Origin of the sequence: Bradyrhizobium sp. SPXBL-04, assembly GCF_051853035.1 — a bacterium.
In the GTDB taxonomy this organism is placed as follows: Bacteria; Pseudomonadota; Alphaproteobacteria; order Rhizobiales; family Xanthobacteraceae; genus Bradyrhizobium; species Bradyrhizobium zhanjiangense.
In genome coordinates this window covers 2220009-2335351 of the sequence record NZ_CP182472.1, presented here as the reverse complement: position 1 = coordinate 2335351, position 115343 = coordinate 2220009, and the positions used below count along the sequence as shown (strand labels likewise).

At 59.1% G+C, this 115343-nt stretch carries 97 protein-coding genes and 9 pseudogenes (2 of these 106 cut by a window edge); 53 read left to right on the top strand and 53 right to left on the bottom strand.

Annotation, left to right across the window (positions count from 1 at the left end):
- The 4 genes in view from nodC to ACNJX8_RS10760 are tightly spaced (at most 54 nt apart) and all read right to left on the bottom strand, a layout consistent with a single transcriptional unit that may run on beyond the window.
- A protein-coding gene (gene nodC, locus ACNJX8_RS10775; RefSeq protein ID WP_439360575.1) for a chitooligosaccharide synthase NodC crosses the window boundary here: on the bottom strand, window positions 1–704 show its 5' portion. Its footprint begins 673 nt before the window's first position; only the first 704 of its 1377 coding nucleotides appear in the window; its start codon is at window positions 702–704; the stop codon falls past the left edge of the window.
- 17 nt (window positions 705–721) lie between these two features.
- Complete coding sequence (gene nodB, locus ACNJX8_RS10770; RefSeq protein ID WP_439410329.1) at window positions 722–1381, bottom strand: chitooligosaccharide deacetylase NodB; 660 nt, start codon at window positions 1379–1381, stop codon at window positions 722–724.
- Window positions 1378–2010, bottom strand: coding sequence for a NodA family N-acyltransferase (locus ACNJX8_RS10765; RefSeq protein WP_439360574.1), 633 nt, complete (start codon window positions 2008–2010; stop codon window positions 1378–1380). The genes nodB and ACNJX8_RS10765 overlap by 4 nt, the downstream gene beginning before the upstream one ends.
- A 54-nt stretch (window positions 2011–2064) precedes the next feature.
- A complete protein-coding gene (locus ACNJX8_RS10760) occupies window positions 2065–2433 on the bottom strand; it encodes a hypothetical protein (protein WP_439360573.1) in 369 nt (122 codons plus the stop codon).
- Between the two features lie 410 nt (window positions 2434–2843).
- On the opposite strand from ACNJX8_RS10760, the gene nodD1 reads away from it, so the two are divergent.
- From nodD1 to ACNJX8_RS10680, 16 genes and pseudogenes are all read left to right on the top strand, one after another.
- Window positions 2844–3788, top strand: coding sequence for a transcriptional regulator NodD1 (gene nodD1 / locus ACNJX8_RS10755; RefSeq protein WP_439360572.1), 945 nt, complete (start codon window positions 2844–2846; stop codon window positions 3786–3788).
- A 649-nt stretch (window positions 3789–4437) separates the two neighbouring features.
- Window positions 4438–5430, top strand: coding sequence for a transcriptional regulator NodD2 (gene nodD2, locus ACNJX8_RS10750; RefSeq protein WP_439360571.1), 993 nt, complete (start codon window positions 4438–4440; stop codon window positions 5428–5430).
- A 561-nt stretch (window positions 5431–5991) separates the two neighbouring features.
- Window positions 5992–6201, top strand: a complete 210-nt coding sequence (locus ACNJX8_RS10745; RefSeq protein ID WP_164939545.1) for a hypothetical protein — start codon at window positions 5992–5994, stop codon at window positions 6199–6201.
- A gap of 121 nt (window positions 6202–6322) precedes the next feature.
- On the top strand, window positions 6323–7036 hold the full coding sequence (locus ACNJX8_RS10740) for a MerR family transcriptional regulator (protein ID WP_206734349.1): 714 nt from the start codon (window positions 6323–6325) through the stop codon (window positions 7034–7036).
- A 339-nt stretch (window positions 7037–7375) separates the two neighbouring features.
- Window positions 7376–8488 carry a branched-chain amino acid ABC transporter substrate-binding protein gene (locus ACNJX8_RS10735; RefSeq protein ID WP_439360570.1) on the top strand — a complete coding sequence of 371 codons (1113 nt, stop codon included), beginning with the start codon at window positions 7376–7378 and terminating at the stop codon, window positions 8486–8488.
- Between the two features lie 555 nt (window positions 8489–9043).
- Entirely contained in the window at window positions 9044–10075 is a 1032-nt protein-coding gene (locus tag ACNJX8_RS10730) for an LLM class flavin-dependent oxidoreductase (RefSeq protein WP_439360569.1), read from the top strand.
- 65 nt (window positions 10076–10140) lie between these two features.
- Window positions 10141–10404 (top strand): hypothetical protein, encoded by a 264-nt coding sequence (locus ACNJX8_RS10725; protein WP_439360568.1) that lies wholly within the window; start codon window positions 10141–10143, stop codon window positions 10402–10404.
- A gap of 482 nt (window positions 10405–10886) precedes the next feature.
- Window positions 10887–11135 carry a hypothetical protein gene (locus tag ACNJX8_RS10720; protein ID WP_439360567.1) on the top strand — a complete coding sequence of 83 codons (249 nt, stop codon included), beginning with the start codon at window positions 10887–10889 and terminating at the stop codon, window positions 11133–11135.
- Window positions 11136–12412: 1277 nt separating this feature from the next.
- On the top strand, window positions 12413–12790 hold the full coding sequence (locus ACNJX8_RS10715; RefSeq protein ID WP_128946002.1) for a NolY: 378 nt from the start codon (window positions 12413–12415) through the stop codon (window positions 12788–12790).
- 733 nt (window positions 12791–13523) lie between these two features.
- Window positions 13524–14666 carry a TlpA disulfide reductase family protein gene (locus tag ACNJX8_RS10710; RefSeq protein ID WP_439360566.1) on the top strand — a complete coding sequence of 381 codons (1143 nt, stop codon included), beginning with the start codon at window positions 13524–13526 and terminating at the stop codon, window positions 14664–14666.
- Between the two features lie 588 nt (window positions 14667–15254).
- Complete coding sequence (locus ACNJX8_RS10705; protein ID WP_439360565.1) at window positions 15255–17087, top strand: ABC transporter ATP-binding protein; 1833 nt, start codon at window positions 15255–15257, stop codon at window positions 17085–17087.
- Window positions 17088–17174: 87 nt separating this feature from the next.
- Complete coding sequence (locus ACNJX8_RS10700) at window positions 17175–17423, top strand: hypothetical protein (RefSeq protein WP_439360564.1); 249 nt, start codon at window positions 17175–17177, stop codon at window positions 17421–17423.
- Entirely contained in the window at window positions 17393–17650 is a 258-nt protein-coding gene (locus ACNJX8_RS10695; RefSeq protein ID WP_439360563.1) for a hypothetical protein, read from the top strand. Before ACNJX8_RS10700 ends, ACNJX8_RS10695 begins: the two co-directional genes overlap by 31 nt.
- 53 nt (window positions 17651–17703) lie before the next feature.
- A pseudogene (locus ACNJX8_RS10690) lies at window positions 17704–18439 on the top strand (IS630 family transposase); the annotation flags it as partial.
- A gap of 851 nt (window positions 18440–19290) precedes the next feature.
- Window positions 19291–19536, top strand: coding sequence for a hypothetical protein (locus ACNJX8_RS10685; protein WP_128945999.1), 246 nt, complete (start codon window positions 19291–19293; stop codon window positions 19534–19536).
- Window positions 19537–20397: 861 nt separating this feature from the next.
- On the top strand, window positions 20398–21123 hold the full coding sequence (locus ACNJX8_RS10680) for an outer membrane protein (RefSeq protein WP_439360562.1): 726 nt from the start codon (window positions 20398–20400) through the stop codon (window positions 21121–21123).
- Window positions 21124–21476: 353 nt separating this feature from the next.
- On the opposite strand, the gene ACNJX8_RS10675 is transcribed toward ACNJX8_RS10680, so the two are convergent.
- Complete coding sequence (locus ACNJX8_RS10675; protein ID WP_439361879.1) at window positions 21477–22202, bottom strand: helix-turn-helix transcriptional regulator; 726 nt, start codon at window positions 22200–22202, stop codon at window positions 21477–21479.
- 1324 nt (window positions 22203–23526) lie between these two features.
- Here ACNJX8_RS10675 and ACNJX8_RS10670 point away from each other — a divergent pair.
- The 3 genes from ACNJX8_RS10670 (at window position 23527) to istB (ending at window position 27363) form a co-directional block, all read left to right on the top strand.
- Entirely contained in the window at window positions 23527–24243 is a 717-nt protein-coding gene (locus ACNJX8_RS10670) for a sulfite exporter TauE/SafE family protein (protein ID WP_439360561.1), read from the top strand.
- An 832-nt stretch (window positions 24244–25075) separates the two neighbouring features.
- Window positions 25076–26608, top strand: coding sequence for an IS21 family transposase (istA, locus tag ACNJX8_RS10665; RefSeq protein ID WP_439361878.1), 1533 nt, complete (start codon window positions 25076–25078; stop codon window positions 26606–26608).
- Between the two features lie 11 nt (window positions 26609–26619).
- Window positions 26620–27363 (top strand): IS21-like element helper ATPase IstB, encoded by a 744-nt coding sequence (istB, locus tag ACNJX8_RS10660; protein WP_439360560.1) that lies wholly within the window; start codon window positions 26620–26622, stop codon window positions 27361–27363.
- A 1453-nt stretch (window positions 27364–28816) separates the two neighbouring features.
- Here the strand turns inward: istB and ACNJX8_RS10655 are convergent.
- Window positions 28817–29233: a hypothetical protein gene (locus ACNJX8_RS10655; RefSeq protein ID WP_439360559.1), complete on the bottom strand. Its 417-nt coding sequence runs from the start codon at window positions 29231–29233 to the stop codon at window positions 28817–28819.
- A gap of 210 nt (window positions 29234–29443) precedes the next feature.
- Between ACNJX8_RS10655 and hemN the strand changes: the two genes are divergently transcribed.
- Window positions 29444–30778 (top strand): oxygen-independent coproporphyrinogen III oxidase, encoded by a 1335-nt coding sequence (gene hemN, locus ACNJX8_RS10650; RefSeq protein ID WP_439360558.1) that lies wholly within the window; start codon window positions 29444–29446, stop codon window positions 30776–30778.
- A gap of 407 nt (window positions 30779–31185) precedes the next feature.
- Here hemN and ACNJX8_RS10645 read toward each other — a convergent pair whose 3' ends face one another.
- Entirely contained in the window at window positions 31186–31704 is a 519-nt protein-coding gene (locus ACNJX8_RS10645) for a hypothetical protein (RefSeq protein ID WP_439360557.1), read from the bottom strand.
- Window positions 31705–31857: 153 nt separating this feature from the next.
- On the opposite strand from ACNJX8_RS10645, the gene ACNJX8_RS10640 reads away from it, so the two are divergent.
- Window positions 31858–32022: a hypothetical protein gene (locus ACNJX8_RS10640; protein WP_439360556.1), complete on the top strand. Its 165-nt coding sequence runs from the start codon at window positions 31858–31860 to the stop codon at window positions 32020–32022.
- A gap of 364 nt (window positions 32023–32386) precedes the next feature.
- On the opposite strand, the gene ACNJX8_RS10635 is transcribed toward ACNJX8_RS10640, so the two are convergent.
- On the bottom strand, window positions 32387–32734 hold the full coding sequence (locus tag ACNJX8_RS10635; RefSeq protein WP_439360555.1) for a hypothetical protein: 348 nt from the start codon (window positions 32732–32734) through the stop codon (window positions 32387–32389).
- A 468-nt stretch (window positions 32735–33202) separates the two neighbouring features.
- Between ACNJX8_RS10635 and ACNJX8_RS10630 the strand changes: the two genes are divergently transcribed.
- Window positions 33203–34492, top strand: coding sequence for a carbohydrate porin (locus ACNJX8_RS10630; protein ID WP_439360554.1), 1290 nt, complete (start codon window positions 33203–33205; stop codon window positions 34490–34492).
- A gap of 1194 nt (window positions 34493–35686) precedes the next feature.
- Here the strand turns inward: ACNJX8_RS10630 and ACNJX8_RS10625 are convergent.
- The 5 genes from ACNJX8_RS10625 to nopM all read right to left on the bottom strand — a co-directional run bounded on the left by ACNJX8_RS10625 (window position 35687) and on the right by nopM (window position 45006).
- On the bottom strand, window positions 35687–36034 hold the full coding sequence (locus ACNJX8_RS10625) for a TIGR02301 family protein (RefSeq protein WP_439360553.1): 348 nt from the start codon (window positions 36032–36034) through the stop codon (window positions 35687–35689).
- A gap of 184 nt (window positions 36035–36218) precedes the next feature.
- Window positions 36219–37733, bottom strand: coding sequence for an ISNCY family transposase (locus tag ACNJX8_RS10620; RefSeq protein ID WP_439360552.1), 1515 nt, complete (start codon window positions 37731–37733; stop codon window positions 36219–36221).
- Between the two features lie 93 nt (window positions 37734–37826).
- Window positions 37827–38408 (bottom strand): hypothetical protein, encoded by a 582-nt coding sequence (locus ACNJX8_RS10615; protein WP_439360551.1) that lies wholly within the window; start codon window positions 38406–38408, stop codon window positions 37827–37829.
- A gap of 2179 nt (window positions 38409–40587) precedes the next feature.
- On the bottom strand, window positions 40588–42969 hold the full coding sequence (locus tag ACNJX8_RS10610; RefSeq protein WP_439360550.1) for a hypothetical protein: 2382 nt from the start codon (window positions 42967–42969) through the stop codon (window positions 40588–40590).
- Between the two features lie 291 nt (window positions 42970–43260).
- Entirely contained in the window at window positions 43261–45006 is a 1746-nt protein-coding gene (gene nopM / locus ACNJX8_RS10605) for a T3SS effector NEL-type E3 ubiquitin ligase NopM (protein ID WP_439360549.1), read from the bottom strand.
- 702 nt (window positions 45007–45708) lie between these two features.
- On the opposite strand from nopM, the gene ACNJX8_RS10600 reads away from it, so the two are divergent.
- From ACNJX8_RS10600 to ACNJX8_RS10590, 3 genes are all read left to right on the top strand, one after another.
- On the top strand, window positions 45709–46392 hold the full coding sequence (locus ACNJX8_RS10600; protein ID WP_439410328.1) for a hypothetical protein: 684 nt from the start codon (window positions 45709–45711) through the stop codon (window positions 46390–46392).
- Complete coding sequence (locus ACNJX8_RS10595) at window positions 46274–46879, top strand: Fic family protein (protein ID WP_439361877.1); 606 nt, start codon at window positions 46274–46276, stop codon at window positions 46877–46879. Before ACNJX8_RS10600 ends, ACNJX8_RS10595 begins: the two co-directional genes overlap by 119 nt.
- A gap of 1173 nt (window positions 46880–48052) precedes the next feature.
- A complete protein-coding gene (locus ACNJX8_RS10590) occupies window positions 48053–48229 on the top strand; it encodes a tyrosine-type recombinase/integrase (RefSeq protein WP_439360547.1) in 177 nt (58 codons plus the stop codon).
- Window positions 48230–48647: 418 nt separating this feature from the next.
- Here ACNJX8_RS10590 and ACNJX8_RS10585 read toward each other — a convergent pair whose 3' ends face one another.
- The 3 genes from ACNJX8_RS10585 to ACNJX8_RS10575 all read right to left on the bottom strand — a co-directional run bounded on the left by ACNJX8_RS10585 (window position 48648) and on the right by ACNJX8_RS10575 (window position 52511).
- On the bottom strand, window positions 48648–49706 hold the full coding sequence (locus tag ACNJX8_RS10585) for a pectinesterase family protein (protein WP_439360546.1): 1059 nt from the start codon (window positions 49704–49706) through the stop codon (window positions 48648–48650).
- Window positions 49707–49966: 260 nt separating this feature from the next.
- Complete coding sequence (locus ACNJX8_RS10580) at window positions 49967–51265, bottom strand: glycoside hydrolase family 28 protein (RefSeq protein WP_439360545.1); 1299 nt, start codon at window positions 51263–51265, stop codon at window positions 49967–49969.
- A 943-nt stretch (window positions 51266–52208) separates the two neighbouring features.
- On the bottom strand, window positions 52209–52511 hold the full coding sequence (locus ACNJX8_RS10575; protein ID WP_439360544.1) for a hypothetical protein: 303 nt from the start codon (window positions 52509–52511) through the stop codon (window positions 52209–52211).
- A gap of 212 nt (window positions 52512–52723) precedes the next feature.
- Between ACNJX8_RS10575 and ACNJX8_RS10570 the strand changes: the two genes are divergently transcribed.
- From ACNJX8_RS10570 to ACNJX8_RS10560, 3 genes are all read left to right on the top strand, one after another.
- Window positions 52724–53122 carry a hypothetical protein gene (locus ACNJX8_RS10570; RefSeq protein WP_439360543.1) on the top strand — a complete coding sequence of 133 codons (399 nt, stop codon included), beginning with the start codon at window positions 52724–52726 and terminating at the stop codon, window positions 53120–53122.
- Window positions 53123–53137: 15 nt separating this feature from the next.
- Window positions 53138–53269: a hypothetical protein gene (locus ACNJX8_RS10565; protein ID WP_279683510.1), complete on the top strand. Its 132-nt coding sequence runs from the start codon at window positions 53138–53140 to the stop codon at window positions 53267–53269.
- A 378-nt stretch (window positions 53270–53647) separates the two neighbouring features.
- Entirely contained in the window at window positions 53648–54202 is a 555-nt protein-coding gene (locus ACNJX8_RS10560; protein ID WP_439360542.1) for a Crp/Fnr family transcriptional regulator, read from the top strand.
- Window positions 54203–54225: 23 nt separating this feature from the next.
- On the opposite strand, the gene ACNJX8_RS10555 is transcribed toward ACNJX8_RS10560, so the two are convergent.
- Complete coding sequence (locus ACNJX8_RS10555) at window positions 54226–54678, bottom strand: hypothetical protein (RefSeq protein ID WP_439360541.1); 453 nt, start codon at window positions 54676–54678, stop codon at window positions 54226–54228.
- 397 nt (window positions 54679–55075) lie between these two features.
- On the opposite strand from ACNJX8_RS10555, the gene ACNJX8_RS10550 reads away from it, so the two are divergent.
- From ACNJX8_RS10550 to ACNJX8_RS10540, 3 genes are all read left to right on the top strand, one after another.
- Window positions 55076–56188 (top strand): Fic family protein, encoded by a 1113-nt coding sequence (locus tag ACNJX8_RS10550; RefSeq protein ID WP_439360540.1) that lies wholly within the window; start codon window positions 55076–55078, stop codon window positions 56186–56188.
- 9 nt (window positions 56189–56197) lie between these two features.
- Window positions 56198–56344: a hypothetical protein gene (locus ACNJX8_RS10545; protein WP_439360539.1), complete on the top strand. Its 147-nt coding sequence runs from the start codon at window positions 56198–56200 to the stop codon at window positions 56342–56344.
- A 429-nt stretch (window positions 56345–56773) separates the two neighbouring features.
- Window positions 56774–56926, top strand: coding sequence for a hypothetical protein (locus ACNJX8_RS10540; protein ID WP_439360538.1), 153 nt, complete (start codon window positions 56774–56776; stop codon window positions 56924–56926).
- Between the two features lie 16 nt (window positions 56927–56942).
- Here the strand turns inward: ACNJX8_RS10540 and ACNJX8_RS10535 are convergent, their stop codons facing one another.
- The 3 genes and pseudogenes from ACNJX8_RS10535 to ACNJX8_RS10525 all read right to left on the bottom strand — a co-directional run.
- Window positions 56943–57239 (bottom strand): addiction module antidote protein, encoded by a 297-nt coding sequence (locus ACNJX8_RS10535; RefSeq protein ID WP_271585700.1) that lies wholly within the window; start codon window positions 57237–57239, stop codon window positions 56943–56945.
- Between the two features lie 3 nt (window positions 57240–57242).
- Complete coding sequence (locus tag ACNJX8_RS10530) at window positions 57243–57539, bottom strand: type II toxin-antitoxin system RelE/ParE family toxin (RefSeq protein ID WP_439360537.1); 297 nt, start codon at window positions 57537–57539, stop codon at window positions 57243–57245.
- A 155-nt stretch (window positions 57540–57694) separates the two neighbouring features.
- Window positions 57695–57930, bottom strand: a pseudogene (locus ACNJX8_RS10525) (IS1595 family transposase); the annotation flags it as partial.
- Between the two features lie 14 nt (window positions 57931–57944).
- Between ACNJX8_RS10525 and ACNJX8_RS10520 the strand changes: the two are divergent.
- The 5 genes from ACNJX8_RS10520 (at window position 57945) to ACNJX8_RS10500 (ending at window position 61703) form a co-directional block, all read left to right on the top strand.
- Window positions 57945–58148: a zincin-like metallopeptidase domain-containing protein gene (locus tag ACNJX8_RS10520; protein WP_439361876.1), complete on the top strand. Its 204-nt coding sequence runs from the start codon at window positions 57945–57947 to the stop codon at window positions 58146–58148.
- A gap of 86 nt (window positions 58149–58234) precedes the next feature.
- Complete coding sequence (locus tag ACNJX8_RS10515; RefSeq protein ID WP_439360536.1) at window positions 58235–58795, top strand: hypothetical protein; 561 nt, start codon at window positions 58235–58237, stop codon at window positions 58793–58795.
- A gap of 219 nt (window positions 58796–59014) precedes the next feature.
- Window positions 59015–59320 carry a ribbon-helix-helix protein, CopG family gene (locus tag ACNJX8_RS10510; protein WP_439360535.1) on the top strand — a complete coding sequence of 102 codons (306 nt, stop codon included), beginning with the start codon at window positions 59015–59017 and terminating at the stop codon, window positions 59318–59320.
- A 61-nt stretch (window positions 59321–59381) separates the two neighbouring features.
- Complete coding sequence (locus ACNJX8_RS10505; RefSeq protein WP_439360534.1) at window positions 59382–59882, top strand: hypothetical protein; 501 nt, start codon at window positions 59382–59384, stop codon at window positions 59880–59882.
- 369 nt (window positions 59883–60251) lie between these two features.
- Window positions 60252–61703, top strand: coding sequence for an exonuclease domain-containing protein (locus ACNJX8_RS10500; RefSeq protein ID WP_439360533.1), 1452 nt, complete (start codon window positions 60252–60254; stop codon window positions 61701–61703).
- On the opposite strand, the gene ACNJX8_RS10495 is transcribed toward ACNJX8_RS10500, so the two are convergent.
- Window positions 61700–62719, bottom strand: a complete 1020-nt coding sequence (locus tag ACNJX8_RS10495) for a hypothetical protein (protein WP_439360532.1) — start codon at window positions 62717–62719, stop codon at window positions 61700–61702. The genes ACNJX8_RS10500 and ACNJX8_RS10495 overlap by 4 nt on opposite strands.
- 165 nt (window positions 62720–62884) lie before the next feature.
- Between ACNJX8_RS10495 and ACNJX8_RS10490 the strand changes: the two genes are divergently transcribed.
- Window positions 62885–63472, top strand: a complete 588-nt coding sequence (locus tag ACNJX8_RS10490; protein WP_439410327.1) for a DUF2569 domain-containing protein — start codon at window positions 62885–62887, stop codon at window positions 63470–63472.
- The gene (locus tag ACNJX8_RS10485) at window positions 63472–64062 is read left to right on the top strand and encodes a hypothetical protein (protein ID WP_439410326.1); all 591 of its coding nucleotides are present in this window, start codon (window positions 63472–63474) and stop codon (window positions 64060–64062) included. The genes ACNJX8_RS10490 and ACNJX8_RS10485 overlap by 1 nt, the downstream gene beginning before the upstream one ends.
- A gap of 37 nt (window positions 64063–64099) precedes the next feature.
- Here ACNJX8_RS10485 and ACNJX8_RS10480 read toward each other — a convergent pair whose 3' ends face one another.
- Both ACNJX8_RS10480 and ACNJX8_RS10475 read right to left on the bottom strand, forming a co-directional pair.
- A complete protein-coding gene (locus ACNJX8_RS10480) occupies window positions 64100–65161 on the bottom strand; it encodes a hypothetical protein (protein WP_439360530.1) in 1062 nt (353 codons plus the stop codon).
- Window positions 65162–65164: 3 nt separating this feature from the next.
- Entirely contained in the window at window positions 65165–65560 is a 396-nt protein-coding gene (locus tag ACNJX8_RS10475) for a hypothetical protein (protein ID WP_439360529.1), read from the bottom strand.
- A gap of 343 nt (window positions 65561–65903) precedes the next feature.
- Here ACNJX8_RS10475 and ACNJX8_RS10470 point away from each other — a divergent pair, with 343 nt between their 5' ends.
- Window positions 65904–66470, top strand: a complete 567-nt coding sequence (locus ACNJX8_RS10470; protein WP_439360528.1) for a hypothetical protein — start codon at window positions 65904–65906, stop codon at window positions 66468–66470.
- The gene (locus tag ACNJX8_RS10465) at window positions 66467–66625 is read left to right on the top strand and encodes a hypothetical protein (protein WP_439360527.1); all 159 of its coding nucleotides are present in this window, start codon (window positions 66467–66469) and stop codon (window positions 66623–66625) included. Before ACNJX8_RS10470 ends, ACNJX8_RS10465 begins: the two co-directional genes overlap by 4 nt.
- Window positions 66626–66855: 230 nt before the next feature.
- On the opposite strand, the pseudogene ACNJX8_RS10460 reads toward ACNJX8_RS10465, so the two are convergent.
- Window positions 66856–67373 (bottom strand): annotated as a pseudogene (locus tag ACNJX8_RS10460) (class I tRNA ligase family protein); the annotation flags it as partial.
- Window positions 67374–67425: 52 nt separating this feature from the next.
- Here ACNJX8_RS10460 and ACNJX8_RS10455 point away from each other — a divergent pair.
- Complete coding sequence (locus tag ACNJX8_RS10455) at window positions 67426–67773, top strand: transposase (protein ID WP_439360526.1); 348 nt, start codon at window positions 67426–67428, stop codon at window positions 67771–67773.
- Between the two features lie 430 nt (window positions 67774–68203).
- On the opposite strand, the gene ACNJX8_RS10450 is transcribed toward ACNJX8_RS10455, so the two are convergent.
- The 6 genes and pseudogenes from ACNJX8_RS10450 to ACNJX8_RS10425 all read right to left on the bottom strand — a co-directional run bounded on the left by ACNJX8_RS10450 (window position 68204) and on the right by ACNJX8_RS10425 (window position 78051).
- Window positions 68204–69390, bottom strand: a protein-coding gene (locus tag ACNJX8_RS10450; protein ID WP_439360525.1) for an IS3 family transposase whose coding sequence is annotated in 2 segments (ribosomal slippage) — window positions 68204–69138 and window positions 69138–69390 — 1188 coding nt in all. Because the reading frame shifts where the segments join, the coding sequence is not laid out codon by codon here.
- A gap of 26 nt (window positions 69391–69416) precedes the next feature.
- Window positions 69417–70429: pseudogene (locus ACNJX8_RS10445) on the bottom strand (IS3 family transposase); the annotation flags it as partial.
- A gap of 861 nt (window positions 70430–71290) precedes the next feature.
- A complete protein-coding gene (locus tag ACNJX8_RS10440) occupies window positions 71291–72460 on the bottom strand; it encodes a Wadjet anti-phage system protein JetD domain-containing protein (protein ID WP_439360524.1) in 1170 nt (389 codons plus the stop codon).
- Between the two features lie 2 nt (window positions 72461–72462).
- Window positions 72463–75894 (bottom strand): SbcC/MukB-like Walker B domain-containing protein, encoded by a 3432-nt coding sequence (locus ACNJX8_RS10435; RefSeq protein ID WP_439361875.1) that lies wholly within the window; start codon window positions 75892–75894, stop codon window positions 72463–72465.
- On the bottom strand, window positions 75894–76532 hold the full coding sequence (locus ACNJX8_RS10430; protein ID WP_439360523.1) for a DUF4194 domain-containing protein: 639 nt from the start codon (window positions 76530–76532) through the stop codon (window positions 75894–75896). Before ACNJX8_RS10430 ends, ACNJX8_RS10435 begins: the two co-directional genes overlap by 1 nt.
- Window positions 76522–78051, bottom strand: a complete 1530-nt coding sequence (locus ACNJX8_RS10425; protein WP_439360522.1) for a Wadjet anti-phage system protein JetA family protein — start codon at window positions 78049–78051, stop codon at window positions 76522–76524. Before ACNJX8_RS10425 ends, ACNJX8_RS10430 begins: the two co-directional genes overlap by 11 nt.
- Before the next feature lie 338 nt (window positions 78052–78389).
- On the opposite strand from ACNJX8_RS10425, the gene ACNJX8_RS10420 reads away from it, so the two are divergent.
- The 4 genes from ACNJX8_RS10420 (at window position 78390) to ACNJX8_RS10405 (ending at window position 81798) form a co-directional block, all read left to right on the top strand.
- Window positions 78390–79556, top strand: coding sequence for a nucleotidyltransferase family protein (locus ACNJX8_RS10420; protein WP_439360521.1), 1167 nt, complete (start codon window positions 78390–78392; stop codon window positions 79554–79556).
- A complete protein-coding gene (locus ACNJX8_RS10415) occupies window positions 79556–79798 on the top strand; it encodes a hypothetical protein (RefSeq protein WP_439360520.1) in 243 nt (80 codons plus the stop codon). The genes ACNJX8_RS10420 and ACNJX8_RS10415 overlap by 1 nt, the downstream gene beginning before the upstream one ends.
- A 429-nt stretch (window positions 79799–80227) precedes the next feature.
- Complete coding sequence (locus tag ACNJX8_RS10410) at window positions 80228–80479, top strand: helix-turn-helix domain-containing protein (RefSeq protein WP_439360519.1); 252 nt, start codon at window positions 80228–80230, stop codon at window positions 80477–80479.
- On the top strand, window positions 80479–81798 hold the full coding sequence (locus ACNJX8_RS10405) for a type II toxin-antitoxin system HipA family toxin (protein ID WP_439360518.1): 1320 nt from the start codon (window positions 80479–80481) through the stop codon (window positions 81796–81798). The genes ACNJX8_RS10410 and ACNJX8_RS10405 overlap by 1 nt, the downstream gene beginning before the upstream one ends.
- Before the next feature lie 92 nt (window positions 81799–81890).
- Here the strand turns inward: ACNJX8_RS10405 and ACNJX8_RS10400 are convergent, their stop codons facing one another.
- Complete coding sequence (locus ACNJX8_RS10400) at window positions 81891–82067, bottom strand: hypothetical protein (RefSeq protein WP_439360517.1); 177 nt, start codon at window positions 82065–82067, stop codon at window positions 81891–81893.
- A 198-nt stretch (window positions 82068–82265) separates the two neighbouring features.
- Between ACNJX8_RS10400 and ACNJX8_RS10395 the strand changes: the two genes are divergently transcribed.
- Window positions 82266–82439: a hypothetical protein gene (locus tag ACNJX8_RS10395; protein ID WP_439360516.1), complete on the top strand. Its 174-nt coding sequence runs from the start codon at window positions 82266–82268 to the stop codon at window positions 82437–82439.
- 758 nt (window positions 82440–83197) lie between these two features.
- On the opposite strand, the gene ACNJX8_RS10390 is transcribed toward ACNJX8_RS10395, so the two are convergent.
- The 5 genes and pseudogenes from ACNJX8_RS10390 to ACNJX8_RS10370 form a co-directional block, all read right to left on the bottom strand.
- Window positions 83198–84487, bottom strand: coding sequence for a type II toxin-antitoxin system HipA family toxin (locus tag ACNJX8_RS10390; RefSeq protein ID WP_439360515.1), 1290 nt, complete (start codon window positions 84485–84487; stop codon window positions 83198–83200).
- Window positions 84462–84836, bottom strand: coding sequence for a helix-turn-helix domain-containing protein (locus tag ACNJX8_RS10385; protein WP_439360514.1), 375 nt, complete (start codon window positions 84834–84836; stop codon window positions 84462–84464). Before ACNJX8_RS10385 ends, ACNJX8_RS10390 begins: the two co-directional genes overlap by 26 nt.
- A 510-nt stretch (window positions 84837–85346) precedes the next feature.
- The gene (locus tag ACNJX8_RS10380) at window positions 85347–86081 is read right to left on the bottom strand and encodes an aspartate/glutamate racemase family protein (protein ID WP_439360513.1); all 735 of its coding nucleotides are present in this window, start codon (window positions 86079–86081) and stop codon (window positions 85347–85349) included.
- A gap of 459 nt (window positions 86082–86540) precedes the next feature.
- A complete protein-coding gene (locus tag ACNJX8_RS10375) occupies window positions 86541–87725 on the bottom strand; it encodes a TlpA disulfide reductase family protein (RefSeq protein ID WP_439360512.1) in 1185 nt (394 codons plus the stop codon).
- A gap of 371 nt (window positions 87726–88096) precedes the next feature.
- Window positions 88097–88361 (bottom strand): annotated as a pseudogene (locus ACNJX8_RS10370) (AsnC family transcriptional regulator); the annotation flags it as partial.
- Window positions 88362–89874: 1513 nt separating this feature from the next.
- On the opposite strand from ACNJX8_RS10370, the gene ACNJX8_RS10365 reads away from it, so the two are divergent.
- The 3 genes and pseudogenes from ACNJX8_RS10365 to ACNJX8_RS10355 all read left to right on the top strand — a co-directional run bounded on the left by ACNJX8_RS10365 (window position 89875) and on the right by ACNJX8_RS10355 (window position 90561).
- Window positions 89875–90051: a hypothetical protein gene (locus ACNJX8_RS10365; RefSeq protein WP_439360511.1), complete on the top strand. Its 177-nt coding sequence runs from the start codon at window positions 89875–89877 to the stop codon at window positions 90049–90051.
- Window positions 90052–90296: 245 nt separating this feature from the next.
- Window positions 90297–90416: pseudogene (locus tag ACNJX8_RS10360) on the top strand (DUF3768 domain-containing protein); the annotation flags it as partial.
- A gap of 31 nt (window positions 90417–90447) precedes the next feature.
- Window positions 90448–90561 carry an Lrp/AsnC ligand binding domain-containing protein gene (locus ACNJX8_RS10355; RefSeq protein WP_439361874.1) on the top strand — a complete coding sequence of 38 codons (114 nt, stop codon included), beginning with the start codon at window positions 90448–90450 and terminating at the stop codon, window positions 90559–90561.
- A 64-nt stretch (window positions 90562–90625) separates the two neighbouring features.
- Here the strand turns inward: ACNJX8_RS10355 and ACNJX8_RS10350 are convergent, their stop codons facing one another.
- The 11 genes and pseudogenes from ACNJX8_RS10350 to ACNJX8_RS10300 form a co-directional block, all read right to left on the bottom strand.
- On the bottom strand, window positions 90626–92749 hold the full coding sequence (locus tag ACNJX8_RS10350) for a prolyl oligopeptidase family serine peptidase (protein ID WP_439360510.1): 2124 nt from the start codon (window positions 92747–92749) through the stop codon (window positions 90626–90628).
- Between the two features lie 343 nt (window positions 92750–93092).
- A complete protein-coding gene (locus ACNJX8_RS10345) occupies window positions 93093–93542 on the bottom strand; it encodes a hypothetical protein (protein WP_439360509.1) in 450 nt (149 codons plus the stop codon).
- Between the two features lie 288 nt (window positions 93543–93830).
- The gene (locus tag ACNJX8_RS10340; protein ID WP_439360508.1) at window positions 93831–94247 is read right to left on the bottom strand and encodes a shikimate kinase; all 417 of its coding nucleotides are present in this window, start codon (window positions 94245–94247) and stop codon (window positions 93831–93833) included.
- A gap of 76 nt (window positions 94248–94323) precedes the next feature.
- Window positions 94324–94371 (bottom strand): annotated as a pseudogene (locus ACNJX8_RS10335) (hypothetical protein); the annotation flags it as partial.
- A gap of 832 nt (window positions 94372–95203) precedes the next feature.
- Window positions 95204–95410 (bottom strand): cold-shock protein, encoded by a 207-nt coding sequence (locus ACNJX8_RS10330; protein WP_439360507.1) that lies wholly within the window; start codon window positions 95408–95410, stop codon window positions 95204–95206.
- A gap of 93 nt (window positions 95411–95503) precedes the next feature.
- The gene (locus ACNJX8_RS10325) at window positions 95504–95845 is read right to left on the bottom strand and encodes a hypothetical protein (protein WP_439360506.1); all 342 of its coding nucleotides are present in this window, start codon (window positions 95843–95845) and stop codon (window positions 95504–95506) included.
- Window positions 95842–96947 (bottom strand): annotated as a pseudogene (locus tag ACNJX8_RS10320) (IS5 family transposase). Before ACNJX8_RS10320 ends, ACNJX8_RS10325 begins: the two are co-directional and overlap by 4 nt.
- 224 nt (window positions 96948–97171) lie before the next feature.
- Window positions 97172–99295, bottom strand: coding sequence for a prolyl oligopeptidase family serine peptidase (locus ACNJX8_RS10315; RefSeq protein WP_439360505.1), 2124 nt, complete (start codon window positions 99293–99295; stop codon window positions 97172–97174).
- A gap of 580 nt (window positions 99296–99875) precedes the next feature.
- Complete coding sequence (locus ACNJX8_RS10310) at window positions 99876–100409, bottom strand: DUF2285 domain-containing protein (protein WP_439360504.1); 534 nt, start codon at window positions 100407–100409, stop codon at window positions 99876–99878.
- A 58-nt stretch (window positions 100410–100467) separates the two neighbouring features.
- Window positions 100468–100659 (bottom strand): transcriptional regulator domain-containing protein, encoded by a 192-nt coding sequence (locus ACNJX8_RS10305; protein ID WP_439360503.1) that lies wholly within the window; start codon window positions 100657–100659, stop codon window positions 100468–100470.
- 380 nt (window positions 100660–101039) lie between these two features.
- Window positions 101040–101795 carry a type VI secretion system ImpA family N-terminal domain-containing protein gene (locus ACNJX8_RS10300; protein WP_439360502.1) on the bottom strand — a complete coding sequence of 252 codons (756 nt, stop codon included), beginning with the start codon at window positions 101793–101795 and terminating at the stop codon, window positions 101040–101042.
- Between the two features lie 768 nt (window positions 101796–102563).
- Here ACNJX8_RS10300 and aepX point away from each other — a divergent pair.
- From aepX to ACNJX8_RS10280, 4 genes are all read left to right on the top strand, one after another.
- Complete coding sequence (gene aepX, locus ACNJX8_RS10295) at window positions 102564–103430, top strand: phosphoenolpyruvate mutase (protein ID WP_439361873.1); 867 nt, start codon at window positions 102564–102566, stop codon at window positions 103428–103430.
- Window positions 103431–103668: 238 nt separating this feature from the next.
- Window positions 103669–104487, top strand: a complete 819-nt coding sequence (locus ACNJX8_RS10290; protein ID WP_439360501.1) for a phosphocholine cytidylyltransferase family protein — start codon at window positions 103669–103671, stop codon at window positions 104485–104487.
- A gap of 7 nt (window positions 104488–104494) precedes the next feature.
- A complete protein-coding gene (locus tag ACNJX8_RS10285; RefSeq protein WP_439360500.1) occupies window positions 104495–105103 on the top strand; it encodes a CDP-alcohol phosphatidyltransferase family protein in 609 nt (202 codons plus the stop codon).
- Between the two features lie 147 nt (window positions 105104–105250).
- The gene (locus ACNJX8_RS10280) at window positions 105251–106363 is read left to right on the top strand and encodes a pyridoxal phosphate-dependent aminotransferase (RefSeq protein ID WP_439360499.1); all 1113 of its coding nucleotides are present in this window, start codon (window positions 105251–105253) and stop codon (window positions 106361–106363) included.
- Window positions 106364–106729: 366 nt separating this feature from the next.
- On the opposite strand, the gene ACNJX8_RS10275 is transcribed toward ACNJX8_RS10280, so the two are convergent.
- The 6 genes and pseudogenes from ACNJX8_RS10275 to ACNJX8_RS10250 form a co-directional block, all read right to left on the bottom strand.
- Window positions 106730–108214: an alkaline phosphatase family protein gene (locus ACNJX8_RS10275; protein ID WP_439360498.1), complete on the bottom strand. Its 1485-nt coding sequence runs from the start codon at window positions 108212–108214 to the stop codon at window positions 106730–106732.
- Between the two features lie 573 nt (window positions 108215–108787).
- Window positions 108788–110209: pseudogene (locus ACNJX8_RS10270) on the bottom strand (MATE family efflux transporter).
- 900 nt (window positions 110210–111109) lie between these two features.
- Window positions 111110–112645, bottom strand: a complete 1536-nt coding sequence (locus tag ACNJX8_RS10265) for a porin (protein WP_439360497.1) — start codon at window positions 112643–112645, stop codon at window positions 111110–111112.
- A gap of 728 nt (window positions 112646–113373) precedes the next feature.
- Window positions 113374–114147 (bottom strand): ABC transporter permease, encoded by a 774-nt coding sequence (locus tag ACNJX8_RS10260; RefSeq protein WP_439360496.1) that lies wholly within the window; start codon window positions 114145–114147, stop codon window positions 113374–113376.
- A 99-nt stretch (window positions 114148–114246) separates the two neighbouring features.
- Window positions 114247–115182, bottom strand: a complete 936-nt coding sequence (locus ACNJX8_RS10255) for an ABC transporter permease (protein WP_439360495.1) — start codon at window positions 115180–115182, stop codon at window positions 114247–114249.
- On the bottom strand, window positions 115182–115343 hold the final stretch of the coding sequence (locus ACNJX8_RS10250) for an ABC transporter ATP-binding protein (RefSeq protein WP_439360494.1). 834 nt of this gene lie beyond the right edge of the window; 162 of the gene's 996 nt are visible here — the last part of the coding sequence; its start codon lies beyond the right edge, outside the window; the stop codon is at window positions 115182–115184. Before ACNJX8_RS10250 ends, ACNJX8_RS10255 begins: the two co-directional genes overlap by 1 nt.

The following is a 115343-nucleotide window of genomic DNA, read 5'->3' as shown; positions in this document are numbered from 1 at the left end:
TTCCCGCGAAAGAATTGCGTTTCATATTGATCAAGCAGCAAAGCGAGCGCTGAGCGACGATACATAGCACATGGGCCGCAGCAGCACATGACCGCACCGAAACGAGCCTGAGCCGCGCGCTCTTCGTTGCACGCCAACCAGTATTCCATATCGATCAGCCTGGTCAGCCACGTTTCGCTGCGATTGCTCGCTATCAGCTGCCCCATGGCCGCACCGATTTCCGGGTCATGCATCTTCAATACAAGCTTCGTGACGACGTCAGCAGCAAGTATCGTATCCGAGTCGACGTTGAGCACCAGGTCCCCGGATGAGCCGCGTATTGCAGCGATCTGCGCCTTGCGCTTTCCAACGTTGTTTGCCAGCAAGATGATGCTGAATCTCGGATCATTCGCATAGATTTTGTGTACAGGGGCGACAACGTCGCGATTTGCAGATCCGTCGTCGACCACATAGACCTGTAGCTTTCCGGCGTAGTCTTGGCTCGCAAGCGACTCCAGACATTCGGCGAGCGTGTTTGGATCCTCGTTAAAGCACGGCACGATGACGTCTACACTCGGAAGGACGACCTCCGATTGTCCCGGGCTGTCCTGCAGCGATGAGCTATTCGCCGGCTGGGCATAAAGCGCTTGCGCGCTCTTGTAGATAGTCGAGAGCAGCGCATAAGACGAAACGGCGACAGCACTGGTTGTAGCGAGCAGGTCCATAAGGTGTCAGTTCTTGTTCAGTGAAGTTGAGGGAGCGCACGGATTACAAACCCGCGCTGTTGTAATGCCGGAATCAGATATGACAGCGCCATCACGGTCTGATCACGCAGTGTGGCGTCAGTGCACAGTCTCTCTTCATCGGGAGGATATCCGTCGTGCAGCAGCACAATTGCACCCGGTCGAACGCTCGCCAGCACTGAATTCACAATTCTATCGACCCCGGGGCGGGACCAATCTCTCGGATCGACCGACCAGTGCACAGCGGTGAGACCAGCGCTCGCTGATATAGCGAGCACCTCTTCTGTCCATATGCCGTAAGGTGCTCGCATGTGCCTGGGCGAAGCCTGCGGGCACGCCGAACGGATCGCCTCGCTCGCCGTCAGCACTTCATCGTGTACCTCCGCAGGTGCGCATCTGGATAGATCCGGATGCGTCATCGTGTGGTTCGCAACCTCGTGCCCTTCCGCGATCATTCGTCGAATAAGTTCAGGTTGTTCGGCCGCGTACGTGCCGATCACGAAGAACGTTGCCGGAGTCCCATGTTGCACGAGCACATCGAGCACCTCTGGCGTACAAAATGGATTTGGCCCATCGTCAAAGGTCAAATAGACAGGCCGACTTCCGCTCACGTCAGCGTAGTCGCAACGCACAGCAGATCGAGGGATAAGCTCGTTCACAGCTCAGGCCCGTTCCGATCGATGATCGTCCCGGCCGGCCACTCGCTCATCGAGCGTCCAACCGGGAAACCCACCACGATCACGTCTTCGATACGGGTCGGCGACAAATTGGGATAGACATCCGGATGCGTGGAGCGGACGCGAATGCCAGACATGAGGGTGGCGAGCCCCTGCCTTTCGACCAGTCGAGTCATATGTTTCTGAAGCGCAGGCCGAACCGTACCAAAGCCGAATGGAACGCCGAGCTCATGCAGTATCGGATACGTCACGCGCATTGCGTGGCTGATTCCCAGCCCTTCAAGATCCGGACGCACCGCATATAACCCCAGTTCGGCCACGAGGAGATCGACCCCACCAATCTTGATGAAGCGGCGTAGTAGCCCGAGGTGAGCAGCTACCCCGCGCGCGTCGTAACCAATCACGCGGAGCTCAGGTCTTGCACCGGCCCAACTTCGGTTGCCCTCAAATGGCTGCGCATTGAACGCACCGGTCGGCCCGTAACTCTTGCGGAAGAACTCGGCGAGCTCGGCATGATCGGCGAGCTGCAGTTCGTTTTCCCAGCGACGGGTCCACTGCACTCGAGCGCGCGCAGAAGGAGCTTCCGCAGTCGGGGATACGGCAATGTTCATGGCGGGCTTCCTCGCGCCAGTGGAATTAAAAGCGGAGATGGTCACGTGAACTCGCTACTCGGCGAACCGCTGATCAATACTGAACTGCGCTGCCATGCCCCGTCGGAGCTCGGCACCCCTCGCTTGCATCGCGCCGTGCGCCTTCGCGCGCGACGAAGCGATCGCACAGTTCGCGCTCGTCATCAGACCAATGCCCCGCGCGAGATATGCCGGAAGATGCCGACGAGGCGATTGGACTACCGAGAACCTGTCTGCACCATGGAGCTTTTCCGTCTCGTCCAGCATCGCTGTCGACGTTTTGACGTCTGAGCGCAGGCTATCGATGCGAGGAGCCTCATCGATGGCGTATCGGAGTGGCATCAGATCAAACTGGTTCTTATGCATCTTCGACACGCCCTGAATGCGGTGGACAGTGCGAGCCATTTGGAGGGTCGCCGGAACTACTTGGCATCCGCAATCTGCGGCTGCCGCTATGTCGCGACCCTAGAATGAGGTTGAACGCGCTCTCAAGTGTACGCGGGTAAACCTCCGATATGGAAACGGATGGAATACGCATACGAACGTTTATCGGGATCCGCTTAGCGCCCGATCGAGCGCGCTTCGCACCGAGACGAAGAGGGGCGGCTCGCACCGCACGCCCAAAACCGCCCTCGCAACGGATGCGGCGGGTGCTCGCACGTCCAGGAGTTTTTCTCTGAGCCCGCGAACGACCAGCAGCCATCGTGATATGCCTGATTACTTTTCCAAACTGATGTTTGCTATCCAACATCCCGCAATTTGGTAAAATCGATTGTTTCGATAGAACACATCCACACGATGGATAGACTCACAACATGCGGTTCAAGGGACTTGATCTAAATCTTCTCGTTGCGCTCGATGCTCTGATGACGGAGCGCAACCTCACGGCGGCGGCGCGCAAGATCAATCTGAGCCAGCCAGCTATGAGCGCGGCGATCGCGCGGCTGCGCACCTATTTCCGCGATGAACTATTTACCATGAGAGGTCGCGAGCTCGTCCCGACACCTGGCGCGGAGGCGCTTGCAGGTCCGACTCGCGAGGCCCTGCTGCACATCCAACTCTCGATCATATCACGGGACGCGTTCGACCCGACTCAGTCGAGCCGACGCTTCAGGGTCATTCTCTCCGATTTCATGACCATCGTCTTCTTTCGGAGAATCGTGGACCGTATTGCACACGAAGCCCCCGCGGTACGCTTCGAATTGCTGCCATTTTCCGATGAACCCGATGAGCTGCTCCGCCGGGGCGAGGTTGACTTTCTCATTCTGCCGGAATTGTTCATGTCGAGCGCGCACCCCAAGGCGACGCTGTTTGACGAGACCCTGGTGTGCGTGGGATGCCGCGCGAACAAGCAGCTATCGCGGCAGCTTACGTTCGAGAAATACATTTCGATGGGGCACGTTACGGCTAAGTTCGGACGGGCGCTGAGACCAAACCTAGAAGAATGGTTTTTGCTTGAGCACGGCCTCAAGAGACGCATTGAGGTCGTTGTGCAGGGCTTTAGCCTGATTCCGCCTATATTGTTGGACACGGGCCGTATCGGCACGATGCCATTACGGCTCGCCAGGCACTTTGAAAAGCAAATGCCATTGCGGATCGTCGAACCACCGCTCCCCCTACCAACATTCACCGAGGCTGTGCAGTGGCCTGCGTTCCACAATACCGACCCAGCGAGCATTTGGATGAGGCGGATATTGCTGGAGGAGGCATCCAACATGGTATCTGGGCGTCAGGAGCCTCCAACTCGCAGGCGCTGCTAGGCTCACCACAAGCCCTCTCGGCCCGTTCCAGAAACGCTATTAAGCCCTTCAATGTGCTCGGCGGCTTTATCATTTCAACGTCTCGGGGGCGAAGCTGCTAGAGGCCGCAGGGAGGCGGCGATCGGTTGCGACGACTTGCCGGGTAGTGAGTGTGGTGATCTCGCTGGTGCGGTTTGATGCGCTTGCACTGCAAACAGGTGACGCCCGGCAATATCGCGCACACTTCTTCCAGTACAATAATGTTTGGCTTGCGCAATAAAATCGCTTGAACCCCACACTGCGTCAGGTTGTAGGCTGGCCGCCGTGACTAACGTTGCGCTACGCATCCCGTCGACGGGCGCTTTGGCGAACTCACGGCGCTGGCCGGACACTGTGGTTTGATCTGCCATTAACGAACTGATCAGGTCCTGTTGCGTGGCTCGCCGGAAGTGGCGAGAACCGATCCGCTTCGGGAATCCTGGTGGTTTCGGGCCGCTGGTGGTCCGCCTAGGGCCTTGCTCGCCATTCTTGCGATCCTTTCGCGAGCGTCTTCTCGCGATCGCACAATGGAACCGATGTCCATTCGGGCGACGCAATAAGGCCGCTTCAGACGCAGCCGTCGCCGCTCGTTGTATGCACCGCAAGGATGGTTTGTGCTGGATAAGAAGACATGCGTTTCAAAGGTTTGGATCTAAATCTTCTCGTCGCGCTGGATGCTCTAATGACTGAGCGCAACCTCACCGCGGCGGCACGCAAGATTAACCTTAGTCAGCCGGCCATGAGCGCAGCCGTTGCCCGGCTGCGCACCTATTTCCGTGATGAGCTGTTTGCGATGAGGGGGCGGGAACTTGTCCCGACGTCACGCGCCGAAGGACTCGCGGCTCCTGTTCGCGAGGCTATAACGCACATTGAGCTCTCCATTATCGCGCGGGACGTGTTCGACCCGGCTCAATCGAATCGGCGATTCAGGATCGGCCTTTCTGATTTTATAACAGTCGTATTCTTCCGAAATGTCGTGGAGCGCGCCGCGCGAGAAGCACCCGCCGTCAGCTTCGAACTGGTGCCGCTCACAGATCAGCAAGATGAGCTTCTCCGCCGCGGCGAAGTCGATTTTGTTATCCTGCCGGAATTATTCATGTCCAACGCGCACCCCAGGGCGGCCCTGTTCGAGGAGAGACTCGTCTGCGTAGGCTGCTGCACCAATAGCCAACTACTACGGCGGCTTACACTGGATCGGTATATGTCGATGGGCCACGTTGCGGTTAAGCTCACAGGTGCGCGCAAGATCCCGGTCGAGGAATCCTTTTTACTCGATTTCGGCCTCAATCGGCGCATCGACATTCTCGTGCAGAGCTTCAGCATGATCCCGCCGCTGCTGGCAGGCACGAACCGCATAGGAACGATGCCATTAAGGCTCGTAAAGCATTTCCAAAGAACGATGCCCCTTCGGATTGCCGAGCTTCCGCAGCCATTCCCCGCCTTCACCGAGGCGGTCCAATGGCCTGTGCTTCACAACAGCGACCCAGAAAGCCTCTGGATGCGAGAGATATTGTTGCAGGAGGCTACCCGCATGGCAACTGCACAAGAGTTCTCGATCATCTGCACTTCGGAACGAGCGGATACTGCCGAGGATTTCTCACGATCTATCTCGCCGTTGCCGTAAGGACGTTCGCAGAGTCTGCGAACCTCATATCCCAACGAATGTCTCAATGCACACAATTTAGGCTCGCCTCGCTTGAACTCATTGTCGCTGGATAAAGATCGCCGCAGCGGACGGCTATGTGTAGCTCTTTCGCACGTTGGCACTAGGCTCGACGTGCGAGCGACGGCTGGGCTGTTGGCCTGGTTTTAGAGACAGGGACGTACGTCCCAACCCGGCCGCCGGGCGCACCTGCCTCGATACAGCAGGATCGACACGGGGCTGTGTCGTCGTCACCTCTCCGAATCAGTAGTGGCTCCCGATGAGCGGAGACGGTTCGACTTCCTCGGAGTCGTACCACCACGCACAGTGAGCGTGGTGGTCATCGATCATGCATATGGACCACGAATCTCTTGCGCTGTCGAAGCAAGCATTGTGCACGCGTGTTGCCCTGCCGCATCGCCATGGAGTACATCGCATCTTCGTCGCTCTGCGCCGCGGGTCTGACTTCTTTTGGCCCTACCGCAGCCAAACGTCTTGACGACGTGCGCTGCCCTGACGCAATGACAAACAAGGAGCTGAACGTTGGAGCAATGCAGCGGGGTGTTCTATCCAGAAGAGCTTTCCGTCCTGGGAAGCCTTTATGATGGCGCGGTCACCGCGCTACCCGCATCGATGCGAAATCCGGAAAATCGCACAGCAATCGCCAAACTCATCCTGGAGCGTACAGCGGCTGGCGAGGCTCAACTGGCATGCCTGACGAACTTGTTGATCACCATTTCCCCTCAGGGTTGATCCCCCGCCATTCTGAGGATAGTCACCACTCTCGCGCTGGAATGGAAGACGATCCAGCTAGAGCTTTGAAATAGCTTGAATCATACGTGACGTCAGGTTGTAGGCTTTGAAATTGAGCAACATGAGCAAAGCTACACCACGAAGGCGTCGATGGCGCATTGGCGAACTTGCAGAGGCGACCGGAGTAACGGTACGCACGCTGCATCATTATGAACACACGGGACTCCTAGCAGCCTCAGAGCGTACTGATGGCGGCCACCGGATGTACGACCGCGAAAGCGTTCAACGGGTTCACCAGATTCGGGCGCTACGTGAGCTTGGCTTCTCCCTTGTCGAGATCCGTAAAGCTATGGAGGGCACGACCTCACTCACCGACCTGCTGCGCAAACATCTAGAGCGGATAGAACTTCAAGTCGCTCGAGCAACTCTGTTGCGAGATCGTTTGCGCAACATGACCATCGACAGTGCGATCCAGGTAAGTGTGGATGAGCTGCCTGCGACCCTGAATGCCATGTCGCGGGTCGAGACGCGTAGTCAGACATCCCGATGCACCTGCAAGCTAGCTGCAGATCGCGAGGAGCGGTGGCGGCGGATCCGCGACGAGCTGCGTGATTGTATGGATCGCGGCGAGCATCCTTGCGGCGAGCGGGCAAAGGCTGTCGCAGTTGCCGCACGCCTGCTGATCAGCGAAATCGCCGGGGCCGATTCACGCGTTTCGATGATCCTGAAGGTACTTGCACGATTAAGCGCCCCCCGTAGTCTGGCTGGTTGGGATCCCTGCCTCATGCAATATCTCGATCTCGCCCTTGGCGGGTTGGAGGATCAGCCGTACTGACGTCCTCATGGCCGGCTCCGCGCACGATTGCCAATCGGCCTTGGCAAGCTGAAAACGCGATGGCGCTTGGCTGATCGGCGGCTCTGATGCGGGCCGACAGTTTTACGGATTCGACCGGACAGATCGTCATGGCCTTTCCGATCCGCGCTCCCTGACGCCTTGATCGAGACTCTCTTCAAACGGGGCTTGAACCGCACGTAACGTCAAATTGTAGGTTCTACCGTAGCCGCAATCTGGCCGACCTAACGCACGCTTCGCTTGACAGGCGGCCTCGACCTGCAGGCACGCCGGATCACAGCTGCTGGCGTTTCACTTCAGGTGAGCATTGGGAGCTCTATAATGTTAAATGGGCGTTACGCTTCTGCTGCCAGTGCAGCGCTTCTCTTCTGCGCCCTCGCCTCGGCTGCGCGCGGCTCCGAGGTCAATATTGCCGTGGCTGGTCCAATGAGCGGAAGCAGCGCGGCGTTCGGCTTGCAAATGCGCGATGGTGCGGCTGCGGCGGTCGAGGCGTTGAACGCTTCGGGACTACTTCCCGACACCAGGGTGAGTTTGAGTGTCGCCGACGACGCCTGCGACCCGAAGCAAGCTGTCGCAGTCGCGAACAAGCTCACAACAGAGCGGGTCCGGTTGGTCATTGGCCATTTTTGTTCCTCTTCGTCGATCCCGGCCTCCGACATCTATGCCGAAGCAGGCATCGTTCAGGTCTCCCCTGGCTCGACAAATCCTCAGCTAACAGAACGAGGCCTTCAGACCGTCTTTCGGATCTGCGGCCGCGACGACCAACAGGGCACCGCTGCCGCTGAGTACATTCACAGGAACTACCCTAACGACAAGATCGCAGTGTTCGACGACAAGAGCACCGCAGGCAAGGGTATCGCCGACGTGGTTGAGGCACAGCTTCAGAGGTTCGGTGAACGAGTCATTCGGCAAAGCTACGTAGCCGGCGAAAAGGATTTCAGAGCGCTGGTCTCAAAAATGAAGAAGGATGGGGTGCGCGTCGTCTATATCGGCGGCTATCATACCGAAATCGGCTTGTTTGTACGCCAGGCATCAGAAGCAGGAGCTGGCCTCATCGTCATGGCGAACGATCCGTTGATGACCTCTGAATTCTGGGCCATTACCAGCAGCGCTGGAAATGGCACGTTGTTTACCTTCATGCCGGACCCCGCCAGGAATGCCAATGCGGCCGGCGTGGTAGCCGGACTCAAAGCTTCCAACCTGTCCGCTGAAGGCTACACGCTTTACGCCTATGCCGCCGTGCAAGCATGGGCAGAGGCGGTGAACCGGAGCGGCTCCCTCAATGCTGCGCGCGTCGCTAGCGCACTTCGTTCACGGGCGATCGATACCGTGATTGGGCCAGTCCGGTTCGATACAAAGGGAGACAATGCGGCTCCTGGTTTTCTGGTTTACCGCTGGCGCGACGGCCGTGTTGAAACTGTCGAGCAGAACTGATTGGCGTCAACGCCGCCTGCCCAAACCCAAAGTGACACGATGATGAGACGCCCTCAAGACGTTGGAGCAGCGATACTCGCAAGCTCTCTTATCCTTGCAGCTTTCGTAGCGTTCGTCGCGTTCGCTGCAGCCCTCGCAGAGCTACCCGATGTCGACCTGAAGGAGACGCTGCGTCCGATCATAGACAAATAGTAGCCGTGCCGAGCTGATCCTGCTCGCAGGCAAGGACCTCTGAAGCGGCCATCTACAATTGTGCCAGGTTCGGCGGCATGGACGTTTCTGCGGCCAAGCGGTTGACAGGCCCAGGAAGAGGAGAACGGGAAGCTAACGATGCTCCTGGTCGAGCACATGCTCGGTGTGGAGGCGCCTTCTATCAAAGTAACGGCCGGACCGCCATCTGCGCATTCTCATGACCCAATCACATCGTGCAAGCTCAGATCCACGCACCCAAAGAGAAACGCCCGAAGCCGTCAAATGAGGAATGACACCTCTTTGAGCGCGACGGCATGAAGTAACCAGGACCCGCTACCTGGCCCATAATCGGAGATTGATCGAGTGAAGAGTGGCCTTCCTTCAAGACTAACGTGCGGCATTTTCGACCATTTGGATGACGACGGCCGAGATGCCGCACGACAATATGAAGATCGTCTCAAGCTGGCGGAGGTCTGCGATTCTCTCGGCTTCTACGCTTATCACCTGGCCGAACACCACTGCACACCTCATGGCAGAGGGCCCTCGCCGAACCTGTTCCTATCAAGCGTCGCGCAGCGCACCCGGCAATTGCGCTTTGGTCCGCTCGTCCTGTTGCTCAACCTTTATCACCCATTGCGCGCATTTGAAGAGATCTGCATGCTTGACCAGTTGAGCGGCGGCAGGCTCGAGCTCGGGATCGGCCGCGGCTCCCAGCCGATTGAATGGGGCTATTTCGGCATCAGTGCAGAAACCGCACCAGGCCGTTATACTGAAGCCACCGAAATCCTGAATATTGCACTGAAGGGACATACGCTATCCTATCAGGGACACCACTTTGAGCTGAGCGAAGTACCCTTAACCTTGAGGCCTCATCAACGTCCATATCCGCCGACCTGGATCGCAAGCAATCGGGCCGAGTCGGCGCAGTGGGCCGCTGCAAATGGCGCCAATCTGGCGTGCATAGGCCCCGCCTCTGTTGTCCGGAAAGTTACGGATGCCTACCGCTCCCATCGAGCCCACAATACAACTGCACACGGCCGCGAGCCATTTCTCGGGCTGGCCCGCATGGTCGTGATTGCGAAGTCTGACCAGGACGCACATGCGGCCGCCAAAACTGCGTATGGACGATGGCTGGAGAGCTTCAAGTTTCTTTACGACCTGAATGCCATTCCGACGCCGCCCGCCCTACCGCTGACCTTCGATGCAGCACTTGAGAGCGAATTGTGCGTCGTTGGAACGCCAGCTTTCGTCCGACAGCTCCTTCTTCACCAGATGGAAGAGGCAGGTGCCAACTACTTGCTTTGCCAGCTTGCATTTGGAAACCTTCCGCTGGAGATTTCCCTGTACACGGCAACCGCCATCAAAGCTGAAATTCTCGATAGCTTTGGAGGCTAATGTCATCATATGCTTGGCATTGAGGCGTGCGCCCTGAGGTTGTCCGAAGCTGGTTGCGATTTTGGTTGTCGTTTGCCCTGGGCGCGAAGGCGATCGTCAGCCTCAATGGCAGCGATCAATCAATTTTTCTGACCGCGCGTCTTCTTACTTCGGCACATGAAACTCTGCTTCGAAGGGAATTCTTCGTTGCGAGCGCGCTTTACGCAATGAACTTTGTCGGCATGGGCGGAACGGGCGGTGCCGTCTACGTCGGCAACGGCAAGATTGTCGGGATGGGCGTTGGAAACTTTCGCTATAGTGGCACCTACATCGAGCAAGCGGTCGCATAAAGGGGACTGTCAACCTATATGCGCCAACCGCCGGTACGCTTATAACCGGCGCTCAAGTACCGGCAGACAGCAGATGGAGCCTGACGCTCGATTGGCCTGCCAACTTCCCAGATCGGAAGCCACAGGCGCTCATGGCTGAGGATCGTCCGGCACACGTTATACTGAAGAAAATCGCCGATCTCTGACCGCCTGGCGGTCCTATTTGGGAGCGAGCTTTTGCTTCGGAGCCTGTGCCATCCGTTTCATCAACTCATCCCCAGCCGAACGCTCTTCGTCCGCTTAGATCTCGCGGGCCTTTCAATGAAGGTCCGCGATTGCTCAGGGTCATCCTGCATCTGCGGCGGGCCGGAGCTGGTGGATAGTCGCCGTCGAGGTTCCATGGCCTTTTCTTCGGCTTGCGGGGATCGAGGAGTTTTTGGAGCTTCGCGACATCTGAAGTCCAATTTAAAGGTATTCGCCAAACGGTCACCGCTGCGACCTTTTTGTCTTCTCAACCCGGGGCGGTCATCAACGAATCAGCAGGCTCGCCTGAAAGCCTTAAGCTCACTGAACCAAGTCGGCGGGAAAAACAAACTAAGCCGCTTTTCGATGTAGGCGATGAGATTACTCGCGTTGCGCTATCCACAAACTGGATGCAGGCCATCAACACTTTCGATTTTACCAACTTCAGCCAAATACCCCATAAGTCGATCGCCGGTTTCCGCAAAGCACATTTCACGAATGTCGTGTGACAATGGATCTTTTTTGCTTTCAGCATGGTCAAGCTTCTCGTGGCTGCATCCCCAACGCCCGCCCTCAATCTTTGAAATCGACGCACGTGCGGCGCAAATGCGATCGGATGGCCAATCGCAACATCTTGCGCGCAATCTATCGCGCTGTCGCCTCCCCCTTTCCCATCATGCTAAAGGCGTCCAAGAAGATCGGCTGTCACGCACAATGCTTGGCCAGGGCAAATGCGAGCGCTGCATAGAATTCGGTCCGGCGAACTGCCCTCTGCAGCGGTGCGGGCTGGACTTGTTGCCCTGCGGGCAGCGTCGACAATCCGCCGCCGCGGCGGCCTGCAAACAAAGCAGTGCAGTCAGCTATCTGACTACCCTAAGTACAAGACACATATCCTCCAGCCGGGACGAGGCCCCGATGTCGATCCGTGTGATAAGACCGGCCTCGCGATCTTACCCACCCCCGCTAAGCCGTGTGATCGTGGATTCTCACTCTGCTCGCGTGCTCAGCCTTCGTCGGCGGGCGGCGCCCACAGCGCGTCCTACAGACTGACGCCGCCCCATGTCATTCTATGCGCCGCCGACCTTCGACCATATCCAGACGCGGTTATGCCTCGTCAGCAGTCCTTACATCACCATCAGGACCAATGGTGGCCGTGCGCGATCTGCCGATCTTGGATCTCAGCACGCGCAGCTCCCAGGAGCCCATCCGCACGTTCAGCGTGCCAGGCATCTCCAGTCAACGACCGCAAAGAGAAGCCACAGACGTATGTAGCGGATGTTGGTTCTGAGTTGCTTGGCATGGGCTGGGACATCATTGTCTGGCGTGATGAGGAGTCCGGTTCTGGACCAGCTAACGGCGCATCTTCAGCAACAGCTTCATCCAGCGCCAAGCGCTCTGTATGGCACTCTGCCTGGCGAGCCCTTTGGTTACGTCCGGATCACTGTGCCACGCGGCGAGGAATCCAGCAGCAGTTCGGGCGGCCGCTTCTCGACTTGCGGTCATCAGCGGGGTCCCCGCTTGCCCCATGCGCTGGACCGTCTCGACGGTCCAATCAAATGACGGGCCATCTACAACGCTGTTCGCAGCGAACTATACCATCGATTCCGTCTTTGCAGCAGTCCTTACGCGGCACCCTGCCCCCCTCTCTCTTCGGCGACCGTTCGTGGGCACCTTGCCTGAAGCAGCAGCCATTGGTTCTAGCGCCGCGTCTGCCGTCTTGCGAACGGGGAAGCACGACACAACCTACTCAGCCTGGCCTTGCATTTAACTGCTCTGGAGCAACACCGTGGAACTTGACCCTGCCAATTCACGCATACAGGACCTCGAGGATCGCATCGACCTGCAACTTGACATCGTGGCCGCCCTCATACGCGAAGAAGGCAACGAGCTCGAAGCGATCCGACTGCTTAACGCACTCACAAACCAAATGATTACGGCAGAACTGGAGCTCGGCCAGCTCGGCGATACGAGAACCGGTGGCCGTGCCGGCGACCGGCGAACGGCGCGATTGTCGCGCGACCGTGGCGTTTACCACCCAGAAGACCTTCAGGTTTTGGGACGCCTTCTCGACCAGGCAGTGGCGGCATTACCGGCAGCGCTTCGAACTCCCGCCAACCAAATGAAGATCGCCAAGCTAATTCTGGCACGTGCAGCAGCGGAGTGAGATTCCGTTTGGCTTTTCCTGGCGCTTGACGGCGCGCTTATTGAACGTTTATCGCTGGGCTGACAGCCGTGCCGTACGCACCGGGGATCGAAGGCTTGGGATTTATGGGCTCACCGTCCCCTAAGCGCGCCGCTTCCGCTGGATTTTCCATATCGCAACTGCTCGCCACCACATTCGAAAACAGGCGCGCCCTATTATCCCAGCTCGCGCCGGAGATGACACGGTTACATTCGATCCAGCTAATTTAGGGGACAGGGATTACCAAGTTTCCGTTCGGCGGCTCACAACATCAAATCAGTTTTCTGGCGGCGCGAAGTGCGCAATTCTTGTTCAAATTCCGACAGCGGCACAAAGCCCGTCGGGTTCAAAACACTGGTCGCCGTGAACCGCCATTGAGCTATTCATGCGCAATTAGCCGCTTAATGCGCGCAGACGATGCTGGCACGGACGTTGCTACTAGGTGCAGCAGTACTGAACGTGCTGAGCGCACCCAGACGCGAGACGAGCGATGCTCTCCTTCCTTGAACCGATGTGGCCCGCTTGTGAGAGGAAGAGCTTGTTGCTTGTGACTTTGTGTGTCGTCGCGCTTGGCGCGGCGACACCGACATTCGCTGCGGATCTCGCTCGGCAGCCCGTATACACCAAGGCACCACCCCTCGCGGTCGCGGTCGCGATCGGAGATCAGCTAGCACAAAACGTCGCCCAGCCTCTGACAATAACTTTGGAGAGTAACATGGCGCTGGGCTTAGAATCCCCAGCTCCCCCGATCAGGGTGGAGAACTGGCTGCGTGGTCAGCCCCTCACGAGCTTTCAGCCCGGGAAAGTGTACATCGTCGAATTTTGGGCAACTTGGTGCGCACCGTGCGTGGCGGCGCTGTCCGATCTGGTACAGCTGCAAGAGAAATACAGAGATAGCGGAGTTGAGGTCCTCGCAATAGCAGCTCGTGAGCGCGCTCAAACAGCGGAAGAGGCCCGAAGCAAGTTGGACGCATGGTTGACCGAAAAGTTGCCGAATCTCAACTATCGGGTCGGGTTCGACCACACACGCGAAATGGACAAGCTTTGGATGGATTCCAGCTTTTCTGTTGGGATTCCCACCTCGTTCGTCGTCGACCGTGATGGCCACATCGCCTTTATCGGTTCCCCGACGCAACTCGAAGACGTTTTGCCGAAGATTCTGACCGGCAGCTGGCGCATCAGCGATGAAGCGAAAGCCGCCGATGCAGCGCGGATCGCCGAGGGCCAACGCACAATGCCGATCTTCGCCAAACTGACGCCGGCGGTGAAGGCGCAGGATTGGGCGAAGGCGCTTTCGGTGGTCGAAGAAGCCGTCGCTGTTTTGCCGGATGACATGTACTTCCGCGTGCTCCATGCGGATCTGTTGCTTCACAAAATGCATGACTTGCAGGCCGGCCTGCCGGTGATGCGCCAATTGGTTCGTGACGCGATCAACAAAAAATCCGCGCCGTGGATGGCCGGGGCGATGCGCCAACTCTTTGATCCGGCGAATGACAACTCTCATTTGCCGCAGGCCGAGCGCTTTGCGATGGGCAAGGAGTTATCCGAACACATTCTAGCAGTAAATCCTCCGCAACGCGACGAGGCCCCGAAGTTCCTGTCCTATCCGGCGATCGCTCAGTACTATTACGAGAGCGGCAACAAGGACCGCGCGATCGAGTTGATCGAGGTGACGCTGAAGTCGCTGGACGACCCCGCACCTATCCCGGACAAACTGAAACAGCACGTTATGTCGGTATTGGTCCAAACGCTGGCCAACTACAAGGGTCAGAAGGCTTGCTATGCGTCTCTTTGTGCGACTCCGCAAGCCGAAGTCTCGCAAAGTACCAAAGCGCAAGCGCCGGAGGAGAGAAAATGAAAGAGGGTAACGATCTGAGCTGCTCACTGGTTAATTCGTCAAATTGTCCGGTGGGCCATCGGCAATTAACGATCAGCGAGCTCGGCGGTGGATCGTTTGTGGCACGTTGGAGGTTCGGATTGCTATGACCCCCATCCGGATCGACGCGGAGGTGATCTTCCAGATGAAGTCGCGCCGCGATCCCGCAACGCAAAGTCTCTGGCGGTCATATGCTGAACACTTCCTTCATCAAAATGCGATTATGCGTACAGCCATGGCCGATGCCGGAGCTAGGCGGACATCCCCACGCTTCTGCACACGGGCAAAGATGAGTGACGCCGATCCCGCCTACCTGGCTCACACCAGGTCGGATCGCGCAAGGCTGGCCGATGTCTCAGATCGATGCTCTCAGCCCGAGGAGCTCGCAAAGCGTGAGGCGCTTCGGCTAAGCGCTTACGCTAAGAGTGGGTGAAATGGGTAGAAGATTTCGGCCGCAGCCCCCAGACTCCGGGCATTTATCGCATCCCTCGGACGGCGCGCCAAGCATTGGGCACATCGGGTCTGGATCGAGCGGTTTTTACACCGCGTGCGCCACAAACCCCTAGCGCCATGACAAGTCAAGATGACAAACGACCCGCCGCAATCGGCTTGGTTCTCCCGTTTGCGTTGGAGCACTGGCTGAAGCAGCCAGTCCGTGCCACGATTATCCTCGTCGGCTTCCTGGGGGCGACGATCGCCGACCTGTTCATGCCGGTGTATTCCGGGCGTCTGGTGGACGCATTGACGTCGGTCCCCTCCGACCAAGCGGCGCGACATGCGGCACTGAGTGCGTTCGCTGGTACCCTCGCGCTTGGTCTGCTCTCGATTATATTGCGGTTTACGGGCTTGCAGGCGATCGTGCCGTTCACGCTGAAGACCATGTCAGATGTGGCCCGTGGGGCCTTCATGCGCGTGCAGCGCTTCTCAACCGACTGGCACGCTAACTCGTTCGCCGGCTCGACCGTGCGCAAGATCACCCGCGGCATGTGGGCGCTCGACCAGCTTAATCATACGATCCTAATGGCATTGTTGCCGTCGCTCGTGATGCTCGTGGGCTCGACGATCCTGCTCGGCCTGCATTGGCCCGAGCTCGGCGCCGTGCTCGGGCTCGGCGCAGTGATCTATGTCGCCATGACGACGGCATTCACGATCGGCTACATCGCGCCGGCGGCGCGCGTCTCCAACGCTTGGGACAGCAAAGTCAGCGGCACGCTAGCGGACGCGCTCACTTGCAATACTGTGGTGAAATCCTTCGGTGCTGAGGCGCGTGAGGATGCGCGGCTTGACCGTGTCGTCAGACGCTGGCGGGCGCGGGTGCAGCGCACTTGGCTGCGGTCCAACGGCACGAGCACGGTGCAGCTTGTGATGCTCTTGTGCTTTCGTGCTTCGGTGATCGGCGGCGCCATCCTGCTGTGGATAGCGGGGCGCACCTCTCCGGGCGATGTCACCTATGTGTTGACAAGCTATTACATCATCCACGCCTATTTGCGTGACGTCGGGATGCACATCAACAATCTGCAGCGCTCGGTGAACGACATGGAGGAACTGGTTACCATCTATGGCGAGCCGATCGGCATTGTCGATGCCCCCGACGCCAAACCGATCGACATTCACGGTGGGACGATCACGTTCGAGGACGTCACCTTCCTCTATGACAGCGATCGCGTGCCGCTCTACGACGGATTGTCGATCAACATCCGCGCCGGAGAGCGGATCGGTCTGGTCGGCCGCTCCGGCTCTGGCAAGACCACGTTCGTCAAGCTGCTTCAGCGGCTCTACGACGTCTCCGGCGGCCGGATCCTGATCGATGGCCAGGACGTTGCGAAAGCCACGCAGCAGTCGCTGCGCAGCCAGATCGCGATCGTGGAGCAGGAGCCGATCCTGTTTCACCGCTCGCTGGCTGAAAACATCGCCTATGGCCGACCCGGCGCCAGCATGGCGGCGATCAAGCAGGCGGCGAGGCTCGCCAATGCGCATGACTTCATCATACGATCGCCGAAGGGCTACGGCACACTGGTGGGTGAGCGCGGCGTAAATCTGTCGGGCGGCGAGCGGCAGCGCGTTGCACTGGCGCGCGCGTTCCTTGCCGATGCGCCAGTGTTGATCCTGGACGAGGCGACGTCGAGCCTGGATTCGGAATCGGAAGCGCTGATCCAAGAGGCGATGGAACGGCTGATGAAGGACCGCACCTCGATCGTAATCGCGCACCGCCTGTCGACGGTGCGCGGCCTCGACCGCATCCTGGTGTTCGACCGCGGCGAGATCGTCGAGCAGGGTACGCATCCGGCGCTGATCGTGCAACCCGGCGGCATCTATCGCAGTCTGTTCGAGCGGCAGGCCGTCGAGTTCGGTCCGCTCTCGGCGGAAGGCCGGCCTAAAACATGGCTGGCCGCATCTCCGTAGGCCTAGTGCTATTTGGCCGTGCTGGAGGGACATGAGCATGGCCTGATAGTCCCACATCCTTTTTGCAATCTGGTGACGGAGGCGCGCGTGAGCGTTGATGCAAAGGCGCATGAAGAGTTCTTCCGGACGTGGCTCGCAGATATGGTTGAGCCGGGCCGGCTGTTCGGCTTAAACGAGGTCCGCGGCGACGGTAGCGGGATCACGGAGGCACGGCGGACGCTGCCGCAGGATGCGCGGGTGCGCGGCCAGGCGCGGCGGCTTGGTGTGACCCTGGCGAGCCTCTGCCACCTCGTGTGGGGAAGGTGGTGGCGCGCAGCAGCGGCCGTGAGCAGGTGATGTTCGGCACGGTGCTGTTCGGCCATGCATGGCGGCGCCGATGCCGCCGCACGATGGGCCTGTTCATCAACACCATGCCGCTGCGGCTCGATCTTGACCGCACCGCCGTCGAGGCAAGCCTGCACATCACATATGCCCGCCTGCCCGAGCTGCTCGCGCATGAGCATGCCTCACTGGCACTAGGAGTTCTTCAGTCAAGCTCTCATCTGATTTCTGCCCAGGCGTAGGGGACCGTAACGACTTCCGCCCAACGTGGTCAGAACAGGTAAGTGGGGCCGCTAAAGCAGGCGACCAGTTCGGACTGGCGATCAGCACGGCCATCGGCTGGATGCAGCGTGTTGAGGAGAACGGCAGCGTTGAGCCTGGCCAGATGGTCGGTCACAAGCCGAAGGCGGTTTCGGGAGACCAACGCGGTTTGGCTGTCCCAGCGGATCAAGGACAGCGATTTCACCATACGAGGGCTCGTTGTCGAGCTTGCCGGACGCGGCCTGAAGGTCGACTACCATTCGGTGTGGGACTTCGTGCATGCCGAGAAGCTCAGCTTCAAAAAAAGCGTGGCGGCTGGCGAACGCGAGGTCGCGCGGCGGCGAGCCCAGTGGACAAAATATCAAGGTCGCGTCGAATCTGAGCGGCTGGTCTTCATCGACGAGACCTGGACCAGGACTGACATGGCTTCCTTGAGCGGATGGGCGCCGCGCGGGCACAGACTTCACGCCAAGGTTCCCCACGGCCGTTGGAAGACCATGACCTTTTGGCGGCCCTGCGCCATGACCGGATCGACGCGCCATGGTTCATCGAAGGGCCGATCGGTGGCGTGAGCTTTCGCACCTACGTCGAGAAGGTTCTTCTGCCCGTCCTTCGACCGGGCGATTTCGTTGTCTTGGATAATCTCGGCAGTCACAGGAGCTGCCGCGCGAACCGTCGACGCGGTCTGCGCGGCAATTGGCCAAGCACTCGATGCCTTCACTCCCGAGGAATGCGCCAACTACCTCAAAAATGCAGGCTATCGAACCTAACCTAATGCCATCATGCTTTTAGAGCTTGATGTTCCTCAAACACCTGATAGCTATCGCGTCTTATATGATCTGCCACCCACCCCAAGGGCTGATAGCGTGGAAGCGCAACCCAACACATGCGTGCGAGACATCGCACGACTATCGGCGCTTGTGATCCCTCAATGCGTTCGCTCTCGTTGCGGCATTGTATCCTACAAACCCGCAACGACGGCACCCCACATTCCTTTGCCGGACGATAACGAATTCGGTAGGGGAGCATCGCAATCGCGCTGCATCTCGCTGCCCTTCTCTAGTGCGATCACCTGGAGCAAACACCGCACGGAGAGCAGGATGCCATGCGCAGGGTCGAACAACAGGACGACGGGCCGCGGACACATGTCAGAAAGCAAACAAGCAGCGTTCGGAACACGCCACACGATTCCAAAAACGACATGACAAGCAGTGTTGCGATTAGAACGCTTCTGGGCTTGTGACTGCGAAAGGAGCTGAACGGTCCATTTTCATCATGTTCAGCTTTAGTCGTGATTGGCATGGCGCCCGATCTTCCGATTGCAGGAAGAAGAGCCACAAATGTTGACCGATGCCAAGCAACAAGAGCACTGCGGCAACGAAGCGCGCGAACGACGCGTGCTCGTTTCAAGCGTTTCATAAATATTCGAATTGCGTTTAGCAGTATGACGTTCGGTCATCGGAACTTCAACAAACATCTATAAGCTTCATGGAAGCGCCGAGAGCAGCTCGATAGCAAGCGGGCTGCGGCCCTAATGTCTTACTTGCTGGGACAAACCACAGACTCTCGGTTAGCTGTTGGCAAGGTACTTCCTTGTATCAGGACGTCGAGGAGTGTTTAGATGGATCAGTTCTTATCCGAGCAAATGCAGGTGCCAGATGCTATCGTGAGCGTTGCATTTGATAAGGCTTGGCGCTTTGTCGAGAAGGATCCGTTGCTGGCGCATAATCTCGAGACGGTCCTTCATAGCCGGTTGCGAACTTTGCTTGAGTGTTCGATAAGGAACGGCGAACGGAATACTCTGAATTTGGCAAACGAGGCGATACGCAATTTGCGGGCGGAACTGGCGCCGCCGACCGAGCAATAAGGCGCTTGATCTCTACTGGCAGATGGGTTCGGCTTCGTTAGGGCTCTTGGGGACCTTATGCGGCAGGACAACGACCGCGTCAGAGCGTAGTCGAGCTAACCTTCCCTCCGCTCACGTTCTGCCCCGCTGAAGACGAGCACGTTCGCGACGACTGTTATCTGTGCAGCTCTTCTGGCGACCTAGACTAATAAGCTGGAACTCAAAGGCGGCGAGACGGGCAGCCGTCATTCGCTGGCGTCAGGAAAAGGCATACCGTTTTCTCTCCTGACCTTGGGCTCGGCACGAGCTCGCGCAACTTCAAGCAAGAGCCTCGTCAAGCGCAGCCGCCTTCTTGACGTCCCTCGATCGAGGTAGAGATTGAGGAACATCGCACTACACTTGTACTAGGTCCGGAGCCAAAGCGATCGAGGCCTGTGATCGATCACCACCGCATCGCTTACGATCGCTAGCGGCAGCATGACCGTCCTGCCGGAAGGATGAGCCTGAGCGCCCGATACGCGTCCTCGACCAGCGGTCTTCATTTGCCGAACTCTGTGGACAACGAGCATACACGGGGCGTGTTGGCGGAGTCTGGTTTTGGAGCTAGTTGGCGGCAGAGGAGCCAAACACCTCGCGGCATTGCGTGACATCCCAGGCCATCATGAACGGATCGCATTCAAAGAAGGACCTGCGCCAAGTGACCACTGTCAGGCCGCAGCATTTCGGTCGAGGCTGCGCAGGGCAAGTTGCGCACTTCACAATCTGACGCGGCGTGCGATTGGACCTATTTCTTTCGAACACATGTTGTGCCGCAGTTACAGCAATTCGCGATCATATTGTTAAACGCACGCCGCCGGGGGTAGCGAAAGGAACGACACTCGAATGAAGAATTTTCTGATTCTGACCGCATGCATCGGCGCACTCAGCGCGGCCGCTCCCGCATTCGGCACGGACCTCTCCGGGCAGCCCGTCAAGATCAAGGCGCCCCCGCTGCCGGTCGCAGCCCCGATTATCGATTGGTCCGGCTACTATATCGGTGTCAATGGCGGCTGGGGCACGAGCCACAATTGCTGGGATTTCAATGGCGTCACTGCCGAGGGTTGCCATGATTCGGCTGGCGGCACCATTGGCGGCCAGATTGGCTATCGTTGGCACATCTTCCAAATGGTCTACGGCATCGAAGGCCAGGGCAACTGGGCCGACTTCAACGGCTCCAATGTCAGCACCGCCTTCCCAGCAACCACCATTGGCACCAAGACAGATGCGTTTGGTCTGCTCACTGGCCATATCGGCTACGCCTTCAATGCTGTGCTGCTTTACGCCAAGGGCGGTGCTGCCGTGACCAGCAACACCTATTACGTCAACTCGGTGGCTACTGGCACCGAGATTGCCAAAAACAATGATGTGCGTTGGGGTGGCGCGCTGGGCGTCGGTGCCGAAGTCAGCATCACGCCGAACTGGTCGACTGGCGTCGAGTATACCCACTTATTCATGCAGCGCAGCAACGTAAGCTTCCCAGCGGCCCTTGGCGCCGATCGCGTCCACCAGGACATCGATCTCATCACTGCACGGCTCAATTACAAGTTTGGCCCGGCGTTTGCCAAATAGCGATCTCCACGCGATTGCTTGAATCGGGAGCCCCGACGACGGTCGGGGCTCTTTCTTCAGATGCTCATCTCCCTCGCATCCCTGCCGCACTTCCGAAGCGCCGGGCCCGAGCTCGGCTAAGTCTGGGTCACCGGCTGGATGGAACGACTGCGCCTGACTCCAACGCTGGCGGACCAGGTCAGTCGATTCGACACGTCGTCGAGGGTTATGGAGCTCCACAACCTCAGGCCGCGTGAGGTTTGAGATCGCTTGTCTCGATTACCTGCGATTTGGCCAAAAGTGCCATGCTGAACTCGCCAGAAGCTGCAAGCAAAAATTTGGCAGTTGGAGCTCGTCCCGTTCGACTGATAAATTCAAAGACCATCGAGGCGAATAGCCATAGCAACCGCTTGAATCCGGCTGGTCGCACCCAGCTTTCGCATCGCATTCTTGATATGAAAATTGACTGTATTCAGGCTGATTCCCAGGATCATCCCAACTTCCCATGACGATTTCCCCTCGGCCACCCACCGCATGCAACTGACCTCCCGCTGCGATAGTGCAACTTTTCGGTCGCAATCATTATTGGAGGGACGAGCGATCTCGCCAGAGGCGCTGTGAAAGAGGGAGGCCAGCGCCTTGAGATGACCGATGCGGCCCTGAGGATCAGCATCGTCGGACGGAGATGCAAACGACACCACTGATACCCGCCCCGACGGACCGAACAATGGTACGCTCATACCATGCTTCAGGCCCGCCTCTCTCGCCTCGTCCAGTACGCGTCTCTCGTCTGGTTGAAGTTGATGGCGGTCGGCGAGTTGATCCCACAAAAACGGCCGCGTATGCATCGGCGTCCGCCGCACCACCGGATCGATAGTATGGTACTTGCGTTTGAAGTACCGGTCGCACCAGTCTGGCGGCCACTTCACAGCCACAGTCGGAGGTGGATACTCCGGCAGCCGAAGCGGCTCGACGAAATTGAGAGCGCCGTAAGCGACTTCACTGAATCCTTCTTCGGTGGCACGGCTTACAAGGAGCTCAAACAGCGCTCTGAGCGAATTCGTCCGGTTCGCGCATTCCGTGAAGCTAAAGAGATCCATGATGGGACGCCGATCAGGCTCCCTGTCGCTGTGTTCGATTGCGCTTGTTTCAGGCGGAGCCAAAATCCGTTCCATGACCTGAACTCTTGGGTTTGTGCTTTGTGAATTCTGAGCGCTCGCACGCTGCGTCAGACCGTTCCCGAAGTCGTTGCTTTGCGGCCGGCTGTGCCGGCATGATCGTCCCGTCAAACAGCCGAGATGCCGCCACCATCCCTGGTCCGGGCTGAACGGCACGCCGCAATCGAAGCGCCCTTGCACATGCAAAGTGATCGGTCGAGCTCGCCGATGACGCACTGGCCAAATCGGGGATCACCGCGCCCTCATCCGTGTTGATGGTCTGTGCCATCGATGCCGACCAAGCTGAACCGCCTTGCTGATGCCGGCGGTGATAAAAGGTCCGAGGTCCCCGGGGTCCTGTCCTAACGACGCTTCGCTTTCTCTCAAGGCCGAGCACGAGGAGTTCCTGGGCACTGAACCGCGCGATACAGGGAAGGTAGAGGACGCCGATGCGCTTGGCGGTGCGTGACTCGACCCGCGCGTGGTCGGTATCGATTCTCTGCTTGCCGACGAAGACAACAGGAGCGTCATTTTTCTTCCCAACCTTGCGAACTGCCATCGCTAACCGTTGGCTGATCCTCCGCCCTATGACGGCGTCGGGGAGGCGTCGATGAGCAACACTGAACGGCCGAAGCCGAAGCCATACTCCTCCCATGATTGCCTGGCGTCTCAGCGGGGCCGTCCGGCAGATACGGCGCAAATGAATCGCGACATCAAAAGCGCACTGTGAGATAAGGGATCGCGAGACCTGCTTGATGCGGAGGACACTTTGCATGCGCATCTCCAGAGGGAGAGACCCCGCACGAACCAGCAAGTGTCGTACCAACTTTGATTTCGCGAAAATCAACCGTCAGGACAAGGTTCGTAAGGAGGATGGTTGGTTCCCCAGTAAGTGCATGAAGCAATCCTGACATCGGGAGGAAACGCGACAGGGCCATTTGCGCGAGCCGCGGCACGAGATGACCTAGCCGAAGAAAGGGTGCAGCTCCCTCGGCGGCAGCCTCGAGTCTATGGACTTCTAACCGTCGGCGCCCAAACGCAGCCCTCTCGCAGCCAGTCAAGTACCAACCTTGGCAATTGAGGATGACGGTGACACATGGCAATCGTCAAGGAACTTGAGCTGACTGTACCTTGGGCCGCGCGGATCCCCGAATAAGCGCTCGGAATCGGCTCCCAAGCGGAACGACAATTGCGCCGGCACCTTACGCTCGGATCATGATGCGGTTGGTGCAACCAAGGCGAAGAACTTCGCCAAGATCGGTGAAGTATGGTTTCTCTGCTCTTCGCAATCGTCTCACTGCTCTATTCGACTGTTGGCCAAGCGGGTGGCACCGCATTCGTCTCGCTAATGGCTTTTTCTGGTATGCCATCGACAGAGATGCGCCCGACGGCGCTTGCTCTCAACATTGTTGTCGCGACTTATTCTACGTGGCTCTTCAAGCGCATCAGAGTCGTAGACTGGATAATCCTGCGTCCGCTTCTGCTTTCATCGATGCCAACGGCGCTTGCCGGTGGCTTTATTGTGCTCGGGGAACACATTTACAAGACACTGACGGGGATCGTCCTTCTTCTGGCGAGCGCCGTGATGATCATGCGGCGCGGACGAGCCGCCGATCGCGTTTGCGAAACACCGCTCCGGGCAAGCGTGAGTATTGGTGCGGTCCTCGGCCTGGTCTCCGGCCTGACCGGCGTGGGCGGCGGAGTGTTCCTGGCCCCGACGCTCATCGCACTGAATTGGGCATCACCTAAGCAGAGCGCCGCGCTATCACCCCCTTTTATCCTGGCTAATTCCGCAGTCGCCTTCGTCGGAGCTCTTTTCACCGGCCAATTTCCGTCCTCGGATTTGGCGCTTTACGCAATCTCCGCGCTTGGGGGTGCCGTCGCAGGATCGGTGATAGGCCTGAGATGGTTGAGCCAGACAGCTATCAGGTTCATCCTCGTGGCGGTTCTGGTCGTTGCCGGCATCCAATTGGTTCGCGCTTGAAAGGTCTCGAGCCCCACTTTTTGGGGTTGGGAAGGCCCAACGCGGTCAGATCGAGATGCAACACGATGCAAGCCGCGACTCAGTCGATTCCGAGCGCCTTACCCAACTCTGCAAGCCGCCATGGAGCAGCACGTCTCCTACCGGATAAGCGGTATGGTCGAGCGACGATGGGGCGCACCACCTCGCAGAGCGCTGATCGTCATGAGCCCGGCGGTCAGTACCAGGTCGCATCCGGTTCGCGCTTCCCCATGGGCGGGTGGGTCAACGTCGAGCGGGGAGTACGAGCAGGATGAGGTGTACGCCGATCTCGTCTATCCTGTGCGAGGCAGCTTCAATCCAGCGCGCAGTAGCTGCAGGACCAAGAGCCCCTGATGGACGGCATAGGGACGATCGGGCAGATCGATCCAGAGGCGCATTTTCCTCAAGAGCGATAGGGGCCATGAGATCTACTTCAATTGTATCCGTATCCTAGAAGGCCGCGCCAATCTCGGATCGCGCGTCGACTATACGTCGAGGAGCTCGGTGAAGACGGTCTGAAGGCTTGGTAATCCAAGTTCTGCGCAAGTCAGTTAAGTCTGTCCTTGCGGCGCGCTGGTCATGGAGAACCTCAGGGAAGATGATGTGCTGAGTGCGGATTCCGCTCGATGTCGCCCAGCGTTCCGAGATGATCTCGCCCACCATTCCGATTTGAAGTCGCCCACCCGTTCCGAGATGATGTCGCCCACCATTCCGGGATGATGTCGCCCGGGTGACGAGGCCTCTTCTGGCTCCCATAGGGTCAACCCTTTCGGCTTTGCGAAGGGGACCCTGGATGCCGACGGAGAGGCTTGCGATGCGCCGTGTGCGCGATGTGATCAGGATGAAGGCGGCTGGGCTGCCGAGCCGCGAGATTGCGCGGCGGATGGGCGCGGCGCCCTCGACAGTGCGGTTGACCATCCGGCGGTTCGAGGCCGCAGGCCTGAGCTGGCCGTTGCCCGACGAACTCACGGACGCGGCCCTGGAGGCCCGCCTGTTCGCCAAGACCGGCAACAGCAACCGGCAGGGTCACCGCCGCATCGTCGAGCCCGACTGGGCGGCGGTGCACCGCGAGCTCAAGCGCAAGCACGTGACGCTGTCGATCCTGTGGGAGGAGTACATTGCCGCCGAGCCCAGCGGATACCGGTACTCGCGCTTCTGCGAGCTCTACCGCGCCTGGGAGGGTCGCCTGTCGGTGACGATGCGCCAGGCGCACGCGGCCGGCGACAAATTGTTCGTCGACTACGCGGGCGATGGCGTGCCGGTGGTGGTCGACCGCCTCACCGGCGAGCGGAGGACGGCGCAGGTCTTCGTCGCCGTGCTCGGCGCCTCGAACTTCACCTATGCGCAGGCGACGTGGACGCAGGGGCTTGCCGACTGGATCAGCGCCCACGTCGGCACCTTGGCGGCGATCGACGGCGTGCCGGCGCTGTTGGTGCCTGACAACACCAAGGTCGCGGTCATCAAGGCGAGCCTCTACGACCCGCAGATCAATCGCACCTATGCGGAGATGGCGGCGCATTACGGCACGGCCGTCTTGCCGGCGCGACCACGCAAGCCGCGCGACAAGGCCAAGGTCGAGCAGGCTGTCCTCATCGTCGAGCGCTGGCTGCTCGGCCGCCTGCGCCATCGCATCTTCTACAGCCTCGCCGAGGTCAACGCGGCGATTGGCGAGTTGCTCATCAGGCTCAATGAGGAGCGGCCGATCCGGCGGCTCGGCGTGACGCGCCGCCAGCTGCTCGAGGAGATCGACCGGCCGGCGCTCAAGCCATTGCCGACAAGCCCATACGTGCTCGCCGAGTGGCGGATCCGCCGCGTCAGCCTTGATTACCACGTCGAGGTGGAGAAGCATTACTACAGCGTGCCACATCGCTTCGCGCGTACCGAGGTGGAGGTGCGGTTCACCGCCCGCACCGTCGAGATCTTCCACAAGGGCGAGCGGATCGCCGCGCATCAGCGCATGAGTGGCAATCACAAGCACACCACCGTGCCGGAGCACATGGCCTCCAGCCATCGGCGCTACGCCGGCTGGACCATCGCGCGCATCCGCCAGGACGCTGCCGCGATCGGGCCGGCGACCAGCGCGTTGTGCGACCTCATTCTCGACGAGCGCTCGCACCCCGAGCAAGGCTTCCGCGCCTGCCTCGGCATCCTCAGGCTTGCCGCCTCCTATGGGCGCGAACGGCTGGACGCCGCGGCTGCGCGGGCGATCGACATCGGTGCGCGCACCTATGGCTCGGTCAAGTCGATCCTCGCCAACAACCTCGATCGGCGTCCCGCTCATCAGCGCTCCGCGGACGATGCGCCGATCCTGCATGCCAACATCCGCGGACCGCGCTACTACAATTAGGAGACCATCCCTTGCTCACCCATCCGACCCTCGACCGCCTCAACGCCCTCGGCCTCCACGGGATGGCCAAGGCCTTCGCCGATATCGAAGCCACCGGCGAGGCTGGCAGCCTCGGGCACGCCGAATGGCTTGCGCTGCTGCTCGAACGTGAAGCCTCGCTGCGGCACGACAAGCGGCTCGCCACCCGCCTGCGCTACGCGAAGCTGCGTCAGCAGGCGTGCGTCGAGGACATTGACTACCGCACCCCGCGCGGCCTCGACCGCCCGCTGTTCGCCAAGCTTGTCGAGGATCGCTGGATCGACGACCATGCCAACCTGCTGATCTGTGGCCCGGCCGGCGTCGGCAAGAGCTGGCTCGCCTCGGCGCTCGGCCACAAGGCCTGCCGCGACAATCGCTCCGTGCTCTACCAACGTGTTCCGCGGCTGTTCGATGACCTCGCTCTCGCGCGCGGCGACGGCCGCCATCCACGCCTATTGCGCAGCCTCGGCCGTGTCGATCTGCTGATCCTCGATGATTGGGGGCTCGAGCCGCTCGATGCCGGTGCCCGTCACGACCTCCTGGAAATCCTCGAAGATCGCTACGGTCACCGTTCCACCATCGTCACCAGCCAGCTCCCCGTGGACCAGTGGCATGTGCTCATTGGAGATCCCACCTATGCCGACGCCGTCCTCGATCGCCTCGTCCACAACGCCCATCGGCTCGACCTCACCGGCGAGAGCCTGCGCCGAACCCGGCAGTCCGCCCGAAAGGCCTGAGACCGTGACGCTGTGGACATGCCGCTGCGCTTGGACAACGCCAAGGCGTTGCCCACATGCCCACAGCAACCGCAACAGAAACACAACAGGTTCAAGCCGCGATTCCAGTTGACCGCGCGGCTGGCCTAATGCCAGAGAACCTAGGCAGCCAGAACGCCTCGTCCCCGGGCGAGATCAAATCGGAAAGGTGGGCGACATCGTCTCGGAATCCCCGGGCGACTTCATATCGGTACACCCGGGCGACTACGTCGGAATCCGCATGCTGAGCGCCAGCAGGTCGCAATCAGCTCGAAAAGGGCCGGAGGCGCGGCAATTAGCCCCGCCGCCACGAAACCCCAAAATGTCGCGCATGTCCCCTTGTGAAATCAGCCGCGCCAGAAAGTCATCCTTTCACCGCCCCCTCGACGCGTTCGACGCCTTCGCGGAGTTGCACATGGGGATTGCTGACGCATGGTGGGGCGACGAAATCGTTCCTCGACCCTATCTCCATCCTAAAACACGCTGAGACCTTCTGACGCGGTATCGCTGAACGCTGCTGACTATCTCGAGCAGGTGACAGACTTAAGCAGTTCGGAGGTGTGAAGTATCGATTGTTTCATTAGCGAACTGAAGGCCATGATCGCCATAGATCGTGTCACCCTCTTCCGGGTAGTCGTCACCCGATGGCTGGCTGGCGGCGAGCCGGGCATTTCAATTATGACGTCTCGTGCTGCGCCTAGTTCGAAGTTATCAAGCTGTTTGGCGGGAACCATCCTCGCTGCCTTGATATCCTGAAGCAGAGAAACGTATCTCAGATAGTGTCGCATGTGAGGTGTCTGGCGGGCTCGCATTCGCTATAAGCAGGACCTGAAAGTTGTTGCGAGCTGCATTGGAGCGGGAACGAGACGCCGAGCCAAGGCGCCCCGACGCACTTTGCCGGGTTGAAAGTGCGCCGGGCCCGCCCCAACATCATCAGTACATCCGTGATGATGCTGGCGGCAATGAGCCAAGCAGCGTGGCGGAATTGAGGCTCATGCTTTTTATACTTGAAATTCAAATATGTTTTAGTGAGCTGCTCCAAAGCACTTGAATCGCACGTAGCGTCACGTTGTACGATCGCGCACTTGGCGCTCTTCATCTAGCAAGCAACTTATTTTCCGTGACACGCCGGAAGGAGGCGTCCGATTCGTGGCATCTGGCGGAGAGGTCTGCGCATATCGAAGCTAAGCGGCGAGACGCCACTCGCCTACCCAGCAAGCCATCGTCCATGCTTTCGCGCGCTAGGATTCTCAAAGGATGCTACCGGCTGAACGACCGATCGAACCGTCGAGCTGCTGGACGACGTCCGCGCCCAGCTCTCCTTAACCGATCGTGTCCGTAGGAAACGGCTGCGAAGCGGCGCTTCGAGCTCGCGCACTTCGCCCTGGGATTGCTGCGAGCCTGCTCCGCCTTACTGGGCCATCGACTAAATCGTTTAATCCTTCCGCAAGCGCGTGGGTTCGTCAGCTTCCTGCCTGGTTTTGGCCTGGATGTCGCCGATTGGGACCTGTACGCGCTGTTGGATGATCAGATTGAGTTCACGTTTATCTTCATCAAGGGCACGTTGTTTGCGGATCAGCTCGGCTTGAGCCTGCTGCACCTTGGCAAGCTTGGCATTGTTGGACTCCAAGTTTTGACGAAGCTCGGCCGCTTCGGCAGTTTGTGTCATCAGCTCGGCCGCCGCAGCGTCTCGAGCCTTTTTCGCTTCCATGGCGACGAGCTGGCCGCGCTCGGTAGCTAACCGCTCTGGTCCTCGATCTGGTGGCGCTGCGTGGCCCTCGCTCCTGGCCCAAGGCCCCGGCCTTGCAACGTCGGCATTTTGACCGCCAATTTTTCCTGAAAGCGTGCTCATACGAGAAGTTCATTCTACCCACAAGCATCCAGATAATGGCCAACGAGCGGCTCTCACGCGCACTCTCAGTCCGGCCCCTAAGCCGCGTTGGCAGTGACATCGACAGCGGGACCAGATCTCAGGAACAGTTAGGCGCGTTTGACATAACGCAAAGACACAAGAGAGAGCATCGGTCAGCTTTATGCTCTTTGAGCATGGGAAACTTAAGCCTTGCAGACCTCGCTCCTGAACAAGTATTGCGATGCTCGCCTGCCTTGGTACACCATCTACCCAACCGTACCGGATTTCTCCGCGGTGTTCGGTGCCAAGTCTTGTGAGACATGGTTGAGGCGGCTGCCGCCGGACGAACCCGTATCGCTCTACGTCCACGTTCCGTTCTGCCGCTCGATCTGCTGGTATTGCGGCTTCCCTACGAGCCTCACTCGCAGCGAGCGACCGATCCGCAATTACTTGGCGGCAATGCATGAGGAGATACGCTTGGTCGCAGAGCAAGCGCCGCGCGCTCTGCCGGTGAGTGACGTGCATTTCGGCGGCGGGACGCCGACTACCATTGCGCCAACCGATTTCCTGGCCTTGATCGAACGCCTGCGCCGCTGCTTCGCGTTCAGCAAATCAGCTACCATCGCCATAGAGATCGACCCGCGTACGATCACGGCCGAGATGGTCGAAACGTTACAAGCGGCCGGGGTCAACCGCGCGAGCATCGGCGTGCAAAGCTTTGATCCCTTGGTTCAAAGGTCGGTCAACCGTGTGCAGAGCGAGGTGCAGACGGCTTCTGTCGTCGAAAGTCTTCGCCAACATGGGATAAGCCGCATCAATTTCGACCTTCTCTTCGGACTGCCGCATCAGACGGTGCGGTCCTGCGTGGACTCCGCGCGGACGGCTCTGGCCATGCGGCCAGACCGGTTTGCGGTTTTTGGCTATGCTCACGTCCCCTCCTATATGAAACGTCAGCTCCAGATCGATGAGGCGGCGCTGCCGGACAATGTCGCCCGCGCTGAGCAAGCCGCGGCCATTGCGGATACACTGGTGTCTGCCGGCTACCACCAGATCGGGCTCGACCATTTCGCCCTGCCCAACGACGAGCTCGCGCTGGCGCAGAAAGCCGGTGAGCTCCGCCGGAACTCCCTGGGTTATTCGGCTGATACCTGCAAAACCGTGATTGGCTTAGGTCCGTCAGCCATCGGCCGTCTGCGTGACGGTTACGTCCAGAACGAGATCGCAACCGCTTCCTATCACCAACACATTCAGGCCGGTCGTCTGGCAACCTCAAAAGGCTACCGTCTCTCCGCCGAAGATCGCCTCCGCGCCGCAATTATCGAGCGCCTGATGTGCGATTTGCAGGCCGACGTACCAGCGATCTGTGCTGCTCACGGATTTGATCCGATTCCTCTTCTCGATTCGGCCGACCGCCTGGCAATGCTTGCCGAAGACGGGATAGTGGACGTTGAAGAGGGATTCATTCGGGTCAAGCAGGAGCACCGGTTTGTCATTCGTGCTGTTGCTGCCGCATTCGACACTTATCTCGACCGTACCCCCTATTAACTAAGTCACGCGTGTGAGCAGATTCCAAACATCTAAGCTCTTCGCGAGGCAGCGATCCGAAGAAGCGCCTCGGGCAAACAGGCCGGATTTCGAGGATGCAGCGGCGGTGTGATGACACGACCTTTCAGATATGGCCTCAAACCGGCGAGGGCTGACTAAAAGGAAGCTGATTTAAAGGAGAGGCGCAGCGGATTCCGCCAGGCCACGCCTCGATCACGCGGAAAGGGCTCTGCCCCACCTCCCCGGAGTGCTCCGATGATGGTGACGGCCTCAGCGACATGCCGCTGGAGACGGCGGCGCCCGCGCAAGCTTCGGGTATTTTACGGCAGGAGGCAGCTTTGCGAAGTTACGGTCCACCTCATCGAGCGCAGTTGGAGACTCGACCACGCCTGCAGCGACGTGAGACCTCAAGGCTCGGCTGTGCTCGGTCCTGCGATGAGTGGCGCGCCTCCGATGGAAACAGGTCCCTGTGGTTTGGACCGCCCGAGGCGTTTGCTGGCGACGCTTGAAACAGCCCGGGCTGGCGACAAAGGAGGCACGGAAGCAGCAGAAGGGACAGGCGTTAAACTCTGCAGCGAATCGATCCGCGAGGTCAGCACGGTGATCTGATCCAGGATCGCTTTGAGGACATCCTGCTGGGCATCGATCCGGCGGTTGAGTTCTGCGATCTCATCGCCAGCTTTCTGCTGTGCCCACTTTATCTCGGACAGGGATGCCCTGTCCTCCGGTGACAGGCTCATCGTTGAAGCGACTTGCCTGCTTTCCGGCGTCTCGACGAGCTCTTCAAGGTTAGCCCAAAACCAGGCGCCAGCAGCACACGAGCCGACGAGGACCAGCGGGAGCACCAAAACCGGGAGCATCCGTCTTGACGGCCGGTGCAAGAGCCGCCGCAAGTCTGAAGCGGCCGCTTGATCAATCAAGTCCATTTTCCCTCGCCCAACATCCCCATTTCAGTAGGCTTATTTCGTCCACGCGACAGCCTGCGATGCTCATGCGCTCCAGGAGCTGCCAGCGTCGACAATAATCAATCTTGGCGACCTTCCTGATCGGCTGCCCCTGCTCCTATGAAGCGCTCCTTCTTGAGCAACGCAACGCGACAATTTGCGCGCGTTCTCCATGATAGCGTCACCGGCGAGCAATGGTTCTCGTCTTCGTCGGCGATGGCGCAGCATTTTCTCATCATTCAGAAGAACCTTGCAGATTTTCTTACCCTTGCCGTTGCACGAATGCGCACCGTCCACTGATTCCTGCAATGCGTTCGATGGAGCCCGCCTCACGCCTTGCCGAGACCAGCAACTTCATTCGGAACGCGCCACGTAAGCGCCACGGCTGAGCGGCCGAGCTGCAATGGCCGATTGGACCTGCGACGAATGCACCTGGTCAACTACCAAGTCCGGCAGGTTGTTCGAGGTGACGGGCACGTGGCAAGCGTGACCAACGAACGCCGTGCACGTCAAGGATTCGGATGAAAGACAGATTTTGCCGCGCGAACACTGATGGAGCCAGCAACTGCTGGCCGATACCCACCAAAGCTGCTCGATGGCTCATTCCTCCGTGTTCCTGGGCCACCACGTTATACGTTGTGATGTGGTTGCCGGGCGCGCAAATTCAAAGGCTCTTCGGCCTTCGAGCCTGGCGATTGTCTCGTCTTTCGGTGATCACGATACCAATGAAGCGCTTCCTGAAGCTAGGCTTCTTGCCCGGCGAGCCTTGCTTTCTGGTAGCTGCCGTTTCGTCGAGAAAGCCACCTTCGATGCAGATGCGCGGCACCGCCAGAATCGCCTGACTCACAGTGAGCAAGGTGGACATTCGCAATGTCATGGTGGCGACGACAGTCATGGTGGCCACGACAGCGAGACTCCGCGCGCTCGTCGTGGGCATTTTGCCGAGCCAGCGCTCGCCGCAGGCTCTCGGCGCAGCGGCGTCATGCACAAGCAAAGTTTCGGACCCGGTCATCATCGCGTCCCGAGCTGAGAGGTTCGGGAAGTCTGAGTGGTTCTCTTAGGATACATCGAGTTCTGGGTCGTCCCCCTCGCCTCGGACGCGAAAACGCAGGGAGCTCACTCTGGGCCAATCAGGCCGCGGTTCAATCTATTCATGGACGACAGGGACCGGAAGTGCGCCATGCGTGATTGCTTTCTTGCGAGGACCTCGCCTCGGACATACTCCGCTACGGCAGCACTTACTTTCAATTTTAGACCAAGTGGAAAGCAACGTGGGCTTCTTATCGCACTTTCGCTAGCGGCTAGTCTGGTCGGCAGTTCCGTACTGGCACAAACCGCGAGCGGGCTTGATCCTAGTAGCCGCCCTGTGGATCAGGCCAGCAAAAGACGAAAGGCTTCCGATCGGGCCGCAAAGCTCCCGATCGACCTCGTCCGTCAGACAGTCCGCCCTCCTGCCCCGGCGCCAGCAGCAGGTCCCGGTGTGCCTTTCGAAAGGCGCGGCAATGCGGACAGGGCTGCTCAGGCGAGAATACAAAAGACGATCGATCCCTTTGCGAGGTACGACAATCTGCGTGAAAAAGGGTTGTGGCTCCCCATCCCTGGTCCTGCAGATACGATTGATCAGGACAAGGGGGGCGTTAGATCTGCGCTGGCGGACGTCGGCATCGGCTATATCGGGTGGACACATAACTCCTTTGCAAGCAACCAGCTACCGCATGCAGGCAGAAGCACTATCGCAAACCAGCTCTATATGGGCCAGAATCCGACCTTCGCGTCGGCAAACTTCATGATCATCACCTACGATCTCAGCCGGTTTGGCATTGCCGACGGACAGATTGTCGTAGGAGCCGAGCAGCAATACTGGACGTGGGATCGCCCAGGGCCAGATCGAGTGGGAATCAATACGCTCGCCTACTACCAGACTTTCTTCGACAGGACACTAGAACTCAAACTTGGCTACCTCAGAAACCAAAATGAATTCACCGGCACATTGTTCGGAGGGATTACAGGATCGAACATGTCTGCCTTGTTCCAGGCAGGGATGAGCACCAATGCCGCGCCCACGCCGGCGGTCAACTTGAAGTACAATTTCGACGATCGCTTGTACAACAAGGTCTCCGTCCAGCGCTCAATCAGTCCAGATGGTCCCTATGCCCAGATAACGGAGAATCCCACTGGCCTGAACTGGAGCACGGCCAATGCAGGCATCCTTCTCGTTGAAGAAGCCGGCTACAAGAGCAAGGCTGCTCCCGGCGTACCCGACACATGGCTGCGGGCGGGCGTTGGTTTTAACAGTAGCCGCTACACGAATTTGGCGGATCCCAAGCAACAAAGGGAGAGCGGGAATAATTTTCAGTACATCGCTGCGGACCGGCAGCTCTGGCAGAGTGACGCCCCTGGGTCGCCGTCTCGCGGCATCTATAGCGGCTTCTCCGTCATGGGAGCTCCACCTGACCTCAATAGGATCAGCCGGTATTACGAGCTTCGTCTTTATGCAAAGGGGCATTTCGATGGCCGCCCCACTGATCTGATTGCTCTCGTTGCCAGCAACACGAGCTGGAGCAAATTGGCAGTGGACGCTGCTCTGGCTAAAGGCCAGCTTGCGCACCGCGAGACCACAGCAATCACGGGAACATATACCGCGCATCTCGCTCCGGGGATATATGCAAGCGTCGGACTGTCATACATTCATAACCCGACAAGCATCACACACACACCTCAAACGGAACACGCGCTCAATCTGTTGGCGTCTACGTTGATATTCTTCTGATCAGCGCAAGCGCCGTTCTGCTCGCACCTTCTCGTGGCGCATGGGACCGGAGCTACGCGACCTCTTTGAAGGGATCGGCCGCATTTGCGCTAGACGAGCCGTTAGGTCGGATGTGATGGGACGTCAGCCGGAAGAGATTATGGAAAGGATCTAGTTAGTTCTCCAGTGAGGATCGGGCGGATTGTCGGGGAGAGGCTGGTCTCGAGCCGTCATTTCCGAGGTTGGCCAGCGCGAATAACTCCCCCTAGGAGCCATGGCCAAGTCAGGTTCTCGAAAGCTTGCCCGACTACGGAGACCGGTTCAGGTGATCCTGGAGGTGAGGTTAGCGTGGACCCGCGAAATTTTGACCGATTTAATATACCAGCTTGGTCGCAGCTGCAGCACGCCGTCTCGGAAGAGCTGCAGACGAGCCAGGCCGGGCAAGATGGCCTTGAGCAGCACTTGGCCGCGGCAAGGCAGACCGATCCCGCTCCCGTCGGCGGTGGGGCCCCTATCCCCATCTATCTACAGAAGACCGCGACCTTATCGACAGCGCGATTGCTCAATACGCGGCTCAGAAAACCCACAACCGAACACGGCCGCGGCGCCTTTCACCTTCGTCGGGAATACCGCGATGTGATTGCCCTACCCGCGCCCATCGTTGAGGCCAACTGTCTGGTTGGCGCCCCATTTCTTGGCGAGGGCCGATCCGCCCCACATGTCGCAGGGGTTGTTGTACCGAGTAGACGCGGGTTCTCTCATGGGCAGGTCCTTCCACCATGCGTTGATCGATTAGGCGTTGAGGCGGGAGATAGCCGTGGACGAAACTAGCCTTCGTGACTTTGACGGACCGATGTCGCCTCAAACTTGGCGATCATGGCAAGCCTGGACCGACCATAAAGACTCAGAACCCCAACCCGAAAAGGTTCCCTCTTCGTTGTGGCCGCTTGCTCTTGTGATTTGGTTTCTGTTGGGATTCGTGGCTTTGGCGAGCTGGGTCCGGACTTAGCGCCTTAAATGATCCGGATCAGCCCGTTCGCAAGGATAGTTGACGGAATTCTTCCAGTGGGCGCGCCGTCACATCGCTCCCCTGGAGCGAAGTAAGCCTCGCAGCCCATTCGATCCAAGACTAACAAGCCGCAATCATCACCCTGTTCGGTTCGTGAATCGATTCGTCGGCAATCGGCCGGCGGAGTGCCGTCAAGGATCGCGCGGTCAGTTGGCATAGCGCATCGTCAGGTCGCGTGAGATATTCAAGCCTTCCTCGATGTAGCGGCTGATCGCAACTCTGGCTGCGGGCGTGCAGGTCCGATAGGTCAGCGCGAAGCCTTGGTAGCCGCGGTTAACGCCTGCGACCATGCGCGCGCGGCGGTGGCCGGAGGGGGTTTCGACGTCGATCAGCTCCTGCATCTCGTTGCGCCATTTGGCGCCTCCGTTGGAGCCGCAGATGTCGTGCAGATAGTGCAGGGCTCCGAGGACCTCGGACAGCCGCTGCAGCTCGCCATCGAACAGTACAGCCGCATCCTGCGCCCGGGCGGGCGTCGCAAGGTATGCCGATATCAAGTCCACAACGGCGACTATGGCGCGACAATCAGGATGAGAGCGCGTATTGCCTCATGTATCGATGCTCCCGGGCCGGATCGGTTGCCTCATTTATTTTGCTCCTGGCTTGGGTTGAGGAGGAGGCCGGGTGCGGAGATGGCCGGGGTTTCGGAGCGCCCGGCCTCCTCCGCTGGCAGCCGGTACATCATTGCGTTGTCGTGACCTCTGACCTTGGCGGCATTTTCTCCGTAGGAGCGAACAGCAGCGCATTCGCTTGCTCGCTGCGCCAGGATTTAAGCCGCCGTTGAAGCGTTCGAAGAAGCTTGTTCGGGTAGGCTCCAGGATATTCCACCTGTAGGCGGGAGAGCAGTTCGCTGCCAGTCCGCCAGGGCTCGGCTTCAAACCATTTTCGCAAATCTGGCGTTGCGCAAATGAGCGGGTCGGGACGACGCCGGCCTCTTTTCGCCTTCACGATTGGCCGATCCGTCGGTCGCATGGCTCCGTCCTTCCAGGCCGTTCGCAGGCTTGCCAGGAAGCGATCAGTCGATTGCGATGCCGCAGCAGGATGGGCGATTGGTTGGGTATCCGCGAGGGCCGCGAGGCGCTCCTGCGCGTCGCGGATGTCGCGCAACAACGCGACTGGATCAAGAGCGGCATAGATTTCTTGGAGATGGTGGCGGACTGCGTCAGGCGTGCGGGCGTCGGCGGCCAGGCGCTGGTGGGGTGTTTCCGGCGCGCTGTATGTCTTGCGCACACGAGCACCGTCGCGCTGCTTGGCTATCAGCTTGAACGAGGGTTGGAAGAAGTTTACGAACAGCCGCGCTGCTCGATAGAGTTCTGCCAGCAGCTCGGCCGCTTCCAGGCCTTCGAACCGACGATAGCCGACCATCCTGCGCCCGACCGCGCCGTTCTTCTGCTCAACGAACGCTTGGTCATTCTTCCGGTAGGGACGACAACGCGTGAAGACAATGTTGGCTGCCTCGCAATAGCCTTTCAGCGTCTCGTTCATGAACACCGTATCATTGTCAGTGTCGAGGCCGAGCAGCGCAAAAGGCAAATGTTTGCGCAATTCCGTCAGCACCGTGCTCAACAGCGTCTGTTCACGCACGATCAGGGGAGCGCACTCTGTCCAGCCGGTAGCAATGTCCGTGAGCACGAGGGTCTGGATAAAGCTGCCGCGCGCAGATGGTCCGCTATGCGCTACAAGGTCAGCCTCGACGAATCCTGGCGCCGGATCGTTCCAATCCGCCGACGTCCGTATTGGAATACTGCGACGCAGAGAATGCGCTGTGTGCCGCCGGCGCTTGCGACCCAATTTTTCTCGGATCGGCACCAATACGCGGTCAATCGTCGCAGCGCTCATCGCCAAAAGCTTGGCGCGGATCTCGGGGGCAAGGTCGAGGTGGCCATGCCGTTCCATCGCCTCAATCAGCGCAGGCATTAACGCCTTCAGCCGCTTCCCGCAGATCCGGTCTGACGCTTCCCAAAGGAGCACGAGCGCGTTGTGTTCTGCCTCATTATAGATCCGACGTCGCGGCCGCCGGCCTGGGCATGCGTCTTCCTGGCCTCGAAGTAGTCGCATCGCATGCTTGCGATGAAACCCAGTGATGTCGACGAACTCGTCTAATATTCGTGCCTTCTTCGCGCGACCCGAATGCCGATAACGCACGCCTGCCGCCGCCGTCAGTTCCTTCCGCGTTGCCATGCTCAGCCGCCCCATCTGCGCCCCCGCTCGTCCCCGATCCAGGGGAGCAATCTATGTGAGGCAACGGCTCAGCATCCGGTAACAATTAAGGCGAGGCAATGCGGAGTCTCACCCTGGAGGAGACTGCCCTGAATTTAGAGCCGAGTCCTCTGGATCGACGGGGAGTGGCGACAATATGGATGGATCATCAAGCAATCGCCGAAGCTCCCCAGGAGAGAACTGCTCTACATTGAAAGTAAGCTCTTCTGGATCGGCGAAGAACGACGGGGCGGCGTGATCGTCCCGTCGGCCGTGAAGCTCGTCCTGCAAATCCTTTTCCAGTCGCTGAAGCTCCTCTAAAGGGACGGAGACTGGCGACAGGATGGGTTGATGATCCAGATGATCCAGTACTCGCCGAAGCTCTGGATCGAACGCGACGTGCTCTTGGACGAAAGCCGACGGGGCGGGTTGATCATTCTGTCCTTCCTGAAGCTCCGCTAGTTGCGCGGAGTCATCATCAAAGAGTCGCGAAAGCTCCCCTGGAGAGAACTGGTCTACATTGAAAGTAAACTCTTCTGGATCGACGGAGAACGACTGGGCAGGGTGATCGTCCCTTCGGACGTCAAGCTCGTCATGCACATCGTTTTCCAGTCGCTGAAGCTGCTCTGAAGAGACGGAAACTGGCGGCGGGATGGATTGATTATCCAGCACTTGCCGAAGCTCCTCCTGAGAAATCTGCTCTGGATCGAACTCGACATGCCCTTGGACGATGGGGCGGGTTGATCATCCCGCAGTCCCCGAATCTCTTCGGGCCGACTAGCTTGCTGCAACGCGCTGTGCTGCGCAATGGCATGGCCGAGGCGCCTCGGCTCCATCAGTAGCGCGCTTTCGGGATGAATGGGAGCCGCGTCCGCGGGGTGAAGATTGGGCCTAGTGAAGGGGAGTACGATCGTGCCTGTCAACCGGAAGGTCCGGAGATGGTTTATTGCCCGAAGGAGTCCGTCGGGATTACGCTTTCCGATGAACCCGGACACATCACCGCTCAACGACTCACTGTCGAGCTGAGCAACAAGGCTTGGCTTGTCTTTTGCGAAGAGCCAACGGCTAAAGCTACGAAGAGGACTTGCATATTGGCAGGCGGAGTCTCTTGGCAACCCCGCCTTGATGAAGGCCTCCTGGAGCCCCGAGATATCGCGAGCATCGTCGAAATAAAGAGGCCGCATGTCCGACCCTGTCACAACTCCCCTCGATTGAGCCGGCCGCAGCGCGGAGGACGCGCTAAGCTGCGCAGCGGCGATGTCGAGGCGCCTAGTCCCGGCCTTGATGAGGGCCTCCTCAAGCCCCGGAACAACGGGAGCATCCTCGGAAGAAAGAGGCCGCATGTCCTGTCCTCTCACAATCCTCGTCGACTGAGCCGGCTGCAGCGCCGACGATGCGCTGTGCTGCGCAACGGGCTTGTCGAGGCGCCTCGGTTCCATCCGTACTGCGCTTTCGGAATGGATGGGGGCCACGTTCTGGGGGGCAGGATTGAGCGTGGCGCGACCGCTCCTTGGGCGTACGACGACTTTGACTTCGCCCGTCGACCGAAAGGTGCGGAGATGGTCTAATGCTGCAAGGAGTCTCGTGGGATTGCCTTTTCCGACGAACTCGCGTACGTCACCGCCATCGCTCAGCGACTTACTGTCCATCCGAGCAACAATGCTCGGTCTGCGTTTTTCGAAGAGCCAACGGCAATAGCTAAGAAGAGCGCTTACATGATGCTTCGCCCCGCGGGCGGACATCCCGCCCTTGATAAGGGCCTCCTCAAGCCTCAAGAGTTCGTGAGCATCTTCGGAATAAACAGGTCGCTCCCCCCGATACCCTCGTACCACGATCCCAGTTGATTGAGCCGGCGGCAGCGCCGAGACTGCTGGCATTGCTTCATTACCTCGTCCTGAATTGGCGACGTCCCTCAGCTGCCGCTCAATCGCAATCCCTTGCAGATTCTCTAGGGTCCTCGGCCTCTTCGCTGCTCTCAACTCATCTGTGTCATGCTCATCGTTGATGAGGACCTTCTCGCTTGGCAGGAGGCTGCTCCTAGCAAGTGCACCCATCGGCTCGTCTGGGGACTGCTGGCTGTCGCTAGACACATTGGCGGAGAGGCTACGGCGTGGCCCCCTGTCAGGCATCGCGTTATCGGCTTGGCGCGCCTCGTGTAATTGCTGCTCAAAGTCCTCTTGCCCGGATCGGTCCGGTTGATGCTCTTGCGAGACCTGTACCTGCGGGCCGGCAGTTACATTGAATGAGTCGAAATTGTGCGAGTCCATGCTAGCCTCACGCCATGAAATCAATTGAGCTGGTCCTACTATGGACAAGCTTTCGAGAAGCTGACGAGGCCGTCGCCACATCCGTAAAAGCGAGACTGCGTCGCGGCTCTGGCTTCTTGGGTTTCAGGCCCCCCGTTGTCGCGGCTATCCGCTTCTCTTGGTGGTCAGCCGCGACGGCTCTTTTAGTTTGTACCATCGCTTCATTGCAGCCTCTCTTTGCTGCTCCATTCAGGTGAAAAGCTCCCACCTCTTTCGGCGTGATCTTCGCGTAGCTGCCGCTCTCGTGCATCCAGCCGCGTTCGAAGCTTGGATCGGACAGTGCATTAGTCCGCTGTCCCTTGCATCGGGTGGGGTTGCCAACCCAGACGAGTCTGCGTTCTCCGGGCCCTAGTCTGACTGAGTGTGCGCCGGGAGGCCGGCAAGGAATAAATGGTGAGAGTCCATTACGATGAAGGAATAGCGCCCACATCGGCCCCGAGCCGTGTGGCAGCGTCCGTGAGGGCGCCGGCGAAGCGCCGGCACCCTGGGAAACAACTCCGAGCCTCTGAACTGCTGCTGCGAACTCGTCGAGAAGGACGTCTTCTTCAGTGAGGATTCGGATAGGCGCGAACGCGCTGGCGTCCCTCGCTTTCCATCAACTCGCCCTTGTAAGGCACTCCGCGGATCTTGAAATAGGCCGGGCGCCCAACTTCGGGCATCATGCGCTGATCTTCCAGGACGCGGACAAGGTAGGGCGGCAGGAATCGCTCCCGGTGTTCCCATCCGCCCCGAATCAAATACCCAAGATCGATTGCACCTTCGTCGGGTCGCGCGGCCCTGACGATCTGCGGGGGACGATGGAAGGGCCGGGATGGGCCAGCTTCGTTTATCCCGCCAACGCGCGGGTGATGGATCAGGCGAACATTCCTGCGGCCTCCCGGTCCAAGCGTCGCCGAATAGCGCTCCCCATTGATCGCAAACTGACTTGGCCCGAACTGGTTTGGCAGCAGATTGATATTGCCCAGTACATCGATCAACACGTCTGAAGCCGCCTGGGAGCCGTGGCGCCAGTCGGCGCCAACGATCGCTCCAATATCCCGCAGTTCCGAAGCCGCCCCCGGCGGTCCTGCGAACGACGAAGCGGCTGCGAATTCAGGTGCTGGCGCAGAGCGCGCATCGTCACGCAAGTCGTGGGGTGTGGGTGGATTCAGATCAACGAAGGAGTCGAGACCGCCGTAGATGTTTGACGATCGGGGTCTCACCGACGACGGCGATGCGGGTTCTTGCATCTGTTGCCCAAGCCAGGCCCAGGCTCCCTGGCTCGGGGTGGCCGGCGTAGCAGGAAGCTCGAGCGGCGGATGAGCTTGCGCGGCCCAGTGCGGCGCTGCCACTGGTGAGGCGGGTTCGTGGATTTGCTCGCCAAGCCAATCCCAGGCTGCAGCGCTCGGCGTCGCCGGGGTTGCGGGAAGCTGTTGCGACGGACCGGCCTGCCAAGCGCTGGGCGGCGCTAACATCGATGTGGTGGGCCCGTGGATCTGCTCGCCAAGCCAATCCAAGGCTGCCGCGCTCGGCGTCGCCGGGGTTGCGGGAAGCTGTTGCGACGGACCGGCCTGCCAATCGCTGAGCGGCGCTGGCATCGATGTGGTGGGCCCGTGGATCTGCTCGCCAAGCCAATCCCACGCTCCCGCGCTCGGGGTAGCTGGCGTTGCGGGAGGCTCCTGCAGTGAGTGCGGCTGTCGAGCAGCTTCCCAAGAAGGCTGGCCCGGATTCTCAGGAGGCCGCAATCCAAGCGCCCTGTTCGCCTCCAGGATTTGCTCGTATTGGCCGAGTTTGACCAGATCAGAGTTGATCTTGCTATCGTTGGTTTCGCGCCTGTACTTCTCGACATCCTGGACAAAGGCGGGGGTGGAAAGTCGGCCGGCCATCGGTGGCCTATCATGCGTCTGCAGCCACTCACTCAGCCTAGACATGCGGCGAGCTTGCCTGTCGATCGTCTCCGGCTCGATCCTGTGTGTCGCCTTTTCCGCCGCCGCCCACATGCCGATGAGGGTTGCGTCCGCGCCGTGAGGAGCCAGTCGGCGGAGATCAGGCGCCAGGACGTTTCCGGCACCGACTTCACGGAGCTTCTTCAAGGCCGCTTTGATACGCCTGCCGCGGTCGTTTGCGTAGGTGTCGACATCCTCATCGAGCTCAGCTTCCAGCTGGTGGTTTTCCACCTCCGGATCGTCCTGCTGCGCGTTTTCCAATTCTCGGCGAATTCGATCCGCAATTGAGGGCCTGCCGGCCGCACTGAGGCGCGCGCTCAGATGGCGCAAATCGGCTGCCGCATTCTTGATCGTGCCGTCGCTGAGGTTACCCGTCGCTTTGTTTCTGAAATCTTTTATCAGCACCTCGTCCGCCTCAGGGACAGGCCCCCCGCGCGTCCGGCCCGGCTGCCTAGCATAGTCAATGCGAAAATTCGTGGAAAAGGAGTCCCCCTGTCCCGCGTCGCGCGAGGACTTTTCGCTGCTGCCACCGCCAAAAGCCTTGCCAAGCCCCGACTTAAAGCGTGACCACAATCCGCGTGTTTTGCCGCTCCTGACCTCAACGGCGGGCTCTGCGTCCAGAAAGCTGTAGCGCGCGCCGCTGAACGAATCATCCCGCAAACTGGACTGCGGCACTTGCGCCGAGGCTGGAGGCTGAAAGCGGGGAATGTCTACGCTCCGGCGCGAATCGCCGAGCGCACTCTCCCTGAAAGCGGGGCGCGGCGGCACCCGCATCGAGCCGCCGAAATCGTCCCGCCGGATCGCCCGCCCACTTCCCGCGGAAGCCTGATCAGGCGAAGCTGACCTCGCTTCATCAGACGAATCGAGATGCAAATCCTCCATCCGCTGCTGAAAGTCGCCTTGCTCGCTTGGGTCGCCCGACCGCTGCCCCGCCCGCCCCTGCAGGGCGGCGTACTCCCGCATCCAGGCTCCCGAATCGAGGAATGGGTCAATCGGATCCATCCTGCTCTCCTTTATGGTGGTACAGATCCTGCCGCAATCCGTGCAGCCAGGATTACGGCTAGGTAGCAACTCGTTCAGCGATGATCAGATTCCGGATTTTGCAGCCGCAAGCTTTCGACAAGCTGACGAGTTCAGCATATTGCTGCGCGCGAGACCGGCCTCGCAACGGCACCCGCCTGACGACAGAACGGGTCGCTCCAATTCTGTCGCACCTCTTCGCGGCCCCCTGTTTAAGCCGACGAAATTTCGTCGACTCAACAATGGACCGTCTGTCGATCGTGCGCCGAAGCCTCATAGTTCGAGGCCACGCTCTGCGAGCACACTGTGCATGACCTCGCGTTTGATCTCGCTAGCGATCTCGTTTCGGACCTCGGCTCCGAGCACCCGCTCGGCATCCGGATCGCCTAGCAGACCATGCTCGGCTAGTCGCTGATCCAAGCGGGTTTGAAACTCCTCGCCCATGGCTTCGACGAGCCGGTCTTGCATCGCTGCATGTTCGTCCGGAGCGATGCGCCTCAGCACGGTCTCCCAGGGTTGCCAGCGGCTTGCCATGTAGTCGGTGAACTGGCTTGCTTCCCGCTTCCGGACCAGGTCGAGCGCCTCCGTCGCATCATCCTCGCTTACGTGAGAGACCGCCAAGAATCGCATGTCAGGGGCGACATGACTGAGCTCCAGCGGCTCGCGCAGCCGATGTTGATAGGCCAGGTAGACTTCGACGTCGTCTACGTTCGGGTTGCCGCCGGCGAGCGAGTTGACCCTGTCGCGCGCAATCTCGTCCAACGCCTCCAAGCGGAAGGCGACACGGCCGCGCTGGATCAGATCGCCAAGGCGATCGTCATAGACGCCGCCCTCGACGTCAGCGTTGAGGCGCGCGGTCTGCATGCCGTTCCAGTGCAAAGTAACACGATCCTCGCAGCTCGCGTTAGCTTCGGAAGCCTGTGTGAAAAACTGCTCGCGCAATCTCGGATTGGCCGCCGCCTGCCGCAGATCATCAGCTACTGTCTGCCGAAACTCGCCATTGCCGTAGTTCACAGTGCCTCGTAGCCTCTCCAGGAACTGTGCGTAGACTTGGGCGCCGGGCTCATCGGCAAAGTGCTGCCATTCGGCCAGCGCGGCCGGGTCGTCTGCGAGCCAGTGTGCGGCAGCCTCATGCAGGGATTGCTGCGCAAGCTGCGGTGGCGCTTCAGCCGCCGCCAGATGAGCGAGGACGTCCTCCGGCAGCGCGTTATCGCCCAACTCGAGGCTCTCCAGATGCGGGTAGTAGAGGCTATTATTCGGTACAAGAGCATCTTGAAGACCTTCAGGCAGGCTGGTCAGCCGGTTACCGCTGACATTGAGTGATTGCAGCGTGCTCGGAAGAGGGTCGGGGAGGTTGGCCAATTGATTGCCACTGACATTGAGGTCAATGAGCCACGAGGGGAGGAACTCGGGGAGGTGGGTCAGCTGATTGCCACTGACCGCAAGCGAGGTGAGCCCGCTCGGGAGAGCGTCCGGCAGGCTGGTTAGCCGGTTATCGTTTGCGTTCAGGATCTCGAGCCCGGCCGGAAGGTTTGCCGGCAGACCGGTCAAGCTGTTGTCAGCGACCTCCAGCTCAGAGAGGGTCGCCGGAAGATCGTCCGGCAAACTGGTCAAGCGATTATGGCTAATGCGAAGATGCTGGAGACCGGGTGGGAACATAGCGGGCAGGCTGCTGAGCTCGTTGTGCCTGGCGCGCAGTTCCAGCAACCTTGGCGGCAGGGCGGCGGGCAGAGCGGTCAGCGAGAGCGAGGACAAATCGAGCGAGTGCGAGCCTGTGTTATCCGAATTCCTGATTCGTCTGCGCCCCTGTCGCCTATTCTCGGCTTCGCCCTGCCCCTCTTCGGCAACCCAATTGTCCAGGATCTGCGCGCGCGCGGAGGCTGGGGTCCGACACCCCGTCAAGGTTTCGACCAAATTCGCCAGCGCACGATTGAAGCCGCCGAGGTAGCTTTCCTGGTCCGCGTCTTCAGAATGCGCCGAGGAAGAACCTGCACTCCACTGTGCCTGTCCCGTGTTCATCAATTTCTCCATCGTCAGAACAAGAATACCCCCGCTTCTCAAGCTCGCGAAGCAGGTGGTTGCGCAGCGCAATGATCATTCGACCGCCGGTGCACGTGCTCTGCGGCCCGCCCGACTTAAGTGGGGTACAGGTTCAAACGAGCGCGACCGCGGCAAATGGATCGATACTGCGCGAGCTTGCTGCCTTTCGTTGACCAGATAAGTCCGGTAGGACAGTCAACGGGGTAGTAGCGTAACGTGCTGCCGTTAGCAGTTGTACCTGTCGATCAGCTGACGGAGTGTCGCTGCAGAACCTCAGAGTTGCTCAGTTTGCCACTGATGAGCGAAGCCATCCAGCTTGCGGGTGAACCGGTCAAGTTTCGGAAAGACCAGCTCGACACCGACTGCCTAGGCATCTGAGAGGGCGCCGTGAACTTGGCCGTACGGACCGCCTGCCGCCCTTCGTGTCCAGCTACTCGGCCGAAAAGGCTCCGCTGGCTTACGTTGAGATAAAGCACCATCACGGCTCTGGGGCTCTATACTGAAGCCGCTGCCGCCTTGGTATCCGCACAAACGTGTAGGCTGGAGATAACTACCCTCGGCCGAGATCGAGTCACTGTTCCAAAACCGTTGTACCGACAGTCATGCCGGCTTCGATGCCATCGTTGCCACCTTACGGTGATATATTGGCTATATATTTTAGCGGCAAAGAAAGCGGCAAAAATGGACGTATCAGCAATGGAGCCCCTCCTGCCTGAAGACCGGCAGGAACTCGAAGATTTGGCAACCGACCTGGTGGCCAAAGCCAATACGTTGGCCGGACGCCTGCACCCGGTTATGCGGGCGTCGGTAGGCGACCTGGTGCGTTCAATGAACTGCTATTACTCAAACCTTATCGAGGGCCACAACACACTGCCTATCGACATTGATAGGGCACTCAACGACGACTTGGCCAAAGAGCCCGAGCGTCGCAATCTTCAATTGGAAGCGCGCGCGCATATCGAAGTGCAGCGCATGATCGATCGCAGCGAAGCCACCTCACCCGCGCTGTCCGTCGACTTCATTATCTGGACGCACAAAAACTTCTGCGAACGCTTGCCGGAAGAGCTGCTGGTCGTTGACCATCCGACCACCAAAGAGAAGATCAAAATTGTTCCAGGCGAACTTCGGAAGGACCACGTCAAAGTAGGATTCCACATACCGCCTGCCACCGGCAGACCTTCACACCTTCCTAAAGCGATTTGCCGAAGGCTACTCCGCGAAGCACCTTTCGAGACTACGCAAGATTATCGGCGTTGCCGCGTCCCACCATCGCTTGGCCTGGATACACCCGTTTCTGGACGACAACGGCCGCGTGACGCGGCTGTTCTCACACGCACTCTTACGGGAGTTGGATGTCGGCTCTGAACTTTGGGCCGTTTCGCGAGGGCTGGCGCGAAGGGTCGCCGACTACAAAGGCAACTTGCAAGCGGCTGACGAACCGCGTCGCGGCGATCTCGACGGCCGCGGTAATCTCACCATGGCCGGGCTCATTGGCTTCTGCACATTCTTTCTGACGACGTGTGTCGATCAAATCGACTTTATGGCCGGGCTTCTAGAGCCAGAAGAACTGCTAAGGCGAATGGAGATCTGGACCGAAGAGGAGACCCGCGCAAAACGGCTGCCAAAGGGTTCGTGGCCCTTATTACGTGAAGCGGTGATGGCCGGTGAATACGCGCGCGGCAGCGCCCCTGCGCTCACAGGATACGAAGAACGCCAGGTCCGAACGGTCCTCAACGCCCTTATTGAAAAGGGCTACTTGGTTTCACGAACCACGCGTTCACCTGTGAAACTGGGCTTCCCGACTGCGGTGGTCGATCGATGGTTTCCTAGACTTTACCAGCCGGCCGGCTGATTTTGCGGCGAATCCAGAAGTGATCATCGCCAAATGCCGTTTCTCAAGTATCGCAACTTACCAAGCATCGTCTGGAAACCAAAAAAGTTTTCGATGTGCCGATCGAAGGCCCGCCGAATATGCCGCACATGGGTGGGACGATAGCGGCTCTGAGCTTTGGCATGCAGGCGAAGGAAGCCAAGGTAAATCGGCGCCAGGTTACGCTCCAGGCGATAGAACGCGGAGATCGCCTCTTCGCTGGCCCATCTCCGTGTACTACGGCATTGCGAACTGTGTACGCGTACTGAACATCCTCAAGATTTTCATTGCGCGACTGCAATCGCCCCAACCGCCTGCAAATGCGCACCGTCGGGCGAGCCCTTGGGACTTGTCCTCGCGCGCCAGGACGGCAAGCGCCTCCAGCGCCGCCACTAGACGAACAAGACGAATCCGATCATGTGGCTCGCTAAACGCCTCTGCGATAAGTGTGTTGGCGTAGCGTAGGCGTTCGAGGACGGGCGACGACGGATCATCTCCCGACACCATCCACATCGCCAAGCTTGCGAGTAAGATTGGCGTCCGGGCCGAAGTCATCATCAAATAGGTCGGCCCAGCAGTCATCAAGATGACTCGCCCATGGTCCTTTTGAGAGACTGAAGTTCGGCGAGCCGGCCTTGTCGAAATAAACTTTAACCTGCGAGGTCTCCCAAACGAATCCGTCCCAACACGGACATCGTCCATATGATAGTAACCAAACTTTATGCGAATAAGATTGAGCATGTAGCCACATCCCGCGCCGCCTTCCAGGCCATCTCGTATTCATGCCCATGCACCTGTACGGGCATAAAGTGGTCATACCGCGCTGGATAGGACCTCGGCCACCGCTTTCGTGGAGAGGGACCGTTACCGCGGTCCCTCTTTGTCACCCTCGCCTAGCTAGAATGGCGCCCGAAAAAAAATACGAAAGGGTCTCGGTCGCGGAGCGCCAACTAGCGTCCAGAGGTTGTCATCTGAAAGCCACAAATACTCGGCTCCGAGCTAGGCACCTGAAGCTCGTTGCACTACGCAGCCGCTCGTCGGAGCCAGGGCCGCTCTTCCTAAATCGGCGGATCGAGGATTGAGGCCGCATACATTCCGTCCCAAGCTGAGAGCTTTTGCAGAGCAAGCGGGCGTCAAACGGGTTGTTACGCCCCAATGTTACGCCACACAGCGGCCACCCTGCTGATTGAGAGCGGCGTAGGTATCCGAATGGTTCAACGTCTTCTCGGACATTCGAGCATAGCAACAACCGAGATTTACATTCACGTTTCCGACGAAGCATCACGGCGAACCCTTGAACGAGCAAATGTCATAGGTACGCTTGCGTCGTGATCACTTTTCTGCCTCCGTGATACGCTCGGCTGATTGGCTGGCTGGGGCCGTCGCCGCATGGACCGTGAGAAGAACCTCGTTCCCTGATATCACGATGAAATACCGCTAGATGATCGAGAACGTTATTATCGAGGCCGACAACATCGTCATCCTACATTTCGACATCACGGATACAGAAATGCAGTTCACGAGATTCTTGCGGACCCGAAAAGCCGAGTGGCGACATCAAACACTGCCCCGATCCCGGTCGTAGTACGCGTCAGATTAAAACGGCTTTCCTATTTGAAGCGGGCTGGATCGGCCCGGATATGCCGCGGGCGAAGGAGAGCCTTAACGAGCTCTTCTGAACGTGCGCCAATGCCCGAACGCCGCCACACCGCACTCCGCCGGCAGTTTGGTTACTGCACACGACTGTCCATCACTTCCGCTCTCCTCCCGTCATTCCATCCGAGGATCGCCACGAATCCCTTCGCCGTGAGCTTTGCTTTATGTTCCATCGAGATGGTTCCGTTGGCAGCCAATCTGTGGCACCTTCGAAGAATACTCTCAGCGACCATTTCGCGGCTTCGCCATCTGTCAGTTGATGCGAGTGAGGCTCGCGACCTGAGGGGTTGGCCCCGAAACCGAAGGATCTATATTCGGCATAATAGCTCGTGCTCAAATTTCTGGTCTCGCCAGGAGCCCATTCGCGCCAGCCTTCTGCAATGACCTTTGCATCTATCTTTGTCGACAGGAAGACCACTGTGGCGTAGGGGCGCCAGGGGCGGCCAAGTGCGATATAGCGCGCAGCAGTGTCGGCACTTAGCCTGCAATGATCAAAAACATAGCCGCTGTCCTCATCCGGCGCTGCCTTGCTCTGAGCGGTATAGATGACCGCTTGATTGGCAATGCCGTGCCACTCACATTGCCGGAACCAGGCCTTGGCGTTGCCAAATATAAAATCGACATGCCCTTCGATGTAGCAGTTCGAGAAGTATTGTCGTGACATTCTGCCGTTTGGTCCCTTGCCTGCAAACAGCGTGTCCTGGGCGCCGAGGAGGCGGACGCGCGTAACGACGTCCCTGTCTCCGGTAACGGACAGCGCTACCGCCTGCGAGGGTGGATTGGCCGGATTGAGGGCGTAGTCGTTCTGGATGGTCAGATTCTCGAGCCGGATGTCATCGCCAGCGGCCTCGAGCGTCGCCGAATGGGCGGTTCCTCCTACATTAATCGCGCCGTCCCCATACACAATGACCGTATCCTCCGGCTTCCTGCCAGTCCCTTCGATATGAATACCGGGTTTGGAGATTTTGACCTTCTCGCGATAGATGCCCGGCGCGATCAGGACAATTCCGCCTTCCGCCGGCAACGCGTCGATGGCTTGCTGCACGGAGTGATAGTCTGCATTTCCGGCATGCGACACCAATAGTGGCTGAGCGTACGCTGCCGAGATGCAGAAACATCCGGCCAGACGCGCAGACGGCACGACAATTCGCATGTGATCTCACTCTTCATTGAGTTCGGGGCACGCTCGACGCAGTCGATATGAGGTACCGCCGCGGGATAGCCGCCGTGCATGGTCAAACACATTTTCCTCGCCAAACCAGAACCTGGACGGAACTCTCGCAATTCCGGCCCTGCAAACCCGGCGGCCGCCTGCAACGAAGTACCGGACAGGAGGCTGACGTTCTGCAACACCAGCGATTTAGGCCCGCCGATGCCAAACTCACCACCCGGGTTCGGCGCCGGGTGTCGTGCTTACCGATTGCCGTCGTGGAATGCCCTGGCACATGCCTCCGATCCGCGCGGCAGCGGTTCTGTAGCTCGTCCCGGCGGCGGCGGCGATACGTCAGAGTGATTTGCGGTCACCTTCGCGTGTTCGAGTTGCCAAGTCGCGGAATTGGCAAATCGGACATCCTCGAGTGTCACGTCAAGGGCATGCCGCTCGTCTACGCCGCGTATCAGCAGCACACCATTGTCGCCACGCACATGGCGCAGAACGATCTGCCGATAGACCGGAATCCTCGTGCCTTGTGCGCGCGGATCATATTTTGCGTCGAACGCCACCGGCCACCGGTTGCCTCTCAGACACACGTTCTCATAAGTCACGCGCTCGACCAAGCCGCCTCGACTGACATCGCTCTTGATGCGCAGGCCAGATGTCGTGCCGTCCAGCGTCAGATTACGTACCAGTATGTCGCTAGCCCCGGAATTCACCTCGCTGCCGATCGACATGCCGTGCCCCCAACCGAAATAATTATCAATGATGGAGATATGGCTGCTTGAGCCATTGTCGCCGGCTTTGATTGCGACGTTGTCGTCTCCCGTGCGGATCAAGCTGTGGGTGATGGTCACATCCTGACTGGCGCCGGGGTCGATGCCGTCGGTATTGCGCGCATCCGCCGGTGAATCGATGGTGAGGCCCCAGAAAGTGGCACCTTCGACCCGGTTCATCGCGACATGGAAATTGGGCGCATTGCGCAAGGTGACACCAGAGAACGTGATGTCCTGCGCATGATCGATCTGGATCAAGCGCGGGGCGTTCTGGTTGCCGCCCTCGGCTTGCGCGCGGCGGGCCAGCTGCCACCAGGTTTCGGCGCCGCCGCCCATAATTGCGCCGCCCTGACCATCGATGATGCCATCCCCGTAGATGCCGCCGCCACGCGTTCCGGAAAAGCTGATGAATGGCCGGCAACCGTCGCCCTTACCCATGATGCGACCACACTGTCCACGGCCCTTGTCGTAAGCAGCTGGTTCGGGGATGGCGATCAGCGCCGCACCACGTCCGATCCATAAGGTCACGCCCGATTTCATCTCGAGTGGACCTGAGTGAAACTCGCCGCGCCCGAGATAAACTGCAGCGCCAGCGGGGCAATGCTGAATGGCATCCTGTAGGGTAACTGTATCGTTCTTGCCGGAAGGCACAGGGCGATCGCAGACCGTATGAGGTGCAACAGGTTCGGCGATAGTCCGGCGGTCTTGCGCTTTTGCGGCGGGGCAGACAACCATGGAGGCGAGTATGGACAATAGGGCCCAGTTGCGAAAACGCTTTGTCATCGACCTCCTCGTGCTTTGTCACGCGTATCCTTGCCGCGTCCCTTTTCTGGTATTGAGCGCTGGCTCGATCGAGCCGCCGCGCGCGTCACCGGCCCGCGCAAGATGACATTTATAAGACGCAGCAGACGTCTGGACCTTGCGATCGCGCAGCAGCACCTTGCCTGTGCGCGAAAAAGACGAAGCGTTCTGCGATAGTTCGAAAATCCAACAGCTTCGTAACGTCAGCATGCTCACACTGATTAAGCCCCGCAAACCTGTCCCGATTTCGGCTTTTTTGCATCTACAATTGCGCGTGAATCTACGCCGGCCTCTCGTTCAGGATCGGTGGGTTAGTGAGTATTCGGCCAAGCTTTCGAGAAGCTGACGAGGCTACGGCCGGCACGGGATCGCATTCGCATCCGATATCCTCTTCCTGGCGACTCCCGAATCTAGATGACTGCCGTTACCGCCCTGTTCCGGATCGCATTGTGATCGCTTGCGGGACATAGTCAGCCAGTTCTCGTCATCATCCATGCGATGCCGGATGAGGCATGGTCGGCTTCCGCGGTCAGCACCGCCCTTGCCCCACGGCCATAGCGGACCATCGTGGTCATTGAACGCACCCGCTCGACGCGATGAGATCGACCGCTTGCCGCTTGTAGTCGTCCGTAGACGACCGACGTTGACGTCTTTCCATCCGACACGTCCTGGCTCCTCGAGCCTACTACAGGTGTCCATCAATTCGGAGGAGGCTCAACCAACGAAAGACAAGCGTCATGGACGAAGTCGCGCTGCAAAGGGCAGAGAAGCAAACAAACCACATCATCCTTGGTGGCAAAGTCTTACCGCCGCGGGAAGCGCGGCCGGTACCATTGCTCCGCAACGATCGAAATGAAGCAGTACCGCTCCGCCACGGAGAAGGACGACCTCCGGCAGGCCGAGGAAGTCGCCGAGGAGTGGTATCTCAAGTTGCGCGAGATGGTGAGGAAGCGGTGACCTGGAAAAGGTCACCGCTCGCAAGAAGGAGAAAACCTTCCTGGCGGCTGCTGAGAAGTTTCTGGAAGCGTTTCCTGTGCTGACGGAAGGTCAGCGCAACGCCATCTATGTCAAAGGCCACGAGCGTCGAGCGCGCAAGTACCTCATCCCCTTCTTCGGAAAGAAGGGCGTGTCCGAGATCACGGGTGTCCTTGTGAACGAGTATCGCATAAGCCGCATCGAGCAGGCCAAAGAGCAGCGGGGAAAGCCAACTGCCCGCGCGACAATGCATCAGCAGATCGTATGCCTTCGGCAGATCCTGAAAACGGCCCTACGCCATCAATGGCTCACGGCACTTCCTGATCTTTCAGAGCCTTATCGCAAGAACGGAAAAATCTCCATCGGGCCTGGTTCTCGCGGGATGAATATCGCCGGCTCTATCAGGCGACCGGGCGGAGGGCCCGGAAGCCCAAGAGCAGCAGGTGGAAGTGGTGGGGCGAGCAGTTGCACGACCTCATTCTCGTCATGAGCAATACCGGGCTGCGGCCGGACGAGGCCAGGCGCCTCCAATACCGCGATGTCGATGTAACGGTAGCCTTTGATGAAGGCACGCGGGAGACCATCCTTGAAATCGAAGTGCGCGGAAAGCGCGGCTACGGTCCTTGCAAGAGCACGCAGAACGCGGTGCCAGTCTTTGAGCGCCTGAAAAAGCGCAACAAGCCGCAGCCAACCGATCTCATTTTCCCGAAGTACCATCACGAGATGTTCACCCGCATCCTGCAGGAAGAAGGTCTCAAGTTTGATCGGGAGGGACAGCCCCGCACGCTCTACAGCCTGCGGCACACCTACATCTGCTTCCGCCTGATGGAAGGTGCCGACATCTATATGCTGGCCAAGAACTGACGAACCAGCGTTGAGATGATCGAGAAGTACTACGCCGCCCACCTGAAGGACGTGCTGGACGCCAGCGCCATCAACGTCCGCAAGAAGAAGTCGCCGAAGAAGGAAGTGGCAGAAATCCGCCGTGGCGAGCTGGAAACCCTCCGCTAAGCTGCTCAATACGTGTGCGGAATCAGTTGTATTCTCTTTGCCGAAACGGCGTTTGCGCCGTATAGATGGGCCGATGCGGGCGTGGCGGAACTGGTAGACGCATCGGACTTAAGCCATTGAGTGCCCCGGGGGAAACCCTGTGTGCAGAACTGCTCAAAGTCGGGGAAACCTTAACTGGCAATCCCGAGCCAAGCCCCGCCAGGGGGAAGGCGTAGAGACTAGACGGGCAGCACCTACAGCGGAGATCGCCAAGGTGAAGGGATAGTCCAGACCACGAACGCCGGAAGTGCGGCGGCGAAAGCCGAAGTGGTATGAAAATCCGTGGGGCCGCAAGGCCTGTGCCGGTTCGAGTCCGGCCGCCCGCACCAACGCGTTCCGATGAAAGAGCGATTTGAAGGAGAGCAGAACCGTCCTCAGCTCGTTGCGTCGCTCCGCCGCCAAGATTTCGCAGGCGGTCAGCTTGACATCGCCAAGGTTCTGGCTGACGCGGGAGAACTTATCGAATTTAGCCCGGGCGAGATTATCATCGTCCAACATGCTGTTGATAATGATATTTATCTGCTTGTGGCCGGCACCGTGGCCGTCGTCGTGAATGGCGCGCAGGTCGCCATTCGGTCAGCCGGGCAACACATTGGCGAGATGGCAGCCATTGAGGCATCACTCCCGCGCTCGGCAACGGTGACTGTCCTTGAGAATGCGGTGGCACTCAAATTGACCAGCGCGGCGTTCATGGGGATTGGCGAGAAGTTTCCCAGCCTGAGGCTGCCAATTGCCCAGGAGCTGTCCAAGCGGCTGAATCACCGCAACAAGACGATCTATCTCCCGAACCAAGCCCCCAAGCTCTTTGTCATGTCCTCATCCGAGGGCGCTCAAAATTGCGCACGCACTTCGCACCGGACTGGAGAAAGAGGTATTCAGTACAGTTTGGGATGATGCCGTCTTTTTTTCGCGGGCGGCTAATGCACCAGCATATTGCCGTTGAGCATGTCGCCGACCTTCATCTCCGCGAAGAAGCCCGCCAACTTGCGGGTCATAAGCAGTCGGAGCGTACGAGTTCGCAGCGTTTGACCGAAAGATACCTCATGCGCCGAAGGCACCCTCTCCGCTTTGCCTTCGGGGGGATTTTCCGTGAAAAGCAAGCGATGCGCGCTTAACAGCAGCATCGCGCCGGTGACATCGCTGGTCCAGTTGTCAGGGCGGTATTCGAGACAGAGCTCACCACCGGGACCGAACTGGTGGTTTGACCACAAAGTGGTTTGCTCGCCCCGCGGATAGACTGAAGGGGGTGTGTGGGGGAAATGCGCGGGATATCTGAGAAAAACCTGATAGGTGCGCGTTCCGATCGTGATGCCGGCATCGAAAATCAATCTCTTGGCGTCGTCCGTCCGCCATCCAAGCGGCGAGAGCAATCCGCGCTCGCAGCTAGGGCGTCAAGCCCTAGCCGTTCGCTCTTGAAACGGGCGAGATCGGAAAGATACCACCACATCAAGCAAAGCCGCCCGGCGTAGCCGGTCTGCTGTGCTCCGTTGTGCGCAGCACGAGCGGACCTGAAATGATGTACAACCGGCAGTGGGCAGCGCTGGTTTGATGCTCGCAAGCTGAATGATTTTGCCGCCCTTGCGCGCGTAGCGGGTATATTTAGAACATAAGAGGAACCATTGGAATATGCTTCGGAGAAATATAGGCGGTTTTCCCCGGATTTCGGGCTGCAGAGATTAGATGTGTTTCTCGTCAAAAAATGACGAGAATCGGCTTGTGTTCATGATGAGATTGAGTCTTATAATCTCTGCAAAGAATGATGAGATTATGATCTATATTCACGAGCTGGGGGAGTGGCCGACCTTCCGCTGGAACTTGCAGCAAATTGCCGATCGTTTGGCATCTGTGCGCCACAAACAGGGACGCCTACTCGGGCGGATGGAGCGCCTAGGGTTCCCCCTCAAAGCCGAGGCAACTCTCCAGACCCTCACGGAAGAGGTGGTGAAGTCCAGTGAGATCGAGGGCGAGGTTCTGAATCGCGACCAAGTCCGGTCATCCATTGCTCGCCGACTTGGCATGGACATCGGCGCCCTCCCTCCGGCGGATCGCCATGTGGAAGGCGTTGTGGAAATGATCCTCGATGCCACTGAACACTACGCTGCCGAACTCACAGCCGAGCGTCTCTTCGGATGGCACGCCGCGCTCTTTCCCACTGGGCGAAGCGGTATGAGGAAAATAGTTGTCGGCGCGTGGCGTACTGCTGAAACAGGTCCGATGCAGGTCGTCTCCGGCCCCATTGGACGCGAGCGTGTCCACTATGAAGCGCCGCCCGCCGATCGTCTCGACAAGGAAATGCAGACATTCCTTGATTGGTTCAACGGCAACGCCAGCAGCATCGACCCTGTTTTGAAAGCTGCGCTTGCGCACCTCTGGTTTGTAACCATCCATCCCTTCGAGGATGGCAACGGCCGCATAGCACGCGCCATCGCCGACCTCGCTCTCGCCAGATCGGAGCAGAGCGCGCAGAGGTTCTACAGCATGTCCGCTCAAATCCGCCGTGAGAGGAATGAGTACTACGCCATCCTAGAGAGAACCCAGAGGGGTAGTCTTGACATCACCGACTGGCTAACGTGGTTCCTCGACTGCCTGGATCGCGCCTTCGATGGCGCGGACATCATTCTCGGCAACATTCTCCGCAAGGCGGACTTCTGGGACCTTCACGCAGCACGGCAACTTAATGAGCGTCAGCGGCTGGTGCTCAATCGCCTCTTCGACGGATTCGAAGGAAAACTTACGTCGTCGAAATGGGCGAAACTTACGAAAGTCTCCCAGGCTACCGCCGCGAGGGACATCAACGAACTCGTCGGCCACGGCATCCTCAAGAAGGACGCTGCCGGCGGCCGGAGTACAAGCTACTCGCTTATAGATTTGAAAACCTGATAGTTGACCATGAAAGACGATCAAGAAGATGCATTTGAGAAGACTCTCTCAACGCAACTCAACCGCAATATCGACTTCCTTAAATTCGCGGAGACGAAGAATGCCGCGCTGCTTACGTTTTCCTCGGCTTGGATCATGGCTCTATCAATCTACTGACCGGCCAAAGCACCCTTCCGCTCGGTTATAACGTCGCCTTCGTAGCCCTTCCGCTTTTTGCGCTTGCCGGACTTATTTGTATTCTTTCATTCGTTCCGCAGGTTTTGGCGCGCTCCGTATACTGATCGATGGCAACCTGGGATGGTTTCAATGTGCATGCGGCACCACCCCTCATGGCACGAAAGCCGCCTCGCCTCATTCAAGGCTTTGAGGAATTCCGGAGGATTCTGTATGTCCGTGAATTAGACCGGCCGTTGCCCCGTCATGCGCGCTCCTTTTGTGGAGGTTCGAGGCGGCGCTTGGCGACGCGGACACGCGACGGTGTCGGTGTCCGACGAGGAATGAAGAGGCTGTGGACGAGGATGATCGACTGCTCCAGTATCGCCAGAACGGGATAGCTCCATACATAGCCGGATTGCCGGTCATAGCATGACGAAGAAGCCGGAAGACAAGTTTAGCGAACGAGAAGCCCAACAGCGCTTCGAGGCTGCACTACTTGGCGCGCTCAAGACGCCGCATGAGCCGCTGAAGGAAAAGCCGAAGGTAAAGAAAAAGAGAGCCAAGAAAAAGCCCGGAGGGTGATCCGGGCTTTTGCGCTTTAGGCGACTTTGGCTACTTTTGGTTCTGCGTGTAGATGTATTCCTAAAGATCCAAGCACCTTGAGGACGGTCCCGAATTCTGGGCGCCCCTCGGAGCTAAGCGCCTTATAGAGGTGCTCGCGGGAGAGTCCTGCGTCTTTAGCAATGGCAGTCATTCCGCGAGCGCGAGCAACGGTGCCAATGGCATCAGTGATAAACGCTGGGTCATTGGTTTCGAATGCTTCGCTGAGATAGGCCGCGATTGCTTCTGGACTATCTAGATACTCTGCTGCATCAAATGGTCGGGTTTTGGCCATTGCTCACTCCTCCAACTCACTCGCGATCTTCTTTGCGTTGGCGATGTCTTTGTCTTGTGAGTCTTTGTCGCCACCGCAAAGAAGCAGGATCAACTCTTCACCGCGCTGGGTGAAATAAACTCGGTATCCCGCACCATGGTGGATGCGAAGTTCGCTTATTCCTTCCCCGACCGGCTTGACGTCTCCCGCGTTGCCCTTGGCCATTCTATCGACCCTAACTAAGACCTTGGCCTTAGCCACCGCATCGCGTAAACCACTGAGCCAACTGGAGAATTGCTCCGTTTCTCTTATCGCCGGCATGTGTAAGTTATAAGATACACCAGCCGTTTTGTCAATACGAAAGTGAAGTCCCGGTTCCTATCGCGTTGGCCGGTGTTTCACGAATTTTTGCCTCGGACTAGGCTGTTTCGCCCCGCCATCGCAGGAAGCGCCGGCCCGGCCGCGACAGGTCGCGCTTAGTGAGATTGACGATACGTCAGACGCTTGCCGGCCGCGCCCTTGACGGCAAGGTCTGCACGTTCCCCGTCCTCGACGCCGGTGGTGGAGCGATTTGAATAGCGGAAGTCGAATTCCGCGAAGCGGTGCAGTGCTTCTCAGCGCAATGCTGATAAACGCCCTTCATGCCGCACTTGAAGATCGAATAGTAGCCTTCGACCGTGTTGGTGGTGATGTCGCCGCGAGCGTACTTCCTTTGCAGAGCTAGGGATCGCCGTCGAGCCGCGTGCCGATCATGCGCAATACCTGGCGCATTGGCTGAAGGTCCTGAAGGCTGACAAGCGGGCCATCTTTACGGCTGCGTCAAGGCTGGTGAGGCCCTATCCTTCCTGCGGGGTAGGCAGCGCCACCGTCGAGCATAGCCCAAAGCTCTTGCTCCGGGGCCGCCGCTTGGGCAAGGTCAACCCCAGGTAGTTTGGTCGATTGCTTGCTTTCGATTCTTCCGCTGCGAGCGAGCGACACGTTGCATTGCATCATCTTTTTCTAATCACCGGTTTGACATGTCTGAAGCACACGAACAAGCCATTCAGGCGGAAAAAGACCCGGCCAATTTGGACAAGGAAAGGCCGGTCAAAGGCGGAGTGGCGGCGAAAAGCGATGCGATTAAGTCCGCAATCGAGGTAGTGAACGAATTCGGAAAGCTGCTGCTCATCATGGTTGTGCTCGGTTACCTCAGGGCGGCGGTGGAGTGCTATGCCTCAGGGTGGCTCGAAAGTGCCAACAAGCTAGGATTCTTGGGCTGGAGCATCGAGCGGCAGGCTTCCGCGGAGCGAGCCGTTGCGGAAATCCTCAAAGACAAGCCCACGCTTACCGATGCGAAATTTGCGGAGGGCGCAATTGAGCGCGCCGCACGCAACGCGCCGGCCATCGTGGGCTCGCGCATTCTGTGGGTATCTGGTTTTTCTGATTTAGAACGCCAGCTGGCTTATAGGTTTGCGCTGGACGGCGTGTCAAAACATCGCCGGTGGTACAACGAAGAATACTTTTTTGGAACTGCGATAATCGACCAATTCACCGAGCCTTTCGAAGCGAAGAGTTTTTACCCGCGAGCCAGTCTGTAACCCCAAGCGACCATGCCACAGTGATCCTAGGCGACCAACTTTGAGGCGGCACCATAGACCATCCGTGCGAGGACTTAGCCGGCGAGACAGGGCTTACGCTTCGCGGCTGAGCTGAAAGGGACGGCCGCGTCGAAGGTCGACGACATGACTATCCACCACCTGCGGGTTAACCACAGCCGGGGTGAAATAATAGGTTGCGCATAACTTCTGGGGGGTGGATTGGCGAAAAAAAATCGCAATGGAGATAGGTCTCAAAAGGCAATTCCGATCACGATTTCACTTTCGGCTCGGGACCTCGAGGCTCTTCAGGACTTAAGAATCGAGGACGGCCAACATCGTTCGTCCGTTATCCGCGAAGCTATAGATGCATTGCGAGAGAAGCGTAGATATACAGCGAAACGGGTGATCGAGAGGTCGGCTTTACCACCTAAGTCGGAGCCGCTTAGAGAGGCGATCGTCGAAAGGCGGCTGCGTAGCCCATCTGTTTTGGAGGAAGAAGTCCGACCCAGGGTTACAACAAATTGACCCTGGCACTCTCAGCGCTTTTGAGACCCTGGCAATACAAAGCGGTCAATCGAAGGCAGAGTTGTTACGTGGACTAATTCACGATGTTGTTGACCCGGAGGGGCCAGCCCCCGTTCGTCGTGATGTTGTGACGCGTAAGAAGCAAGTTATCTTCTTTTCTAAGCTCTTCATTGCCGCATTAGAAGAAGCGATCGAGTATGATCCGCAGCGCCACCACAATCAACCGCCGCCGCCACTGCGTTTAGACGACGCGGATTATCTTGCGGAAATTCGGACGCTCATTACGGAATTAAAGCGTCTCAACGATAATCTCGAAGAGGCGTCACAGGCAGTATCAAAGCGGAAACCTCAACGGACGCCAGCGAAGAGGAAGGCGGCGGAAAACTCCGCCATCGAAGTATCAAAACACGTCAATACTTTCCTGAACAAGTATGCTTCAGCGCTTGGGACAGGCGCAGCCGTGCTAACCATCGGTACTGCTGGGGCGCTATTGCATCAACTCGGCGTGCCATTCGATTTCATTGCCAAGGCTGTGCGCCGCTGTCTCGGGCCACACACGTAGCAACGGCACGTACGTTCAGCCTTACACGGCGACCAATCCGAATGGCACCCAAAGAGACAACTACGGGACCAGTGGCAACTACAACCCGAACAACGGCCACTTGGGCACACGAACGCCGCGCTATTGACGAGCAACGAACAATGGCGAAATCAACTCGAAACACTGGAAAACCGTGGACTCCGCAGGACGTGAAGCAGCTCAAGGAACTGGCCAAGGGTAACACGCCTACGCGAGTTATTGGCGTGAAGCTCGGCAGGTCAGAAGCTGCCATTTACGGCATCCGAAGGCATATCTCTCAGCCCAACAAATCAGAGCCCATACAATCGCCGGAAGTAGTCCGATAGCTGAGTGGGAATATGGGGGCTATGGATGGGGGACTGCACAATCTGCGGCAAGCCGGGAGGCTTTCTGCGATCAAAGCATGCCGATTGCGAAGCCGGCCTGACGGAGACCCATGAGAGCAGCGATGCGCCGTTAGGCTTCGAAAGTTCAGTTTTCGGAGCTGTTAGTGCGAAAATGGGCCGTCCGTACGAATTGGAAGCGAGCCGGATAACCGCTGTGGTCGAGAATGTCCAAGCGCTCAAACGCGAAGGCAATCTCGAAGAGGCAATCCAAGTCCTTTTGCCGCAGCTCGACCTCTGGGAAAAAGACGCCCAGGCGGGCCTTGGTGGCGTGGCGCCTTGGTATTATGAGCAAGCTGCTATCATCTATCGGAAGCTGAAGCGATTTGATGATGAAATCGCTGTCTTGGAGCGCTTCGCATCGCAGCCCCATGCGCCCGGCGCATCCCCGCCCGAGCTTTTGCAGCGGCTGGAAAAAGCAAAATGGAAGGCCGGAAGACGGGACGGCATTGACGCACCCAAGCCCGTTTTCGAGAAGAAGGTCCCGGTAGGCGCTTCTCCTGCGTCCTCGCCCAAATCACCACCGACCAGACTGGCAGCCAATCAGAAGCCAATTCGGGACTTCATTGCACTGGATGTCGAAACCGCGAATGCAGACCTGGCAAGTATTTGCTCGATCGGGCTCGCTCACTTTCGTGCTGGTGAGTTGTTCAAGACTCTGACCATCTTGGTCGATCCCGAAGATCATTTCGATCCCACAAACATTTCGATTCACGGAATTGCGCCCGAGGATGTCGCGGGCCGCCCGAATATGGCTCGTGTGTTCCCGGTGATCGCAAGCTCATTGAGCGATGTCCTTGTGGTTCATCACAGCCACTTTGATAAAACGGCACTTGCACGTGCAGCCTTGAAGTATGGCACCGGGCCTCTGCCTTGTATGTGGCTCGATACACTTCGAGTAGCGCGGCGAGCGTGGCCTGATCTTTCCTTGGACGGAGGCGGATATGGTCTCGCGAGGCTGGCAAACGAATTTGCCATTGATTTCGAACATCACGACGCGGCGGAAGACGCCAAGGCGGCCGGCTATCTCATGCTGCGGGCTATGCAGGACACGGGGCTGGATCTCGTCCAATGGATAGATCGCGTTGAGCGGCCGATCCAAGAAGACCAAGGAAGGGTTGCGCGGGGCGGTGCGGCGTCGGGGCCGTTAGTTGGAGAGGTCATCGCCTTCACGGGGAAGCTCGATATCCGGCGAGAAGAAGCAGCGCGACTTGCCTCAGAGGCAGGATGCGAGGTGTCGGACACAGTCAATCATCGCCTCACAATCTTGGTTGTCGGAGATCAAGACTTGCGACTCACCAAGGGCCAAGAAAGAAGTGCTAAACATCGAAAGGCGGAAGGCCTGATTGCCAAGGGTGCCACGCTACGTATTGTGGGAGAAGCGGACTTCATGCAACTAGTGGGCAATACCAGGTTCTAATCGTCTGCAACCTTCGTCCAATTCCCGCGTGAGTCTTGCATATCACGATGGGTCCGTTGCGTGTCCCAGTCGAGACATAGGCGGATGTCTCCGGAAGGATTGAAGGTGCAGAATTCCTTTCTCAATATTTTATCGTTGATGTCTCGCGTCACTTTTATCATCGCGTCAACGCCATCCATCTTGAATAGCACCGCGTTTATGCAGATTTTGATCTCTGGTTGACATGTTCTTCCGCTCCGAGCATTCCCCCCATTTTGCTGTGCGGACAACGTAACAACCTTATCGACAAAACTCTCCCAAGACAGCTTGGCAGTCGAAGTTCTTGGAACCAGATCAAGCGGTTCACTAGGACGGCTTTGTTGAGGAGTTTGTCTCGCCTGTTGACCACTCTCCATGCCGGGGCTTAGCGAGCTATCCAGCGGTGTTTGTGCCGGCTTGCCCATCATGGTCACCCCCATTGACTGCAACTCTTGTGGACTGAGCCACACCATGTCGCTCGGCGGAGTGACCACCATGCGTCCGATTATTGCGGACGGAACACCTAGCTCTTTGGCAATTTTAGCCATCGATATGGTAGCAGCGTTGGATGACAGCGTTTCGCGGCCGGACTCATCGGAGGCGCCGTGTATGCCGATTTGAGCGCCATAAGTTGCAAACTTCGTCGCCCCCGCTGCAAACATGAGGAAACACGCTGATGCGCACGTCGCGTTTCGTCCGACATTCGTGGACATCTTGCCGAACCGGATTGCATCAGCGAGCTTGACGCCCTCTAACAGATTTCCTCCCTCTGAGTTCAATCGAATGTTCGCGACGAATTTACCGGCGTCGTTGGCTTGCTTCACTATCGCAGTGAATGCGCTCGTGTCGCCCGGAGTGATCTCACCCGAGATAGTGATGGTAATCCGGCCGTCCTTAGTTGAAGAGGCTTTCAGGTCGGCCGCAGGGGATGGGCAAGCCGCAATGACGGCGCAAATCAGCCCATAGAAAATAGCCCCAAGCTTGCTGCGACCAGCCAAAGCTCACCCCCCAAAAAGTAGCGAATTCTTCCGCAACCACTTGCAGTATGCAAGAAGTTTTCCACTAATGGACGGTGGCAAAGGGGCAGGAATGGTGTGCAGCCCAAATGGTTTGCTGCCGCGCCGGTCGCGCTTTTGATTTACGAATTTTAAGGGGAAGCAATCGTGGTGGCCGAACCTAGAGGCAATGACGGCGGAGAGCAATATTTTGGCATTCGAGGCTGGCTCGTTATTCCGGCAATCCTCCATCCACTCTTGGGTGCGGGTTACTCGTTATATGGAGCAGCAAGTGCCTTCGAGTCATACTCGGAGGGGCTGCCCTTAGACGGACGAGTATTTATCCTTTCTATCTCGCTGGGCGCTGTCGCGTTGGGAATTGCTTGGCTTGCTGCCCTATATTACGCATGGTCACTCAGTCCGATATTTCCCAAGTTCTATATCTGGCTGACGCTTATTTCAGTTTTCTTTCCGATTGCGGCGCTTCTATATTCGAGCGCTCGATATGACACGAGAGCCTCTCCACAAGACTACAAAGACGTCGTTCAATCCATTGTAATCGCGTGCATCTGGATACCTTACATGCTGGTGTCCAAGCGGGTGAAAGTCACCTTCGCGATGGCACCTCTAAGACGAAGCGCGGTCGGGATCGCGCAGCAAGTGGACCTTTCGCCACCGCCCCGAGCCATAATGGGAGGTTTTTGGTATCTCGCGAAGGGCGGTCACCTTCGCAGCCGCTTGCCTTCGACGAATTAATGGAGGAAGTGCTGCGGCAGCCGGACCCGCTGCGGAGCTACGTGTGGCACACTAGCTTTAGTGACTGGCAACGAGCCGAAAACGTGAGAGATATTGCGAACTACGTTGCAGCGTCTTTTCTTTCACGGTCTGCTAGCTATCCCGCCGTGCCGCCACCGATTCCTGTTACGTCCAAGGATGCGAAGCAAGCTGGCGAAAGTAAGTGGCCCGGATGGGCAGTGCTTGTCGCAGTGATCGTCGGAATGGGAATAGTTCGACAATTCAACACGACAACGAAGCCGGAGCCGACGATTGATCCCGCTGCGCCAATCTCCGGAAAAACCCGCGAATCCTTTGTGAAGACTGGTCTCGACTCTTGCGTTAAAAAACAGGAGAGCGACCCCGAAACTAAGGCGGCCTCGTTCTCACGCGAGATCTTGGCTGCTTATTGCACCTGTTATATCGACGCACTTGCTCAAACCATCACGAACGGCGACTTGCAACGCGCGACGCCAGAGACATTTCTTGAGTCTGACGTGATGAAGAGAAGGATGGAACAATCGTCTTCAGCTTGTCTGAAGGATATGCAAAAGAAAATGTTGGGAGGATGAGCGCGACATATTCGTTCTTCGATTCGAGCGGCGACGGCTATAGTGCGTCTTCCACTGCGTCACCCCGCAGCTGAACTCGACCCTCAGCGTGAAAGAGATAGAGATCGCGGGCTCTGCGGAATAGCGAGAGCACAACTTTAGCGTAGACCAATTCGTTTCCGTCGCAGAGACTGAGGACTCCGCTCGGATCGGCTATGTTGAGCGCTTTTGCGAGCTTGTCTGACTGCTCCTTTAAAGATTCGGCGAGTCTCTTGCTCAAGCGCACGCCCCGTTCGGCGGCCAAGAGATTTTGTCCTTTGAGATTTGCACGAAGTGACTTGTAAATTTCCCTGGTCTCGAAAAAGGATGTTTCGAACTTGTCGAAGAGATTCTTAATGTCGAGGAAGATTTCTTTCTTGCCCTCAAGTTCGATGGTGCCGGGCGAGGCGTAGCTAATTTTCCGCACGTCTAAGGGATTATACAGTCCGACACGTTCGAAAATATTGTCGTAGAATCCGACGTAACTTCCTCCGCCCTGCCAAAAGTAACTGGAGATCGTGTTCTTTACATACCCGAGGTCAACTTGCTTGATCTCACCGTCGCGGATCTGACCCACCACAAAAAGAAAAGCATAGATGTCCGATATCTTGCTGTAGAAGCGCGAGAAGTCAGAAGCCTCCCACTTGCCGTCAATGGCGAAGGTCTGGCGAGCTTGATCCATCGTCGTCGAGACCGGATGGGAGTGATCTCTGGCGAAGAAGCCCGGCTCGGGATAATTGCTGTCGTCCGCGATCTCCGCGTCTGAAGCAGCAATCAGGTCGACCCGACCATCCTCAAGTTCTTGCCAATCAAAAAAGTAATAGCGGCCGTAATCGGCAAACTTAAACACGTAGTTTAAGTCGATTCGGTCAGCCAAATATTTTCGAAGTGTCGCGGGCTTTATCTCGCAAGCGAAGAAAGCGTATGTCAGGTCTTCCCGTTCAGTTGCGACGGCGAGCATGTCGAAGCTTCGGCTTGACTTAAGCAAGACGACTTGTGGTCCGTCGTAGTAGACCAGGGTTTGCTCGAGCCGCGCAAATCGTGCACCCCGGCTCTTGGCTCGCTTAGCGGTCGTGGCCATAGCCTATGCCAACTTTTCTATCGATTGTATCGCGCTGAGCGGATTGAACGCTTTGAAAAGCCAGAGATCGATGTGGTTCGAATGCTGGCTGACTTTCGCTCGTCCGGCTGTTGGCCCGAGGTTTAGAAAGGCGACGTGCTTGCGAGACCTAATTCTAGGGAGTTTTCTCAACTGCTGAGCGCGGTTCACCTTTTCATCGACTTTGAACACTGAGCATGAGGCATGGCAGCATTCGTCAGTGTCGCCACGCCGCTCCAGTCCTAACGAAGCCTGCGATAGAAAGTCATCCATGGTCGGCTTCGCGCTTTTTACCAACCGTAGAACAATCAAGGACGGCATCTTAGGCGTATTGTGGGGCGGGCAATTGTGGGGCAATTCTTCAAAAAATTCGCTCGGCATGCGTATGGTCGCCCCCGGTATCCTTTATTGCACGCCCTCGTAGAAACCGAAGCGTGTTGCCCGCTTTTAATGCCCATTGGTCCCACGAGCAACGGCTCTGATGACTTGCGGTAAATGCAGGCCGTAACGGTCTCTGTGTAACAACGCTGGCGCTCGCGGCAAAATTCGGCTGACCGGCAAGGGCAGACCTGAGGCAGCAACAATTTGAAGTGACTGCAAATTGAAGATGCTACCAGCAGGGGCGGCAGACCTCCCCTCATCGGCCACAAAGCAGTACGTTCTATCCTTGAAAGGCCCGCCATATTGTTCTTAGTCCTAGGACAAAGGACGGAAGCGAATTTGTATGAAAAGTCAAGACCTTGTTGTATTGCTGAAGCTCGTGAGCCTTGAGCAGGCCAAAAATAAGGGCGATGCGCATCCTGGGGAGGCTGCGTATCACGATGACCCTTACTCAGTACGCAGCCTGGAATCAGCCCTTGGTATCAGCAAGACAGAGGTCAATGCCTCGATCAACCGGAGCCTTTCGTCGGGACTTGCGGTCAAAGATCGGGAATCCGGCCACGCAAAGCCTAACCGCCGCAATCTCCATAATTTTGTGGTGCACGGATTGAAGTTCGTTTTTCCGGCTAAACCGGGTGCGATGACCCGGGGCATCCCCACCGCCTTTGCCGCCGCCCCGCTTAAAAATCTTCTTATCAGCGCAGGAGAGTACATTTATGTCTGGCCGTACGCAAACGGCAAAGACATGGGGCAGGCGGTAGAACCGCTGTACAAAAGCGTACCCCAGGCCATTCAAAAAGACGATCGTCTGTATGAATATCTGGCCCTTATCGATGGTGTCAGGCTTGGAAATCAAAGGGAGGCTGGGTTCGCGGCCGAGCGTCTATCGGAAAGGCTTCTCAGAAAATGACCACTGTTAAAGGCCAATTGCTTCAAATGTTGCAAACGGTCGCGCAATCTTTGGGAGATGAACTGCGCGAGCGGCACCTGGCAGGAATCGATCGTGTGATCTCGATGCCTACGCCGGCGTTGTCTTTGAAAGCGAATGCCAACTTCCTCGGGTGACTTGCGTAAGAGCTGTGGGGTTTCATCTAGCGAAGCATCGATGCCTTGCTCGAAGCGGTTCAATGCATTCTTCGACAAGCCTGCCTTTTTTAGCCAGCTCGTCCTGATTCCAACCTAGCCAGGCACGCGCCGCTCACACTTGGCCGGGACTAACGATGGGCTCGGCGTTAGCATAGGCTTCGCCTCTCTAATTATTGCCGACGTGACGCTCGCCCGCGCGTCACGCGTTAGCCTTCGATGCGCTGCCGCGAGAGCTTGAGATCGCGTGCAGCTCCGGACATGGCGGTCAGCGTGAAGCGCAAGGCGTCGGCTCCAACTCGTCCACCAGTTCCAGAGGGTCCATAACGTTCCCCTCGGACTTCGACATCTTGGCGCCGCTTGCATCTTGTACTAGGGCGTTGATGAACACTCGCCTGAACGGAACCTTGCCCGTTAGCTGCAGGCCTGCATCATCATCCGAGCGACCCGGAAAGGTATGATATCGAAACCTGTGATGAGGGTGTTCGTCGAATAGAAGCGCTCAAAATCGCCTGTCTTTTCGGGCCAGCCAAGGGTCGAGAACCGGCCACAGCGCCGAGGAAAACCAAGTATCGAGCACGTCCTCGTCTTGAGTGAGCGGCTCGTCATGGCCATAGTGCGCGCGAGCCTGAGCTTTGGCTTCTTCGGTCTCCTGGACGAAGATGGCGCCATCCGGACCGAACCAAGCCGGGATGCGATGACCCCACGAGAGCTGGCGCGAGATGGTCCAAGCACTGCGTTTTAGAGCGTTTGTTGTCCATGTTTTCGATAGTGGCGAATACATGAATAGCCGCTTTGTGAGGAAGCGGTATCTCAAGCTGGTCCGCCAACTGGTTAACGCCGACATAAGCGCGAAGCGATATACCTTTGCGCGCGAGCAGCTGATGGCGTGGTGCGAGGACAACCACGTGGATTATCTGTTCAGGTTCGCCCGCAACACGCGGCTGCTCGCCATGATCGCGGACGAACTGACGGCGGCCCGGGCTACGGCCGAGAAGACCGATCAACCCGCACGCCGCTTCAAGGACTTTCAGTGGAGCTTCAAAATGAACGCCTTCTGGGCGCCCGAAAACTTCGAGCCTTCATCGTTCTTCGCTCCTCCCGGCCGGGGAAATCGCGAAAAACTCTAACCAAAAATGGTCCAGTTCGCCGGCGGCCTCAGATCACGTCGGTGAGCTATTTAAGGCTCTTGATAACGAGCGTGCCAGGACTTTGCGGTTTTCTGGAGTGTTCATCATCGTCGCGTGATTGCCTGGAATCGGTGTGGTATCAATGGCCGCTGCACTCAAAACCCTGTCCCAGCCTCGCATCGGGGAGCTCATCTCTGGAGCTATTGAGCTCTTGTCTAGTCGTGCGCGACAACTTACGGAAGAATCCGTCGCGTAAAACTGATGTACCTCAATTGGCAGCGACGGAGCCCGATATAGCTGCAGCGCCCTTTGAAACTGCTCAATTCTCTCGTACATCAAAGCAGCATTGTGATCCGGAGGTACAGCTCCTATTTGATGAGCCTTCTCAAGTAGTTGAGCAATTGAACTGTGCTGACCTGCCACTGCATTTTCATCCAGCGGCAGTTAGAGTCTCGGGGTTTTGTACGCCAAGTGGCGCGGATGGAGCAACGGACGATCGGCGGAGCTGGTCGGGGTTGCGCAGCCGATCGTCCGTTGCGGTGAGGTGGGCGGCGTAGGCCGCGGGGGTCAGGTATTTCAGCGACGAGTGGGGACGCTGGAGATTGTAGTCGGCGACCCAGTTGGCGATCTTGGCGCGGGCGTCATCGAGATCGAAGAACAGGGTCTCGTTGAGTAGCTCATCGCGCATCCGGCCATTGAAACTCTCGACGAAGCCGTTCTGCATCGGCTTTCCCGGCGTAATGAAGTGCCAATCGACGGCTGCGTCCTTGCACCAAGCGAGCATGGCGTTGCAGGTGAATTCGGTGCCATGGTCGGACACGATCATTCCTGGCTTGCCGCGTCGCTGGACGATTGCCGTCAGTTCGCGGGCCACGCGCCGCCCCGAGATCGACGTCTCCGGAATGGCGCCCAGGCATTCCTTGGTGACGTCGTCGACGATGTTGAGGATGCGGAAGCGTCGGCCATTGGCGAACTGGTCGTGGACGAAGTCCAGCGACCAGCGCGCGTTCGGCCTCGCCTCGACCAGGATCGGGGCACGGGTCCCCACGGCCTTGCGGCGAGCCCGCCGTTTGCGGACGGTGAGCCCTTCCTCGCGGTAAAGCCGGTAGATCCGGTTGATCCCCGATGGCTCGCCCTCCCGCCGTAGCAAGACGAACAACCGGCGATAGCCGAAACGCCGCCGCTCGTTGGCGAGGTCGCGCAATCGGCCACGCAGAACTGCGTCCGGCGGGCGGCTGGAGCGATAGCGGATCATCTTCCGATCCGCCCCCACAATCGAGCAGGCCCGCCGTTCCGACAGGCTCATGACGGCCTGCAGATGCGCGATCGCAGCGCGCTTGGCGGCGGGCCCTACCATTTTTTTGAAAGGAGCTCGCGAAGTGCGGCCGCATCGAGCATCTGCTCGGCCAGAAGCTTCTTCAGCTTCCCGTTCTCCTCTTCCAAGGCCCTCAGCCGCTTCGCTTCGGAAACGTCCATGCCGCCGAATTTGGCCTTCCAATTGTAGATCGTCGCCTCGGAAACACCGTGCTTGCGAGCCAGGTCGGCTGTCTTCGCCCCAGCCTCATGCTCCTTCAATACCGCGATAATCTGCTCTTCCGTGAACCTTGCTCGCTTCATCTGTCCGTCCTTCTTCGGGCCGGACTCTAGCTCCTTCTGGAGGAAATACGCAGTGGCAGGTCACCGATTGCCCCATGGGGCCGTTCTTCATTGTAGTATCTGCGCCAAGTCTCCACTTTTTGCTGGGCGTCCGCAAGAGACAGGAACCAGTGGGCGTTGAGGCATTCGGCCCTGAAGCGGCCGTTGAAGGCCTCAATGAACGCGTTGTCGGTTGGCTTACCGTGCCGCGAGAAGTCCAGGGTGACACCGCGCTGGTAGGCCCAGAGGTCAAGATCGCGGGACACGAACTCGCTGCCTTGATCGACGCGGATCGTTGCCGGGAATCCCACTTCCTTGCAGGCCCTTTCCAGCACCTCCACGACATCGGTGCCGCGGAAGGTAAACCGTGGCGCCAGCGCCGGCGAGAAGCGGGAGAAGGTATCGACAATCGTGAGCACGCGCAGCTTGTGTCCGGTCGCCAACTGGTCATGGACGAAGTCCATCGCCCAGGTCTCGTTCGATCGCGTCGCCGGCCTGCGATCATCGCGCAGCTTGGCCTTGACCCGACGCTTCGGCGTTTTGTTGCGTAATTGCAGGCCCAATTCGCGATAGATGCGCCGCGTCTTGTTCCGGCCATGGCGCCAGCCTTCACGACGCAGCAGGACGTGAACATGACGATAACCGTAGCGAATACGAACATGGCAGATCTCCTTGATCTTCTGTTCGAGGGCAGCCTGACCGGGGCGACGGGATTCGTAGTGGTAGGTCGACCGATCGAACTCGAGGGCTTCGCAAGCCTTGCGGATCGAGACCTGCCACTCGCCACAGACCTCGTCGACCAGCTTGCGCTTCCAGCCAGGCTTGATAGCTTTCGGCGGATCACGTCCTGCAGCATCTCCATGTCGAGGCTGAGATCGGCGACCGACTTCTTCAGCTTGCCGTTCTCCTCCTCGAGCTGCTTCAGCCGGCGGATCTCGGTCGGCAGCAGACCGTCATACTTCTTCTTCCAGTTGAAATAGGTCGCCTGGCTGATCCCGGCCTTGCGGCAGATCTTCGCCAGGTCCGTGACCAAACCTGTCGCCGTCAACGTGCGCGGCGGCAGCTTTCAGCGGTCCCATGATCGAGACGAAAATGCCACGGCAGAATCCGGGTTAACAGGATCATCGACACTTCGCGATTTGGGCGGTCGTGCGTTACGTATTGAATTGTTTGCCGCAGAGTTGCGCTGGCGTTCATCGATCGACGATGAGACCGCTCGACACTCAAGCCTCCGCTCCAGATCCGCCAATCCTGCCTTACATTCGGCGACAACCGATTGGGCGCGAAGCAGCTTGACCTTGAGCTCGTCCTGTTGTCTGAGTATTTTCTCAAGATCCCAATCGTTCTGCATTAGCTCATTGACCATCTGCAAGCACCGATGCAAGGCCGGCACTTAAGCTTCAAGAATGCAGGCTCCGCATGTCGCAGATGCCCCACCCTGAGCCATGCGCTAAAGCGATGCCAAACGATCGTCCTGAGGACGCCTTTACGCTGGCGCTCTTGTTGAGGACCACCATTCGTTGCGAGCCCCTTACAAGACGATCGGGTTCTGCCCGGCAAACCGGAGCGCGATCCGAAGATGGCAGAGTTCGCGACGCAGGCGCACGGTTTGGAAAGCGCATTAGGAGACCTCTGCCATCGATCAAGCGGGCAAGTTTCATCTGAATACTTCGACCGGATGCTGAAGGAGCATCATAGTCACAGGTGGTTTCGTCACATCTTCAAGCAACCGGCATGCCAATGCCGGTTGAGCGTTTTTATGAAGAAACGATGTCGGTTTTCTCGCAGCACGTAGTTGCAGGCGGTGTTGTTGTCGCGCTTGAAACAAACGACGTCTTGAACGAGACAGCCAAAGCCGCAACCACGAGCGTCCGCGCATTTTCTAATGAAACTCTGGCAGGACTGGATCGAGTTCTTCCTGCTCGAGCGTCTTGGCTCCATCTTTCGCCAGGTACGCCGCCAGAGCCGCGATACCGGAGTCCGCTGGACATCGAGCGGGGGCCGATTTTTTGAACGGCACTTGTCCCAAACGCTCGGCAACTGCGACGCTCATGAGGTGGGGACGGATCGGTCGATCGACGGCGCGCTCGATGGTGTGGAAGATCCAGGTGCCGTCCGGATCGATGTCCGACCAATGAAAGATCGGCGTCTGTTCGGATACCAATCCTGCGATTGTCCGCAGCGCCTGCTGGGTGGCAAGCGAGGGGTACCCGCCGACATACATGGTCGTGCCTAATCGGCCGGGGTCCGCCTCGGCGATGTGCCGGTTGAAGCTTGCGAAGTTTTCAATGGTTAGAACGTAGGCCGGCGGCTCCCGGAACCGGACGCGATCTGCTTCCTTGGGAGTGATTCCGAGATAATGCGGAGATATCCTGGAAAGATCGGCTCCGTCGAGGTCGATCTTGCCCGCGATCAGCAGGGGCGGCGCGAAGCGCTCCAGCCCGATCGCTCGCAGTGCCTCGCGGGGGCGGGCGCCAGGCGGAAAGTCCATTATGCCGCTCAAAAGCCGGACCACGGCCCCCTCGATGCGCTCGAGTATCTTGCTGTGCCCCACCGTACGTCGCGAGAAAGTTTTGTAGTCGACGTCCAGATGTTTGTTATCGAGGATCGCCTGGGCGAGAACGAATGCGTGGCGCAGCGTGTCGACGTCGGACGAACCGAATCCGTGCCACGTCTTACCCCGCGCCCACACCTCTGCGATTTGAGAGCCGCTGTTCTTCAGGGACTCGTGCAGCGCCACTCCGGCTACAAGCCGGACGGCGGCATGCTCCGCGATGCGTGAGGCCGGGGTGCGGCCGAGATATCGGTATAAGATCTCCGCCGAGGCCAGCCGCACATGTGCCACTTGGTCTCGGCTGGCGCCGCGCCCCCAGCGGATGGAGACCGCGCCGGCACTTTCGGCTTCCCTGATCTGTTTCAGGAAGGCGTCCGCCGCGACGACTGATGGGAAGGCGGGGTAGTCCGGGTGGGCGATCGGGCTTGCGGCCCCGGCCTCGAAGCGGTTGAGCAGGTCGTTCAGCAGGCCGATCGCATCCGTGAAACGCCGAGCCATGGCTACTCGGCGGCCAGACGGGTGGCGAGCTCATCTTCGGACATCAGGTCGGGATCGATAGCCATGAGTTCGCGCTTGGCCTTGTCTTTCAGTTCCACCACGGTGGCCCTGGACTGCTCGCCGATGCGGTCCACCTCCACGATGGTGTCCATGTGCTCGAGCACGGCGACCCGCTTCTCGAACGGCGCCGCGATCACGAACTGCAGGCCAAGGTTCTTGTAGAAGCTCATCATCTGCCGCTGGTTCTTGCCGTCCATCTTGGAGAAGGCCTCGTCGAACATGGCGAGCGCGAAACCGGCGGGCTTGCCGGCACGACGCTCCGCGCTGCCGTAGACGGCGGCCAGCGAAGCGCCGATGGCAACGTAGATAGGCACCTCCTGTTCGGCGCCAGACCCGGTGCCGCGCCGCTGCTCCCAGCGGGTCGAGCGGCCGGTGGCGACATCCTCCATGTGGATCTCGAAGGTGTAGAAGTTGCGGTAGTCCTCGAACTGGGTGAAATCCTTGTCGGGGTCCTCGAGCAGCGCCTCGAGTGCGACGATCGTATCCTTGTGCGGGAAGTCATCGGGCACGTCGCCCCGGAACAGCATGTCGAGCGCCTCCGGAGAGGTTTTGGCGATCTCGATGATCTTCAGGATGGGCTGGAATTCCACCAACTGGGTGCGGTGGAATGAGTATCGCTCGTTATGGAAAGGATGTGCGTAGAGGCTACGGTTCAACGATTGCAGCTCCCGCTCCATCTTTCCGATCCGGGCCGTGAGGGCGTTGATGAACTCGCCGCGCAGCAGGGTGGAGGCCTTCTCCGCCGCTTCCCTCGCCTGCCGTTCGTACTGGCGCAGCTCGTTGGATTCGATATCCGAGATGAGCTGCTCCATCCACGGCTTCACCTCCCGCAGCGGCTCGCTTTCCGCGCCGACTTGCGAGCTCATCCCGAACTGGTCGAAGTAATCGTAAAGAAGCTCGCGGACCCGTCGCTCGATCCGGGCGCGCTCGTTGTCGGACGCGTTCGCATCCTTCAAGGCCTTCTCGGCGATGGCCCGGTGTTTCTCCGCGGAGCCCTTTTGGGCTGCGGCATCGAGGCGGTCGCGGTAGACGGCCCTGCCTTTCGCGGTGGAGTAGAGTGGGACGAACTTGCGGTATATCGACCGGGCGACCCTGAGGTTGAGTTCGGAGCCGGGCACGTTCTCGCCCTCTCCGAGCCTCCTCTCCGCCGACCTGACCTCGCCGTCATGCTCGCCGAACGCCTTCTGCTGCGTCTTTCTCTCCTCCAGCCTCTTCTCCTTCAGCTTCTGCTGCGCCCTCTTTTTGTCGCGAAGCCCGCCGTCCCCCGCGCCGTCGAGGGCATCGAGCCTGGCCTGAGCTTCAGCGACCTCAGTCTGCGCGGCCGCGAAAGCGGCCGCGCAAGCCCCCAGGTCATTACGTTCCTCGCAGATGTTCTTCAGAGCAGCAAAAGCCTGCTCCGCGGCATGGACCTCCTTCCCCTTGTCGGTCAGGATCCGACCCAGTTCCTCGGCCTGATCCTGCAGTGAGCGCAGGGCGTTCGCCTGGGCCGCCTTTCCAATCTTGTGCTGCGAGGCTTCGATCCAGCGATGGGTCCTTACGAGTCCGTCGTCGTAGAGGCCATCCTTCATGATAGCCCGGCCGGGCCTGTTGAACTGGTCGAGCGTGTCCGCGAGACGGACCGTGCCGTAGCGGCGCATGATGAAGGCCATCGCGTCCGGATCCTGGCTCCGGAAGATGGAGGGAAAAGTGCCGCGCTCCGGCTTGGCCCTGAACTGCTCGAGCTTATTTAGGCTCACTAGCGATGCATGGCGAAACTCGCGGCGACCTTCCTTGAAGATTGCCGTGGCGGCGCTGATATCCGCTCTGTCCACGAACACGGCTTCCCGGTCGCGGCCGAGGAGCGCCTCGGCGGCTCCTACCCACTCGGGTTCGGCGACGTCGATGATGTCGCAGAGTACGCGCGGGACCATTCCCCTCTGCCGCAGCCTGCGGCAGAGGAGTTCAGTGTCGTCGCCGAGATAGGCGCGCGCCCCTCCGGCGGCGTGCTGTCGGATCCGTTCGAGCACCTCGTCGCGCCGGCCTCGGAGCCCGGATAGCTCCGCGATGATCGTTTGACGCGCTTCGTCGATCTTCGGCAGCCATTTGGCGCCGCTTGCCGCGAAGGACTTCTCGGCCGCGGAGAGCTCGTCGGAGACGCCGGCGATGTCGGCCCCGGAGATGGCGGTCAGAAGACGCTCAAGCGCAGGAACGAAGTCCTCGAAACCGTCCGCGCACATCGCGCGTAGCGGCTCCAGGCGACGGATGTTCTCCATGCGAGTCTTGAAGTCCGCCGAGGCGCGGTGCGCCGCCTGCCCGGCCACATCGGCGGTCTGCTGCAGGGACTTTCTGCCGGTCTTGGCGTCGTGCTCGGCGATCGCGGCCGTGAGGCGTTCGATCTCCTGATCGATGGCGTCGACGTCGTGGTCGATGAATTCGAGTTCTTTTGCTGCGGCGTCCCTGCGCGCCATCTCGGTACGCCGCTTAGTCTTGAAGTCCAGGTTTGTCGCGCGCGCCGCGAGCCAAATCGCGCGTTTTGCGATCCACTCCTCCCTGAACTTGGTCTCGAGCGCTTCTTCAAGGGTGCCGAGGACGCCCCGAAGCGCCCTCAGGGCTTCGAGCCTGAGGCGCATTTTCCGGATGGTCTCGCTGATGTTGCGGTATGTCTGGATCGACTCGCGCAGCTCCTTGATGCCGATCGGACTGTCCTCGAGGATGTAGTTCCGCACGAACTGCGTCGCCGTCTGGTTGTGGTCGAGCGTCATCGCGTTGACGATTGATTTCTGCAGGGCGCTGGCGTTCTGCTCGCCATAGGGCGAATGCGGCAGAAGATGGCGCATGTACTCACGGACGAAGTCGCTCGCCCGGTCGCGATGATTGACGAACTTGCCTTCCCCGACCGCCGCGACGATCCGGGCGCGCACGTCCTCCCACTGCGCCGGGAATTGCGACTTTCCTCGCTGCTCGATGAAGTCCTTGGAGCTCAAAACGGTCCCGACGGCGACGAACAGTGCCAGCACGGTCTCCCTGCTGTCGGACTTGCGCGCCTCAAGCGCCATGCCGATCGTGACCGGCGGTCGATCGCCTTCCTTGTCTTCGAATCCTAGCGAGATGTAGGTGCGTGCCTCGTCGCGCCGGCGCTGGTCTTCGCCGAGCGTCCCAAGGCAGTAGTCGACGACGCTGCGCTTCGAGCCGCTGCGCGATTTTCCGCTGTCACCGGCGACCGCGTTCAGGCGCAAGAACCGCCGGCTGCCGCCGGTGAGGACGACCTGTGCCATGTCGAGGATTGTCGATTTGCCGGACCGGTTCTCGCCCAGGACCCCGACGTGTCCCCTCACGTCGATGTCGGCGACGTCGAACAGGTGCCAGTTCACCATCGTCAGGTGTCGTAGCTCCATCATGCCTCGTCTCCTGCAGGCTGCGGAAACCGCGCCTCCTCGCTACGGACGTAGCGCTCAAGCCGTTGGAGGGCATCGCCGCCACTGATCAGCTTAATCATCGGGCGGATCCTGATCTCGCAGTCCTGCTGCTCGTCGTCAAAATCACCGATCTCGACCAAACTGCGTTGGGCGGCCTCGCGCAGGATGTCCCGGAAGCGGGCGGGCGAGATCGCGCCTCCGCCGCCGTGTTGCGCCATCTCGCGGTAGCGGTCGAACAGGTCGTTCAAGGTGGCGACAACGACGGCCCGGTCCTCGACCGCTCCGACGTTCACCTCCTGCTGCCAGTACGCCGCCAGCACCAGCATGACGATGGTTTCGTCGAGCTTCATCCGGGGCAGCGGCACGTCCTCGTCCATGGCGAGAATGCCGGCCCACTGCGCTTCAGGATCGCGATGAACGCGGTATCCGCAACTATCGAAGAAGCCGTCGACCACGTCGCGGAAGCGGCCATCCATGATCGTGTTGCAGACTGTCCCGGTCCGGGGATCTCCTGCGAACACGAACTGCCGCCGCAGCAGGAAGTGCAGCGCTTTGCGGAGGTCGGCTGCCTTTTCCGCGCCGAACGAGCGCTCGATGTTTTCGAATTCACTGAGCATGAGCTGGCCTCGCCTTCCGGAGTACGCCGGATCGCTTGACCACGAAGTTCGCACACCGAAGCCATTCGCTGTCGTGTGGTGGCGTGTCGGGGCACGGTTCGAGTTCGAAGCCGGCCGCGACCTGCGCCGGAACCTCACCGGTCAGGGCGTAGCGGCGGGCGCAATCGAAGGCGAGGAAGTCGTCCACGGTGCCGATTTCCATGAAGCGGGCTTCCCTGGTCGCGAATGGCGGCACCTGGCCCTCGAGGAATCGTCTGACATCCTCGGGGCGGGGCGCGATGCGAGCGATGTACTCGAGGCGGAGCTTCTTGCGCAGTTCGTACAGCGGATCCGACGGCGGCTCGGAGAGCTCCCTTGCTTCGACGGGACGGCGCGGCTGCCTGGCCGGCGCCTGATGGTGCTCCGACCAGGGGGACCGCAACGGCTCGATGCTCCATTCGATTGCAGCCTTCTGGTGTCTGCCGTCGCGCAGTAGGGCATCCAGGCGCCGCACCAGGTCGCCGGCCCGGCCGACGAGTCCCTGCCCGCCCCGCTCGGCGTACTTAATGGTGTTGCGGACCCGGGCTTCGAGCTGCCTACGGAAGGCTTCGATCCTATCGAACATCTCCCCGATCTGATCGAAGATGCTTTCGATGGCCAGCAGGTCGTCGGCCGCGGCCATTCGACCGTCCTCGATGTCGGCTGCCATGCTGGAAGCTGTGTACTCCTCGGCGAGGACCTGCATGGTTTCCGGGGTGTAGGAGATCCTCCGCGCGAGATCGACAATGGCGTCGCGGAAGCGGTACGGATGGTTGACGGTGAGGATGGACTCGAAATCCTTCAACAGGAGCTGGTCGACGAACTCCTCGAAAAAGGCTTCCAGCCGGGTAGCGACTGTTTTCGACTCCATGACGGTTCGTCGGACGCGCTTCAGATCGGCCAGAATGGCCCGCAGGCTCTTAGTGAACTGGTCGGCCTGATTGCGCGCCTCGCGGACGGCGAGCGCGGCTTCGCGCTGCTTGCGGTCGGTGATCTCGGGCCTCAGTTTTTCGACGGCCTCCAGGTTGAGGCGGATTTGCACGATCAAGCCGCCGAATCGCTGCGAGAGATCCTTGTTGAGGCTCGCGAACCGCTGGATCACGAGCAGCGGTCCCATAGCCATGTCCACGGTAACCCGAAGCCCGTATTCCTCCTCTTCAAGCCATCCCCAGGCGAGCAGCCGGGCGTACAATTGTCGCGCAAGCCCGAGCGCCTTGTCGCCCTTCTCGGAAGCGAGCGCGACGTCGGCCTTCCGGATCCGGCGGCGTCCCGCGGAGATCATTTCCGGCAGGATGCCCAAATCATCGCCCTCGTTCCAGAGGGTGGGGTTGGCGCGCATGACGTCGTAGATGGCATGGACGACCTGCTGCGGGGTCGGGAACGAAGGCGCGCCTGAAAAGAAGCGTTCGTGTAGATCGAGCAGACACGCCGCATACAGGTGCTTGTGATCGCGCGAAAAAGCTAGAAACGCGTCGTCATGCAAATGGCGAAACAAGGTCAATGACGCGGCTCCTGGGCCCGACTTCATCCTGAGTTGGCGACGCTAAACGCATGATGTGCCGGACAGCATTGTTATTGAGAGTGGGTCTTGAAAATACAACCGGAAGATCAGTTCTTAGTATGTTCTAATATAGCTTTCCAGCTCAGTCGCTGTCGAGACTCCCAGAGTCTGATCGGAGCCTAGGAGTTCGGTCTTAAGATCCGGAACAATCCGGGCCTCAAGTCATTGAATTCATTGTTGTTACCATTATAGCAAAATGGATACAAATTTGCTACCATTTTGGCAGGATGGACACAAAAAACATTGTTACCACTTCGCCAAAATGGTAACAAGCACCTATGAAGCAGTTTTCCAACATCGACCAAGTCATGTTCTCCAACCTGGTTCAGAAGGCGACCGACGCGGATTTCGACGAGAACTTCCCGGAAAACGGGACCTTTCTCAAACAGAAGCGAGCCAACCGCGAATACTATTACTACAAGGCCTACAAGCCCTCCGGTGGCGAGGGACCGACGAAGACGACTCTCAAATATGTCGGTCCGGCCGATGATCCCGAGATTGCCAAACGCGCGGAAGCTTTCCAGCGCACCAAGATTGGCTATCGCGCGCGACGCGAGCTGGCAGCGAAGTTGAGGCGGGCCGGCTACCCTGCTCCTCCCCACATGGAAGGTCTCGTCGTCAACGAACTCGCGCGCGCGGGACTCTTCCGGCTTCGCGCCACGCTCGTCGGTTCGATGGCCTATCAGACATACAGCGGCGTACTCGGCGTCAAGCTGCCCGACGAGCTCGTGACGACCGAGGATCCGGACATCGCGAAATTCTACGGCATCTCGATCTCGATCGATGAAAGCATGCCCGACATCGAAGAGATCCTGAAAAAGGTGGATCCGACATTTGCGCCCTCATTCTCCCCCGATGAAACCAAGCTGTTCAGCGGTTTTGCCAATGCCACCGGCTTCAAGGTCGAATTCCTTACACCAAACCGTGGCGACGAGGACTACTCCTCTAGACTGACGCAGATGCCTTCATTGGGACCGTCTGTAGGGGCGCAGGTGTTGCGGTTCGAAGACTACCTGATCCATGAGCCCATCCGCTCTGTGGTCTTGCACGACGCCGGAGTGCCGGTCCTTGTACCGGCCCCGGAGCGCTACGCCGTCCACAAACTGATCATCGCGACCAAACGGAATGTGTTCTTTGCGGATAAGGCCAAAAAGGACATCAACCAGGCTGGCGCGCTCATTCAAGCATTCAATGCCGTCAAACGTAGCAGCGACCTAGGCTTTGGGTGGATCGAAGCGTGGGAACGCGGAGCCAGATGGCGACGACGGCTTGGTGTTGGCGCCCTGCGTCTTTCGGACGACACTTTCGACATGCTCGCGAAGGGCGTAGCCGAAGCGGCCAAACTCGACGGCAAGGCGGCAGAGGAGTACGGGCTTACGGGAGGCAAGGAAGGTCTTCTGGCGCGCGTTTCAATTGCGAAGCCGACGGCGTCGCCAACGCCGTGATGCCAATTCGACATGTCGACGAGGCTCTCTCGCCCATCATCGGCGACGGGCGCGCCGGTGCTGCTGCTGATCATCGGCGGCGTCGGCATGCCGAATCATGTGTTGGCTCGCTGATCATCTCGCTGCCGATGCAGCTGACCATGCCGGTGATGTGCATCATGCCGTTCGATCAGCTCGGTCTTGCCGCCGACGCGCTCAAGGCTCAGCACGAAGTAGAGCTGGATCGGAACGTGCTGGCCTGATTGATGGCCGGTCTGCTTCTTGTCCTCGACCGTGACCGGTTTTTCGATGACGAACGGACTGACGGGCTTGTCGGGGCCACCGCCATGACCTCCGCCCTGGCCCGGATTGCCGCCCGGGTGTCTTTTTCAAAGTCGCTTCGGCGCGGCCAGCCCCTTGACCCAGGTCTCGTCCATCCTGCGCGAAGATCCCAATCTCAACGAGGACGCCGCTGCGGCGTTGGACGACCTGATCAAGGCGACGTACGCCCGACTGGCAGATACGAGCAGGGGCCCGTGATGGTTTTTTAATAATTTCAATAAGGCGTGGGGAAATCGCGGGGCTTCATACGCAATGGCGTATTAAAGCATAAATATACGCGAGGCGTATAATTGGCTGATATTCGCGGTCGCGTATATTGACGATATATACGCATTCGCGTATGGTAACCTATGGATACGATAGTCCGCACCCCCCAACAAGTTGGCGCCGGGATCAGGCGCTACCGGCGCCAGAAGAAACTCACCCAGGCCGGCCTCGGTGAGAAGATGCATGCGCGTCAAGCGACGGTCTCGAAGCTGGAAGCCGGTGTACCTGCAACGCAGCTGCGCACCTTGATGGATGCGCTGGCCGCGCTCGACCTCGAGTTGGTCATCCGGCCGCGCAGCAAATTGACGGCTGAAGCGATTGAGGATCTGTTCTGATGGCGCGTCGTCCTGCCCGCGCGCCGCTCAACGTCTATCTCAACGCACGGCTGGTCGGGCGGCTGCGGCGCGAGAGCAGCGGCGCAATCGATTTCCAGTATGACAAGCAGTGGCTCGCGTGGGAAAATGCCATCCCCGTTTCGGTGTCGCTGCCATTGCGGGAGGATCGTTATATCGGCGATCCCGTCGTCGCTGTTTTTGACAATCTTCTGCCCGATAATGACGACATCCGCCGACGCGTCGCCGAACGCGCGCATGCTGATGGCGCCGACGCTTACAGCCTGCTCTCCGCAATCGGCCGCGATTGCATCGGCGCGCTGCAATTCCTTCCCGACGGTGCCGCACCCGGGGGCGCCGGCGCCATTGATGGCCGCGCCGCTAGCGATCAGGAGATCGCCGCCATTCTCGGCAAGCTTGCCAGCAATCCGCTCGGCATCGGCGCCGACCAGGAATTCCGCATTTCTCTCGCGGGCGCGCAGGAAAAGACAGCGCTGCTTTACTGGAAAGACAAGTGGCACGTGCCTCATGGCACGACCGCAACTACGCACATTATCAAGCCGCAGATCGGGAAGTTGCCGAACGGAATCGATCTGACCGGCAGCGTTGAAAACGAGCATCTGTGCCTTGAGCTGGTTGCGGCACTCGGCTTGCCTGTTGCCAAATCAAGCATCATCGATTTCGCCGGGCGCCGCGTGCTCGCAGTTGAGCGGTTCGATCGCATCTGGACGCGCGACGGCCGCCTGTTGCGGCTGCCGCAGGAAGACTGCTGCCAGGCGCTGTCCGTTCCACCCGCGCGCAAGTATGAATCCGACGGCGGACCTGGCATCCGCAAAATCTCGGATTTCCTCAAGGGCAGCGATACGCCTGAGGACGACCAGGTCATTTTCTTCAAGGCGCAGATCGTGTTCTGGCTGCTCGCCGCCACCGATGGCCATGCGAAGAATTTTAGCATTCATTTGGCGCCGGGCGGACGTTTTCATCTGGCCCCGCTTTACGACATCATTTCGACCCAACCGAGCTTGGACGCTGGACAGACCAGCCAAGACCAAATGAAGCTGGCCATGGCGATCGGCAGCAACCGGCATTACGTCGTCCACACGGTTCTCGGCCGACATTTCGTGCAGACTGCGAAAAGCTGCGGTCTGCCCGACAAAACAGTCAAGGTTGTCATCCAGCAGCTCGGCGATACAGCCGCAAAAGCCATAGATCAGGTGCTGAATGCGCTTCCAAAAGGATTTCCAGAGAAGATGGCCATATCGATTGCTGATGGCGCTAAGCGCCGTGTGAATTCGCTGGCTGTTCTCAAGAGTAGTGAATGATCGCCGGTTTGCGCAAGCTGCCAGCCGGCTGCGATGACCTCCGTGAACGGTGGCAGGAAGACCGGATCGACCAATCCAAACCTGGATGCTGCCTACCAGAAGAGCAGCAGCGCGATCAGCAACAGGGAGCGTTGCCCGAAAGCAGCCAACCAGCGGCTCAAGAAACGGGCCCGGTTCTCGAACGGCGATTGCCGCTCTCCTTCAACGGCGAGCGGCCCGCGCCGTCCGTATGCAAGCTCCAACAGCGACTGCGTTTCCAAACTAACCATGAGCGACGTCCTTCACTTCACGCTCGACGCGCTGAGGCGGCCCGTCAACTGCCCCGAGCCTCTTCCGCTCACGCCGACGTCATGGAGTGAAGGGCTTAAGACCTATCGCCAGCGAAACACAAACTTCAGTTCGATGCGCTTCCGCCATTCCGTAGACGCGCACATCAGGAGGGTTCGATCGACCGCAATCCGCGTCACGTGACCGACACCGACTATTTCGCCAGCCGCTTCAAGCTGGTGATCGACAGGTCGAGCGAGATGACAAGGGGATATATTCTATCTTTCGAGAACGCAGAGGCGAAGAACGGGGGTGCCGCGCAATCTGCGAAAATCTGCGATTGCCTTGTCGGGACGCCTAAGGAGCGGATGTGAACTTTAGACGCCCGCGCCGCAGTATATCTACGGCATCGGCTGGGAAGCATCGCAATGTCGGTACCCCTGTGGTCCACTGAACGTAAGGTCATATGTCCGCCGCTGCATGGTCCATATCTTCCGACACCGCCTTGCTGGCGAGCTTCTCCGGTCCGGCGCGACTTTGTCAGAGATCGGCCAGCTCCGAAGCGAGAGCCATGACGTAAGCGGCATCTTTGACGAAGATAGAAGTCCAAAGACTCGCACATTGACCCTGCCGCCGCTGGTACGCATCCAATGACCATTGCGCGATTCGCAACGCGAGCGGGTCAAGCGTTTGGAGACAAGGATTTGGAGACAACTACCAGCATGAGGCGCGGCGGGTTGCCGAGTTCGTCTCCTTGATGGCGAAGAAGACCACGACCATCAGCACGAAGCTCGCCGTAGCCTGGCGCTCTGCCACTCGATCGGCACGCATCATGGCCTTGCGATTAACGCCGTTTGCGGTTTCGCATGCCACGTCGCGAATATCGTGCCGGGAGCAGACATCTTGCTATCCTGCGCGCCGCGCCAAGCTACATAGCGATGCGGAAGATCGGGGCGCTATTAGGGTGAAATCCTTGTCGTCGTCTTCGAGCAGCGCCTCGAGTGCGATGATCGTATCCTTGTGCGGAAAATCGTCGGGCACGTCCCCCCCGAAACCTTGAGCGCAGATGTGCAGCCACGTTTTCCGGCGGTGAGGCAGGCGGGCTCGGCTTTCTCGCCACATGCGTCTATTCCTAGGGCGATGGGGCTGCTGCGCCTTCCGGCGCTGGCTCCGCTTGCTTCAGGCGCTCTAGGTAGCCGCGTGCGCGCGAAATCACCGCCTCGACCACTATGTCCAGGACAGGATCGCCGCCGGCAGGCATGGCTTCGACCTCGGCCTTGGCCGCCATTGCATGGTGCGTCACGGCCTGAGCAATCTCGGAGACGCGCCGGATCGTCTGCGCTGGAGAGAGCTTGCAGTCGGTGGCGAAGCGCTCCCAGTGGTTGCGTCCGAGCTGGTCAGCCTGCTTCTGCCCGCCGATCTTCTGCGCCATGTTGCGGGTGATCTTCGGATATGGCGCCGCACAGACGATGTCGTAGCCTGGCGCCATGGCGGCGCCGCGCGCCGATAGCATCAGCGAGTAATTTTTGGCGTGAGAATCCGTGTTCCAAACCATCGGATTGAAGATTGCAAGATCGACGAAGCGGGCGGTCTCCTGAGCTGTCATGTGGCGCTGGGTCACGCCAACCATGTCGGCCAATGATGGTCCTTTTAGGCCTCTATCGTTGTTCTGGTACTTGGCAGCTGGCGGTCGGCCCAGGGCTTGGCAAAAGTCCTCCTGATGCAGCCGCCGCCACCTCTTGCGCTCATGACGGCGGTCATAGCGCTCAACCAGCAGGTAGGTACGTTCGCCTGCCGTCGCGGTCGTCACCTTCGGCGTCGGGATGCCGATCATGCGCGCGAGCGTCAGGCAGAATGCCTCGTTCTGGACGGCGCCAGGCAAGCGCTCGCCATCCGGCTTGATGATGTGGGTCGATGGCGCGCCGTCGATCGGTATATACAGGGTGTCGCCATCCAGAGCGACGGCGAGCTTCGTCTGCACACCGGCAAGCGACATCGACACGCCATCTTCGCCGACGAGGAAGGGCTTGTGGGGTAGCTCATTGAGGATGCGCTCGAGGGAGGCCTTGTCGGGAATCTCTCGCCATTTGCCGGCGATCAGCCCGGTGCCAGGCTGTCCGACGGAGAGCGCGCCGGCGGTGTCGCGGCCCATCTCGGCAAGAAGACCGATGACATCGGCCGGCGACTTGCCGAGCATATGACCTACGGTCCCGAGAGTTGCGTTCTCCGGCAGCAGATTTGCCGCCCATGGCAGAATTACCGAGGCATCGTGCGATGCCCGCGAGAGCGGCATGGTGAGCGACACAGGGAAGGCGCCGGTCAGCCCGCGCCAGGATTCGGCATAGGTGAAGCCTGACGCTTCGTCGGCGGCCGTGATCCAGCCGACCTCTCGCGTCTCAAAGTAGACCGGAAGACGGTCCATGAGGCTCCTCCTCGTCGCTGTCGGGAATGTCCGGTGCCTCGGAAGTGTTCGCGCGGCGTGCTTGGGCATCCTTGAGAACATCCTCGATGCGCAGCCCGAGCACGTTTGCCACGTGCAGGCTGCGCCCGAGCTGACAGGTGCTTTTTCCGGCCTCGAGGTCGACGATGAAGCGCTTTCCTGTCCCGCTCACCATGGCCAGCTCGTCCTGCCGGAGGCCCTGGCGTTTGCGTTCTTTCTGGATGAGGCGACCGAATGCTGCCGCGAACTCGGCGGCTTGGCGGGCGACACCGGTCTCGCCAGGAGCCTCGTTTCCGCCCGAGGGGGGAGTGCCGTTTGAAGGCGTGTTCATAGCTCTCTCGTCGTAAGTTACCGAACGGGAACTTTATGGGTTGAAACAACATAAGTCCAGAAAAAAGTTACCGATCAGGAACTTTTCGTACCGTTCCGATGGAAGAATGATAAAAGTTACCGGGCGGGAACATTTACCTCACGCCAAGCGCTGAGCGGCCCAGAAAGTTACCGATCGGGAATTCTGCTCCCGAGCAACTGGGGTTCATTGAAAAGGAGGTCGGGACCACCGGCGGGAAAATCCGCGCTAATTTCCGTCGAGCGAAGCGTGTTCCTTAGCGTCGGCTCAGTGTCGAGTGGCGCTGCCGACCCCACAACGATCTCGGCGATCTTGTGGGCGGCAGCAGCTCATCGTGATCGGGACGCCGGTTTGATCTTGCCACAAGTTGACAATTGCCCTTCTTGCGCTACCGCGCTGCCCGCCATGGCTAGGTGCAGCGGCGTTGGGACCCCGGCTAAGGCCGAGGTCGGCATTACCGAGGACAAGATCAAGTGTCGATCGGCGAGGCGATCATCGCCGCGCGTTTATGGAGACGGCACCAACTGACAGCTTACCCTCAGCGAAATCCGCTGCCGCTGTGGCGTGCAGCCTCGCCGAATCGAACACCGGTAATTCTGAATGTTCCGGGCCGATGAGAAGGCCAATCTCCGTGCAGCCGAGGATAACGGCGTCCGCGCCCCGTGTACGACCGCGCGCGATCATGTCGATAACTTCCTGGCGCGACAGATCAGAAACAGTGCCGCAGCACAGCTCATCGAAGATGACATTGTGGATCCGGCTCCGCTCGCCCTCCCCCGGTATGACAGGTGAAAGGCCGAAGCGCTGCCGCAGGCGATCACAATAGAACGGCTGCTCCATCGTATAGCGCGTCGCAAGCAACAGTGGTCGCTTGAAGGAAGCAGCCAGAAGAGCCGCAGCGGTCACATCGACGATGTGGATGAGCGGCACACTCAGCTCGGCAGCAACAATGTCGGCAATCACATGCATCGTATTGGTGCAGATCAGGATGCAGCTGGCGCCGGCGTCGACCAACTGCCGGGCTATTCTCGTTAAATAAGCCGCGGCTTGCTTCCAATCTCCTGCCTTCTGAAGGGTGACGATATAGCCGAAGTCAACCGAGCGCAGCAAGATGTCTGCCGAGGCGAGACCGCCGCGGCGCTGACGGACGATTTCATTGATTTCCTTGTAATAGATGGCCGTGCTTTCCCAGCTCATCCCTCCGATCAGCCCAATCGTCCGCTGCACATTGAGATCTCCACTTCATGCGAAGGTGGCACAATTTACCGCGCCTTCGGCGGCAAATCTCGCGTTGTTTCGCGCAATCGCTCTGGAAAGTGCAAATCAAGGGCCTTATCTCTGCGATAGCAAAAATTCTTCTCACCCGAGCTCGGAAGCCGGAGTCGATTCGGCAAGCGCTGTGACGGGAATTGTTGTGTCGAGCTGCAACTTGTCCAGAATCTTCAGGTCGCGATCGTCCAACGTCATGTCCTTTGTGTGCCCAAGGTTCAAGAGCTGCGATCGAGAATCTTCCCCTATTTCACCCCTCTTTGCGTAAGCGGCGGCTCAAGCTTTTGCGGGTTCTACAGCATGAGAGCAGCGATCTTAGACGTCGTCCGCTGTGCGATCCGTTCGAGAGTTTGTGTGAGCCATGCATGCGGATTGAGCCGAAGAAATGGATGATGGCCAGCGAGCAATTCCGACTTATCACCCTTCTTTTTGTTGTTTGCTCCGTTGCCTGCGCTTTGACGCTCCCGGAAACCCGTCTTGCGGAGTTGCACAAAGAGTCCCATAGCAAGCCTTCTCACTCTTGTAGTTGGCCAGCGCTTCGACCAACGTCGACGTGACGTCCTGTTTCAGTTCGTCGGGGATAGGCTCAGGACCGCCTAGCGAGTTCAACGCCACTTCGACCAATTCGATTGCGCGATCCTTGTTGCCGCTCTCATAATAATACTGAGCGACCGCCCCATAGGACAGGTACTTGAAGCTACCGTCCCCTTGCGGAGGATTCAGCGCAAGAATGTGTTCGGACAACTCTTTGCCCATCGCGAGGCGCTCGGCAGACGGGAAGTGGGAGTTGTCATTCGCCGGATCAAAGAATTGGCGCAGCGCCCCTTCCATCCACATCTCATCGTTTTTGTCGATCGCGTCGCGAGCGAATTGCCTCATACCCGGCAAGCCCGTCTGCAAGTTGCGCAGTTTGTGAAGCAACAGATCCGCATGGAGCACGCGGAAGTTGAGGTCGTCCGGCATCACCGCGACGGCCTCTTCGGCCGCCGAAACTGCCTTTGCCCAATCCTCCGCCTTCATCGCCGGAGAAAGCTTGGCGAGAACCGGCTCAGTCAACGCCCGCTTACGCTTCATTTCGCGCATTTCGCGTCGTCCGCTGTCGACCCGCTCTGTATCGGCGGCTTTAGCTTCATCGCTGGTCCGCCAGCTGCCGTTAAGAAGTTTCGGCAAGACGTCATCGAGCTGCATCGGAGGACCGATAAAGGCGATGTGGCCGTCACGGTCAACGACGAACGAGGTGGGAATCCCGACAGAAAAGCTGGAGTCCATCCAAAGCTTGCGCATTTCGCCTGTAGAGTCGAACCCGATCCGATAATTCAGGCTTGAGAACTTGTCGGCCAACCACGCGTCCAACCTTGTTCGGGCCTCGTCCGCCGTTGGGGCTTGTTCGTAAGCTGCGACGCCGAGCAGCTCAAGTCCGCTGTCTTTGTATTTCTCTTGCAGCTGTACTAGATGAGGCATCACTGCCGCACATGGCCCGCACCAAGTTGCCCAAAATTCGACGATGTACACCTTCCCGGGCTGGAAGCTCGTGAGGGGCTCGCCGCGCAGCCAGTTCTCCACCTTGATCGGAGGAGCTGGGGACTCCATGCGCAGCACCATGTTGCTCTCCAAAACTATTACTCGTTGCGTGACTTTGTGCGCTAGCCTGTCTCTCTCAGAAACGGAGCACCCGGGTTCAAGAGAAGGAGAGCATCACTCGTTTTGCGTATCTGGTGTGCGCGCAGCCCTCACTCCGTGTTTCTGCATCCCAATAGCAACAGGCGTGCCATCTCGGTCAGCACGCATCAAGCGCCTGATTACTCTTTGAAAACTCCAAGGCGCCCCAAACGCAGCCGGTGTTTTGAACCTGACGGACTTTGTCCCGTGTCAGAAGTTGGACACGAAATCCTTGTGGGTGAGCACTTGGTTATGCGAGCCGATCCGGCAAGATCTCGTGTCTAGGACTGCCGCCGCCCTAACCATCATTTAGCAATCGCAGATAGGATCGATTTCGAAAGGGAGGCGCGCTCCCGCTCCGGGGTGACCAGCACAAGCATTTGAATAGGTCTTCCCACCGCCTTCGGCGAGACGATTGAGGCGTCGGCTTCGATGATGACCTCTGAGCTGAGCCTCTTCAGTCGTCCTTGACAGGGCGGTAGCAGAAAGCCCGGCCATTTCGCCGAGCACCTCGGAAGTTAGGCGGTTGTTCTTTTGTACAATCTCAAGGATGTGGGCGTCTACGCGATCGGATCGCATGATCAGCTCCCGCCTGATGTGAATTCCGCCGCGAAATTCCTGTGCGATGCAGGAAATCGTCCAAACCTCAGGAAAGTGCGCCGCAAATAGGTTCAGGACAAGAGTTTGCTGAATGAAGATAACGGGCGCAGGGAAATCAAAGCCATGGCAACCACCATGCTTTTAGACCCGCTGGAAATCCCTGCGGAAGGACTTCACGGAAGCCCTCCTGAGGCACTACTCCATCGGGCAGCGCAAGGCCGCGGTTTCCATCAGCAAGACCACCAGCGACTGCCCGCTACTATCTGTTCTTTTGGAGGACGGGCAGAGGCTTCACCTCACCGTCACGAGGGCCCGGTCATAATCGTCTTTCCACGATGGCATTAATCTCCGGTGCCGTTTTCTTCGACATGGCCGGCATCTATGCACCGCCGGCCAGAATGCGTGCCTGGCTGATGCCGCGGCCGCGAGCAGGACCGCGCTCGCGTCGCTGGGCGCTGTCCGGTAATCACCTCGACGGGAGGATGGGAATCACCTTCCTGCCTGGCATCAAGCATGGCATTTGCCATCGTTGCACCTCCGCCGATCTGCTCATGCCAAGCTGTAGCGCTGGCGAAACTCGCAATGGCGAGGTGGGGCCTCATGCCGGTTACGGCCAACAGGTGATCTCGAATGAAAGACGCAGATTAAGTGAGGCGGCTTTATTTGCGAGGCGGCTCTGGTTGTCGCGAAGGTTCTTTCACCCGGGCGGGGGCGGTCGGCCGCAATGGCTCAGGTGCACGGCTTGGATCCAGCACACGGCCAAGCTCATGCCTCGACCGGAGGTCCTGTAAGCTCGATTCCAGTGAGGGTTCTTCAGCCATGCGCCGAGTGTCCGAAGAAGCGAGGCCCGGCAATGGAGGCTAAAACCAACCGGACCTCGCAGCCGCCAATCCCGCGGGGGAATCGATGGAGCTGAAGAATCGCATAGCAAGCTGATATGGGCCTTACGTTCCCACAACGCGCGGTTTGGAAAGAGCACTCAATCCAGCTTCAATGATGGAGATGTCCTGATTGATCTGAGCTATTGTTGCCTTGCAGTCGAAACCCGTCCTGGCCTTCAAATCCAACGCCAACCGACGTCGATGCATCATTAGATCCTCAAGGGACTGACGGTCCTTCAATCGAATAAAGCCCTCTACAATCAACTCCATCGCATGTGACATAACACGACTCACTAAAATGTCTGAAAACAGAGAGACATCATAGATCTGCTTGCTCCTTCGTCAACGCTTGGACGCACCAAAGCGATAAAAGCGTTGATAGCACCCGCATCCAAATTCGTTGCAGTACATCTCTAAAGTATATTGCCGGTGTCGTTGTACGTAACGTTCCAATCTGTGGCCGGAGCAACACGCTCGGGCGGTAAATGAACTGCTGGTACATTCCGTACTTTTTCTGACGACGCGCCGCGCTTGATTTGGATTTTAATGGCTGGCGAGACAGGCACGGGGAGACTCTTCGTTCGCGCTCACTTGGTCGGAAGAGGTGCGATATGAATCATGACGATAAGGGAAATCGCCATGAAGTATCGGTGATGACGGACGAACAGCACGAGCTGGAACACTGCAAGCAAGAGATTGCTCGTCTCAAACAGCTGGTTGTGCGCCTTTCTGCAATTGTGTTGCGCAACGTCGTAAGAGATGGCGAGAACCGAAAGGAACGCGCGTGAGTCTCTGGCCGCCCACCGAACGCCAGCCACGGAGGGAGACGAACGTTGCGTCGTAGCGCTGTTCTTGGCAGCGCGGCTCCCTCCGGGGGGCAGGGAGCAGCCCTGTCCTTATCTCCATAAGGGCGGGGCTCGGCGCTCGTCACATGGCACCCTGCCGAAGCGAGAACGCGGAGGAGCGCGATGATGAATGGTATCGCCCTTCTCGACGACGCTTTCCGGCGCATTCCGCGGCGGCCACGTCATGAATGACAATCGGAGTCGCAGAGCTACCCGCGTGCGTAAAGGCCGAAGCCCTGCGTCACGTAGCGGATTTCTCCGGATTTACGGAGGAGAACGATCCGTACGGTGAGCACGACTTCGGAAGCTTCGACTTGGTAGGTCGGATTCCGCCGTCCCATTGCAGACATTGCGGAGATCGTCGAAGCCTATCGCTTGACCGGCGAAATCGATTATCTGCTCCGCCTGGTAGTGCCAGGCGTAGAGGTCTATGACGCGATCTACAGAAGCTGATCAGTCAGCTCGTTCATTAGCATGGAAGTGCTGACGTTTACGACCGCGGTACCGTTGACCTATTTTAGGGTGCGCCTTCCGGTGGCTCGGGGCAAAGCCGCCTGGATGCATAAGTGTATTCCAGAGCCAGCCGGCGTGCACGTTCGATGAGATTTGCGGCAGTGCTGTGCCCCCCATCGATGTTCTCAAAGTAAAAATAAGATTGGCCGAGTGCAGCGAGCTTCGCGGCGGCCTTACGGCCGTGCGCAGGATGCACGCGGTCGTCCTTGGTGGAGGTAAAAATGAAAGGCTCCGGGTAGGTCTTGCCCGGTACCAGCATTTGGTACGGCGAGTAGGTTTCGATCCACTCTCGTTGTTCGGGAATGGCCGGGTCGCCATACTCGGCGGTCCAGGACGCGCCCGCGCCCAAGTAGGTGAATCGAATCATGTCGAACAGCGGCGCCCCTATGATCGCCGCGTTGAAAAGCTCGGGGCGCTGGGTTATTGCGGCACCGACCAGCAGGCCCCCTTGGCTGGCGCCGATCACGCCGAGCCGGCGCGGACTTGTGACTTTCCGACGGATCAGATCGTCGGCGACCGCGATAAAATCATCCCACGTCTTTTGCTTCGTTGCCCCCTGGCCAGCCCGGTGCCATGGTGGACCGAACTCGCCGCCTCCCCGCAGGTTGGCAACAACATACGCATTCCCCTGCTCGAGCCAAAGCCGACCCAGAGATCCCTCGTATGAAGGGAGACGCGGAACCTGAAACCCGCCATAACCATAGAGAAGCGTCGGGGTCGACCCATCAAATCTTGCGCTCCTGGGCCGCACCAGAGAGTACGGAATCCGCGTCCCATCGCGCGAAGTCGCCTCGAGCTGCTCCACGACATGCTTCGATGCGTCGAACATCGCAGGTGCCGTCTTCAAGAGCTCGAGCCGTTTGCTTTTGGCATCAAAGTACCAAAGCGATGTTGGCGTGAGATAGTTAGAGACGGTAAACGTCATTTCATCGTTTTGCGCGGAAGTGGCTGATAGGCTTACGGTCGCATTCTTCGGCAGCGGGACTGGTGTGGCATGCCATGCACCTTGATCGTACCTGTAGACGAACGCTTTGCTTTGAAGGTTGTCAAGAATGGTCAGGACCAGGAAATTCCTGGTGGTGCCAAATCCGCTGAGTGCCTGCCGGCAGTTGGGCTGGAAAACGACAGAGGGTTTGGCACGCAGCGGATCCTGCTTCCATTCGGCCAAATCATACGAGATCATTGAGCCGGCCTTGAAGCCGGTATCGCCGGAGCGGATCCAGTCTTCGTCCAGTTTCACAAGCAGCCGGCCACTCGCGATGCCGACGATCAAGGCCTTCTTCGGCAGATCGAGCTCGATCGGCCCGGCGGGCCCGAACAGCACATACTGCCGCTCGAAGAAGTTGATTTGACGGACCACGCCGGTTACATCCATCCGCCCTGCACCAAGCACAAACGGCAAGGTCTTGAAGTCGGTGTGCTGGCCGCGAAAGACTTCGCGCGCCTGATCGAGCGGCTGAGCGCGCTTGAGCTCCTTCAACACGAAAGGGAAGCCGGCCTCGGTCGTGGTCCCCTCGCCCCAATCACGTGCAACAAGGACGGTGTCACGATCAATCCAGCTGACGTTCTGCTTGCCCTCGGGCAGTTGGAATCCACCTGCAACAAAGCTTTTGGCTTCGCTGTCGAACTCGCGTATGGACACGGCGTCCTTGCCACCGTCGGAGAGTTTGACGAGGCAGCGCCGCTCAAGGCAGCTGCGACCCTTGTAGACCCAGTTCTTGTTCTCGGCGAGAGCGAGCGCGTCAATGTCCAGGATGGTCTCCCATCGGGGATCCTGGCCGCGGTAGCTCTCAAGCGTAGTGCGCCGCCAGATGCCGCGCACATGGCTCTCGTCTTGCCAGAAGTTTTCAAGTCCTTGCCGTTTCAGCGAAACGGACGGAATCCGGTCTTTTGCCTGGAGGATCGTCAGCGCGTCCCGGTAAAAGCGATCGTAGCGGGGATCCGATTGCAGCAAGCCGAGCGTCTTTTCGTTCTCGGCCTGTGCCCAGGCCAATGCGCGCGGCCCCTCGACCTCCTCGAGCCAGAGGAACGGATCGTCCACTGGGGTCGCACCAGACTGCCCGTGGAGCAGCGCGACTGTAAGACATATCATCGAGCGCAACGCGGCGCGCATAAGGGACTTTTTCATTTGGCTTATCCTCGGACCAGGCACGCAGGCAGAGCCCGCAAGTTCTTGCGAGTGGGCGAACGTAGCGAAATTCGTGTTGCGACCGTGCACGCGCTGTGTCGCGCCGCCCGCAGCTCGATCTGTGCAAGCAGCATGCCGCCGACAAACAGCACGTTTCCGCCGCATCGTGCCGCATCGCCATGCCAGCTTCCCGACAATGGCTCTGAAGCTGACAATCAGGTGTCCGCCAGGTAGCGTTTCGGCGTCAGACAGCCTCGTCTGCCCTCTGAGGCCGCCGGTTCGACGGGAATGCTATCGCGGCGCGGCTGCTTCTCGCTTACGTGCGGACATGAGGCGTGAGCTCTTAGCCGCCTGAGCGTTGGCGGCGTGACTTGCGGGCGGGCATCGTTGCGACAAGGAAGAGCGCGTTGAGCAGTGGCCAAATCGCCGCCAGGCGAAGGCTGTGTTCATGGCAAACCTGCCAACGACTTGCCATGAACGATAAAGGGGGTATCAACCACAGAGCTCTGTCGAGCGAGAAAGTTATTGTGGTGCCGCAGTGAAGCTGGCCGGATCGATGGGATGCGGAACACCGTCTGACATACAGGACGAGAACCTGCCCGTCGCCGCAAGTGCCTGACATGCCCAGCCCAATCGTGCTCATCGACATCGTCGTCAGTGGCATTCTACATTCGAACACCTGAACGTTGCCTTTCCAAATGGTGACCGGACTAATGGCATCGGGGGTAGCGAGAAAGCGGCCCTGGTTGTCGATGATCGCTCCAGCGAGCTGAGCCATTTCGTGGATCAGCATGCCTCGTTGCACAACACGAGGATTGACGTGTCAGCAGGCGCTTGCCCCGCGCCCGACGAGTCCGGCCCAACCGTCGGCCCCCGCGGCATTCAGGAAAACCCGGGCCGCATGCCCGCCGATCTACTGCTATGGCGTTGGTACCGCGGCAAATTGTGCCGTAGCCGGCAGCGGCCCGGAGGATGCCATCGATGAACAGGGACGCCGGGGCTGAATTGTCAATGCGGATTCAGTCCAGCAGTATGAGCGCGGCCTGGAGTGAGCTGCTTCGTCACAACAAAGACGGCCCGCTCAAGCAGGTTGGCTGGCAGTGCCGCCGGTAAGCTTTTCGTGGAGCTTGCTCAGCAATTCATCCGCGCTCTTATTGATCTTCCGGTCGGTCGGTTCAACGCTGAGATGGGCCATTTGATAGACAGCAGCGCGCTCGCGCATCATCTCCTTGATCGCCTCCTTCGCATCGCCGGTTTGCAGCAGCGGGCGCGTTCTATCCCTAGCCAGGCGTTTAGTGATCGTGTCCAGATCGGTATTGATCCAGATCGAGACTCCCTTCTCGCGGATACAGTCGCGGATCTTCTCGCTCATGAAGGCGCCGCCGCCCGTTGCCAGCACGAGCCGCCAGTGCGTTGCGGCTAGGGACGCGCCCGACGCCGCGCTCGAGCAACGAAAGGATCGCACTCTCCTCCATATCTCTGAAATACTGCTCGCCATGGTCCTTGAAAATCTGGTTAATGTCTTTGCCTGCTCTGGTCGCGATCTCCTTGTCGGAATCGATAAACTCAAGGCCCAACAGCCTGGAGAGCTTGCTGCCAATTGAGGACTTCCCTGCGCCCATCATGCCGACGAGCACGATCGGCTTCTCGCCCAGCTCCGATCCGCGGAGCGACGGCTAGACTTGTCGCGCTGGCCGTTCTTTGAGCCTGCGAGCCGAGAGCATCGCGAAACATAAACTTCGCCGAAAAGATACTCAGATCCGGCGTGTTCGGCCAGCCGCTTCATGCGCTCGGTCCAGTCATGGCCGCTGTTCATCAGGATCTCGCGGTGCGTCGGACTTCGGCAACGGAAGCCCGCCCGGCAGGCTGGCCGGCCAGCACATTCAGGACGTCAGCTGGAAGGAGATTTGCCGTGTCTCCGATCGGCTGTGTATGTGTGCAGTTCCCCGTGCAGTGGATCAAGGTCAGGGGTGCATCGTCAACACCATGGCGCCGTTAACCTCAACTATATTGGCTCACCCCAAGCGCCGGCGCGTAGCAGAAATAGACCTGCAGGCTCAGCGCAGCAGGCCAGTATGGTCCATAACGGACGAACCCGGTTGTGCGAGCACTTTCATGAGCTACATGCATCACGTCTGGACAGGGGAGCACCAGCCCGGCGGCTTGCACTTCCCGGCGCTTTGATCACGAGCGTACGGTCCGGACGGTTCGTGGCCGGCTGGCAGGAATATCTTGCCACGTCAACACTGCGATCGGGCTCGCAACTCCTGTAACTCTGACGGCAGCGATCGGTCGACGGCCTCAGGAGATCAAGGCTGTCATGCGGTTTGCGAGAAAGCCTCGGGGCAGGAAGAGATCGTCGAAAGGCCAAACGCCCGGCGCGCCGTGACAAGGCATCGCCGGACAGGTGCGAGAACACGCTTTGCAGTGAGCAGTTTCTGGAGGCGAGTCGGATCAGCCAACCCGGAGATCCTCAGCTGACATCTTGCCCGAACGCCCGGCCTTGAGCTGATAACTTACCCGTGCCCCCTCTTCGAGGGTGGTGTAACCGGCCTTTTCGACGGCACTGATGTGCACGAAGACATCGGAACTACCGTCCTCAGGCCTGATGAACCCATAACCTTTGGTCGAATTGAACCACTTCACAATACCCATTGTCACGGCGGCATCTCCATAGTGAACCGTTGTGATCTAGCGAAGAGTCTCCCGGCCATCAAGACGGGCGGCAAGAGACGCCCGGCGTCGCTGCGCTGGTCACGTGCTCATTTTTGTCGCGTGGCTCTTGCAGGCTCTTGAAGAAGCAGCCAGTCGGCGGGAGATAAAAGGAATGTTGTCGCCGCCTTCGAGGCATATCTTACCTTCGAGCGAGCCATCGGCGAGCTGTTCTGCCCAACCACGGCCTTTTGCGGGCTCCATCTCGTCGTTGCCATCCCATGTGAACTCGACGGCATCGCCTTCGCAGCGGCCATGTATTGCTCCCGTGAGGCAATCCAGAGCGAATTCGCCACCGTCGTTTGTGAACAGGATGTAAGAGCCCGCCCCAGCCATGCCGTGATCGGGCGTTTCCACGACGCGCCATTTGCCCCGCACGCTCATAGCTGCACCGCCAGCAGCTTGGGCAGGCGGATCAGATTGTAGGCGGCAAGCGCCAACGTAAAGACGGCGTCCACACGCTCGCGCCCTCGCAGCTTTACCTTGGCCAGACCGGCGGAACTCTTGATCCATCCGAACACTTCCTCAATCCGCTTGCGGCAGCGTTGGCTGATCTCGTAGCCGGCATGGCGGGTGGAGCGGGCATCGACCGCCGTCTTGCGCGGGACGCCGGTCTTGCTGAGGTGTCCGTCGATTGCGATGTGCGGCGTCACCGATCGTTCTCTCAAGTCGTGCACGAACTGCGTAACGTCATAAGCCTTGTCCGCGCCGAGCGTGACCCGCCGGCCTCTGGGATGGCAATTATCAATCAACGCCAGCGCTGTCTCTCGTTCGGCCGTACCGGTGGCCTGGCTGACAATGCCGCCGACCGCCAAACCATGGCGATTTTCCATCAGAGCATGCCCCATGTAGCAGAGCTTGGCCGGCTGCCCATCGCCCTTCTTGTACAGCCGAGCCTCCGGATCGGTGGTGCTTTGGTGCGTCTTGTTTGAACGCTTCTCCTTGTGGAAGCTGCGCTCAGCGTTACGTCCCGGCCCCCCACTGTCGTTGTCGCCTCCATCCCTTCTGCGGAAGCTCTTGATCGAAGCCCACGCCTCGATCAGCGTGCCGTCCACCGAGAAGTGGTCGCTCGAAATAGCCGCTTCACTTTCGGCTGAGCCATTACCGCCGAAAGGAACTTAGCGGCGATCTCACCCTCTAACAGCCGGTCGCGGTTCTTGGAAAAGGTCGAGTGATTCCACACCTGATCGTCCACTCCCAGACCAGCAGACCAGCGGAATAACAGGTCGAACTCCAGCCGTTCCATCAATTGTCGTTCCGAGCGGATGCCGTAGAAGGCCTGCAGCAAAATCGCCCGGAGCAGCCGTTCAGGTGCAATCGAGGGCCGGCCAAAGTCCGTGTAAAGCCCTGCAAATGCCTTCGAAAGATCGTCCAGCGCAGCGTTCACGATTGCCCGGATCGTCCGTAGCGGATGATCCCGGCGAACCCGCGCTTCAAGGTCTACGTAACTGAACAGCGATCCAGACCGCTCGTCCGATCCCCGCATCCCGGCCTTCCGATTCAATCATCGAGAGAATCACGTCCAATTCCATTCCGCCAGAGACTTCTTCAACAGCCCGCTAGCTGCCGCCCTCAAGACACTCGCAGGGCTGCGCTGTTCGCCCTTGGATGTCAGCCGTACGCCGGGCCATGTCGGACGAACAGGGGTCTGCCGAGACAATCCTCAAGAAGCGCGTCTTTTATCGGCTTGGATCAACCCGTCCACCGAATTTACTCAGAACAAAGCCGCCTCCATGCATAGGTGTATTCAAGGGCCAGCCGACGCGCATGTTCCATGAGATTGGCCGCGGCGCTGTGTCCTCCATCGATGTTCTCGTAGTAGAAGTAAGGCTGGCCCAGCGCGGCGAGCCTCGCGGCAGCCTTGCGGCCGTGCGCAGGATGCACGCGGTCGTCCTTGGTGGAGGTAAGAATTAAGGGAACGGGATAGGTCTTGCCCGCCACCAGCTTCTGGTAGGGCGAGTAGCCTTCGATCCACGCACGCTGCTCGGCAATGGCGGGGTCACCGTACTCGCCGATCCAGGAGGCGCCCGCGCCCAGTTTGGTGTATCGAAGCATGTCAAACAGCGGCACCTGGATGATCGCCGCGTTGAAGAGCTCGGGACGCTGGGTGATTGCGGTGCCAACGAGCAGGCCGCCCTGGCTGCCGCCGATCGCGCCTAGCCGGCGCGGACTGGTGATCTTCCGGCGGATCAGGTCCTCGGCAACGGCAATGAAATCATCCCATGTCGTCTGCTTCGTTGCCGCCCGGGCCGCTTGATGCCATTGGGGGCCAAACTCGCCGCCCCCGCGCAGGTTCGCAACGACATAGGCATTGCCCTGTTCGAGCCATAGCCGCCCCACCGGTCCCAGATAAGAGGGCAGAAGCGGAACCTGGAACCCGCCATAGCCTTGGAGAAGCGTCGGGATCGTGCCGTCAAACCTTGCGTTCTTGGGCCGCACCAGAAAATAGGGAATTGACGTGCCATCACGCGAAGTGGCCTCGAGTTGCTCCACGACATGGTTGGACGCATCGAAGGCAGACGGTGTCGTCTTCAATTCCTCAAGCCTTTTGCTTTCGGCATCAAAATACCAGATTGACGTTGGTCTGAGATAGCTCGAGACGGCGAACATGGCCTGGTCCGCTTCATCGGAGGTGGCTGACAGACTGACATTTGTATGTTCCGGCAGCGGGATCGGCGTCGCCGACCAAGCTCCCTGATCGTACTTATAAACGAACGCTTGACTCTGAACGTTCTCAAGGATCGTCAGGATCAACAAATTCTTTGTGGCGCTTAAGCCGCTCAAGGCCTGGCGGGGCCTAGGTTGAAAGACAAGCGAGGCTTTGGCGCGCAGCGGATCCTGTTTCCATTCGGACAGGTCATACGAAATCAGCGATCCGGCGGCGAAGCTGATATCGCCGGGCGGTGTCCATTCCTCGTCAAGCTCCACAAGCAGGCGGCCGCACGCGAGCCCGACGATCGTGGCCTTCTTCGGCAGATTGAGCTTGACGGGCCCGTCCGGGCGGAAGACCACATGCTCGTACTCGAAGGAGTTGATCACGCGGGTCGCGCCGGTCGCATGAATATGAGCTTCGCTGTCACGAAGCACGAAGGGGTGCGTCTGAACGTCGGTGGGCTCGCCACGAAAGATCTCGCGAGCCTCACTGAGCGGTTGAGCGCGTTTGAGCTCCTTCACCACAAAGGGGTAGCCGGCTTGCGTCAAAGTCCCCTCGCCCCAGTCCCGTGCAACAAGGAGTGTGTCGCCATCGACCCAGCTGACGTGCTGCTTGCCCTCTGGAAGATAAAAGCCGTCCGCAACGAAGGTCTTGGCGTCGCGGTCGAACTCTCGTATGGACGCGGCGTCCTTGCCGCCATCGGAAAGACTAATCAGGCAGAGGCGCTCTTCAGGCGGAAGGCAGCTGCGGCGTTTATAGACCCAATTCCTGTTCTCGGCGACAGCGAGCGCGTCGATATCGAGGATGGTCTCCCATCGCGGGTCCTGGCTGCGATAGCTCTCAAGCGTGGTGCGCCGCCAGATGCCGCGCACCTGGTGATCATCTTGCCAAAAATTTTCCAGTCCGTGCCGTCCCAACGAAACGTACGCGATCCGATCCTTGGCCTGCAGGATCCTGAGCGCCTGTTCGTAGAAGCGCCGATAGCGGGGGTCTGACTGGAGCACGCCGAGGGTCTTGTCATTCTCGGCGCGTGCCCAGGCCAACGCGCCCGGCCCTTCGATCTCCTCGAGCCAAAGGAACGGATCATCAGCTGCGGCCGCATTCGTCGGCGCCTGCGAAACGGTCACGGCGGTGAAAGAGGCAATCGAGAGCAATGCGGCAGAGAGGAGTGACGTTTTCATGGGTTTGCTCCGCATGAGGATGTCCGCGCTCACAGGCTTCGCGCGTCAAGCGCAAGCGGCGCAAGACAAGCAGCGATCGCGAAACGTACATAGATGGTTTGCGCCAGCTGGCGGCCCATTAACTGCAAGCTGCGTGCCGGCTAAAGACTCGCGTATTTCAGTCGCTCAAGGCCGCACGGCCATGTCCGCCTGCCGACATTGGTTGCGAAGCTGACATCGACTGCGTGCCGGCCGGACACCCAGTCAGACAGCCAGCAGTTTCGACATGAACGGGACAGCGATGCACCTGCCGGCCAGCGTAACGCTTGCCTCCTGAGAGCTTGCTCCCGGCTGAGCGTTACCGGTCCGACCTGTCCACCGGCGTCATCACGACAAAAAAAAGCGCGTTGATCAGGAGCCAGGTCGCGATCAGGCTAAGGGCGGTGTGCATCGCGACCTCCAGATCGTTCACTGCAAGCGTTTGCCGGGCTGGACGAGCTCCGTCGCGGTATTCGCACAGAGGTTCACCAGTGGGATATAGTCGTTTGCCTGCGGGCTGCTGGTTGGGAGCACGGCATGCGGCTGGCCGATCAGCGAGAGCTCAGGTGGTGTCGTCAGTGTCTTTGCCCTTATGGCGGAGCAGGTCACGATAGCCGCCTCGCATGAGGCGCAATCCCTGCTTGACCAGACGAATGGTCCGGCTGCGCAGATCGTGTGTCTTCCAGCTTCGATCGGGAATCCGTGGCTTGCCAAAGAGGCCCTGCGCGATGTTGCGATAGCTGTTGCCCTCGAGCCACGCATCCACCGCACGCAAGGCGAGGATGTGCCGATGCCGGGCTCCGATCGACGGAGCAAGAGGCGGCCGTCCAACGGGACGCCGTTCGAGCGCCAGCCAAAATCGATGTGCAGCCTGCAGGCGAAGGTCGAAATTCCGGTCGAGCGGCAGGTCGACGAAAACGAATGATCCGCCCGGCGGAAGTTCTCTTAGCCAAAGCCGATGCTTCGCTCCTCCGAGCGGCACGATGGCATGCCATCCATCGGGCGCTTGACGAAGCTCGCTGCCTGCCAGGTCGGCGAAATCAAGCTCGTACGGATTGGACGCGGTCGAGCCGATCGCCGTGCAGACGGTCAGCACGGTCGACAGCGCCTCAGGCGACCAGAATACAGCCTGTTTGTCGAACGTCTGGTTCGGATCAGCTGCGAAACGTCAGCCCCCACTTCCGTCGGAAGTGATCCGTCGCACCTGAACGTTTGCTCCCTAGCAGGGCTCTGAAGGCTTTTTGATACTCGTGATCGCGGCGCAGCCACTCCCAGGCTATGTCGGCCGGTTCTGCTTTCCTGACATTGTGGTATGCGCTCTCTGATCTCCACTCTGCACCTGACATCGCACGACTTCCCCGCATGTTTGAATGCATAGGTAAGGAACTGAAATTTGCGACGATTTGTGGCTGCGCTTCTTCTATGATTCAATGTTTGATACACTTACCCGATGGAACGATCTACTTTTGCGATTGAACGGACTCGCGTCCGCTTCAGATACCATCACGCCTTGCTTTTAGGTATCGCGGGCGGCAGGCCACGATAGCCCTGATGCACTGTCCCCTGGGGGCGCGCTCAACGGATCTGGGCGACGCCTGCGAAATGGTCGAATACAACGAAGTGAGACCCCGCAGGACAATGGGATGATGGGACGCCGATGTCCTTTCACCAGCCTCGACCAACCGTGGAGGGCCCAGATTACGCCCGAGACTCGCCCCTGGTCCGATTAGGTTTTGGTGAGTGACAAGAGGTCCATAAAGATAGCGCAATAGCCGTGGGCGCAAGGCGCTAGCGCTAAATTCGGTGCTGCTGGCTGCGTACCCTCAGCCGGGCGATGTTGCGCCTCCATCCGCTCTGCAGCTTGGACCGCTTCAGCGGCATGCTCGGTCGCGGTGACCAGCGCGCACGTGGCTTGTTCGTAGTACGATTGCAGTGTCCGGAGCAGAACCTCCAAAGTGAGTTGCTTGTCGATCAGCTTCCCGCTGAGTTGGCGAACGAGATCATCAAGCGCATCATAGGCGACGACCACTGCGCAAGCGTCGGCTTCGGTGGGCACAATTTCAGCCACCGCCGGCGCGAGGCGAGCAACGAGCCAATCGAGCGCTCCGATCCGGGCACGCTCCTGCGTGATCGGCGGAAATAGCCCCTCCCAATGTGCGTCCACCATCTGGCGCAAGAGGGCAAGGCCGACGGCAAGACCCTCATATCCCTCGATCTTAAACAAACCATAGCTCGCCCAGCAGGCGACCAGAATGTCCTTTGACTGCCTCGACAGGATATCGAGCGATCGCGTAGTGACTTTGCCCCAATCAACCCGTGACGGGTAGTCAAACTCTACCCGCCGAACCTCGGCTTCGAGGCGCTTGAATTCGGCGCCGTCGCGTATGTGAGCGCCGGCAGGTGCAGGGCCAGGCACAGCCGTAGCGCCGCGGCGCGACCGCGCCGCGATGTCGGCGCGAACCATAATCCAGTAATCGATCACGCCGACAAAGCCACACGGGCTCCCCAGTTGCCATGCGTCGCGTCCTTCGAACGGTCGTGCCCGCACGGGACAAGACATTGCGAACCGATGATCTGGTGAGCCATCGCTTCCGCTCCCTGCACAGGCGCTATTCCCTGACAGCCTCAATCAAGGTCTGTGCCAATCGCGATGGTTTGTTTCTTAGCAGCTCTGCTTGATCGCTATGTCAGGGATCCGACAGCACGTCGCGCAGCCGACATGAGACTCTGGGCCCTCAGATCCGCTCAATCATTGGGCGGTGCTCCAGGACGCGGGAACTGCGCGGCGGGAGGCCGCAGCCGACGATCATGCTGTCGCTGCTGCGATTAGAGCACACGCTGGTAAACACTAGGGGGCGCCAATCAACTCGGGCTGGTGCGTGCCTCCGCCCCCTCGTTCGGAACGCTTGACAATCCGACGGTCGGGACTGCGACAAGCCCGCCCGTGGCGCTCACGCAGAGCCGCAACCGGCGGCGAGAAATTGCAAGGCTCAAAGCAATATCAGAAACGATCGACCATCTGATCATCATCCAGGCTTGGTCAGAGTTACCGCACATTTGGAGCGAGCCTCAGCAATTCGAGCTCCGAGTCAACTGCCAGTTCTCGTGATTGATCGACATGACAGATACATGTCACCGTTCACTAATGAACGTCGGCCGGTCAGACGCACAAGGAATCGGCATGCCCCCTCCCTCGCCAAATGTCCTGGCCAAGGCCTCCATTCAATCCATCGGCTCACACGTCGAACTGATGCGCGCTGAGGTCTGCTGCAACAGCGAACTTTCCTTTCTGATGGAAGCGCATGACGGCCTCTCCGCCGCGATCGCCCAGCGCGCAGGTTTCAAGGGCCTCTGGGCATCGGGTCTGTCGATAGCCTCCTCTCTGGGTTACCGCGACGCCAACGAAGCATCCTGGAGCCAACTTGTCGATAGCGTCGAGCGGATCGTGGATTCGAGCCAGTTGCCGGTCCTGGTCGACGGGGACGGCGGCTTCGGCAACTTCAATAACGCTCGCCTGCTCGCGCGCAAACTCCGTCAGCGTGGCGCCGCCGGATTAGCGCTGGAAGACAGCTGCTTTCCGAAGATGAACTCGTTCGTTGGCGATCGACATCCCCTCGCCGACACCGGCGAATTCGCCGGCCGTTTGCGCGCGGTGAAGGACACGGTTGCCGACGACCTCGTTCTGGTGGCCCGCATTGAGGCGCTGATCGCCGGGCACGGAATGGACGAAGCAATTTCGCGCGCTCACGCTTACGCCGATGCGGGAGCGGACGCGATCCTCATTCACTCGCGACGGAGCGCCGCGGACGAGATCCATGCGTTCACGTGCGCCTGGCAGAACAGGCTGCCGGTGGTGATCGTTCCAACGAAGTACTATCGGACGCCTATCTCTGCCTATCGCAAAGATCGCATTTCCACGGTGATCTGGGCCAACCACTCCCTGCGAGCTGCAGTATCCGCAATGCGACAAGTCTGCGGTCGCATCTTCGCCGAGGAGACCACTGCAAACATCGAGCCCAATATCGCGCCGCTCGACGAGCTGTTCGACCTACTCGAGTACAACGAACTCGCGACTGCGGAAGCCCGATATCTGCAACCCGACGACCTCGACCATTAGCTTCACATTGATGTGCCAACCTCACTCCTCAGCCTTGCGCGACCTGTTCGACGACGCAGACGCGCTCTTGTATGCGCGTCATGATCGGATCTTCGCGGGAGCTGTTGAAACGTGATCCACGACAAACGAAGAGCTCGAGAGCTCCGACGTCTAGCTGCCTAGCCAGCGCCATTGAGCTTCCGGATCGAAGAAGCGCCAAGCTTATCGAACTTCTTGACTTCTTGTAACCAAGGACGCGATGTCTATCGACGATAAACGACCTCAAACGGTGAGTAGCGCTCCGGCGAAGGCCATCATTCTCGCCGCCGGTGTCGGCTCTCGCCTGCGACCGCTGACGGATTTGCGGCCGAAGCCGCTGGTCGAGGTCAACGGCACGTCCATCCTCCACAATGCCCTGCGCAACTTGGAGGCCGTCGGGGTCAAAGAGGTGACGATCGTCGTCGGTTATCGCAAGGACGCTATTCAATACGCGTGCGGTCGACGCTTCGGTGCGCTCGAGATCGATTATGTGGAATCGCCGATCTTTGACCGCACCGGCAGCGCCTACTCCGTTTGGCTGGCGCGCGAGGCGCTGCTCTCCGGAGACTGCTTTCTCCTGGAGGGCGACGTCTTCTTCGAGGAGGATGCGCTGCGCTATCTGATGATCAGCCAAGCCCCCGACGTGGCTGCAATCGCTCCCTTCGATGAATCGATGGAAGGGTCGGCGGTTTTGTTGTCGGATTGCGGCTTCATCTCGGAGTTCCGAATGAAGCAAACCGGCGAAAACTTGGTCGGGAATGGGCCAACTCTTTTCAAAACGATGAATCTGTTACGACTCTCGGCGCCGACCCTCCAGGCGACGATTGTTCCGGCCTTGGACGAGATCATCGGGTCCGGAGCGACCCAGGCGTACACAGAGGAGCTGCTTTCTTATCTCGTCGAACTGCGGGGCCTGCAGCTTGCGGCGGTGCGATGCGATGGCCTCAGGTGGTATGAGATCGACACGACCGACGATCTGCAGGTTGCAGAGCGTATTTTCGGAATATCGGGAGGCCGAGGCTTGCCCGGCAGAAGGTGAAAGTCCGATGCTCAAATATCTTTGGGATCCAGCGAACGTCATCACGACCGTCGGTCTTCTTTTTTCCTCCGCGAGTTTGTTTCTCGCTCTTTCCGAGCGCCTCGAGCTTTCCGTAGCCGCCGCGCTCTGGGCCGTTCTGTCGGATCACCTGGACGGGGTCGTGGCAGGTCGCACGAAAGATCGCGACCCAGACGTTGCGAAAATGGGAAAGAGCCTCGACGGGTTCGCAGACATTGTCTACGGGGCCGTTTTGCCCGCGGTCATCGTGATACAACTCAGCCAGCTCTCGCTTCTTGCCCTTGCGACCGCGACAGCGTTACTGGTAGCCGGGGCAGTCAGGCTCAGCTACTTTGCCAATTTCGGCAGGTCGTCCGATGGGCGCTTCCTGGGGCTCCCCTTGTCTTACGATGTGCCGCTGCTGGCGCTCTTATTCCTTGTCCAGCCTCTCATTCCCGCCGAAGCATTTTCCGGTGTCGTCAACACCTGCTTCTTGCTTCTGGCCGTCGCTCACGTGGCGTCCATTCGCGTGCCATCACCGAATGCGGCGGCGTACGCGACGATCAGCGTCTTCGCCGTCGCATCCTCGGCAGCTTTAGCCAGTCGTTCCTTTGAATAGCCTGAACACTGAGCAGACAGACCGACTCGGCCAGGGCACCAACGCGGAGCAGGTGTTTATTGAGCAAGAGCAGGCGCCGGGTCGGTCCTTCAAGACCGGGGCGGCGCGCAATGAACCCCGCTTATGTAGTTGACAACGAAGGGTCCCATGACGAGCACCGCCCAAGTCGACGTGAATCCCAAGTCCGACGACGACTCTGACCTCGTCAATCGCTTCCCAGGCGGCTATTGGAAGCATGACATCAAAGACTTCGTCCTTCTGGTCAATCCCTACTTTCCGCCGCGATCGTTCCTTGACGAACTCAAAGACGCTTTGCCGAGGCTGATTGCCTGCTATCCCTCCCCTCACGGGCAGATGGTCGAGCTCGTTGCCGACGTCGTGAAAATCCCGGCACACAATCTCGCTGTTTGCAATGGCGTGGCTGAGCTGCTCCCCGTCCTCCTTGGTCGAATGGGCATGAAGATCGCGGTCCCGGTCCCATCCTTCAATCCCTATGAAACGACTGCCCTGCCGGGACGCTTGTACCGTTTTATTCTTCCGCCGCCCGATTTCGAACTCGACGTGCGCCATTACGCGGCTTTCGCGCGAGCGAATGAAGTGAGCGGTGTGGTGGTGATATCGCCGAACAATCCTACCTCGCGAATGGTTCGATGCGAGGATCTGCTGTGTCTCGCTTCGGCGCTCCGAGATCGACAACAACTCCTGCTACTCGACGAGTCGTTCATCGAATTCAGCGAGGCCGGACACAGCGCGAGTCTTGAAACTCATCTCTTCGAATTTCCCAACGTGATCATTCTGAAAAGCCTGGGCAAGATTTACGGAACGTGCGGTTTGCGGATCGGATACGCGGCATCTGCGAATAGACAACTGATCAATCAAATTAGAGCGGCTCTGCCCCCTTGGAACGTCAATACGTGTGCCGAGTTCTTTCTGAGCAAGCTTCCGCACCTTACGCACGAGGCAAATGAGTCTTGGGCGAGGGTGCGCAGCGATAGGGAGAGACTATACAAAAATTTGCTCGGCATCGACGGGATGAGAGTTCTCAAGCCCGATGCAAATTTCGTATTTTGCGAACTGCCATCTCGTTGGCCGGACGGGGATGTGATCGCGTCGAAACTTCTGAAGGATAGACGCATTTTGATCCGGCACAACGGCGGCAAAACCCTTCAAAATGGCAAACGGTTCTTGCGTATTGCAAGCCGTACTGCCGAAGACAATCAGCTCTTGGTCGCAGCGCTAAAAGGAATCTGCACGTGGTAAAATCGGCCTCTATTCGGCGGAGATGGAGCAGTGCTCATGGAAGAGCAAGGAGCGGTCGGGCCGCCTGTAGCTCGATGCGGATCTGCTGAAGGAGAGCGAGAACCATGCGCCCAAGCTTGCGATGCTCTTTCCCCCGAGATTGAAGTGCCCCCATGGACAGCCGTATCCCCGCCCGAGCGAAGGGCGCCGAAAAGGGCGTTCGTCGTCGCGAGAGGTTGTTAGCCTTCGATCGTAGCGGTTTGGAATTAAGACCGGCTATCGATAACGATCAGACTAGACAAGGCCCGTGAGAATCGCGGACCGAATACCTCGCTCTATTCTTGATTCCTTCGACGCTCAAACATTTGCTTATGGGAGGGCAGCTCTTCATAGAACATCGGAGGCATCGAGATACACGGCCGCACCCACCCGCACGCGACGGAGGCGCTGCCGGTATGCGCCATCGCGTGTTTCGTGGACGGCCTCGGTCATTCCAGGCAACTCCTTTGCGCCCTCGCTAAAGACCTCAGCAAGGGTACGGCCGGTCATGGTAGATGGCGGAGAGATGCCAAGCAGACCGAGCACCGTCGGCGCAAGGTCGCAAATACTCGAGGGGACTTGCGAGACGAAGCCCCCCTTGATCAGCGGTCCCGCCAAGATGCCGAGCGACGACATCTCCTTGGCATGCAATCCGCCATGCACGCCGACGCCAATCGGCCAGCTTGCACTCCAGCTGCGGCCACAAAGACCAAATGAATCTGGACCGTCGTCGGCCCGGAACGAAAACAGGATGTCCGCCGAACGAGCATGATCGGTGAAGACAAGCTGGCGGGCGAAGCTGCCTGGTGCGATGCCATCGACCTCGCCGCGACCGGCTGTGAAAATCGGTCCGCACCATGGCCGCCTGCTCATCGCTGCGACGACCTGGCGGATAAGAAGGTCTGAAGGCTCGGCCAGGTAAATTGCTCCGACCTGCCCTGGCATGACGATAGCGTCGATCCCTGGCGCCGTTGCGGGGCCGCAGCGCAGTCCGGCCGCCTCGAGTGTCTCGATAAGATCGGCCCGCGCGTGGACCGTCACGTGGCCATGATCGGACATGGCGATCAGATGCACCCCTTCGGATTCGCCTTCGCTTTCCCACCAATCCAGCACTCGACCGAACTGCCGGTCGACAAAGCCGATCGCCTCCAGCGTCTTCGGCGCGCCGACACCGTGATCGTGCGACGAAATATCTGGCTCGCCGAAGGAGAGGATCGCGACGTCAGGGCGAAGTTGGGGCCAGATCACGTCCAGGAAAGCGGAGGTTAGAAAGGATTGAGCGGGCAGATCCGGTGTGCCCGACGGGGGCGGCGCAGGCGTCGGTCCGAGCAGGGCCTCGACCCGCTCGAGCATTTCGGTCGAGGACGCGACTTGAGGGAAGTGGCCCGAGAGCGTCACTTGGCCAAGCTTTCGAGCCTTATGGTTCAGCAGGCGGGTTGCACCGGCCGAGTTCGACGCAAGAACTGACAACGTCTTGTCGTTCGCCTGAAGAATCTCGCCGAGCGAGGGCACGCCGAGCAAATGACCGCCGCTCGCGGCATCAAGATCCTCGATCGTGTGCGCCTCACCCGTATCGACATGCCGTGGCGTAGGGGATAGTCGGTCGAAATACTCGTTCCCGACGATGCCGTGGCGATCTGGCGTCGTTCCCGTGACGAGGCTTGTCAGGGCGATTCGTGTCTCGCTGGGATAGACCGTGCGCTGCTGCGCCAACATCGCGCCCCGGTGCTGAAGCCTTACAAGGTTCGGTGTCAATGACGAATTGACGAGATCGGGCCTAAGCCCATCAAACAGCACAATGAGAACCCGATTTCGGGTCGATCGATCGGACACGATGCAAGCCTTGCTAGCTGGGACGCAGCGGGAAGTGGTCGTGTTTTCCGCCAGATTGAGGCACTGTCCTGCACCGGCGAACCACATGTCGACTGGTTGCCGCGCCGGCCATAAAACGGCCAGGATCGTGGTGAGCGCGAGCCACTCTCATCAGCCAATGCTACGCCGGCCTGATCGACGGCTGATCGAATACGACATTCAGCGCCATCTCGTGCTCCGTCGTGGAGTGCGCAGATTGCAGGTTCGCACATGTATCGAAATCGGTTTGCTCTGACTAAGCATGATCGCACCGACGTCTTGATCGTGCCGCGGGCCGCTGAGCCCCATAACATGCGCTCCAGAGCAGAAGGACGAGGCTGAAAGCTCGCGAATTATGAATAAAGCACGCCGAAGTTACTCGCCCTTAAACAGGCTAGCCAATTTGATCATCGCTTTTTTTGAATCTTCGATCGAAATTTGCGTTGTTGCGTCGGGCACGGATCTCCTTGAAGGTGCACGTCGTTGACGGCGACCGATGCGCGGCAATTTCCATCCAATGTAAAGTTCGCCCAGCCGCTCATGAAACCGAAATCTTCAACGGTGGCAGCAAGCGCGCGTTGCCAGGTACTGAAACCGCAGGACCAGCAACGCCGCATAGACGCTCGTCCCGCTTGACAAGCCAATCCAGATGCCAACGGCGCCAAGTCCGATCTTCAGACCAAGAAGGTAGCTGAGCGAAAGGCCGATCAGCCACCAAGCGATAGCGGCGAACAGAAGTGGCATCCGCGTGTCCTTAAGTCCGCGCAGGCTCCCTGTCGCAACGCACGGCGCGGCATCGGTGACAAAGAGGATTGCGCCGACCAGGAGAAGCCTTGCGGTAAGGCTGATCGTCGCATTCGCATCATCGGCCGATCCAACGAGAAACAGCTCGGCGATCTCGAAACGGGCGGCGATCACCGCAAGCGTCAGCGTCGCGGCGATGGCGATACCGACCAGCATTGCGGCCAGATTTGCCCGGTTGATGCCGGCAGGGTCGTTGCGACCGACCGCATGGCCGACGCGCACCGCCGCTGCCATGCCGACGCCGAAATAGATCATGTACAGGATCGCGGCGACCTGAACCGCGATCTGATGAGCGGCGAGCGCGTTCGTGCTGATCACGCCTGCCAGAAGCGACGTGGCCCAAAATAGCCCCGACTCGATCAAGGATGCGATTGAGATCGGGTATCCGGTCGCGATCAGCTGCCGCAGGACAGGCCAATCGAAGCGCCATAGATGCGCAAAAACGTGGTAGTCACGAAACGGCTGACGCTTTGCAGCGAAATAGGCACTTGCCAAAAACGTGCCGCAGTTGACCAGCGCGGTCGAAAGACCGGCCCCGAATATCCCGAACTGGGGCAGTCCAAACTTTCCATAAGTGAGCGTCTAAACCAGCAGTGCGTTGAGCGGGATGGCCGCCATCGTAATCCAGAATACCGGCTGCGGCCGATTGACGGAGCCCATGAAACCGCGGATGGCCAGAAACCACAGCGCGGGCGCTGCGCCCCACGCCAATCCGCACAGATACTGCTGGGCGAGCCGCGCCACGCCCGGGTCCTGACCAAGAGCAAGCAGTATTCGCTCTCCCTGCAGCGCACTCGCCATGATCGGAACGGAAAGGATCATCGCCGTCCATAGGCCCATGCGCAGCGCCCGTCGTACTATACTTAGATTATTAGCCCCAAACGCCTGCGCCGCCAGAGGCGCTATGGCTGACATTAGGCCCGCGCCAAGCGTGAGGCTGATTAGATAGAACCGGCCCGCAAGGGCGGCTGCGGCCAGCGCCTCAGCGCTGATCCGTCCGACGAAAGCGATATCAGTCGTCATCATCGCGATCTGCCCGACCTGCGTCAGCACCATCGGCAAGGCAAGTTTCGCTGTTTCGGCGAGCTCTTTGGCGAATTGACGGTGGGCCTCACCTCTCGTCGGATGGTGCCGAGAAGCCGATACCAGCTTTGTTTTGGTCAACTTGTACATGGAAATCGAGCAGCCCTGCTTGTGTCGCCAAACGAACGACCGCGTTTTCCCGCAAGACATCTCGTCCCGCCTGAATTCGGCAGGCCTCTTTGTGATGCGAACTGACGCGCAGCCTTGGTGCGCGTGCACGTCACAGAAGCTGATCGCGCAATCGGCTTGGACCTACCTGGGCCTGCCAGCGCGTTCGATCTTTTCAGCGCAGCTCTGAGCGCAAGGAATCTGCGCGCAATGGCTGGCATCTTCGATTGGGCAACTGGACCATACGGCGATCTGAAGAATGATTGCCATGCGGCCATCGCTGCGATCCTTCTAGCGCGGCTTCCCTGTTCAAGGTTTGTGCCAAGCGAGAGGGCTTGATGAAGGAGGTTCGCTCAAATCGGACGTGTCGCGGCTCCGACAACGTCCGAAGGCCGACATGATATCAGCTCCTCTTGATGTGCACCGTCATCTCGGGCTAATCAACGGAAGGGCCGCGCTTGTCGATAGTGACGGCTTAGAGAGATCGTTCGCCTGGAGGTACCCTGGCTCAGCGCCGACTGGAGCAGATCAAGGAGGAAAGCGCGTTCCCACGTTGACGGGCCACGTCGCCTTGAACCGAGGCTTGTCGCCTTGACTTGTGCGGCGCCGCCACTCGGAGTTGGAGAGCTAGGCTATCGGCGCAAGGTGCAGCCGATTATCACTGCGCCGCGTCCGATGCCTGAAAAGAAGCTTTTGCCGCTTGTCTTCAATCCTTCATCGCACCGCGCAACACGCTCGAGAGTCGTTGAGGCCGTTAGCTTTAAAGACCGCGTGTCGAATCCAGAACGGAAAAGGCCCCCGACGGGCACGTCGGAGGCCTCCTTGGAGGTTGACCTGGATTCATAGAGCCGGCTTGTTTTTCTTCTTTCGCCGGCTTCGATCTCACCAGTTGCGCTGAGCTCGGAGGAGCAGGGTCAGCGTGCTCTGGTCTTTCAACTCGTAGACAGCAGCCGGTTTGGCGATCGCCGACTGGGTTGGCAACGTAACCGTGCTCCCGCTCGCGTATTTTTGGTCAAGCATGGTGTAGGCCAAGTCAACGGAAAAAGTCAGGTTCTTGAGTGGTGTCCACCGCGTGACGACGCCAACAACCCCATAGTTGAAGTCGGGATTGCAGCCGGAAAGACCGCTTGAAAGCGACAGGTTCGCGATGAACGCGCCGCAGATATACCCTTTGGCCGTTCTTGAATACCGAACGGCGGCCCACCCGCCGTAGAAACCCGTATTCCAGCGTGGATCCCAGTTATGCGTGTAACCGCCATGGAACCCGTAGGTCGTTGTCAGCTCTTGGCCGGCGCCCGCAACGAACACGGAGTCGGATAGGCCGGCCAAGCCGACGCTCTGATAGGCGGCCGTCAACCCGCTACCGCCATACATGGCGTAAGTAGTCGGCATCAGGTCGTTGAAATTGTAGCGAGTCGCACCAGTCGTGTAGGCGCCGGACAAATTGATGGTGTCGCCGACGCCAGTCGGAATGTTCTTTAGAGACAAGGCCAACTGAGCAGCCCAGCCCCACTTGTCACCAGGATGGCCGGTCGTCTCGTCGATGCCATAAAGAGCCGCATGGTTGTCATGTGCAGCAAGTGAGGCCTGGAAGAGACTCCAGCTCTGATCGACGCGAGTCATCACGATGAGATCCGGCGAGCGCGAACCGCCGATGTCATTGACGCCGTACGCTCCTGTGGCAAGACCGGCGGCCGTCGCACCGCTTATGTTCCAGATGTTGGTGGTGCCATAGGCAACTTGATCCTGGGCGGAAAAGGAAGCCGTAATTCCTTGGCCGAAATCAGCGGTATAGGTTACCTGGTTCACGCCGGTCACCCAGCCGCCGCCGCCGGGTAGATCATCAAACTCGTTCGCCGGATAATTGGTCCAAGGTGCGGAAAATTGAGAGACGGCTTTACCCACGGTAAAGCCAGCGAACTGGATGAACGCCGAATAGACACCGAGCGATCCTTGTGCGATCGCGCCAGTGCCCTGTCCTCCGGGCACAGCTGCCGTATAGGTCGTTGCACCGCCGGCATCGCCTGCACCTGCGCCAGCATAGCCGCCCGAAGTCCAGCTGAAGACGCCTTGGAAGAAAGTGCGGACCACGCCATACTCGGTTTTAGTGCGCGTGTCGACACTCAAGCTTTCACGAGAGCGCCAGGTGTAGGAGTTGCTCAAGCGGTTCCGCGCCCCTGCCACGCCATTGGCAGCAGGATCAAAATCGCTGTTACTGTTTGCGATCAAGTCGACGCGTAGATAACCACCCAACTTGATGCAATTGTCCGTGCCAGGGACATAATAGAAGCCGGCGCCATACAGCGCGCAAGCCCTCACATATTCGATCGGCTTGGCTTTGACGGGAAGGTCCGCAGCTTTTGCCGCACCCGATGCGATCAAGCCTGTCGCTGATATCAGTAGAACCCACTTGATCATTCGAAATAACTCCGAACTCATCTTTAGGAATGTCATTGCCTCTATCCTTCGGGTCAGAACCTGTGCGGGCGAGGCAGTAACGTCGGGGCGCAAACATCCAGTGACAGACATCAAATAATGCGATGGGGCGCTTCCGATTTGATGATGGACTGGATCCAAACCGCGATCGAACTCTCACCGTTGGACCAATCACGAGCCGCCGCAGCGAGATGATCCATCAAATCGTCGTTTGCCCGTGTTATCGATCGCGCTTAGCAATGAGTGGCAGCGCATTCTCAAATCGTTCTTGTGACGCAACACCGTTCAGAGATTTCTGGCGGGCAGCTGCACCACGATGCATTTGCGGTCAAAGCAAGTCTAGCTTCGCGGCGCGCTCGCCGTCACGGCGAAAGGATCGGTCTGCTCGAACTAGATCGCGTTTGCGCCATGCCTCGATTGGCTGGAGGACTGGCGCTGAGTTCCCTGCTGGGCTCATCCGCAGTGAAACGTCCCAGTGAGCGGCAGAGAGCCAATCATCGCTCAGGCGACCGCTAGCATCAGCCGCGCGATCGACTTCGTTCGTGTACCCAGGCAAGAGCGCCAGCCCTTTCTCTGGCCAGCCGCTTGCGCCCACCGCAAAGCGTGGGTGAGGCAGTTCTGAATCGGATCACAGGCGACGACGATCTTTTCGCACTGACGCGGACGATCGCTCGCTTTGCCACGGGCTGATTGGCACGGTCGCGCAGACCTCAAGACAATGTTTTGTCGATCCGGTCGCGCAGCCAATCGCCGAGGAGCGACATCGATAATGTCGTGAGCGAAATGACGAGCGAGGGAAGGACGAGTATCCAAGGCGCCCGCGCCAGATAGTCACGACCGTAGCCGACCATATTGCCGAGGGACGTAAGCGGCGGCTGCACGCCAAGGCCTAGAAAGCTGAGACCGCTTTCGAGCAGGATGATGTCCGGAAAGGCGAGCGTCATGGTCACTATCAGGGTCGACGCGATGTTCGGCAGGATGTGTCGCAAATAGACGCGCCATGGTCCGGCGCCAAGTTGGCGTACCGCGATCACATAGACTTGCGCATTCGAGCTCATGGCGAGCGCGCGCGTGATGCGGGCGTAGCGTTCCCAGCCGTGGAGGCCGACGAGCGCCACGAAGAGGAACAGAGAATTTCCGAAGAACGCGAGAACGGCGAGCGCCAGAATGAGAAATGGCATGCTTGCCTGGAAATCGACGCATGCGAGGATGACCTGTTCGACATAGCCGCGGAAATGAGCGGCGAGCACGCCAAGCGTGGTCCCGAGGGCGGCCCCGATCAGCGTAGCTTCGAAGGCGATGAGAAGGCTCACGCGGATCGACATGACGAGACGCGCCAGCACGTCGCGGCCGAGCTCATCCGAACCGAAGGGATGCGCGAAGCTCCCGCCGAATCCGAGCGGTGGAGCGAGACGATGACGAAGGTCGAGGGTTGCATAATCATAAGGAGCGATTCGATCAGCCAAGAGTACGACGGCAAGCATGAGGGCGAGCCAGACGACTGCCGCTCCGATCGCGCGATTGCGCCACCGCTTGCCCCTCCTCGAAGACGGCAGGACCCGTTCTGCGGAAACGTGGGACAATTATGCGCCTCCGGCCGAAGGTGAATCGCGCAGGCGCGGATCGAGGACGCCATAGAGCAAATCGACAGTGACGTTGGTGGTGATCATGGCGGCCGCCACCACGAGCATGATGCACTGGACGACGGCCAGATCCCGGCTTGCGACCGACACGATGAGCAGGCTGCCAATGCCTGGCCATGAAAAGACGCTTTCGACGAGCACGGTTCCTGCGACAAGGTTACCAACCATGAAACCTATGATGGTCAACAGGGCTATGGCGGCGTTCGGCAAGGCGTGCCCCGTCACGACGCTTCGCCATGGCACCCCCTTCGCGCTGCCGGTCCGGATATAGGGCTGCCCAAGCACCTCAAGCATGGCGCTGCGGGTGAAGCGAGCCAGAACGGCCGCGCCAGAAAGACCGAGCGTAAGGACGGGCAGCACCATGTGGGGCCAACTGCCGGCACCACCCGAAGGAAACCAGGGGAGCTCGACGGCGAAGACCAGGACGAGAACGAGGCCGAGCACGAAAGACGGCACGGTGAACCCAAGAACCGCCACCGTCATCACCATTCGGTCCGCCAGACTATCGCGTTTCAGGGCTGCGTAGATGCCGGCGGGGATGCCGAGGCAAAGATTCAGGACGAGAGCAGGCATCGTCAGCATCAGCGTGACAGGAATGCGCTCGGCAACGACCGTGATGGCGGCCCGCCCGTCACGCATTGATTGGCCGAGATCTCCGTGGGCGACGGCACCCAGATATCTGACGTATTGGACCCAGAGCGACGCATCGAGGCCCCATGATTTTCGGAAAGCCTCGACCGCCGCGGCGGGGGTCTCGGGCGATAAAAGCGCCCGGGCGGGATCGCCAGAGGCTCGCAGCACCACGAACGCGAATGTGACCACCATCGTGATGGTGAGCACCGCGCGCACCAAGCGGACCGCGATGAAGCGAGCCATCACCCCTCGCCTCCGCGCTCGGCACCATCGCCGACGAGATGGCAGGCGACGCGGCGCCCGTCAGGGACGGATCTGAGCTCTGGCGCGAACCGCACGCAGACCGGGCGGGTGGCAGGACAGCGGGGATGGAATGCGCAGCCGCTCGGCCGCGCAGCCGGATT

Bases quoted from the DNA above. Each gene is read 5' to 3' on its own strand.
- ACNJX8_RS10765 (WP_439360574.1), bottom strand. From the start codon at position 2,010: ATGAACATTGCCGTATCCCCGACTGCGGAAGCTCCTTCTGCGCGCGCT.
- ACNJX8_RS10760 (WP_439360573.1), bottom strand. From the start codon at position 2,433: ATGGCTCGCACTGTCCACCGCATTCAGGGCGTGTCGAAGATGCATAAG.
- nodD1 (WP_439360572.1), top strand. From the start codon at position 2,844: ATGCGGTTCAAGGGACTTGATCTAAATCTTCTCGTTGCGCTCGATGCT.
- nodD2 (WP_439360571.1), top strand. From the start codon at position 4,438: ATGCGTTTCAAAGGTTTGGATCTAAATCTTCTCGTCGCGCTGGATGCT.
- ACNJX8_RS10740 (WP_206734349.1), top strand. From the start codon at position 6,323: ATGAGCAAAGCTACACCACGAAGGCGTCGATGGCGCATTGGCGAACTT.
- ACNJX8_RS10735 (WP_439360570.1), top strand. From the start codon at position 7,376: ATGTTAAATGGGCGTTACGCTTCTGCTGCCAGTGCAGCGCTTCTCTTC.
- ACNJX8_RS10710 (WP_439360566.1), top strand. From the start codon at position 13,524: ATGGCGCTGGGCTTAGAATCCCCAGCTCCCCCGATCAGGGTGGAGAAC.
- ACNJX8_RS10705 (WP_439360565.1), top strand. From the start codon at position 15,255: ATGACAAGTCAAGATGACAAACGACCCGCCGCAATCGGCTTGGTTCTC.
- ACNJX8_RS10685 (WP_128945999.1), top strand. From the start codon at position 19,291: ATGGATCAGTTCTTATCCGAGCAAATGCAGGTGCCAGATGCTATCGTG.
- ACNJX8_RS10680 (WP_439360562.1), top strand. From the start codon at position 20,398: ATGAAGAATTTTCTGATTCTGACCGCATGCATCGGCGCACTCAGCGCG.
- ACNJX8_RS10675 (WP_439361879.1), bottom strand. From the start codon at position 22,202: ATGGATCTCTTTAGCTTCACGGAATGCGCGAACCGGACGAATTCGCTC.
- ACNJX8_RS10670 (WP_439360561.1), top strand. From the start codon at position 23,527: ATGGTTTCTCTGCTCTTCGCAATCGTCTCACTGCTCTATTCGACTGTT.
- istA (WP_439361878.1), top strand. From the start codon at position 25,076: ATGCGCCGTGTGCGCGATGTGATCAGGATGAAGGCGGCTGGGCTGCCG.
- ACNJX8_RS10655 (WP_439360559.1), bottom strand. From the start codon at position 29,233: ATGAGCACGCTTTCAGGAAAAATTGGCGGTCAAAATGCCGACGTTGCA.
- ACNJX8_RS10645 (WP_439360557.1), bottom strand. From the start codon at position 31,704: ATGGACTTGATTGATCAAGCGGCCGCTTCAGACTTGCGGCGGCTCTTG.
- ACNJX8_RS10635 (WP_439360555.1), bottom strand. From the start codon at position 32,734: ATGACCGGGTCCGAAACTTTGCTTGTGCATGACGCCGCTGCGCCGAGA.
- ACNJX8_RS10620 (WP_439360552.1), bottom strand. From the start codon at position 37,733: ATGGGGCGGCTGAGCATGGCAACGCGGAAGGAACTGACGGCGGCGGCA.
- ACNJX8_RS10610 (WP_439360550.1), bottom strand. From the start codon at position 42,969: ATGGATCCGATTGACCCATTCCTCGATTCGGGAGCCTGGATGCGGGAG.
- nopM (WP_439360549.1), bottom strand. From the start codon at position 45,006: ATGAACACGGGACAGGCACAGTGGAGTGCAGGTTCTTCCTCGGCGCAT.
- ACNJX8_RS10600 (WP_439410328.1), top strand. From the start codon at position 45,709: ATGGACGTATCAGCAATGGAGCCCCTCCTGCCTGAAGACCGGCAGGAA.
- ACNJX8_RS10590 (WP_439360547.1), top strand. From the start codon at position 48,053: ATGTTACGCCACACAGCGGCCACCCTGCTGATTGAGAGCGGCGTAGGT.
- ACNJX8_RS10585 (WP_439360546.1), bottom strand. From the start codon at position 49,706: ATGCGAATTGTCGTGCCGTCTGCGCGTCTGGCCGGATGTTTCTGCATC.
- ACNJX8_RS10580 (WP_439360545.1), bottom strand. From the start codon at position 51,265: ATGACAAAGCGTTTTCGCAACTGGGCCCTATTGTCCATACTCGCCTCC.
- ACNJX8_RS10575 (WP_439360544.1), bottom strand. From the start codon at position 52,511: ATGCATTGTCGCGCGGGCAGTTGGCTTTCCCCGCTGCTCTTTGGCCTG.
- ACNJX8_RS10565 (WP_279683510.1), top strand. From the start codon at position 53,138: ATGATCGAGAAGTACTACGCCGCCCACCTGAAGGACGTGCTGGACGCC.
- ACNJX8_RS10560 (WP_439360542.1), top strand. From the start codon at position 53,648: ATGAAAGAGCGATTTGAAGGAGAGCAGAACCGTCCTCAGCTCGTTGCG.
- ACNJX8_RS10550 (WP_439360540.1), top strand. From the start codon at position 55,076: ATGATCTATATTCACGAGCTGGGGGAGTGGCCGACCTTCCGCTGGAAC.
- ACNJX8_RS10545 (WP_439360539.1), top strand. From the start codon at position 56,198: ATGAAAGACGATCAAGAAGATGCATTTGAGAAGACTCTCTCAACGCAA.
- ACNJX8_RS10540 (WP_439360538.1), top strand. From the start codon at position 56,774: ATGACGAAGAAGCCGGAAGACAAGTTTAGCGAACGAGAAGCCCAACAG.
- ACNJX8_RS10535 (WP_271585700.1), bottom strand. From the start codon at position 57,239: ATGGCCAAAACCCGACCATTTGATGCAGCAGAGTATCTAGATAGTCCA.
- ACNJX8_RS10530 (WP_439360537.1), bottom strand. From the start codon at position 57,539: ATGCCGGCGATAAGAGAAACGGAGCAATTCTCCAGTTGGCTCAGTGGT.
- ACNJX8_RS10515 (WP_439360536.1), top strand. From the start codon at position 58,235: ATGTCTGAAGCACACGAACAAGCCATTCAGGCGGAAAAAGACCCGGCC.
- ACNJX8_RS10500 (WP_439360533.1), top strand. From the start codon at position 60,252: ATGGGGGACTGCACAATCTGCGGCAAGCCGGGAGGCTTTCTGCGATCA.
- ACNJX8_RS10485 (WP_439410326.1), top strand. From the start codon at position 63,472: ATGGAGGAAGTGCTGCGGCAGCCGGACCCGCTGCGGAGCTACGTGTGG.
- ACNJX8_RS10480 (WP_439360530.1), bottom strand. From the start codon at position 65,161: ATGGCCACGACCGCTAAGCGAGCCAAGAGCCGGGGTGCACGATTTGCG.
- ACNJX8_RS10475 (WP_439360529.1), bottom strand. From the start codon at position 65,560: ATGCCGAGCGAATTTTTTGAAGAATTGCCCCACAATTGCCCGCCCCAC.
- ACNJX8_RS10470 (WP_439360528.1), top strand. From the start codon at position 65,904: ATGAAAAGTCAAGACCTTGTTGTATTGCTGAAGCTCGTGAGCCTTGAG.
- ACNJX8_RS10465 (WP_439360527.1), top strand. From the start codon at position 66,467: ATGACCACTGTTAAAGGCCAATTGCTTCAAATGTTGCAAACGGTCGCG.
- ACNJX8_RS10455 (WP_439360526.1), top strand. From the start codon at position 67,426: ATGAATAGCCGCTTTGTGAGGAAGCGGTATCTCAAGCTGGTCCGCCAA.
- ACNJX8_RS10440 (WP_439360524.1), bottom strand. From the start codon at position 72,460: ATGGCTCGGCGTTTCACGGATGCGATCGGCCTGCTGAACGACCTGCTC.
- ACNJX8_RS10435 (WP_439361875.1), bottom strand. From the start codon at position 75,894: ATGGAGCTACGACACCTGACGATGGTGAACTGGCACCTGTTCGACGTC.
- ACNJX8_RS10430 (WP_439360523.1), bottom strand. From the start codon at position 76,532: ATGCTCAGTGAATTCGAAAACATCGAGCGCTCGTTCGGCGCGGAAAAG.
- ACNJX8_RS10420 (WP_439360521.1), top strand. From the start codon at position 78,390: ATGAAGCAGTTTTCCAACATCGACCAAGTCATGTTCTCCAACCTGGTT.
- ACNJX8_RS10415 (WP_439360520.1), top strand. From the start codon at position 79,556: ATGCCAATTCGACATGTCGACGAGGCTCTCTCGCCCATCATCGGCGAC.
- ACNJX8_RS10410 (WP_439360519.1), top strand. From the start codon at position 80,228: ATGGATACGATAGTCCGCACCCCCCAACAAGTTGGCGCCGGGATCAGG.
- ACNJX8_RS10405 (WP_439360518.1), top strand. From the start codon at position 80,479: ATGGCGCGTCGTCCTGCCCGCGCGCCGCTCAACGTCTATCTCAACGCA.
- ACNJX8_RS10400 (WP_439360517.1), bottom strand. From the start codon at position 82,067: ATGGTTAGTTTGGAAACGCAGTCGCTGTTGGAGCTTGCATACGGACGG.
- ACNJX8_RS10390 (WP_439360515.1), bottom strand. From the start codon at position 84,487: ATGGACCGTCTTCCGGTCTACTTTGAGACGCGAGAGGTCGGCTGGATC.
- ACNJX8_RS10385 (WP_439360514.1), bottom strand. From the start codon at position 84,836: ATGAACACGCCTTCAAACGGCACTCCCCCCTCGGGCGGAAACGAGGCT.
- ACNJX8_RS10375 (WP_439360512.1), bottom strand. From the start codon at position 87,725: ATGGTGCTGCGCATGGAGTCCCCAGCTCCTCCGATCAAGGTGGAGAAC.
- ACNJX8_RS10365 (WP_439360511.1), top strand. From the start codon at position 89,875: ATGAATCATGACGATAAGGGAAATCGCCATGAAGTATCGGTGATGACG.
- ACNJX8_RS10350 (WP_439360510.1), bottom strand. From the start codon at position 92,749: ATGAAAAAGTCCCTTATGCGCGCCGCGTTGCGCTCGATGATATGTCTT.
- ACNJX8_RS10345 (WP_439360509.1), bottom strand. From the start codon at position 93,542: ATGCTGATCCACGAAATGGCTCAGCTCGCTGGAGCGATCATCGACAAC.
- ACNJX8_RS10340 (WP_439360508.1), bottom strand. From the start codon at position 94,247: ATGGCGAGCAGTATTTCAGAGATATGGAGGAGAGTGCGATCCTTTCGT.
- ACNJX8_RS10325 (WP_439360506.1), bottom strand. From the start codon at position 95,845: ATGAGCGTGCGGGGCAAATGGCGCGTCGTGGAAACGCCCGATCACGGC.
- ACNJX8_RS10315 (WP_439360505.1), bottom strand. From the start codon at position 99,295: ATGAAAACGTCACTCCTCTCTGCCGCATTGCTCTCGATTGCCTCTTTC.
- ACNJX8_RS10305 (WP_439360503.1), bottom strand. From the start codon at position 100,659: ATGTCAGGTGCAGAGTGGAGATCAGAGAGCGCATACCACAATGTCAGG.
- aepX (WP_439361873.1), top strand. From the start codon at position 102,564: ATGCGCGCTGAGGTCTGCTGCAACAGCGAACTTTCCTTTCTGATGGAA.
- ACNJX8_RS10290 (WP_439360501.1), top strand. From the start codon at position 103,669: ATGTCTATCGACGATAAACGACCTCAAACGGTGAGTAGCGCTCCGGCG.
- ACNJX8_RS10285 (WP_439360500.1), top strand. From the start codon at position 104,495: ATGCTCAAATATCTTTGGGATCCAGCGAACGTCATCACGACCGTCGGT.
- ACNJX8_RS10280 (WP_439360499.1), top strand. From the start codon at position 105,251: ATGACGAGCACCGCCCAAGTCGACGTGAATCCCAAGTCCGACGACGAC.
- ACNJX8_RS10265 (WP_439360497.1), bottom strand. From the start codon at position 112,645: ATGATCAAGTGGGTTCTACTGATATCAGCGACAGGCTTGATCGCATCG.
- ACNJX8_RS10260 (WP_439360496.1), bottom strand. From the start codon at position 114,147: ATGCTTGCCGTCGTACTCTTGGCTGATCGAATCGCTCCTTATGATTAT.
- ACNJX8_RS10255 (WP_439360495.1), bottom strand. From the start codon at position 115,182: ATGGCTCGCTTCATCGCGGTCCGCTTGGTGCGCGCGGTGCTCACCATC.